Here is a 115,343-nt window from a genome sequence, read left to right as displayed (position 1 = left end):
GATTGTCGGGATCGACCCTCACAACACGCGGAGTCGACAACTTATTAAAATACTGGCTCGGTGAAAACGGCTACAGTGCTTTCCTCAAAAAAGTTAGAGAAGGTGGCTCCCATGAAGAGATATAAAGAGATACTGCTCGACCCTATTTTTAATAACAATCCGATCGCATTGCAGATTCTCGGAATCTGTTCTGCGCTTGCGGTTACATCAAAACTGGAAACCTCAATTGTTATGTCTCTTGCCGTGACTTTTGTAACGGCTATTTCAAATTTTTCGGTTAGTCTTATCAGAAAACATATTCCGGGAAGCATCAGAATAATAGTTGAGATGACAATTATTGCTTCGCTGGTTATTATAGCCGACCAGATAATAAAAGCGTTTCTGTACGATATAAGCAAGCAGCTTTCAGTTTATGTGGGGTTGATAATTACCAACTGTATTATAATGGGAAGAGCCGAAGCATTTGCGCTTCAGAACCCTCCGGGAAGAAGTTTTCTGGATGGAATTGGAAACGGCCTCGGCTATTCATTCGTCCTTTTATTCGTCGGATTTTTCCGTGAACTTATCGGTTCAGGTAAGCTGCTCGGATACACAATCTTTCAGCTTAACACGGAAGGCGGCTGGTATAATCCGAACGGATTATTCCTCCTCTCCCCCAGCGCATTTATTATTATAGGTCTGCTCATCTGGGCAATACGAACCTGGAAACCTTCACAAGTTGAGGAGGCATAGCAATGTTTGAACATTATTTAAGTCTGTTTATTAAATCGGTCTTTATAGAAAATATGGCGCTCGCCTTTTTCCTCGGCATGTGTACATTTGTTGCTATTTCTAAGAGAGTCGAAAGTGCAGTTGGACTTGGAATTGCCGTTGTCGTAGTTCAAGCCATTACACTGCCGGTTAACAACCTTCTGTATAATTATGTTATAAGAGAAGGAGCGCTTAAAGCACTCGGTTTGGGCGATTTGGATTTAACGTTTCTCGGATTGATTACATATATCGGTGTAATTGCTGCAATGGTTCAGATTCTCGAGATGGTGCTGGATAAATTCGTTCCCAAGCTTTACAACGCGCTCGGAATATTCCTCCCCCTCATTACTGTAAACTGCGCTATACTCGGCGGAACTCTATTTATGGTTGAACGCGATTATACTTTCCCGGAAAGCGTTGTTTACGGCGTTGGGTCCGGAGCGGGGTTCGCAATTGCAGTAATTGCCCTTGCCGGTATACGCGAAAAAATGAAATACAGCAATGTTCCCGAAGGTCTTAGAGGTCTTGGAATTACGTTTATTACTGTAGGATTAATGGCTATTGCATTCATGCTTTTTTCTGGTATTCAATTATAAGGATTACTTACTATGGACGGAATCAACATAATATTTATCGGCGTTGTAATGTTCACACTGATTGTGTTGGCCCTTGTTGGACTGATTTTATTTGCAAAATCGAAACTTGTTGCATCAGGTAATGTAAAGATTAATATTAACGACGATCAGGAAAAATCAATTACAGTTCCTATCGGAGGCAAGCTTCTGAATGTACTGGCCGACAACAGAATTTACCTTCCATCGGCTTGCGGAGGGGGCGGTACCTGCGGCGAATGCAAATGCATTGTTACTGATGGAGCCGGCGACGTTCTTCCAACAGAAAAATCAAAATTGAACAGAAAACAGATACGCGAACATTACCGGTTAAGCTGCCAGGTTCCGGTAAAAAATAATCTTAGAATAGAAGTCCCGGCAGAAGTTTTCGACATTAAGAAATGGGAATGCACGGTAGTCTCAAACCGCAACGTTGCTACTTTTATAAAAGAACTTGTATTAAAACTGCCCGAAGGTGAGAATGTGGATTTCCGCGCAGGAGGATATATTCAGATCGAAGCGCCTCCTCACGAACTCGACTTCAGTAAAGACTTCATTATAGAAGAAGAGTACAGGGACGCATGGGATAAGTATAACGTATGGCAATACAAATCGAAAGTTACAGAACCGATTGTGCGGGCTTATTCGATGGCCAACTTCCCTCTCGAAGTCGGAAAGATCATGCTCAACGTAAGAGTTGCAACTCCTCCGGCTAATCCTCCAGGTTTACCTCCGGGGAAAATGTCCTCTTATATTTTTGCGCTCAAACCGGGCGATAAAGTAACCATCTCCGGACCATACGGAGAATTCTTCGCGAAAAAGACTAATAACGAGATGGTATTTATCGGAGGCGGCGCCGGAATGGCCCCGATGCGCTCTCACATCTTCGATCAATTGTTAAGATTGGATTCAACTCGCAAAATGACTTACTGGTACGGCGCAAGAAGTGTGAGAGAAATTTTCTATAAAGAGGATTTTGATAAGCTTACAGCAGAACATAAAAACTTCACATGGAATGTGGCTTTATCCGAGCCTCTTCCGGAGGATAACTGGACTGGCTACGTTGGATTCATTCATCAGGTTCTGTACGATAATTACCTTAAGAATCATCCGGCTCCGGAGGATTGTGAATACTATATCTGCGGTCCGCCGATGATGAACTCGGCTGTTCTGAATCTCCTGCATAATCTTGGTATAGAGCCCGAAAATATTCTGCTCGATGATTTCGGCGGTTAATCTATTTAATCAGGAGTTTAGAATTACAACAGTCATTAGAAATATCAATTGCAGGGAGATGATAAAGTTTTTCATTGTTATCTCCCTTCTTCTTTTGTCTTCCTGCGGAGATGCCGGGACAGATAATCTTATCTCTATAACCGGGTCAACTATGGGTACAACTTATTCTGTTAAAATTGTCGCCGGGGGTAATTCACCCGATATAAATCCTGATGCTCTAAAGAAAAAAATCGATTCGGTCCTGGTTGAAGTAAATAATCAGATGTCTACTTACATACCTGAATCTGAAATCTCACGGTTTAATCAATACACTGGTTCTGAGTGGTTTAATATTTCAAACGACTTTGCGTTTGTTCTTGACGAATCTATCCGACTCGGGAAATTAACCGGCGGCAGTCTTGATATAACAGTTGGGCCGCTAGTGAATATCTGGGGATTCGGGCCCGATCAAAGGCCGCGAAAAATACCGACAGATGAGGAGATCTCCTCCAGTATGAAACTGATTGGGCTTGATAAGGTTGAAGTTAATTTAAATACTCCTTCAGTAAGAAAAAATATTAATGGATTAAAAGTTGACCTTTCGGCTACGGCAAAAGGTTTCGGAGTTGATAAAGTTGTTGAACTCTTAAAAGACCTCGGCTATACAAATATAATGGTGGAGATCGGCGGAGAAGTTCGTGTTTCGGGATTAAACAACAAAAACGAAGCTTGGAAAATCGGGATCTCTACACCAAATCAATCGGGAGAATTAAACCGGGTTGTTCCCTTAAACGAAATGGCAATGGCTACGTCGGGCGATTACTGGAATTATTTTGAGGAGAACGGAATTCGTTATTCCCATACAATCGACCCCGTTACCGGCCGGCCGATAACACATAAGCTTGCCTCGGTTACCGTATTCGATGCAACATGCTTGCGCGCGGATGGACTAGCAACCGGAATTTTCGTTATGGGTCCGGAAAGAGGATACAAATTTGCCGTTGATATGGAACTCCCTGTTTATATGATTGTTAAGAAAGGTAACGGATTTGAAGAAATTAAATCACCCGGATTCATTGAATTATTTGAAAAGTAAGAAAGGTTAATATGCCACAGTTAATAATTGTAACGATACTTTTTATTATAGCATTCTCCGGAATGGGTTTGGCTCTCCACTTTTCCAAATATAAAAAAGGCAATTCAGCATGCTGCGGAGGAGGGCATTGCGATAAAACTCCCGGAGAAAGTCACCGCTGTAAAAATTAGGAATAAATTAAAGCCGGCGGATTCAATTCCGCCGTTTTCTTTTTAGAACACCTTCTTATGTTTTTTATCATTTCTTATATTAAATTCATGTCATAAAAAACTTGAACGGACTTTCTCATGAAGACTTCATTCTCATACGCCATATTATTCTTATTTATACTTTCTTTGATAACATATGAATCGGAAGCCCAGAATAAATTAAACGACTTGAACACCGGTAAGCTTCGTATTGCGTCGTGTCAGTTTCCCGTTTCACCCAATATTTCCGAAAATCTCCAATGGATTGAAAAGCAGATGATCGAGGCAAAATTAAAAAAAGCGGATATAATTCACTTTCCCGAGTGCGCTCTATCCGGTTATGCGGGTGTTGATCTGGATTCTTATGAGAACTTTAACTGGGATGAGCTCTACCGCGCTACCGATTCGGTTATGACTCTCGCAAAGAAATTCAAGCTGACTGTTTTACTCGGTTCAATCCACAGACTGAGCGGAAACAATAAGCCGCACAACAGTCTCTATCTTATAAGTTCTACAGGCGAGTTAATAGACCGTTACGATAAACGGTTTTGCACGGACGGAGATCTCAAGTTTTTTACACCGGGAGATCACTTTGTAACATTCGAAATTAACGGTGTTAAATGCGGGCTTCTAATCTGTTTCGACCTGCGTTTCCCCGAACTTTACAGGGAGTATAAGAAACTTGGAGTTGATCTTATTTTCCAATCATTTCACAATGCCAGACAGGGTAAAGGAAGCATTCACCCTGTTATAATGCCTATTACTGCACAGGCTTACGCTGGAGTAAATTTTTTCTATATGTCTCTTACAAACTCCTCTTCGCCTCAAAGCTGGCCCTGCCATTTTATTACGCCGGACGGATTAATCAAGAACAAATCTTCTTTGAACGTTCCTGAAGTACTAATCTCGGATATCGATTTAACAGACAAGTATTACGATGCAAGCAAAAGCTTCAGGATGGATGCGATAAACGGAAAGCTGAACAGCGGAGAAACTGTGAAAGATCCTTTATCGGCTGACAGAAAATCATTACGCTGAAAAAAGCGTTTTATAAAACATCCAACGACTTTACGGGCATTCACTATTCAGATGCCTCGTAAACAACTTTTCCGTTTACAATCGTTTTCAGAATCTTCATCCGGTAATCTTCTATTGTAAAAAGAATAATATCGGCACGTTTTCCGGTTTCAATTTTGCCGCGATCATTTAGTCCATAGAGTTGTGCGGGGTTTGTGCTTGCCATTTTAATAGCATCTGAAAGTGAACATCCGGTAACCTTCATAATATGACCCACACCCTTATCAATAGTAGAGGCCGAGCCCGCCAGATTATTCTGGGCGGGATAGAATATTCTGCCGTCGCTGCTTAACTCAATATCCTCACCGTCAATATTCTTATAGACTCCGGGAGTCAGGTTGGCGTACATTGTTACATCGGAGGTTATGATGGTTCTTTCCGCACCCTTTACTTTGTAGAAAACTCGGATCTGTTCCGGAAGCAGATGGAATCCGTCGCATATTATGCTGATCATAAGTCCGTCATTCGACAACTGTGGCCAGAGAGGATTAACGTGCCTGTTGATTGTGTTACTCATCGCATTTCCGAGATGAGTGGAAATTTTTGCGCCGTATTCAACAGCACGGTTTATTATACCGGTTGTTGCGTTATGATGGCCCAGGGCAACTACAATCCCGAGCTCACTGCACTTCTTTATAAATTCAATCGCGCCTTCAATCTCCGGCGCAACCGTAACCGTCAAAATTCTCTTCCCTGCCGTTCTGTAATATTCCATAAATTCATTCCAGTCGGGCTTCCGCACAAAATTAATCGAATGCGCTCCTCTGTAACCATCCGCCGGCGAGATATAAGGGCCTTCAAGATGATACCCTGCAATTGATCCGAGAGACGATTCATCTTTTCTCGCGGATTCCAATATGGAAAGATTTTTAAGAAGCAGTTCATGACTGTTAGTTGTAAGAGTCGGGAGATATGTTGTTACACCTCTTTGCCAGAGTACTTTCGTAGCTTCAAGTACACCTTGAACGTTAAGCTCTGATTGACCGAAAGAGAATGAAACACCGTTTATTCCGTTAACCTGATTATCTATCAGTCCGGGCGCTATGAATACTTTCCTGCTATCTTCATTCAATTCAACATTTCTATCTATCTGATCTATTTTCCCATCAATAACTGTAATTGAAACCGGCTGCCCATCAAGGTAGAATATTCCTTCTATCTTCTGCTGGGCAATGGATGGCATTGAAATCAAGATCAAGATCATGATTATTAATAGAGTTATTCTTAAAATAGGGTAACAGCAAAATAAAAATTTCATAACCCACCTTCCCGGATTTTTAATAATCAGCCGCAATCAATATAAAAATTTATAAGCGAATAATCCGGCAAACATAACAACCGATAGGGTAAAGAACACACAAAACAAAAAAGCCCGGATCGGTTAATATCCGGGCTTGGTTTGTGCACTCAGCCGGATTCGAACCGGCGACCTGCTGATTAAGAGTCAAGGAAAAGCGCTTCTTAAAATGTTTAAATAAAATAACTTACAATTCCTGCAATAGTTTTTGCAATAGTAAAATTCACGTTTGATTAAATTACTCTCCCAATTTTATAGTAAGAAAACGCATCATGCATATTAAAACAAAGAACTATTTCATTAGAATCATTTTCCTTACCTGAGTAAAGGGTTTACTTCCGTCGCTTAGTAAAGCCTCTATTCTATAAAAATAGACTCCGGATGGGAAGTTACGTGCATCCCAATTTACAGTGTAAGTACCTGCAGGTTTTAATTCGTCCACCAAGGTTATTATAAACTCACCTAGGATGTTGATAATCATAATCTTGATTTTAGATTCAAAAGGAAGAGCATATCTTATGGAAGTAACAGGATTGAAAGGATTCGGATAATTCTGATCGAGATTGAAATCCGAAGGAATTGAATTATAATCGTCCTGAAAATCAACAGATTCTGATTCAGAGGAATAGTCTTCCATCTCTACTTTTAAGATTGCATTAACAGTGATTTCAGGACATTGACCTACGAGTGCAGGTGATGAATTATCAGTTACAGTAACTCTATGAACAGTGTTAGGTATACCACTAACTTTTAGAATATTTGTTGAAAGGCCATTATTATTTGTAATAGTTGTAAGATTATTAAAAACACCGCCATTGTCACATGACCATGTAAGAACTTTATTTTTGATTTTAATAGGATCATTGTCAACAGTGGATAATACAGCTGTAATTTTAACAGTTTTTGATTTTAGCGGATTATAGTTGGCAGCGGTGAGATTATACTTTGCAGGAATGCCTTGAGCAACAGTAATGAAAGGACTCTTTCCTATTAATGTCTTTGGAATAGAATTATCTGTGACGTTTATGGAATGTTTTGTACCACTAACGGTGCTTACAGTAAAAATATTTGATGAAAAACCATTTTCATCAGTAATTGTAGTTTGATTTAGAAATGCTCCACCTTGAGTAGATGACCAATTGAGAATTTTACCATTCTGCGGATATGGATTATTATTTTTGTCTACCAATTGAGCAGTTATGGTTACAGGGGAGTTTTTTTCAGGATTCTCATTGTTAACGTTCAATAAATATTTTGACGGAGGAATTTTTTGTCTAATCTCAACTTCAGAAAAAATATCAGGTTCACCATCAACAAATATCCGAACAATAGCAGTCCTGGGAAGATCTGTATCTTTCTGATATTTCACTTTAAGCTGTGCGGTATTTTTACCTGAACTTCCTTTAGTAATTGTGCACCATTCAGACCCCTGAACAATTATTGAACGCCAATTTACAATAAGATTACTTTCAACATTGATGTTAAACGTAGCAACCGCAGTTCCGCTACCGATACTGACATCAACATAGAGTGGGTCAACAGTAAATTTATTATTAGCTTGAGTGAAATTGGCAACAATATTTCTATCTTTATCTATTTGAAATGAAAAACTTGAGTTATTGCTAATAACAACTCCATTCTCTGTCCAATTTGCAAAGACAAATCCTGATAGAGGGGCTGCATTTATAGTAACAGTACTTCCAGGTGAGAATTTACCGCTTCCACTAAGCGTACCACAATCAGCAGGAGAACTTTGAAGAGAGATATTGAGTAAAGAACTTAAAGAGAATGCCGGACTAATTGTAAACGGATTAGAATCGGAAGCATCTGAAAGGCGGATTTTACAATTTGAAGAATTAGTTTGGGGAATTGTCCAAAGATACGAACCTTGAGCACCAGTGATATTATCAGTTATTAGATTCCAGGAAATTCCGCCATCTGTAGAATACTCAATCCTAATTAAATCGATATTATCACTTGACCAATTAATATTCAATATTTCACCAGAATTAAATTCAGATGAAGCGGAAGGAGACAATAAAGATAGAGACTGTTGAGGTGGATAAACCACGGATATTGGATCAGAAATACGGTGAGCCTGATTATGAAGGTCAAATATCTGTATTCTAAAATTATTTGAATTGATAGCCGGAACCTTCCACAAAATCTTCTTAGTAGAGGTTGGGATAGGCCCGACAATTAGACCTTGAGTATTAGTATTAAGATCTCCAAAAGCAATGTATACATTCTGTGAGGGACCATAATAATCCCATTTAATTTCGAGATCAGAATCACCCTGTAACACTTCTCCCCCGCCGGGGAAAAGATAGGTGAATTTTGTATTGAATATCTGGAAGTCCTCACTGCTCATAGAGGAAGGGATCCCAGAAGGAACCTGGCTAATTCTAACATGATAATTAGGGGCTGGCGTATTAGGTATTGTCCATTCATATTCACCAAGTTTTGCATCAACATTAGAAGCAATTGGATACCAGACAGGTGAAGCTGAATGAGGAGTATTAGAATAATCCAGGTTTACGAGTGAAACACCTATGCTGGTCCATTTAATTTTTTGAATTGTATTAGTTTCCCAGGTTTCACCTCCGTTGGGAGTTATGAGAGTGATACTGATCTTTTCGAAATTAGCAGTAAGATTCCTATCACCATTAGCAATAAATGTAAAAGAGGAATTTTCAGATACAATATTTCCATATTCTGTCCAGTTAATGAAAACATAGCCTTCATTAGGCAAGGCAGTAATAGTAACAGAACTTCCGGAATCGTAAGTGCCAGCACCATTAGTTGACCCAAAGGAAGCAGAATTAGACTTAAGTATAAGAGAGACTTTTGGCGGAGGATAATTTTCGCCTATGGCGAAATTTCCGTTTAATAATAAATGAAACGCATGAATAGGATAATCTTCCTCAGAAATCTGAGTAGAAACAACTCTAACCTTGCATTTAGTAGAGTTAATAGATGGTACAGTCCATTCATATGAGCCTTGATAATCAGTATTAGGCACATAGGCGGGATAATTCTTAACAATATTTATCCAGGTTAAACCATCATCCGATGAGTAATCAATATTTACGGAATTACAAAAAGCTAATCCTGACCATTTTATGGTATGGATAAGTCCGCTTTTTAGGAAAGAATCTTTAACAGGACTGGAAATTGAATTCACACCAAAACCGAATTGAGCTATCAATTCCTTGTTATCATCAACAGGGAAAGTATATTTTGAATTATAAGAACCGAACGCATAATTGTTATTAATTTTATTCCGCCAGAATAAAAACTTATAGCCGGGATTAGGAACTGCTGTTACTTCAATATTTTTCCATTCAGAGAATACACCACCACCTGAGACCTGACCCAAATCTGGCGGAGTAGCAGAAACATTAATTGTATATTTTACAGGGGATTCATCAAAATTCGCAATAATTGTTCTATTACGATCTAATGCAAGCGAAAAAGAACTGCTGGAGGAAAGAATAACACCATTTTCAGTCCAATTTTTAAATATATAGCCTCTTACCGGAGTAGCAGAAAGAGTAACATGCGTTCCGGAACTATAATCTCCATATCCAATTATATCTCCGGCCCCTTCAGGAGAAGACATAGTATTCAACGTAAAGAGAACCGGCGCAACACCAATGCTGAAGGTACCTGGTAAAATCTCGCATAAGGAATGAATTGGATAATCCTCTTCAAAGACATCTTGAGCAGCAATTCTTATTTTACAAGTATTGGAAGTAAGGTTTGGAACAAGCCATTCAAAAGTACCAATAAAATCAGTAGTACTATTCCAGGAAGGAGTTTGTTGTGTGATATTATTCCATGTATTTCCATTATCAGATGAAAAATCAATTTTAACTAACGGCAAGGCAGCAAATTTCCATTTAATGGTATAAGGTTTTCCCGGTTCAATATAATCACCGCTATTAGGTGAAATTAATTGGATGGAATGAGATTTAGAAAAGATTGCTTCAGCAGAAATATTCGAATTTGCTTTTTGATTATAACGGGAACCCCAATAATATGAGTTCTGGCCAGAATTAATATTCCAGTGATGAAATTTAAAATCCTGGCTGGGAAAAGCAGCAAGGTTAAGTTTTTCACCATGCGAGTATTCCCCAGCTCCACTAACAATACCGCCATTTGAAGGACTTGCAGCTACAGTGATATTATATTTTTTTAAATCTAGATTGATGGTAAATTTTCTATTTCGGTCGATAATGAAATAGAATCCTTGAGAGGAGCTAATTAAGTTTCCGTATTCAGACCAATTAACAAAAGAATAACCATCATTAATGTCAGCATTAATCCATGCTCTAGAGTTTTGTTTATAAAGTCCGGAGCCGAATGTATTTGCACCAATTTCCGGATCTGAGACAACTTCAACAGAGCAATAGCCAGGGGGAATAGGCAAAAAATTTGCGACAAGGGATCGATCACTGGTAACATGGAAAGAATAATTTGGACTTGAAGAAACATTAATACCGCTTTGATTCCAGCCGGCAAAATAATATCCGGAATTAGGAGTTGCGGTGACTGCAATAAGATCACAGGAGTTAAAATTACCACCGCCGGTTACACTGCCGCCAGTAGACTGGTTGGCAGAAACAGTAATATTATAGTCAGGTGATGAATTACCCCAGGTAAAATTAGCAAACAATTGTAAGTTAGAACCAATTTTAAATGTATATAGTTGATCGGAAGAAACAAGCTGTCCCCCACCATTCAGCGGACCATTAACCGACCAGCCAGTAAACATAAATCCGCATTCAGGAAGTGCTAGTACACTAACATTTGAACCATTAATAAAAGAACCGGAACCGAAAGTAAATCCCTGATCTCCAATATATGCAGTAGAAACAATATAATGAATTACACCAGTAGCAGAAACATCAATTCTTATGGGATTGACATCCGTACTACGTACTACAAGATAGCCTTGATATTTCTTTTCAACATCCGGAGAAATTTTAACAAATACATCCGCACTATTAACGGAATTATCAGCTTCATTTCTTCTAATGATTGCTTTATCGCTGAATGGCCCGTTAAAAGAATCAGAGATTAGAAAACCAGGAGCATTAGAATTGTTAACTGTAACATTAGTTATCAAATTACCGGCTGAAACTTTAAAACTCATTACACGAGAAGAACCAAGATCAACTTCACCAAAATCTATAAGAGAATTTGTAGAAACAGTAATAAAAGGGACAGGCGGTGGCGCACCGATACCAGTTAATAGTAAATCCACGTCAGGCGAATTAGAAACAGAATGTTTGATTGCGCCGTTAAAATTCCTTACTTCATAAGGTTGAAACTGGACAAAGACTACAGTTGAATTAATTTTACCATTTACTTGAGCTAAAGTAAGTGTGCTTTTCCATGAATCAGAAAGAGAAGTTTTGATCCAGAAGCCCGAAGTAGAAGTCAGCGTAAGATCGGAAGAAAGATTTTCAGCATTAAGAGTATATGATTTTACCTGAGATTCAGTATTTACAAGCTGCTGACCAAAGTCGATATTATTGAGAGACAATGAGATGGCGGAAGAACTAATAGAAAAGACCTGATCAGAAAGATCAAAGATCTGAGAGTTGGCAGTGCTAATAATTCTAATTTTACAATTTGCGGATTCAATCTGAGGGACGGTCCAATTTAGTATACCAGAACTTGATGAAATTGAATTTGCAATTGGAGGGGAGATCCAGGATGACCCGCCATTAATAGAATATTCAATCTTAACATTAGAAACATTTACACTTGACCATGATATTGCAAATGAGCTACCAGCGTATAATTTTTCACCGCCATTTGGACTTAATATCTTTATAAAACCATATTGACCACTGTTAAGCTCAGATGCTAATAAAGAGGCAACTATTGGAGAAGTATTAATCCACTTTGTTTTGAGTGATTCTTTTAATGTAAGGATCTGTTCATTATAATTATTCAGAATATCGACCTGATTAAACCAATCATTTATAGTGAGGCCACCTTCAATGAGATCAAAAATTATTTTCGCAGTTTCGGAAATATAGATCCCATTAGAAACAGAATAATTAATCATTGAGTTAATGGAATTTTTCACAACATCAATAATCTGTGCTTTTAAGTCACCTCTTGATTCATCGATATTACCGAGAAGAATGGCGAAATTGTTAAACTCTTCGAATAATATATGCTGAGAATAGAGATACAGACTTAAATCAGCATAATTCAATCTTGGATAACTTTGAACCGAGGCTTTAGAAAGAGCCAGATTATAATCCGCTTTCAATGAATTATCAAAATGATGCAGATAAGAATTGAGCAAGGCAAATAATATTTTGTCCTGGTCGGCAAATTGATTTACTATACCTTCAAAAAAGCCCACAAGGGAATTTCTGCCAAACATAGGAGAGATAGCAGCATTAACAGCCGCATCACGAACTATGACAAGACCTTCACTTATTAAAAGACGGTTATTTATATCATTTAAAGCACTAATATGAGTTTCAATATTTTCTCTGTCATACCGGTCATTTCTACTCTGATACGTAAGAAGTACCTTAAATATTGTTTCAACATCAGAGATTACATTACCATTTTGATCAAGAACCAATTTATAAGTAATGGTCTGATTCGAATTATTTTTGAAAGAATAATTTTTAATGTGATAGATATTACTTCCGATTTTGTAGTCCAAATTACCATCAGGCACATCATTGGTAATAGCCGGAGAATTAATGCCTTCAGAAATTATTTGATTTTTTAATAACTCTTTTTGACTTAATAAATCATTGCGAATAGATTTTGCATAATCCCAAAAGTCATATTTTGAATTAGTAATTCTAGTATCATCTGTAAAAGAACCAGCAATTTCATTAAGTTTAGATTCAATAGACGCAATAACGCCATCAGTAATAAGGGATTGAATAACTAAATAATAGCTGCCGCCCGGATTGCCATCATTATTCCCATCAAAAGCGGAACCGTCATTTGCTCTAAGCTGATCTGAGATTTCAAGAAGATATATGGTACCGGGTGCTAAATTGGATAAAGGAGTAATGACTACCCTCGCCTTATTGAATGGCAATGATTCATTATAATAGTTTAGAGTATAATCTAAATTAGAACCATCCAACAGAGTCAATTTAAAAACAGATGATGATATATTGCCGGTATTCAAGTTCTTATTAAAATTGATAACAAGATTACCGGTTAAATCGAAATCAACGATGTGATTGCCAGTGGCGGAAGGATTTGTGCTCTCAACAAGTAGCGGAGCCTGCTGAGCATTAATAGCAATGTAAATAAAAAAAATTAAAAAGAATTTCAATCGAAACAAGACGCTACAAAACATTACGGCCTCGATGAAACGACAAAAGACAATTGAAGTATGTAAAATTTATTCAAACATAACTAATGTCAAATTTTGTTGCAACAAATTTAATTAAGGATATCTTGTATTAATTAAATAATAAATAGTGTTAGTAATGTTTATAGTGACTGGTTTATAACAAACTAACACAAGTGACAAATTACATCAGCTTACTTATGAAACTCAATAATATTGGATTCAGTATAAGGATTACTAGAAATCATTGAGGAGATTGAGAAAAGAATATGGACTGCATGAATTATTGCAATAGAATTTTGGCTTGATACAACTCAATACATAGTCGAATAGATTAAAAAGGAAGACCCAACTCCCCCATCGAGTGAGACTTTGTCACTGAAAACTTTAACTGAACAATTAAGTTTATCAAGCCCTTTTTTAAGAGTACTTGGCGGAGGTAATTGAGGAGACTTGAATAAGAGTTTGGAAATAAAAGATTTTTTATCCGTTTGAGTGCGTAAAGTATTTTCGGATTGAATTAAATTATCCAAAGATTTCAGAGTAGATAGATCCATAACTGGAGTGACATTAAAATCGTGAAGCGAGGATTCAATTTCCTGCGGAATAGCCGAATTATTGTAAAGCAGTTTAAGAGATTTTCCACAGAGCTTTGCGAATTCAGATCCTACAGGTCCATTATTTGAGAAAAGAGATTTTGAAAAAAATAAATCTGCCTGTTCTTTTGTATCTGTTAGAATTAAGGCATTGCATTGGTTATGATAAACAAGGGACATAATGAGGGAAGAAAAAAGCGCAACTTCAGTAGTGAAAGGATTTGATAAAACAGGAATGCCTGTGCGCATTAATACCTGACTAACATAGGGCATAATTGGAGGAATTTTTCCGCCCGCAGAACTTTTAGCTGTCTTTTCTACAAAAATAAGGGCTTCTTGAAGAGTTAGAGGTTTTGACTGAACCATATTTCCTCCGCACAATCTTAAAAATAAATTCAGAAATACTTATAATTATTTAGAACAGAACCACAAGTAAATTAATCATGTGATTGTGTTTCACCCATATTGAATCTTATTAATATTTTGAATTATCCATCCAAAAGTGGATCCATTTAATCAGTTATTTTACCAGAAGCAAATCCTTCAATATTAATTTGATCCCCTGCTGATGCTTTAGGGAATAGAAATATCACATCGCAGCTTTTATGCGGATCAATAATAAACTTCATTTCCCCATCGACTTTGTTTGCAAAACTATAATAATAACCAGAACCGACTGGATTTTTCTGTTTGTACCGCATCGCAATAGACGTAGCAACTTTACCATTTTTCATTTTTACAAAAACACTCTTTAAACCATTGAATGGGCATTCAATTTCAGAATCGCTTAAATTAATAACAGTAAGCCTGACTGCTGAAGGTTTACCTAATTCTTGTTGAAGGTCCTCGCAGCCTCTAACACTTATACTTACATTATTATAGGAAATGGCACCTGGTTGGTTTTCAGTTTCCGGGAAATCACAAAGTGAACTGTAAGGCCATAGCTGAGCTTTTAAAACAACCTGTTTTTTTTCCTGAGCAAGCGTAAAATGAAGTTGTAGTAATAGAAATATAAAAGCAAAAAGGAAGAATTTTGTTCTCATAAAGAGACCCTCCTTAAGATACTTGAGATTATGAGAAAACAGAATAAATCATTCTTTGAATAATAGACTGGAAAGGAATTTTATTATTGCAGCAAATATTCAGTGATGTATAACTACTTGAGAGATTTCAGAAATGTGTCCCATTCTTCCTCTTTAACTATAATAAAACTGGGGCTGCTAAATCCATTAACCATTTTCTTATTTAATTAACATGGCATTTGAGATTAGCTTGGATAAAAAATAGAAAATTAGAAAAATCAATTCAATCAAATAATATATGCGATACCTTGTACAATTATATTATTAATTATGAACCAAGAGGAGTTAGATTTTGTATATATGTTATTCTTCGAAAAACTCAGGACCTATTGCTGATATAATGGCTGATATTCTACATGAATGTGGGTTGTTTCAAGAATGACCTGGTAATCTTTAGTAAGCATGCAGGCGAACCTATACCTAAAAAGTCTTTGCTGAATGAAGTGTCAAACGTAAATTGCTATCATCTCAAGATATTATGATAAGGAAGCATTAGCAAATACTGATGAATCAATACATGATTTAAATGCAGAGAGTTTACTGAATATTATAAGCAACAAATCTGACGCAACAATAATAAAAGTTCTGATAAATGATTAGGAGAGAATTAGGGAAAGAATTCCTTTCTTATATAGAAATACATAAAATGCTGAAATAAAAAAATATTTTGAAACTTTGTGGAAAAAATAAGATCTATCAATAATCGGATGCGCATTTGAATATTATCATTTAATAAGAATTGCCGTGGATGAAAGTTTATAGAATGATATTAGTTATTTATCCTAATCTGAATAGCAGTATAAATGTTTTTGCCATTGATTTTCGGAAACACTATAGAAATAGATAATATCGCTACCGACGCCAACTTTATTATGAAATTCAATCCTTGCACCAATCGGCAGCATTAGTTGGAAACGATTATTATTTAAGAAAAACTGGACTGCTTCGGCAGCTTCCTCAGCACTATTGTATGTCTTAACACTCATCCAATCTCCTGGTTCGGGACCGCCACCATCATCCCGTTTTTCATCAGCATAAACAGGAAGATTGAGTAATTCATTTAATATGTCCATTTATTAACACCCCATATTTGTTTACAGGATAATAAGAATTTTCTTAAACGAAGTTAAGTTAATAATTGAAATTATTTGTGACATGAAGAAAACAATAATATGAGACGGTAGACAGGTGAACCTAAACCTAAAAAGTTTTTGCTGAATGAAGTGTCAAACGGAATGAGGCAAAATCTTTTTATAATCTTTTGTGAACATAATGGTTTTTGAGCCCGACGATTTATTAATATCTGTTGAAGTCGGGACCAAATATTATTTTGTGAAGAACAATTTTTTTAATTAATACATTTAGCTCTATTGGGGGAAGTAATTTAGACCATTGAGTTAACAAATATTTCGGTTAAAATAGCCAAGCCCTATCAATCAGTGGTTGATGATTCTAATGATCCAAACTTATCCTGATACATTGCCGGTTAGTACCTTGGATTTTCTTTAATTTCTTTTATACTAATGTCGTCAAACCATGCTTGAGCGCCTCCATTTTTATAACTAATCATTGAAGCTGATAAAATTATTTTATCTGTACCGGCAGGGATCTTAAATATAATTTCCAGAGGTCGCCAGTTAATTGAGCCTGAAAATGAAAATTTAGCATCTGATGATATATTACCCACTAGTATATTTTTACTCCAACAATTTATTTCCAGATATGGAGTAATTTTAACATTCTTAGTTTTAATCCATGCTTCGAGTTGATAAATACTATTCTCTTTAAGGCCGTCAATTCTCCGGATCCATTTAAAAAGATATTTTTTATTGGAGTGTTTTCCGTCGATAAAAATCATTATTGAATTATTGCCCGAATGGGAAATAGTATTATCAATTTTTAATTCTGTATTTCCATATCCATAATTAGGTTTATTAGAGATCCATCCGTCAGGCATAGTGAGATTATAACTACTTTCCTCAAAACCTCCGTTGATATTATAAATTGAGGAACTGACGCCGCACGAAATAAACATCAGCATAAATAATAATTGTATTAAAATGAATATAGATTTCATACATGTAATTTCACCGGTTTCAGAAATAATATCTAGCACCAAGTGCAGCATCAATTCCGAATCCAGTTGATGTAATAAGGAAAAGTGTCGGAACCGCTTCGAAATAAACATCAATTGGTGCTGACCGTGGACTCCAGGCAATTCCAAATATTCCGCGCACTCCAAAGCTGGCACTGTAAGCAGGTCCTGAGTTAATTCTTCCGCCGAGACCATAAAAGAGTGGGAATTCCCCATTGGATTTTATAGCTCTAAAAGAATGCCACAGATAATCAACATGGAGTTGTAATCTACTAGCATTATGATAGTCGGGATTGTAACCATAGATTCGATAATCATCAATAGACCAGCCCAATCCGAATGCCAAAGCATTTGCATTCGACGTCCAATATTTTGAACTTATTCCTGTAGGTTCACCGACAATAAAGCCAATACCAAATTTTCTATTCTGAGCATATGTAATTGAAAGATCAAAGATCAGATAACTTATTAATGCAATATTTATGAATGATTTCATCTTTCGCCTCAAATTGTTAGCTATTCTATAAAAGAGGATAAACCATAATGGCTTATCCTCTCTCGGAGTATTCGGTATGCAAGAAGAAAAATATTTTTACCTTTATGCTATTTTTAATAATACTGGGCAAACTATTTGTTATTAAAAAAAGGACCCGGGATTAACGGTTCCTTTTCAATTAATTAGTTCATGTTTGACAAAATCATTATTTGGGAAGCAGCATTTATCTGTGCTGTTGTAGCACCTACAAGTGCCGCTTGGGTAGTAGACTTCACGGAATTAAAGAAAGTAACGTATGCATTAATTAATAAGTCCAGCGAGATTGATCCGACAATTGAAGTACTGAGAATTGTTTTTGCGGATATGGTTCCATTTATGCTTGAGTCGATTGTTTCAATCGCAGCGGCATGAGCAGATAATACTAGTTTTAATTGAGATTTAATTGCTAAACGGTATTGATTAAATGCATTTACCATTTGCTCGTAACTCACGGATGCTTTGAGCGAGTTGTATAATGAAGCACCGGCTGATACGACAGCGTTTACCTGTGTATCAGATGCCCCGGCCGCCTGAAATTGATGCCTCATTGCAACGCCAAGAACAAAGGCATACCGCTTACAATAAGATTGCATAACTGCTAATCTGGCATTGGTATCCATATTTACAGATGCATTAATAAAAGTAGTTGCACCTATTCTTAACAGTTCTGCATATATTGATGAATTTATTGAACTGTTGGCAAATACATAGGTTTCATAATCATTAATAATACTTTCAGTTTCTAATTCAGAATCAGAAGAATTATATAAAGCTGCATCTAGTTTTGCCTTTGCTTCTGTTCTTGCTTGCATCATTGCTTGTAATTGACTGTTCGTTAATCCGAAATATGAATTACCCGAAGCTTTGATATAGGTTTGTGATTGTGCTTCCATGGCTTTAATAAATTCTGTCTCAGCGGTTGCATTTCCTTTTAGATACATCGCCGCTTGACTATTTAATAATAGTTTAAGATCTGCAGCATCTATTAAAGTCGTTTTCCCTTGAGCGACTAATTTTATGAAGAGATTGCTTTGAGTTGTTGATTCAATAGTTAGCGGTGGTGAATAAACAGTACTGCCTGTTTGAACTTTAGCGGAAACAATTGCTTTTAACTCTGCATTACCCTGGGTTGCAACTACGATTAGATTTTCTACGCCATTAAGATTTGTTTCAAGGTAAAACCTTCCATTTGCATCAGTCTGCACTGATTGTGTAGAAACTGTTTTTAATGAACCATCAGCTTGAACCCGCGCCAAGATTACAGAGGCTCCTTGGATTGATGAGAAAGTTGTTTCAGTATTACTGGATTTATAAAGTGCTGGCGCTGTCCCGTTGTTTGATGAAATGCGACCGGCTACTTTTGCAGTACTGCCACCGGATTCGACCGGATTATCATCATTCTCACAGGCAGTAAAAATGATTGAAGAAGTAAGAATAATAGCGAAGAGCTGTATTATGGGAAGTTTATTTATAATTTTCATAATAATTCTCCTTTTTTAGAAATCTACTTTTGAACATTTATCATTTAACTCTGTAAGGGATTCCCCAGGATTTTGATTCAACAGCGGATTCCGTATCATATACAGAGTTTCTTGTATATGCATTTATTACTGCATGCATTCTTACAGCATTTGCGTTTGTATAGAAATTAAGTTCATAAACTTTTCTAAACGATGAACCATCCTGAACAGTTGAAACTATATCGAACTTTGCTTTTTTACCGGGAACTCCATTCATCATAGCACCGTATGTAACAGTTAAGAAATCGGGATCTGATATATTACTCAATACTTCAATCCTGAGGTTAACCTTCTGATTCTTTTTATACCATGTTTTTAGATCTTTCCAATTGTATTTCCAATTAAAATGGTTCTCTTCAAATTCGTCATTATCGTCATCTTCATCATCTCTATCATGTTTCTTTTCCTTGCCGATTTTGAATAAGAAGAGACCTGGATCGGTAATTTCAACAGGTGTGCCATTCTGGGATGTCAGGGTAAGCTTTACTATTTGGATATTATTTCCATCGGTCCCTCCATAGGGGAGTGAAATGGCATTTACCTTCCAGTCAAGTGTATCATTACCAGTATTTGCAACTTTTTTGAAATGTATAAGTCTTGTAATTGTAGTAGAAAATGTTTTTTGAATTGTTGTATCAGTTCTTGTACGAATCCCGATTGTCGGCGGTTGAAAAGATCCCTGAATAATTAATTTCCCTTCGTAATTCTGCACCAAGGTGCCAACAGCCGAAGTGCTGTCTTTTGCAAGTATTAAATTTTTATCAACGAGAGTCATTTTTTGTTGAATATGAACTGGGTACAGATTTTTCCCTAATATACCGGCCATTGCTAAAGCTTCACTCTCATTGTAATTCGGTGTAAAAGAAGTTAGCGAACCACTGCCTTCAGCAATTTTCATAAATAACTGTGCCTGATTTTGATTAGAAGACTGAGGTTCAGTTATATCAAATGGATCCTCGCAGTTAGTAGCAGCAATTACAATTAAAGCAATGGCAAAAGATTTAGCAAAAATATTTCGGGTTCTCATATACGCCTCCTTTTTTTTATTTAATAGAATCCAAATGCAATGCATTTTCTAATTCTTCAGGTAAGGGCTTACAAATTATGTCGATTGCCGATTGATCGTATTTATTCAAATAGTAAGGCCACTTGTGATTAGTACAAACAACTACTTGAGGTTTATTGGGAAGATCATCTTTCATAAATAAAATATTTAAGAAGCAGCTATCCGGTGTATCCAGGAAAAATATGATAATATCGATTTTTATTGATTCTAATATAATTTGAGCTTCTCTTGCAGAATTCACTGTAAACACAACATCATATATGGAATTGAAATCTAAACCCTTAAATATTTGACCTGTTTCAATATGTGTTGCATTTATAATTAGTGCACTCATTTAGTCCTCTTGTATTATGACGTCCAAAAATTATACTGAACAAAAGTTTTTGTATGCAGCGAAAACTTGTAAAATCATGCAGTTGTTTTTACTGCATGCTGACAGAATATCTCTTCATTAATTAGAATGTAAGGAAATATTTCTCCTAAGTTGAAATCTTTTAATAAAGTAATAGAGTGAGAAGAATACTAACACAGCACCAGCAACCATAAATAGCAGATAAAGATTTGTGGGTGATAATTCACTTTGCCAGTTTTTCAGATTACTGTCTATTGTATTCTTATCTTCTTTCGTAAGCATTTTATTACCGATTAAAAGCGGTAACCAGTTCTTTTCAAGGATTTTGAAATATATACTATCAGCAAAAAGATGATATTTCAGTTCACCTTCACTACGGTCATTTAAGTTGATGTTTTGCATTTCCTTTTGAATAAAGGAAACCATACTATTCACGAACTGATTACCATCAGTAAAAGGATGCAACTCAATATTTTTCTCCTTAAAAATACCGTATACGCTATTCCATATATTTGTATTAATATTTTCATCCCATTCGTTCAACAAAGAATCAATTACTAATATTTCTGAATTTCTCTTCTTATCTCCAGCGTATACTTTAATCAACTTTGGACTTATCTGATTCCAGACCAAGCTTAAATCATTATGCTGTTTTTTTAATGATGAAAAGTCATCGGCATGCAGGCGTGTAACATTTATAAAATTTATATTATCGGATATTGTGCGGTTAATATTGTAGAACAGATTTTCATTTCTAATTTTTGATTTAATCTCACGTACCTCTCCAGCAGTAAGATTCGTATTATATTTTGTAAATTGTTCCAGCAAAGTATCGACAAGGTCACGTACAAGAAGGTCCCTCTGATAAATGTTTCCTCGTAGCTGCGCAATGAGATTATTTAGTTTGGCAATTGTTGCTTCATCTTTATCAGCGCGTGATTTTAGTTTATTGATTTCGAGAAGTAATAATTCATTTTCCCGGCTCAGACTGGACACCTGGGATTCTAACTCAGTAACCTGAAATGAAAGCTGTTTAATGTGTGAAAGATCGGCCCTTTTCGAACTTAATGCGTACTCAATATTGAAAAAAGAGGATTCATAATCTTCGGGGTATAATGCGTGATTCAAAATAGATTTATTATTAAATGATGAGTTTTTAAGATCAATTATTTTTGCGCTAATAAGATCCAACTCATCAACAGATACAGCATTTTTAATTGATTCTTCTATTTGTTTGTAATGGTATTTAAATTTTTGGACTGCTTCATAATCTGATTGTCCGGAAACTAACGAAACCATTAAGAAATAATAAATCAAAGAGATATTAATTAACTTTTTCATTTTGACCTCGTAATCGTTGATCCGATAATCAAATAGTGGCTTATACCGTCAATTAGCTCAATTCCAGATGATTTCATGTTGAAAACAGGTCTTTGCAGCGGCATATTGTCAGGGATATTTATTATTTCTTCAAGCATCATACCGCCTTGAACTGGATAGAAGACATAAATGTTTTTAAAACCAGCACCAGTGAAATAATAGAAGCCGGATTTATCGCGAATTATTCTGATTTCTTTACCAGGTGCCTGGTTAGAGTCCGCAAATTCTTCATAATAAATTGGTTTTACATTAATTTTAAAAGTATACCTCTTATCAGCGATTTCGCCTGAATTATCAATATTCAGAACACTCTCCATTGGCCAGGAAAAATCGGCTGGTTGTAGCACCAATTTATTACAGCCTGAAACAACCATGATCAAAGCAATAAACATTAATGGTTTCACTTACTCCCTCACTTTTTAGGATTATTAAAAAGTTTAGAATAAATAATCATTTACTTTAATAATTGTCTTAACAGTATTTACCATGAGAACCCGTTATAAAACTACGTCATGGAAGAATTAGAGTATGCAGTATTTCATTGAGAAAGGATGTAGCTGTTTTTGCGGCAAGTAAATCGTTTGGTTTTTATTGATAATACGTAATTAAAAAGTTTCACTCAATCAGATTGTTATCAATAGCATAACGGATTAAGTCGGCAGTTGATTTACGATTCAGTTTGTTTTGAATTCTTGTTTTGTATGATGCAATAGTATTAATACTTAAACTAAGTGAGTCCGCTATTTCTGTTATCTTTTTCCCTTGAGCCAATAATCTAAGCACTTCAAATTCTCTATTTGACAAAAGTTCGTGAGCCAAAGCATTTCTATTTTTTTGAGATGATAGAAATAATTCTTCCATAATTTCAAGGTTGAGATACTTTCCTCCCTTTTCAATTTTCCTTATGGCATTAATTATCTCACTGGGTTTAGCATTTTTACTTATATAACCATCGGCCCCCTGATTAATAGCTCTTTTGGCAAACTTTTCTTCCGGGAAAATGCTGAATACTAGAATTTTAGTTTCAGGATATCTTGATTTAAGATCTTTTACAATATCCAATCCACTTTTATCCGGTAACGAGATATCGAGCATTAAGAGGTCGATTTGAGTATTGTTAATAATCTCTTCCATTTCTTTTACGCTGGAAGCTTCTGCAACGATTTTAAGATCTTCATTTCTAGAAAGTATTTTCTTTATACCTTCTCTGATTATTTCATGGTCATCAGTGATTAAAATATTCATAATAATATTCCATAAGTATTATTAAACAGGTATACTAAGATTCACTGTTGTACCTTTTCCCACAATGCTTTCGATATTCAATATTCCTTTCAGATAAATAGCGCGTTCTTTCATGCCAAGAATTCCCATTGATTTACCAGAATGATAATTCTTTTCTTCAATCCCTTTTCCATTATCAGAGATAAGAATTTTCATTTCCTTCTCCCCTTTAGTAATATGAACAATAATAAGTGAAGCATTTGCATGGCGTAATATATTAGTTAAGGCTTCTTGAATGATCCGGAAAACGGCTACTTTGGAATCATCATTCAGATCGACCCCTTCTACATTGCAAGAAAAATCACATTTTATATTACTAATTCTCTCAATTTCACGACAGTATTCTTGAACAGCAGTTATAAGTCCTAGATGATCTAAAATATAAGATCTGAGGCTTACAGAGATATCTCTGACAGTTTGAATACCTTTATTGACAATTTGCTGGACCGAAGAAAGCTCTTCGATCACCTCGCTTATTTCAATATTCTGATTTTGCTCAAGTTGTTCCTGCAAGAAAGAAATATTTAATTTAATTCCGGTAAATAGCTGTCCAAGCTCATCATGAATTTCCCTGGCGATTTCTTTTCGTTCATTTTCACGCGCATACTGTATTTGTGCAGCTAAATCACGCAATTCCGATTCAGAATTGCGAAGTTGTTGTTCAGTGAGGCGAAGCTGTTCATAATTAAGAGATTTAATTATTGCTATTGATGCGTTTTTTGCGATAGAATTGATAAGATTCAGATGGTTAAGATCAATCTCCTTATTTGAATTATAGTGTAATTCAAAGAAACCAATAATATCACCCGAAGACCCAAACAAGGGTGCTCTTAATAACTTTTTAACACCATATTTTTTTATAATCTCTTGATCGGAATTGCTTCCGTTAATATTACTTATGAACAATGCTTTCCTATTTTTTTCTAAAATATTAATAATCTCTGAATTGTTAGTATAATGCCGGTAAAAGAATTCCCAATGGTCAATATTATAGATTCTTTTTACTACATAACTAAGTTCGGATTTCAAACAGGCAAATCCACTATTAGCTTCTACAAAATGGATGCTTTCAGTAACAAGAGAATCTAATATCTGATCAATATCCAGAGAACTATACAGCTGTTCTCCAACTCTCATCATCACATTAATTGTCTCTTCATATTTTTTCCTTTCATCAATATCATAGCAAGATCCCAGGTATCCGGCGAAATTATTTTGAAGGTCGTAGTACGGGATACCAAAACTAATGAGCCATCTATACTCACCGGAGTAATTTTTCAATCGAAATTCCTGGATTATATGATTACGCTGAATGAAGAATTCGTTAAAATTTCTAATTACTTTTTCTTTGTCATCATGGTGCAAATTCATAGTCCAGTCGGTCTTTAATTCTTCATCAATACTCCGGCCGGTATATTTTAACCATGCCTTATTGAAATAATTAAATTTTCCATCAATACCAGAACGCCAGACGGGGTTTGGAAAATCGTCCAACAGTTTAAGATAAAAATCCCGTGACTTAATCATATCATCTTCAATCTTCCTTCTATCTGAAAGATCCCGGAATACGGTCAAATAACCATAGATATTAGTGTTTTCATCCTTAAGAGAAGAAATTAGAGTATTAGACCAAAAGAATGAACCATCCTTTCTTAATTTCCATGAATCATCAATAAAGCTGCCTTCCCTGCCAGCAAATTCCAAATCCGATTGAGGTTTTTTATTTATTATTTCATCTTCAAAATAAAACAACGAGATATGTTTTTGAATAATTTCGTTTGAATTGTATCCTGTCAATAATTCTGCACCTTGATTCCATGATATTACATTTCCATCCAGATCAAGAATAAATATTGCTAAGTCTTTGACTCCATTAACAAGCATTTCAAAACGATTTTCGAGTCTTGTTTTTTCAATTTCTGTTTCAGCAATTTTTCTATAGTTCGAAACAACAGTTTTTCTCCAAATAAGAATCAGAATAATGACCAATAATAAATCACTAGAGATGAGTCCAAGAATCACAGATTGAAATAGTTTGTCAACCGGAAGATAGAATTCAGATTTATTAATTTTTGTAATCATGGACCAAGTTGTATTTGGAATATTTTGCATAATAGCAATTACAAGATGGCCGTAATAATCAATCCCTTCGACAAATCCCCTTCGAGTATTTATTATTTTTGCATCTGAAATTGCTTTTTTATTATTAAAGCCGGAAGAGTCCGGGTGATTTTCAGATATTAGTAATTGGCTTATAAATACTACAGATTTTTTATATGGTTTAACTAAAACGCTCTCAAGAGTTGTTTCCTGCCGTGCATAATTTGCAATTAGAGAGTGAATATTTTTATATGATGATGTTGAAAGAATTAGAGTATATGAATTTCCGTACATTGGATTAAGAGGTACATAGAATTTAATCATGTCCGGGAAGCTGTAATTTTCATCAGAATCCGAAAACACTATGCGATCATTAAGAATAGCATGTACACATAGAATAGAATCGGTTTGATAAATACTTGTGTTTAGATTAGTTGTTGAATAAACGATTTCTTTTGAATTTCTCACGAGTAATATTTCATCATATCCATAATAATACTTCAATGCAGCAAACCATTGGATTAATTCCGGGGATTTATCAGCAGAGGATGATATAGACGCAAGACTTTTAACCAGTGGTTCATTTACTTTCAAAACCTCCAGTTGCGCGATTCTTCCTTGCAGCCAATTATTGAGTTGAGATTGATTGAATTTTGCAGTAGATGAAAGAAAAGAGAACCGATCGTCAATAATTTTCGCTTTTTCGCTATTATAATATGAAAAGAATATTAATATCAGGACCATAGTAATAATAAGATACAATGCTGAAAAGAATATCAGAGGTTTTTTAAAAATGTGAGCACGATATTTTGATAGTGATTTTATCATGGCAAATTATTTACTACCGGGATAATATGACGCTATCATTATATTCCCCTTGCTAGTATAAATTCGCTTCATTCATAGCGAGTGATAAATCTTCATTATACTTTTATAATCTAATTTGTAAAAATAACTTTACAACTATATAAATTATACAGTAAACAAAAAGATTGATAACGTGATATGCTTCACAATACAGGATGTAAGAGCAGTCTAAAAATAATTCCAATTGCTGATACAATAATTCAGGGGTTTAATCTTTATTTACAATATAGCAGATTGTCGGAATAATAATGAGGTATATAAACAAAATAATTTATATTTATTTGAGTTATAAATACTCCCCTGTATTATTTTGCGAAACATAATTTTTCTTTTAGCTTGGTTTTTATATTATACATAAAGACTTGATATAAATTTAATAATAGAATTGAAATGAGTAAGTAAATTAATTAAGTTTTATTCAGTCCGTTCTCAACGAATCTTGTTTTCCTATTATTTTCAAAAAAATAAATGGAATAATACGGAGGATGAAATGCCAACCAAGTATACCGGTCAGTGGGATAAGGATAAATTACGTTCAATGATGGAGTCAGGATCTGCGTATGCTGAGTGTACGCATTGCGGCAACCAGATTAAGATGTGGACAACGGTTATGTCGAGTATCTGTCCAAAGTGCCACTTAAATCATGGGATAGATAGGTTAGTCTCTGAATATGAGTATCGAGCAATATTAGAAAAAATAAAAACAAGGGCGAGTAATAAAAAGCTTAGGAAAAAGTATAAGAATTTGATTTCAGCGCTTGAAAATGAAAAAGCAGGGATTTTAACTGATAATAAAATGATTACAAATGAAGAAGGGTGGATTAATTTTGTAGGAAGATTTATAAATGATGATCTGGCATATACTACCAAAGCATTTACTTGTTTAAAGTGTGACATATGCAATTTTGTTACAGTTATTGAGGTAGAACCTGGATATAACATTAGACGAGCAATCGGTACTGCAGAAGCATCTAACTATGAAATTGATTTCAATTGTGTAAAATGTGGAAATTATAATAAAACGAGAAGAGTAAGTGTTTCATATGACAGTCATTCATATTATTCAAAGTACGCTGATCCGATAGCAGAGAGTTTAAGAGATTATATAACACCAAAGAGAAAGAATAAGTGGTTCTCATTTTTTAATATACGTTAATTAAAATGGGAATAAACGAATCAGAATAATTTCATCTACGATAACAATGGCACATGAAATAATAATTTTGAATTAGAGAAATAACTTATAAATGTGTGTATTATGATGTAACCGCAAAAGCTTACATAATGCCCATTATTTGCGATATATAATTTTTTAGTTTTATAACAAATAGAATGATTAACTACAAATAGAAAGTATGTAAAGCAAATAATGAGGTGTTATGTAAAGCCAGTATGTAAGGACTTTTTGCTGGCGTGCTTTTGCGGCCGCAGATGATTTTGAGAAGTATAAACTGGGAATGGATTATTAAACTGGCAATATCAATGTTGAATTCTCCTTACTTCCTGAGAATACAACAAATGGAGCTCCACCACGTTCTTGAACAGCCATTTTCTTCAATCGATGCCATGGTTCATGCGAGCGAGCGTACGGTATACCAATTACCCATATAAGAACCATTAGAGATATTATTATGATTGCTGCCATGTCCGTTGTGAGAATCTGAATATTTAATGCAAAATTTCCTATTAAAAATAGTAGCAACAAAATTAATGGAGAAGAAAGAAGCAACAATATGCGAATCCTTGCATTAGTCCAACAGTTATTACACAATGCATAAGAATGGTCTTTTGTATCTGCATACTGGGTAGTAATTGTTTGTTGAACAGTTGTTGGATCTACTCTTTTTATTTGGTCGATTTGGCTGGTAACAATTTTTCCTGTTGTAGCATGTAAAATATGAGGGTTATGTTCTAAATTCTTTTTACAAAATGTACACTGGTGAGTGACAGTTGTTGTGTTCATTTATATCTCCAAATTAATTTTATGTGGATAACTGCATATTTTGTTAAAGATCAATAACAGACGCCTTGAGTTATATTGGTTTTGTTAACTACACAAAAAGAAAAACTATATTTTTTTAACATAATTTTATAATTACAAAATTGCTGCACTGAAAAACAGTCTATCCCGCCAACGGCGGGACTGTCATTGTTCAGCAGCGGGTTATGCACAAGCAACCACATCTTGCAAGCTGGTTCATAGTCGAGGCCATTCATAATCAATGACGAACAATTCGAAAGGGGAACAACTTATGTCAAGAAACGAAACGATTCCACGCACATTCTTGTGACTCAAGAACTCTTACTCCGTTCCATGAACCTTTGGTGTTCTTTTGAGTCTTTATCTAATGTGAGTTGTATGTCTATCGCATATTTCCCGGTACCACCTTTAATCCACGCCGCTTCATTCCACCTCCTCACAATCTGTTCAATCTCATCGGCAGTTGAATTCGAGCTTGGAGCAATTAATATTGTTCCGGCTTCTTCGAAATCACTGCTCCTTGCTACCCATGGATCGATAAGTATAGCAGCGTCTGGATAATCTTTGTATACCTTTTTGGCTTTATTAATCTCACTAAGAAATGAATTTCGAGGGAGGACAACCAGATGCTTATATGCCTGCTCTGTACGAGATTGAGACAAGATTTCTTTCCAAACTTGAGAATCTTCGTTGGTAACGATTATAACTCGCCTTACCCTAGTTTCTTGATAGGTTACTCCCATAATATTCTCCTTTGACTTTTTGTGGTTGATTGTAAATAATTATTAGTTAACCCGCGAGGGGATAACTTGTATTAAGTTGTTTATTCCGTCAAACTAATGCCGGACAAGCCCGCAAACTTTATTTGCTTTTATTTTAAAATGACAGTTATAATACGGGATATAGTGCTATATATAAATATTTAATTTTGTTTGCAGGGAAAGATCTGGGGTCTGTATAGGTATTAAGCTCATACGACTTAATCCAATATTGATTTGAGGGCATAGAGAAATTAATCAGTTGAATTTTGATATGCAATTAATACTTTATTAAAAGTATTAATTAGCGTTACTGGTTAAATATTATGTATTGCGGTTTTCCGCATAGAGTGAGCCCGGCTTCTTACCTTTAAAAATCCAATAAAAACAAAAGTTTATTAACAATTGCAATAGTGAAAGGCTGTATTTCTACAGCCCTCCCTGCCTCGCCGGTCGTCGGAATTTCTTCAGCTCTTCTTTCAGTGTTCTCATATAAATTTCATTCTATCAAATAACAGTGCAATAGTTTTGCAATAGTAAAACTTAAAACATAGGCTAAAACTGGTAAATTTTAGTTGTTACACAAAAAAAGACCCCGAAAAGAATGCGATTTCGGGGTCATTTGTGCACTCAGCCGGATTCGAACCGGCGACCTGCTGATTAAGAGTCAGATGCTCTACCAGCTGAGCTATGAGTGCGGTGCAAAAATACGGAAAAATCGCGATGCTGCAAAGCCGCTTTTTAAGCCGGAAAAAAAATTAATTCTACTCTTTTTTATTTATGATTTTTTTTCCGGAGAATTACTAACTTTTGACTGCATTTGTTCAAATGTGATCCCCTTACAATTACAGGCAAATAATTAATGATAGAAAACCTCAGAGACCCGGCAATAATTTTTTTTATAATCGGTCTGCTTGCCGGCATAGTAAAGTCGGATCTTAAACTTCCCGAAGCTATCTATGAGATAATAAGTATCTATCTTCTATTATCGATCGGCTTAAAAGGAGGGGTTCAACTTGCAGAGACGGATCTGGTAAAAATGCTATTCCCGGCTGCAGGATCAATATCAATTGGATTGATCATTCCCGTTGTTGCTTACTTAATACTCCGGCGAATCGGGAATTTTAACCGTGCGGATTCAGCGGCCATTGCCGCTCATTACGGATCTGTAAGCGCCGTTACATTCGCAGTTGTAATGATCTACCTCGACCGCCTGGGTGTATTATATGAAGAGTACACGACAGTCCTTCTCGTATTGCTCGAAATACCGGCAATCGCGGTTGGAATTTTCATCGCGCGTTTAAGAGCCGGCAAATCTCAAATAGCTTACGGCAAACTGGTTCACGAGGTTATTTTCGGAAAGAGTATCTACCTTTTACTTACGGGGCTCATTGCCGGATATATTCTCGGCCCATCAGGAATTCAGCCGGTTAAAATAGTTTTTTTCGATCCGTTTAAAGGAGCTTTAACATTCTTCCTGCTGGAGATGGGGCTTGTTGCCTCGAGAAGACTATCGGATCTTAAGCGTGCCGGTTCGTTTCTTATCGGCTTCGGAATCATTATGCCTCTGATTTCGGGAATGATTGGAACATTAATCGGTTATTATTCGGGCCTTTCGGTTGGCGGGACAACTGTTCTAGCAACGCTTGCCGCGAGCGCTTCTTATATTGCCGCTCCTGCAGCAATGAGAATTGCGGTTCCGGAAGCTAATCCTACATTCTATCTTACGTCATCACTCGTGATTACATTCCCGTTCAATCTGATTTTCGGAATTCCGGTTTATCACTGGATGTCTATTATGATTCATTAAAGGAAAGAGATATGCAGAAAAAATTAATTACAATAATAACCGAATCAATACTGGAATCGATGCTCGTACAAGACCTGAAATCCTTAGGCGCAAAGGGTTATACGATTGTTGAAGCGCGCGGAAGCGGCGCACACGGCACAAGGAGCGCAGATTGGGGACAGAGCCAGAATATTCAGATAGAAGTAATATGCGGAGAAGAGACCGCAAAGTCTATTCTGGACCACTGTCAGAAAAAGTATTATTCAAATTATGCGATGGTTATATTCACAACCGATATAAATGTTCTGCGCTCAGAAAAGTTCTAATGGAGATAAAATGAAAGAGCTTAAAACAAATCAGAAATTATTACTAGTCTCCGCCATTATTACAATCACGGGAATTGTACTTTCAGGCCCTGTTGGAATTTTGATTGCACAGATCAGACCTCAGCCGGAATGGAGAGAGGAAATTACATTTGTTGCCAATTATCATTTTGTTCAGAATATTCCTTACATGTTTGGTTTTATTCTGATGCTCGGGTTTACATTATTTATTTCTGCATCATTCAGATTGGCATCCACGGGACTTCAGAAGATTCTCCGGTCTGCGGCAATTATTTTTACTTCGGTTTACGCGGCAATGGTTGGACTCAATTATGCTTTTCAGATTGCCCTGGTTCCTGCATTGATTTACAAATCCCCAACTTTTGCGGCATTGTTTACTATGGCTAATCCAAAATCGGTTGGATGGATTCTGGAAATGTTCGGCTACGGATTTTTAGGTGCCGCGACAATTCTTATCGCACCCGTATTTAGAAAAGGAATTCGCAGGAAATTAATACGATACCTTCTGATTGCTAACGGTGTTGTTAGTATTCTGGGAGCTGCTGCTACAACATTGGGAACCGGATGGCTCATGGAATGGCCCGGGATTACAAGCGTAATAATCTGGAATATTTTAATCCTGGTTATAATGACGTTGGTAATTGTAGATATTTACAAAACCAAACTTGCCGAATAAAAAGAATTAGGAAAAACAATCTGCCATTCCCAATTCTTAATTGCATTTAATAACCTGCGGCCTGCCCGTCTTTTCTCGATTCCGACGCACCGTAATAAACTTTATTAACCGGATCGAACATAATCGCCTGGTAGCCGCCGTAGTTGCCAACGTCGTAACGAACCTTGTGGCCCATTTTTATCAGCTCGCGGATCACTTCATAATCAAAAGCTGATTCGAGGCAGACCTCCCCGCCGGAAGTCATCTTTTCGCCGGTCGGTTCAGAAGAACCTTCATGGAGAATCCTGGGCGCGTCCCCGGCTTCCTGAATATTCATCCCGAAATCTATAATGTTCATAATGATCTGAACGTGACCTTGAGGTTGAGTAGCTCCACCCATTACACCGAAGCTGAGAAAGGGCTTTCCGTCTTTAGTTACAAATGCAGGAATGATTGTATGGAATGGTCTCTTGTGCGGCTCATAAGTGTTGAAATGTCCTTCTTCGAGCATAAACATTTCCCCTCTGTCCTGCAGCACGAATCCGAGTTTATACGGCGTCATTCCGCTTCCCATCCCGCGGTAGTTGCTTTGAATAAGTGAAATCATATTCCCATCTTCATCGGCAACTGTTAAGTAAATTGTATCACCATCATTCAATGCGGGATTGCCGGCATCGAAAGTTCTTGCAGCACGTTTATCGTCAATAAGTTTTCTTCTCTGCTCTGCATACTCTTTCGATATTAATTCGTTAGTTGGAATTTTATTGAACGCGGGATCGGCATAAAATTTCGCGCGGTCTTCGAATGCGAGCTTCTTTGCTTCAACAAAATAATGGATATGCTCTTTAGAACCGAAGCCAAAATCCTTAATTGGATATTTTTCAAGAATGTTCAGCAATTGAAGTGCCGCTATTCCCTGGCCGTTCGGCGGTAATTCCCAGACATCGTAACCGCGGTAATTTGTTGATACAGGCTCAACCCACTCCGATGAATGATCCGCCATATCTTTATAGGATAAAAATCCACCGACTTCTTTCATATATGCATCTATAACTTCTGCAACCTCGCCTTTATAAAAATAATCTCTCCCTTCTTTGGCAATTCTCTCGTATGTATTGGCGAGATAGGGATTTGTCCAGACTTCCCCTTTTGCGGGTCCGCGGCCGTTCTTCATAAAAATTTCTTCGAAGCCCGGAAATCTTTTTAACGACTGGGCATTCCTCTGCCAGTAATAAGAAATCAATTCCGAAACCGGAAATCCCTCGCGCGCGTATTTGATCGCTGGCGCAAGAACTTCAGTCATTGGAAGCTTTCCGAATTTTTTTTGCAGTTCGAACCAGGCATCTACTGCGCCCGGCACGCTAACCGGGAGCGGTCCAAGCGGAGGGATCCGTTTAATATTATTTTTTTTAAAGTAATCCAGCGTGAGTGAATATGGCGAGCGTCCGCTACCGTTCAATCCGTATAATTTCTGATCCTTTGCGCTCCAGACAATTGCGAACAGGTCTCCTCCTATTCCGCTTCCTGTCGGCTCCATCAATCCGAGACATGCATTAGCGGCGATAGCAGCATCTATTGCGCTTCCCCCTTTCTTGAGTATATCCAGAGCGGCCTGGGTTGCAAGCGGCTGACTGGTTGCTGCCATTCCGCGCTTTGCAATAACTTCGGATCTGGTAGCAAATTCTTTTCCTGTAATACGGTCCTGTGCAAAATTAAGTGCTGCTGCGAGAAGAAATAAAAAAGGCAATATTTTTTTCATTTTAATACTCTGTCAAAATTTAATCGTAAATTAATTTATTGATAGGAAAAGCTAAAGTATTTTTGTAAATAAATATGTTTGGAACTTAGACAGAGAACTAACAAATAATCAGGAGGAGAAATGTTATTTATAATTGCATTAATTATCGCAGTAGCTTCTTTTTTTGTCTACAAAAGCATGAGAAAATACGGCCGGTATCAGGAGGCCAGAATCTCAATAGCGGGAATTGTATTAGGAATTGCAGTTGCAATTCTACAAATCTTCACCGTTGTCCCTGCGGGAACAGTGGGAGTGGTTGATTTTCTGGGAATGGTAAGTGATAACACACTGAAGGCAGGAGTGAATTTTGTTAATCCGATGGCCCGTGTTATCAATTTCAGCATTAAGACGCAGGAATTAAAGGAAGTAATGAATGTACCCTCCCAGGAAGGTCAGAATGTTCAGCTTGAAATAAGTCTTCTTTATGCGCTGGACCCTGATAATGCTTCCAAGATTTACAAAACTGTCGGCGAAAATTATTCTGATATTATTCTAATACCCCAGTTCCGGTCGGTAGTACGCGGCACAACAGCAAAGTATGAAGCCAAAGCCCTTTATACTTCTTCAAGAGAAGTGCTCGCCTACGAAATAAAAGCCGAGCTTGAAAAACTTGTCGGGCCCAGGGGAATACTGATAGAGGCGGCACCTCTTCGTCAGATTGCTCTGCCGGCCGGTTTAACAGCATCTATAGAAGAAAAGCTGAAAGCTGAACAGGAGAGCCAGAGAATGCAATTCGTTCTTGAGCGTGAGAAACAGGAAGCCGACCGCAAAAGAATCGAAGCTAAAGGTATTGCCGACTTCCAGGATATTGTTGCAAGAGGAATCAGCCAGCAGCTGTTACAGTGGAAAGGAATTGAAGCAACAGAAAAACTCGCTAACTCTCCAAATTCTAAAGTGGTTATCATCGGTTCGGGTAAAGATGGTTTACCAATAATTCTTGGCAATCAATAGTGCTTTTTTACTGCGAAAAGTCCGCTTTTTGAGGGCGGACTTTTTCACTTTAAACAAAACCCGGGCTTTTATTATATTTGTCCCGTGAAAAAGATTATACAAATATCATTTGCGGTAATTTATTTTTTTCTTACAACCGGATTTACCGTAACGCTCCACTTCTGCGGCGGTGAAGTAAGTGATGTAAGCATTGTAAGAACTCACGGCGATGAAGATCCCTGCGGATGCGAACCGACATCGTGCATGGATTCATGCTGCCTTGATGATGTAACAACTATTAAATTATCCGATTCTCACAAATCTGAAGCGAAGTTCGAACCAAACTCGTTTCAATTCGTTATTGCTTTAATCCCTTCAGAAGATTTATCCGGTTACAAAACTGTTACCGATATTTCATCAGATCAAATTGTTTGCGATTCAGGACCGCCTGATTTATTCCTTCAAAACTGCTCTTTCCTGATTTAAAATATTTCTCCATTACTTCTTGAACAAAGAATGCGGGAGAGGACTATCCTTTCCTTAACTTATATTTTTAAAACTAAGGAGAAATATCATGAATAAGCTCTTATCATTAATAGTTATAATGTTGATCGCTGTTTCAACAATATCCGCTCAGGAAGAAAAAGTAACCGAGACTGAATTTAAGGTGTTCGGTAATTGCAATATGTGTAAAACCAGAATTGAAAAAGCCGTTAAGATTGACGGTGTTAAGTATGCAAAATGGAATAAGAACAGTAAAATGCTAAGGGTAATTTTTGAAGCGCCGGCAACAGTAGACTCGTTACAGAAAAAAATTGCCGAAGTGGGTCATGATACAGAAAAGTATAAAGCAAAGGATGATGTGTATGCAGCACTTCCCAAATGCTGCCTCTACAGAGATAATCCGGCTACCCATTAAACTTATTTTTAATTAATAGATGAAATAAAATGAAAACTTTAAAAATATTTTTCGTACTGATGATTCTGTCCGGGTCCCTGATTGCGCAGAATAAGCTTAGCGGCTTTGTAAAAGAGAAAGACGACAAAGGAATTCTTAAACCGCTTATCGGTGCAAATATTATCTGGCAGAATACATCAAGAGGCACTACAACAGATATCAATGGTGCCTTTGAGATTGGAATAACAAAAGAGTCCGACACTCTTGTAGTAAGCTTTATAGGCTATAAGACCGAGAAAGTTGGTGTTGGAGATCAAAGAAGTATTGAAGTTGTGCTTGAACCGGACTCAAAAGAATTGAATGATGTTGAGATCGTGGGAAAACAGAGTGCTTCTTTTCAGGATTATAAGGGAATTGAAAACACAACTGTAATGACAAAGAAGGAATTGCAGAAGGCCGCATGCTGCACTCTTGCAGAAAGCTTTGAGACTAATCCTTCTATCGACGTATCCTTCACGGATGCAATTACTGGTATGCGTCAGATAGAAATGCTTGGACTCGCAGGAACATATACTCAAACCACAATGGAGAATCTTCCTTACATAAGGGGTCTTATGAATAACGTGGGATTGAATTTTGTTCCCGGAACGTGGATCAACGCTATAAATGTATCTAAGGGAATTGGATCGGTTGCTAACGGCTTCGAATCAATTACCGGCCAGATTGATATAGATATGCAAAAACCGTTTAATGAACTGGAATCCAACCCCGGTTTTTTAAATCTCTACGGCGATAACGAGCAGAGGTTTGAGGGAAATTTCAATTACCGTTTTCAGGTAAACGAAAACCTCTCGTCCATGACCCTTCTTCATGCAAGTTCGAGACAGCACAGAAAAGACATCAATTCTGATCTCTTTATGGATATGCCAACATTCAACACCTTTAATATCATGCAGCGTTGGCAATATCTCTCTTATCAGGGGTGGGAGAGTCAGCTCGGATTTCAGATCGTCCGGGATGATAAAGAAGGCGGTACAACAAACCGCGATTTTAATACGGCTCCCTCTTACCGGTTCGGCTCTTCAAACAAACTGTTCAATATCTATGGAAAGACCGGCTATGTTTTTCCTGATGACGACCATAAGAGTTTCGGAATTCAATGGTCTTATAACAGTTACGATAATTCCTCACGGTTCGGCAGAAGAGAATATTCGGGAAAAGAAAAAAATCTCTACCTGAATTTTATATACCAGTCCGAATTGTGGGATCATTTCAACACGTTCAGAACCGGCGTCAGCTTCGTCTACGATCAATTTAACGAATCATTCAATTCGGTTAATTACAACCGGATTGAAAGAATACCGGGTGCATTCTTCGAATATACTTACAAGCCTAACGAGGAGCTTTCTGTAGTCGCAGGTTTACGTGCAGATAATCATAATGAATACGGTTACTTCTTAACGCCACGAATTCATATCCGTTACAGTCCCGATCCCGATTGGGTGATACGTGCTGTGGCCGGACGAGGATACAGAAGCTCAAACATATTTACCGAATACGCTTCAAGCTTCGCAAGCGCGCGGACAGAAAATATTATCAGGTCCAATAATTTCGGTTATGGTCTGGCTCAAGAATCAGCCTGGAATTATGGTCTGAATGTAACTTACTATTTCCTTTACGGATATCGTGACGCAAGCATATCATTCGATTTTTACCGGACTTCATTTGATAAAGTTAATATAGCTGATATCGATACAGACCCGCGAAGAATAATCTTCAGTTCGGTTGAGAACGGCGCTCATTCTACAAGTTTTCAAACCGAGCTGAATATAGAACCGTATGAATTTTTAAATGTCAGACTCGCGTACAGGTTTATAGACGCACAGCAATTAATCAACAGCACCTGGAAGGAGAAACCATTTTCGGCAAAGCATCGTGCCTTGCTTAACCTCGGTTATGCAACAACAAGGGAATCGATGGAAGACGCGCAGATGCTGTACGATCTTACTATTCAGTGGTTCGGAAGTAAAAGAATTCCTTCAACCGATGCAAATCCCGTCAACCTCAGGGGAAGATCTTCATCGCCTTCATTTTTTATAGTGAATGCTCAGATAACCAGATCGTTCGGTTCGCTATTCGATTTTTACATCGGTGGCGAAAACCTTCTCGATTTCCGTCAGAACGCTCCAATAATCGATCCCGGAAATCCCGACGGTCAGTATTTCGACGCTTCATTAATTTGGGGGCCGATTAGCGGTAGAATGATTTATGCGGGATTAAGGTATAAAATCTAAAAGCATCTTCTAAATCCAATATTCTATGCCGGATGTTAAACAGTTTTTGTTTTTCATCCGGCATTATTATTTAACAGGGCTTTTGTATTTTTGATGAGAACTAATTAATCTTTTTCAGTTAAATGTTATTAATGTAATAGGGAATAAAGTGGCGGCACCTACAAAAATAAAACTTCACAAACAGGATCATCTGGAAATTATCTGGGATAACGGGAAGGTTCACAAATTTCCGTTAAGATTTTTGAGGGATGAATCCCCCGACGCGGGCAATAAAGGCGAAACAATTCTCTGGAAACATTATGCCCCGCCGCCCAAAGAAAAAACGAAACCGGAAGGATATGAAATAGAAAAGATCGAAACGGTCGGGAGCTATGCAATTCAAATTACCTGGAAAGACGGCTACAACTACGGGATTTATTCCTGGGAATTACTTCAACGCCTCGGCGAGTATTTGAGTGTAAAAGAGAATCTTCATCAGGATTTTGAACACGATCATAACGATTGACGGGTTTTAAACGTAAGGCCTAAAAAAAATCCCGGGAGGTACCCCGGGATTAACCACTTCCGAATCACAATAACTTTTTAATATGATCTTCGTATGCTTCTTTGGAGATCAGGCCTTCGTAGCTGGCGACAATTTTCCCTTCTTTATCAACAATAAATGAAGTTGGTATTGCCCTTATACCACCGTACTGCTGATAAACACTTGTGTTGCCGTAAACAACCGGGTAATTAATTCCATAATCTTTAATGAATGGAACAACGTCCGGTTTAGTTTCCTGATCAACCGAAATACCGATTATTTCAACGCCCTTAGACCCGTACTTTTTCTTCAACTCTACGAGGTCCGGAATGCCTTTACGGCAGGGCGGGCACCAGGTTGCCCAGAAATCAAGAATAACAACCTTCCCTTTATAGTCAGAGAGTTTCAATTTTTTACCATCGCTTGTAGGCAGAGTAAAATCGGGAGCTATAACAGATTTGGACTGTCCGGCCGGCTGATAATTAGGGGGATATGGACCCTGTTCTGGTTCGCTGCCTGTATTGTTAACTACGAAAAGAAGAAGTATAAGACCAACAAAAAAACCTGAGTAAATCCAGCTTCTCTGTTTTTTTGTAAGTCCGGCTTTTTTGTCATCTATTTTTTGTTTCGGATTATTCATTTTCTCCTCGGAAATAGTGTTTGAAAATATTAGCTCAATAAACTATTTAAAACTAATTAACTTTTTTATATAACATCAAGTTCAATTCGCCGGTAAATCTTTCTATCTCTTCATCATTAAATCCCTTCTCCTTTGCAGCATTCTCGAGACTTCCCCAAATTGGTTCGCCGCATCTTAAACAGCGGATTCCGTTCTCCATGAGATAAGAAACCGCTTCGGGAATCAGGTTTACCAGTTCCTCAATTTCAATTTCCTTACTTATTTTCTTCCGGCTGCTCATTCTTCTTTCCTGATGGTAAGACAAGTATTGCGGCAATTAATGCGCCGTAGAAAGTTGATATAAAAGGATTGCTTGTAATGGGACAGGTTCCGCTATGGCAGCCAATAAAGAAATAATAAGCGTAGCCTAAAACCGCTCCTCCCAGAACCGGCAGTATTTTCTTAACAATAAAATATTTATCCAGTTTCATGCAGTCACACTTTTTAATGCTTCTTTAACTTTATCCAGAACCATTTGTTCCGGTGCGGCACCTTCAATAAACGTATTCTCGTTAATAACTGTTCTGGGAACACCGCGAACATTGTATTTATTGGACAGATGAGGAAATTCGGTCGCCTCTACCATATCCCCTTTTATTTTGTCGTTAAGATATGAGAACTTATGGGCTGTTACAACTGCCTGCGGACAGTAGGGACATGTCGGGGTTACAAACACCTGCATATGGACTTCGTTTTCAATTTGTTTGATGCTATCAACAAGATCCTGCGGAAATCCGGTTTCACCGGTACCGAGCATTTTAATATCCTCCAGGAGAGACGCAAATTCGTAACCGCTCGGAATTCCGTAAAATCTAATTCCATAGTCTTTACCGTTTTCATCAAGCAGAACGGTGGCGGGAATTTTATCAACGCCATACTTCAACGCTTCATCTTTATCAACAACAAAATTCTTTACATCCAGAAGAAGCTTATCGGACACTTCAGAAAGTTCGGTCAGAATTGCTCTGGTCTCCTTGCAGTACTGGCATTCGATTTCCTGCGTAAAGAATACAATTTGAACTTTTTTTGTAAGAACCGAAAGCTGAGCTGCTAATTCGGCTCTGATTTTTTCATCAAGATACATTTATTTCTCCATCTTTAATTTTTACAATGGTTTGATGAATTAAAGAGCTAAAAGATTCAGGCGGTTTGCTTGCTCTTATATTACCCTTTTGATAGTTTTGAACCATAATTAAGAAAATACTGGAGCACCTGATGGCTGGAAATACAAAACACTTATATATGACCGTTTTTCCCAATAATGCATTGATTGCATCGCAGCTCGAGCCTGAACAGTTCGGGGAACATTATACGACGGGAAGTGCCAAACATTTTAGTCAGAAAGTAATGTTCGCCGAGATAGATATAAATTTCCGCGACCCTTATTTTGAAATTGACAAATACCTGGCCGAAACCGTTGAGCATGCGAACGGGGAGCCGAAGAAAACAAAATTTATAAGTTCATATAATGTTCTTGAACACGTTCCTCTTTCGGCTATAAAAAAACTTTATCTTGTAACAACCAATGGAAAAGTTCTTCCTTTAGAGCCTTCAACCGACACACATTATCACGACCCGAGAAAGATCCGGATCTACCAGGAAATCTGCCCGCTCGACACACTGGTTGTTTCCAACATTGACCATAAGGAATTCGGAAAAATTATTACAACCCAGAAAGCAAAGGGAGCTCCGAAAATTCTTTTTACACAAATCGATTTCGATGTAGATCATTTTCTGGAAAGCAACAAGAATCATGATATTCCGCATATCGATCTTCCCGCTGTAAATCCCTCAAGATTTTTCGACTGTATTTCAGAACTGAAGGATCATCCCGAAAAGGTTACGAAGACTATCAGCCTGGGAGGAATCTTGCGCGATATTTCTTATAAGTTTCTACGTCACGGTTTCTGGTTTGCCTGCTGCGATGAGTTAAAGTTTTTCCCGATGCCCTCTATCGACGAATTGGAAAACAAATATTTCTACTGGTGGAAATTCGTCAGATAAATCTTTTTTGATTCAAGGGGTGAGGTTATTTTTTCCCCTCACCCCATTTCAAAACGTCTATTCTTACCCTGGTTAATCCCTTTTCAATAAAATCGAGTTCTTTGGCTGTACCGAGAGATAAGTCGATTATCCTGTCCTCCCAGTACGGCATTCTGTCGTTAATTCTAAGTATAACGCTTCTGTCGTTTGAAAGGTTTGTAACCCGGATAATTGTTTCCATAGGGTAAGTCTGGTGTGCTGCTGATATCCCGTTCATATCATATACTTCTCCGTTATAAGTTATTCTGCCGTGATATTTATCGGCATAAAAGGATGCGATTCCCTCAACTGATTCAAGTACGGGATAATCATCGTATCTGTTTAAATCTTCGAGCGGTCTGTTAGTACTATCGGGGGGTTCAATTTTATGGGTAGTAAACCGCGGAGCCGGTGCACAACCGAAAAGGAAGGAAATAAAAAAAAGAACGACGCAGAACAATTTAAAATTGATAAACCTGATACCGGACTGTTTTAAAATGGCAAAGGGAGCGGTTTCCCGCTCCCCTACTTGCCGCAACTTGAACAGCGAAGTACCAGCCGACTTACTGAACAAGGCAGCAATTACTGCCGCTTTAATATATTTCATTATGCTGTCGTAATGAATGACCTGTATCACGTGAATTAATCCAAAGTAGGATTTTTTCAACACGTTAATTGTAGCCGAGTGATTTTATAAAATCCGGAGTGAGTTGAACCTCGAGCTGTTTTATTGTATATGTTCCAAATACCCCAAGTCCGCCTCTTATATTAGTAGCGTCCGGCTGATTCACCCGGACAGAAAACTCGTCCAGAAAAGTTTTCTGAATCGCATAATAAGTTGCCAAGCCTGCATCCATTATCAGAAGCCGGAAAAGCGCTTTTTCAATTTTGTAACCGCTCTTATCCTGATCCCCTTCGGCTATTTCAACAATCGCTTTTTTAATTGCCTCCATTTCAAATCCGGCGTTTTTAATACCCGACTGAATTTGCGGATAGATCGGCAATTCTCCTGTTTCAAGATTAGCATAATAAAGAGGAACCTTCTTCTGTTTTTTTTCAATCACTCCGTTTTTGTCATGAGTATATAGAATTACCAGTTCGGGAGCGTAATAAACACCCCGGCTTCCGGGTGCGAGAAGAAGTTCACCCCAGCTGAAATTAATTTTACTCGTTGAAGTTTGAGAGGATATAGTAGTAGTGGTGGTTGTAAGAAAAACCGATAATACGGAAATAATCTCGCTTTCCGCACTCAATATTCTCCCGTCCGGCATTTCAGCTTCAATCCGGATCGGCAGGCTGTATTGAGGCTGAAGCCCTTTAAGGTAGTAAATGTTCATAGGAGTTTTGAATCTCGAATCTCCGCTTCTGGTAATTGCGGTATCGCGGAAATTATAAACTGTATTATTGTAAAATACTTTTATCTTTGCTCCCCTTATGAAAGGGTCATTAGTACTTTCGAGAGGATTGAATCCCTCAATATCATAAGAATGCGATACAGTAGCAGCCTGGTAGTTTGTATCGGTTCTGATTACGCAGCTAAGCACGTATAGATCCTGAAAGTCTGCTTTTGGACTGACTTCATCGTCACACGAAATAAAGGAGATTATAGACGCTATACCGGTTAGAAAAATTAATAGTTTTTTCATAATTCAACCTTAACTGTGGCGGTTGGAAGGAAAGGAAGCATGTCCACCCGCTCACCTGTATCTCTTCTGAAATAAAATAGATTTTTTCTGTTATAAACATTTAAAGCACTTACATCAAGATATAGTTTTATGTCGCCTATCTGAAACTTTTTGGACAAACTGAGATCCAGGCGGTGATAATCCGGCAATCTTCCTACATTTTTTTCCGAAAGAAGAATGAATGGATTAAAAGAGTCGATAAAAGAACCGCTCGACTGAAGATCGTCAATTGTAAGTCTTTCGTAATATCCGGCGATTTGAGTAAACGGCATCCCGCTTGAATATGTCCACATTGCGCTTGCAAGCCATCCTTTTCCGAAATCGTATTCCATAGATAAATTGACAGTATGACGGGAATCGTAACGTGGATAATATCTTACCCCGTCAACTTCCTTGAATGCATAAGCCAGTGAGTAGGAGGCCGAGAGATTGACCGGAGTATTCATGTAACGGGTCTGGAATTCAAGCCCGTATGCTTCTCCTTTTCCGGCAACCAGGTCGTTGTCGAACGGGAAATATTTATTCTCATTTAGAATCGAAATATTCTTAAGAATCTTATAGTAACCTTCGATATTAATTGAGAAAAACGGATTGGGTGTAAATTCGAATCCGCTTATATAATGAATAGCGCTGGAGGGTTTTAAATATAGCGGTGTAATAATCCAGGGCTCGAAAATAGTTACAACCTCGTTTTCATCCGAGACGGTTACCAGGTCCTGCATAAAAATTCCCCAGGATGATTTAAATGCAAGTTCCGGAATAAACCTGTACGTTAAACTCATACGCGGTTCCATAAAGTAGGACTGTCCGCCACCTGCTAGGCGCGTAACATTTACCCTTGTTCCGAAATCGGTACCGAAATTTGAATATCTAAGGAACTTATAACGCAGATATGCGCTGATGCTGGTTCCGTTTGAGCCGGCATTATTAATCTGTCCGCGGAAATTCTCAAGCAGAAGTTTGGTTTTTACTTCGGATATTTTGAAACCGCCGCTTAATTCATCCTTGCTGTCGTATACATAACTGAAATCCATTCGCATTATAACATCGTAGATACGATTGGTAACTCCCTTGGCTCCGCTCTCGTTCGGAATTCTCTCACCGTTAAATTCACTCATCCCAACTTCAACCTGATAAAGAAGGGGTGAGTCCGATATCTGGAAGTAATTCAAATTAAGTGTTGTATTCGACCACTTAAAGTCCTCGCGTTTTACATTATCATTAAGAACTTTATCGCTGCTGTGAAAGAAGCTCAGTGTAAATTTCGAGTCTTCAAGAAATTCATTGTCAGAATAATTCACCTTTGCAAAAAAATCATAGAAATCGGCCGGGATAGTATTATTATTCCTGAATTTTTTAAGAATCTGGTCGGAATAATTTTTCCTGAAGCTCGCAATAAACGATCCGTTTGGTATGGGGCCTTCTATCAATCCTTTTGCTGTTAAAAGGCTCAGACTTCCCTTGGCGCTTATATTATTTCTGTTTCCGTCGCGGGTTACAACTTTAAGTACCGACGAAAGCCTCGAACTATATTCTGCCGGAAATCCTCCCTTGTAAAATTCAACAGTACTGACCATATCGGGATCGATAGCACTGAAAATTCCGAGAGCGTGAAAAGGATTGTAAATCGGTACGTTATCCAGCAGAACAAGGTTCTGGTTACTTGAACTTCCGCGCACATAAAATCTTGCAGATACGTCGCCTGCAGTCTGAACTCCGGGCAGATTCTGAAGCGCCCTGAAAATATCGAGCTCAACTCCTTTGGGAAGAGTCTCAATATCCCTGATTGCAAGTTTCTGAAGACTTAGATCGGTCGCATTTTCCTTAGCGACGCGCTCACCAATCTTTTCTATTGTCTGAAGCTGAATGCTTGCGGGTTGAAGCAATACCTTTACATCAGTTACTCCGTAGGGTTCGGCTCTTATCAGAATTTCCTTAGGCTGATATCCTATATAGGAAATTTTAACCGTAAGAATCTGATCATGCGGAATAGATGCCATTATAAAGAATCCTCTGTGGTCGGTAGAGGCGCCCCTGTTTATTTCCGGAATATAGATATTTGCATACGGCAACACTTCACCGCTAGTGGAGTCGGCAACAAATCCACGCAGAATTCCTCTATACTGTGCGTGTAGAACCGGAACGAAAATAAGTAGTAAGATTATAACTGTTTTTTTCATAGAAATTTCTTTTATGTAACGGACAAAATTAAACAAGTATTGATTTGAAAGAAAACCTTTTCTATTAAGTAAATATTCTCATTGTAAATTCTACAATTGCACTGTTTTTTCCAATGGGAAAAATTTGTTACCTTTTGCGGGCAATTTTTCAAATGTTTCGCTGTAGCGAATTCTCTCCCCGGCCCCTTCTAAATCACAATTTAAGTTAAGGCGTTAAATTGAATAAACAAACCGCACAAAAAAACCGGGCAAAGCTTATACTGAAGGACGGCACCTTCTTCGAAGGCAATCTTTTCGGCAATCATAAATCTGTTGCCGGAGAGGTAGTATTTAATACCGGAATGGTAGGTTACCCCGAGACATTAACAGACCCTTCTTATCGCGGTCAAATACTAGTAATGACATACCCGCTTGTGGGCAATTACGGTATACCCGAATTAAAGTCGTCTGATGATATACCTTCTAATTTTGAATCGAACAGAATTCAGATACAGGGACTCATCGTATCGGAGCACTCGGATTCCTTCAGTCACTGGAATGCCATTCAGAGTCTGTCCGAATGGTTAAAGAAATATCAGATCCCTGGAATTTCCGGAATTGACACCCGGCAGCTTACAAAAATCCTGAGGGAACACGGAACGATGTTAGGTAAAATTGTTACCGGCAACGATAAAATTGATTATTACGATCCAGATTTCGATAATCTTATTTCTAAAGTTACAGTTAGAAAAAAAGAAACTTACGGCAACGGCAGCATTAAGATTATGCTTATCGATTGCGGATGCAAAAAAAGTATACTTACAAACCTGCTTAATAGAGATGTAATCGTTACCAGAGTTCCATATGATTACAATTTCGAAGGTGAAACTTTTGATGGTGTGGTAATTTCAAACGGACCGGGTAATCCGGCAGTTTATAAAGAGCTGGTTGAATCAGCAAAAAAATTATTGAAGCGGCAGATCCCCGTTCTCGGAATCTGTATGGGTCATCAAATCCTTTCACTGGCTGCCGGGGCAAAAACATACAAACTAAAATACGGTCACAGAAGTCAGAATCAACCCGTTAAAGAAGTCAATTCAAACAAATGCTATGTAACTTCTCAGAACCATAGTTTTGCAGTTGATACAAAATCTCTTCCGCGCGGCTGGGAACCTTGGTTCGAAAACCTGAACGATTATTCTAATGAAGGAGTCCGTCATGAGAAACTTCCGTTCAGAAGCGTTCAGTTCCATCCCGAAGCGGCGCCGGGGCCTGTAGATACTTCATTTATCTTTGATGAATTTTTGAATGATATAAAGTAGGTCGGCAATAAATAAATCGAAATGCCAGCATGAAACTTTAAAGGGAAATAATGAAACACAAAAAAATTTTAATAATCGGAAGTTCAGCTTTAAAAATAGGCGAGGCGGGTGAATTCGATTACTCCGGTTCCCAGGCAATTAAAGCGCTAAAGGAAGAAGGAATATATACAGTTCTGATCAATCCGAACATTGCGACAATTCAAACATCCGATTATCTGGCCGATAAAGTATATCTTCTGCCGATCAATACGCATTACGTAGAAAGAGTGATAATAAAAGAGAAACCCGACGGAATAATACTCGGGTTCGGCGGACAGACCGCGCTTAACTGCGGACTTGCACTGCATAGAGAAGGGATTCTAAAAAAGTATAAAGTTCAGGTACTTGGTACACAGATCGACGCGATTGAAAATACCGAGGACCGCCAGCTTTTCTGTAACAAACTTTCGGAGATCGATGTTAAATTCCCGCAGAGCAAAGCTGTTAACTCTGTTGAAGATGCAATCGAATACGCCGCAAAAATCGGTTATCCGGTAATTATCCGGATTGCTTATGCACTTGGCGGACTCGGCTCGGGTATCTGCAGAAACAAAGCCGAGGTTAAAAAACTTGCTTCGAAGGCCCTTTCATATTCCTCGCAGATTCTTGTGGAAGAATATCTTGAAGGATGGAAAGAGATCGAATACGAGGTTGTACGCGACAGATACGATAATTGCATTACCGTCTGCAATATGGAAAACCTGGATCCGATGGGAATTCATACGGGTGAAAGTATTGTTGTAGCTCCGAGTCAAACTCTATCGAATAATGAATATCATATGTTGAGAGAGGTTGCTATAAAAACTATCCGGCACCTTGGAATAGTCGGCGAGTGCAACATACAATATGCACTTGATCCTGAATCGGAGGATTATAGAGTAATTGAAGTTAATGCACGTCTCTCCAGAAGTTCTGCCCTTGCTTCAAAGGCTACGGGTTATCCGCTGGCATTCATTGCTGCAAAGCTGGCTCTCGGTTTCGGATTACACGAGCTCCCTAATTCAGTTACCAAAACCACCAAAGCATTTTTCGAACCGGCTCTCGATTATATTGTCGTTAAAGTTCCGCGGTGGGACTTAAAAAAATTCAGACTTGTAAAACGCCGTCTCGGTTCATCAATGAAATCCGTCGGCGAAGTTATGGCGATTGGAAGAAAGTTTGAAGAGGCCATCCAGAAAGCGATGAGAATGCTCGATATCGGTGTGGAAGGATTAACCGCAAGCAGAACCAAGGTTGAATTCGAAGAGCTTGAAGAGGCTCTGCGGAATCCGACAGAGGAAAGAATTTTTGCCGTTATACAGGCGCTTAAACAGGGCTACTCGGTTGAATGGATTCATTCTTTAACCCACATTAACAAATGGTTCCTGCATAAAATCCGGAATATTGCTGAAATCGAAAAGAAAATTTCAGAAATTGGAAAACTAAGCAAAGAACTCCTCCTGGAAGCTAAACAGCATGGATTTTCCGACAGGCAGATTGCCAACGTAATAGGAAAAGACGCTCACGATATTTATCTGCAGCGTAAAAAATTCGGTATCAGTCCGTTTATTCAGCATATCGATACACTTGCCGCAGAATATCCCGCAAAAACAAATTATCTGTATCTATCGTACAACAGCTCAATACATGATTTCGATTTCAAATTAAAAAACAGTGTGGCAATAATCGGTTCCGGTCCTTATAGAATCGGAAGCTCTGTCGAATTCGACTGGTGCTGTGTAAATACGGTAAAGACACTTCGTTCGCTCGGTTATAAAACAGTAATGATTAACTGTAATCCTGAAACGGTAAGCACCGATTACGATGAGTCCGATGCCCTCTTTTTTGAGGAGCTTACCACCGAAACAATCTGGGAAATATACGATGCGATTAAAGCGAGAGGCGTTATCGTATCCATGGGCGGACAGACTCCAAATAATCTTGCTCTCAAGCTTCATAAAGTCGGTATTAAAATACTCGGAACATCACCTGAATCGATCGACAAAGCAGAGGACAGGAGCAAATTTTCTGAAATGCTCGACGAACTCGGAATTGAACAGCCGGAATGGAGTAAATTATCGACTCTCCAGGATGCTCTCCTCTTTGCCAATAAGGTCGGCTACCCGGTACTTGTAAGGCCCTCTTATGTTCTAAGCGGTGCCGCAATGGCAATTGCAACAGATGATATGGAGCTCACAAAGTTTTTACAGAAAGCAGTGGATGTATCACCCGAACAGCCCGTTGTAATATCTAAATTTCTTGTAAACGCAAAAGAACTTGAATTCGATGCGGTCGCACAGAACGGAGAGATTGTCTGTTCGGCTATTTCGGAACACGTTGAGAATGCAGGTGTCCATTCCGGTGATGCAACGCTCGTGCTTCCGGCTCAGCGGACATACCTGGAAACTATGAGACAGATAAAAAAATTCTCTTCGGACATTTCAAAGTCGCTCAACATCAACGGTCCTTTTAACATTCAGTTTTTAGCAAAGGATAATAAAGTAAAAGTGATTGAATGTAATTTAAGAGCATCGCGGAGTTTTCCTTTCGTTTCTAAAACACTGAAGAAAAATTTTATTGATGTGGCTGCCAGAGTGATAATCGGCCGAAAAGTTGAACCTCTTTCGGACAACATTTTCAAATTCGATTATGTCGGCGTAAAAGCCCCGGAGTTTTCTTTCACGCGTCTTGAAGGAGCCGACCCGACAACAGGAGTTGAAATGGCTTCAACAGGGGAGGTTGCCTGTCTGGGTGATGATTTCGACGAGGCTTTCCTGAAAGCTCTCGCCGCGGTCGGCTACAGATTTCCTATTAAATCGATATTGATTTCATCCGGAACGATCGAATCGAAATCCGAACTCCTTGAACCGGCCCGCCAGCTTCTGAAGCTCGGAGTCAGTTTTTATGCAACACCCGGTACGGCTAAATTCATGAAGGCAAACGGAATTCCGGTGGAAACTCTTGAGTGGCCTTTGAGCGGTAAATCCCAGAACTCCGTCGATATACTCAAATCCGGTAAAATCGATCTCGTTATAAATATTCCTAAAAATTTCCAGGCCGACGAATTAACAAATGATTATATGATCCGCCGCACCGCTGTTGATTATAAAATTCCTCTTATTACAAACAGGCAGCTGGCAATGCGGCTTGCAGAAGCTCTGACTAACAAAGATCCCCGGAATCTTGAAATTAAAAGCTGGGATCAGTATTAAGCGCCGGATGGTTTACACTGTTTAAATTTATAACTATCTTTGTACAGCATTAAAGTGAAAGCTTGATATGAAATTAGAAAACAAGCCCTCATTATTGATCGTTGAAGATGATTTCGAAAATCAGAAGTTTCTCCAGTTCTTCCTGCGCAGAAAATTTGATGTCGAATTATGCGACTCGGCAGATACCTTCTACCGGAAACTGAACGAGAAGAAGTTCGACATTATACTGATGGACATTTCCCTTAAAGGTAAAAAGGACGGGCTTCAATTAACACGTGAATTAAGAAACTCCAGCGAATATAAAGACCTTCCTGTAATCGGACTTTCCGCACATGCGTTTCAGAAGGATAAAGATAACGCTTATGATGCCGGTGTTGATCTCTTTATTACCAAACCGGTCCAGAACGATAATTTGATGGATGCTCTTTTCAACACACTTGAACAGAAAACCGGTAAAAAATTCTTATAAACTGCCTGATTTAAGCCGTAACCAATTTACTCCTCTTATCGTCTAAAATTCCGAAATTAATTTAAATAAGGTATCGCTATGTTCAAGAAATTCCTTTTGACAGTCTTTTCTCTCCTGGTTATTACGTTCAGCATTAACGCCCAGAATTACCAATCAAAAAGCAATGACTGGGACTGGGATTGGGATGATGAGTGGTGGCACTGGAGAGGGGGGAATCCTTTGATTGAAGTAAACTGGGGACTCGGCAATCCGATGCACGACAAGCTCATAAGCAAATTTTCTCCGATAGGGCTGGCGGAATTGAAACTCGGATTTGCATCCTTCGATAATTTTGAGGACGAAGAAATTATTGAATTTGAAGAGAAATTCTCTTTCATCTCATGGGTTGCAACCAGACTTCAATCCGAAAAAAGAAAGCTGGATGAATTACCGACTGAATTGTTCCGGTTCGGATTCGGAAGAAAGAGCGGTTACGGTTATGAATTCGGAAATGTTAAATTCCTGCCGTTTACGCAAACGTCTGCTATCTGGTCAAAACTTGAAATGAAAGATTATCCTGTTTCAATCTTCCCCGCCGTTTCATTGCAAAGCGCAATAGATGATACGGAAATACTAAAGCGGTTTGACGGAAATTTCCGGTTTGGTACAACTACAGAAGGCGGAATCAGCTTTAGCGCCGGATTGATTTCTTTAAATGCGGGCTATGAATCGGCAGTAATATTTCCCCGATATGTATTCTGGAAACATATCGGCAGTTATGCAATAGAAGCCGCCGGCCTAAATGCCCTTGATCATTTTGTTGACGAAGTTCTGGACGCTTCTCCCGCAGCCGCGCCTATTGTTAATTTTCTTCTTAAGAACGGTTATAATTATCTCTTCTATACTTTAAAGAAAGAGAAAATGAACTGGCCGTTTAATTCGGAAACTCCTTTAACATACGAGACATTCAAATTCGGAGTTACTTTTACTTTTTAATCATACAAAAAAATCCCCTCTAATGTGAGGGGATTTTTTTAAATCTGCATCAAACATTCTAATATTTGAATATATGCGCCTGCCAGGGCTTCAGTTCAATAAACAACCCGGCACTATGGATTTCTTCGGCGGATCTCAGGTAGTTCTGATCGTTAAGCAAATCTCTAAGCTCGAACTCCTCGGGAAATCCAATTAAATCAAATTTCAATCTGCACGTTGAAATCATGTTTGAGTAGTTAACTACAACAAGTCGTCCTTCCTCGTTTAGGTTCCAGCTCCATGCAAGGATGTTCAGAAAAGAATGATTCCCTTCCCAGGATGTACCGGGTTCAAGCAGGAGCCATTTCCCCTCTTTAAATACACGGTGAGATGTAATAGCTAAGAGTCTGTTATAGAAATCGGAGAATTCCGGATTAATAGTTTCTTCGGGTTCCCGGCCTAATTGAACCGGAAGTTTTATTTTTTTCCCTTCGAACTGCCCGTCGTTATAAAATCTCATTCCCTGAACAGTACTTATAATAATTGCAGCGGCTTTCGATTTCTCTTTCCCGAATGATGGAACGGCTCTTTCTTCATCGTGATTTTCAATAAACCTGATCGATTTTCTCTGATATTCATCCTCAGCAAGGAGATGCTCTTTAATAACACTCACATAATCACTTCTAAGTCTGTCAGTTAAACTCTTATCGTATGTATAATCGAACCCAAGCTGTTGCAGCTCCCATTCAAGGTCCCAGTAAGCCTCGGCAATAAAAAGAAAGTCCGGGCGGGCGTTTTTAACTTTCCGGATAGTTTCCGACCAGAACTCCTCCTTAATTTCAGATTGATTAGTTCTGGCCAACACCCCCGTCCATGTATTTTTAAAAACATTGTTAAGCGCAAGCATTGCCATATCGCATCTTACTCCGTCGCAAATCCCGGTAAGATTAAGCACGGTGTCTGATAAAAAATCTCTTGCAGGCCTGCTGAAAAAATTCACCTGCACAGTATCCTGCCAAGCCGGGAAAAAAGGATCGCGACCGTGGGCAAAATAATTTTCACCTTCCGCACCAGTTCTGAAGTAAGTATGCGGATCGCGATCAAATAATTCTTTATCAACATTAAGAAAAATGTCCGGATTTGTTTTTAAAAGATTGGATTCCACATTGAAATGATTTGGAATAAAATCAAGAATCAATCCAATCCCCCGCCTGTTAAGCTGCGATTTAAGATTTATCAAATCTTCAGGACTACCGAGTGTTTCGTTAATTTCATAAAGATCAACAGCAAAGGGGGAACCGATAACATCCTCTTTCTGCCAGTTTTTAAGAGCACGGCTGTAATTTCTCACCAGGCCTTCTTCGAAACAATATTTTTCAACCGATGAAGGGCATGTTTTCCAGATCCCCATAAACCATACATAATCAATTTTCAGCTGTGAGAGATAGTCGAGATAATCATCCGGAATTTTATCAATTCGGGCATTTGGACCGAATCTTTTAAGAAACACACGGGTATTAATTTCATATATAGATGGATTATAACTCATCCGGTTCATCTGTTGTTTGTTTTCGAATTAAGAAGAGATTTTTTCTCTTCAAGCAATTCAATATTTCTTTTAAGCAATTCAAGGTGCAGGCGTTCATCTTTTGATTCGGAAATTATTTTATTATTTGTTCTTATCTGGTCTTCGATCTGGTTGACTAGAAAAACCGTAACCGTATTCATAGCGTATTCAAGCGTATCCTTTTCAATTTTACCGTTGTATGAAATTTCATCCCATTTCTTGCTTATAGTTTCATCGGTAAGGGCTATTTTGAAAATGAAATTGCGGAGCTCCTCGTTTTCAACTCTATCAATAAGATAAGCGGGAGAAAATTTCTGCTGATTGAAACCCTCGAGTGCAATACCCGCAAGTTTTCTATATCGCAGATCGGAGAATAGTTCAGGACTAACCCGGTCGAGTATATGCCCCATTATTTCTTCGTTGCCGCTGAAGAGAAGCCGGACAAGTTCTTTCTCATAAGGATTTTCATGTTGAGAAACACCAACGGAGTTAAGGTTTTCATCGACCTTAATATTCTTCTGTGAGGACCGATCCGGAAAAGGTGTTCTCTGTTTCTGCTGGTTAAGGAAGGTGTTTAATTCGGTTTCGATCAGTTTTTCCCTGAGGTTGAATTTCTTAGAGATTGTTTTTAAAAGCAGATTGCGTTTCAGTTCGTCATCAACCAGGGAAAGGGATTTAACAAGCTCGCGTATCGCTTCGGTTGCACGTGCAGGATCTTCAAACATTCCCGCTTCTTCAAATTGCGAGGTCTGGTACTCAAGAAAATTTTTTGCCGAATGAACCAGTTGATCGAATTGCTCCTTGCCGTTCTTTACAATATATGAATCAGGGTCCTCCCCTTTCGGCAGGGTGATCACTTTTACTTCAAAGTTCTGTTTAAGCAATATCTCGATCGACCGGACCGATGCTTTTTGTCCCGCAGGATCGGCATCGAACAGAATAATGATGTTCTTTGTAAATCTCGAAAGGAGTTGAACCTGTTCCTCTGTTAAGGAAGTACCCGACGATGCAACAACGTTTTTAACGCCCGCCTGATAGAGCGAGATAAGGTCCATATAACCTTCTACCAGAATTGCGCGGTCGAGTTTACGTATTTCTTCTTTTGAATGAAACAATCCGTAGAGTGATCTCCGTTTAGAATAGACCTGCGACTCCGGAGAGTTAAGATACTTTGCAATATCGGTCCGTTTCTCAAGTATCCTTCCTCCGAAAGCAATTACCCTTCCGTTAGGTGAAAAGATCGGAAAAATTATCCTGTGCCGGAATTTGTCGTAATACTCTCCTTTTTCATTAACATCAATCAGTCCGAGTGCTTTTGCTTTTTGAAGATCGACCGAACTATCCTTCGCGTGAAGAAGAAAATTATCCCATCCGTACGGTGCATAACCGATTCCGAAAGTTCTTTGTGTCTGAAGTTTTATCGATCTGTTTTTGAGATATTCACGGGCCTCTTCGCCTTCGGTACTTTTGAGAAGGCTTTCAGAAAAGAAGCGGGCGGCAACAAGATTTATTTCATACAACCCTTCAAGTTCATTCTGCTGTGCGTCATTAATCTCTTTATCATACTGAATTTTGATACCGACATTATCCGCAATTTCCTCAACCGCCTCAACAAACGAGATGCTCTTAAATTCCATAAGGAATTTGAATGCGTTTCCTCCGTTGCCGCATCCGAAACAGTGGTAAATCTGTTTGTCCTGACTCACAGTAAAAGAGGGGGTCTTTTCCTGATGAAAAGGACAGAGCCCAATAAAATTTTTGCCCCTTTTTTTCAATTGAACAAAACCGGAAATTATATCAACAATATCCGCGGCATTTCTAATCTCTTCAATCTTCTGTTCCGGTATTCTCATTTAACTTACAGCTCTCTATTTAAATGTAAGAATCATTCCACAAGCGAAATTATAGATTTTATTGCTCAAACCAAACCTGTACTTAATTGCCGATCAGAATCAATATTTGTATTTTGAATAACAGAAATTGACCGAGTAAACAAAATTTGATCAAGAAAAACGTCTTATTAATCCTGCCTTCAAAGGATTTTAACGAGCAGGAATATCTGGTAATTCTAAACGCACTCGAAAGGTCTCATATAAGTGTCTTTATCGCCTCGGATGCTTACGCTATATGTACAGGTTCGAACGGTTTAAAAGTTAAAAATGATATTCAGGTTTATAACATACACGAAAGCAATTTCGGCGGGATAGTTTTTATAGGCGGGAACGGAGTGAGAGATTACTGGAATAACCGTCAGCTTCAGCAGATTGCCCGTAAATTTCACAACAGTAAAAAGCCGGTAGGGGCGATATGCGGCGCACCAATAATCCTCGCGCGGGCCGGTATTGTATCTGAATGCGCAACATGTTTTCCCGACGACAGAAAAGAACTTGAACGCGAAGGAATTGAATACCGGGAAAGCCCGGTGGTAATTACAAATAATGTTATTACCGCTAAGGATCCTTCTGCGGCTTCAGAGTTTATTAAGCTCTTTTTACACGAATTAGCTAAAAATTAATTTGAATAGAACTTACCGAAGGCCGCTATCGTTTAGAATATAAAAAGTATGATAGAAGGCATCAAAAAATATTGCAACAGTCTCACCCGGTATTCAAGGTACAAAACCAGGGAAGTTTTCATCGGCGATATTCCTCTTGGCGGATCAAACCCGATTAGAATCCAATCGATGACTACTACCGATACGATGAATACGATCGCAACCGTTGAACAGTCGATAAAAATGATTAATGCCGGCTGCGAGTATATCAGAATAACCGCTCCAAGTCTTAACGAAGCGCAAAACCTTAAAAACATAAAGGATGAATTGCATAAACGCGGCTACCATGCGCCATTGATTGCAGATATTCACTTCACTCCTAACGCCGCCGAACTTGCCGCACGGATTGTTGAAAAGGTGCGCGTAAATCCGGGTAACTATATAGATAAGAAAAAATTTCAAACCATAGAGTATACGGACGCCGAGTATGCCGAGGAGATCGAAAGAATTAGAGAACGATTTTCACCTCTGGTAAAAATCTGCAAGGAATACGGGACGGCGATGCGCATCGGCACTAATCACGGATCGCTGTCGGACAGAATAATGAGCAGGTACGGGGACACACCTCTCGGGATGGTTGAATCCGCTCTCGAATTCCTGCGGATATGCGAAGAGAATAATTATCAGAGTGTTGTCCTTTCTATGAAAGCAAGTAATCCGCAGATAATGGTTCAGGCATACCGTCTTCTCATTCAGAAGATGGAAGAAGAAAACATGAACTATCCTCTCCACCTTGGTGTAACTGAAGCAGGCGACGGGGAGGATGGAAGAATTAAATCCGCTGTTGGAATCGGCACATTACTGGAAGACGGTATCGGCGATACTATTCGTGTTTCCCTTACGGAGGAGCCTGAATATGAAGCTCCGGTTGCCATTTCCCTTGCGCAGCGGTATTCCGAAAGAAAGAATCATAAAGAAATTCTACCGATCGATAATTCTCCCATAGATCCGTTCGTTTATTCGCGAAGAGAAACTTTCGAGGTTTCCGGACTTGGCGGAGGAACAGTACCAAAAGTGGTGATCGATTTAAGCAATGAAAAAATTGACGAGCCTTCATCACTCAAAAAAATCGGTTACAGTTACGATCCTGTCACAGATAAGTGGAACATGAGCGACCAGGCAAGCGATTTTATTTATCTTGCCTGCAAAACACTTCCCTTCGATTCGCCTAATAATTTGAAAATTATTTACGACTATAAACACTGGCTCGGGCTGGAGGATAGAACAAAAGGGTTTCCGATATTAACATTTGACGATTTTAAAAAGAAATCCTCTTTATCGTTTGTAATGAATTTTGTTCAACTCGATATACATAATCTTTTTGATAAAGCCTTTGACGAAATAAAAAATAATCCCACCATAGTTCTAATTCTAACAACCACCAATTCACACGGAATGGCAGAACAGCGGCGTGCAGTATTTGAATTGATTAAGAATGAAATTAAAAACCCGGTTGTTATTAAGAGAGAGTATAGCGATACGGACGAAGATCATTTCCGGTTATTCAGTTCCACAGATTTCGGTGCGTTGTTAATTGACGGTATCGGTGACGGAATATGGCTTGGCGGAAAAGACATGAACGGTTCCCTGTTCGAGCCCGCATTTATCAACAGGACAATCTTCGGAATTCTTCAGGCCGCCAGGACAAGGATTTCCAAAACCGAATATATTGCATGTCCGTCGTGTGGAAGAACGCTTTTCGATCTGGTAGAAGTAACAAACATGATCCGGAAAAAGACAGAGCATCTGAAGGGGGTAAAAATTGCGATTATGGGTTGTATTGTTAATGGACCTGGCGAAATGGCCGATGCTGATTACGGATATGTCGGTTCCGGACCCGGAAAAATCACTCTTTATAAGGGAAAAGAAATAGTAAAACGAAGCATAAATTCGGAAAATGCCCTGGACGAACTGATAAATCTTATACGGGACGACGGCAAGTGGGTTGATCTAGCCGAAATTTGAAAGATTAATCTGTTGAGAATAACTTTCCATTGTTATATATTTAGACCAGTTATATGGAAATATTCTTACACGATAAAACAATAATTAGAAAAAAGCCAGGTTATACAGTTAAGTTTTCTGGTTAACAATGCACTCCTTAAATATCAGGTGTGCATTTTTTTTATATATATATGAATGTTGGAGAACTGATTAATTTGTTGGAGGACTGGGCACCCCCGGGAGCGGCATGGGAGAAAGACAACGTCGGACTTCAAGTCGGCTCGAGGCGGGATAAACTCAAGAACATTCTGCTCTGCCTTGAGGTTGACGAAGAAGTCCTGAAAGAAGCAATCAAAAAGAAATGCAACCTAATCTTCTCACATCACCCGCTGATCTTCAAACCAATTAAAAAATTAGACTTACAAAAAGATAAACAATCAAATCTGATAGCCGGTTTAATAAAAAACAATATTTCACTCTACTCCGCGCATACAAACCTCGATTTCACCAGAGACGGCGTTTCCTTCGAACTTGCCAGAATTCTAAAATTGAAAAATATCTCTTTCCTTCAGAATGAAGAAGGTAATCAATTCAAAGTTGTTGTATTCGTTCCTTCGGAAAATCTGGAATCTTTTTCGGAATCTCTTTTTGAAACCGGTGCCGGAATAATCGGCAATTATGAAAAATGCAGTTTCAGATTAAACGGCGAGGGTACATTTAAAGGAAATGAAAAATCGAATCCGTCTGTTGGTAAAAAAGGAGAGCTTGAAAAAGTTAAAGAAGTCCGCCTCGAACTGATTGCAGACGCATGGAAACTTAACCATTTAATCTCTGCCGTCAAAAAATATCACCCGTATGAAGAACCGGCTTACGATATCTATCCCTTGAAAAACCGGAATGCCAATTATGGTGCCGGAGCGGTTGGTTATCTTGAATATGAAATGAGTGAAAAAGAATTTTTAAAACATACCGTTTCTTCTTTAAAAACCGGTCGACTTAAATACTGCAGCGGCTCAGGCAAAAAGATAAAGAAAGTCGCCGTCTGCGGAGGTTCCGGTTCCGACCTGACTGATGCAGCTTTAAATTCGGGTGCGGATGCTTTTATAACAGCTGACATAAAGTACCACACATATCATGATGCACGGGGAAAGATTCTACTTGTTGACGCGGGTCATTATGAGACAGAGATCGGTTCTTTAAATGCTGTAAAAAGAAAAATTGAAAAATTTTTAATGGATAAAGAAACAATAAAAGTTTATAAATATTCCGGCAGCACTAATCCGGTAAAGTTTTATTAACATTAAGGAGTAACATAAATTGATAGAAAGACTTTCAGTTTTATACGAGCTGCAATTAATTGATGATCAGCTCGACGATCTCGAAGAGCTTCGGGGCGACCTTCCTGCTGCAGTAAACGAACTTTCCTCGCAGATTCAGACGCTGGAACAGCAAATGGATGATAAAGAATCCGAGAAGAAGAAATCTTTGAGCAAGCGGAAAGAAAACGACAACGAGGTTGAGCGCCTTAAAACAAATCTGAAAAAATTCAAATCTCAGCTTTATCAGGTAAGAAACAATAAAGAATACGACGCTCTGACAAAAGAGATCGATCATTCGGAAGAGCAGATTACAAAACTGGACAACGAAAGCGTTGCCCTCGAAGATCTGATTCAAAAATTAAAAAACGAGATAAACGAACTTGAACCGCAAATTGAAACTCTTCAGAAGGATCTGAAAGAAAAAGAGAGCGAGCTGAAACAGATTGTTAAAGCCAACGAACGCGAAGAAGCCAAATTATTAGATAAGCGGGAAAAAATTGCGTCAAGAGTTAAAAAGCCCGATTACAATACTTATATGAGAATCCGGAAGGCTCTGAACGGGAAAGCCGTAGTAACCATAAACCGCTCCGCGTGTTCCGGCTGCCATAACGTTGTACCCCCGCAGAGACAGATTGAAATAAGGCAGAGTAAAAGAATTTTCTCGTGCGAATCATGCGGAAGGATACTCGTTTCCTCGGAAATTGCAGAGGAAGCAAAGAAGAAATTACAACTCTAAAATTGATTTCATCTCCCTCCGGCAACCGGGCCTGAGGGAGATGGAGATATTATTTTTTAAACTCCAGCATGATATTTTTTACGAACTCATCGTCCCAGTATTTTTCGATCCTGCCGTTTTTAAGCCAGTAAATTCTGGGCGGCGCGGAACCGATCAGATCAAAAAAATCGCTTACATCAATTATGTGATAAGGAAAATTTGAATTCGTAATCGACCGGAATGAATCAACCGTCGTATCGCCTTCCCTGAAAAAGAGAAAATATAGATCCGGCAGATAATCAAATGTCTGTTTTAGTCCCGCAAGATCTTTGGTTGTCATCTGGCAATGTTCGCAATCGAGACTGGCTACCGCAAGCAGTTTATCCCCTTCAGCCAGATCCACCCTGCCCGCGTCTTCAAAATAAATATATTTGCCGAATTGGAAATCTTCAATCTCTTTTATTGGTGCAATAAGAAACACCGCAACCATCGAAATTACTATTACAAAAAGCGGAACATATACTCTCCCCTTTTCATCTTTTCCCTTTCTGAACAATATGATAGAAAGAAAAAACAGGAGAATATTTTTGAAGATCGATTCAATTGGGGTCATTTTAATCATATCCCCGAAGCAGCCGCAATTTTCCTTATCGCCCAGCACAAATCCTGAATATGCCAGATATGCCGTAAACACAAAAAGCAATGCCCACGTTAATGGAATTGTGAACCGTTTGAGATAATATGGCTGAAGAAACAACAGTCCGATTGCAAACTCTAACCCTATAAATATCCGTACAATCAGTCCGGCGAGTTCTCTATCCGGTACAATCGCCTGATCAATCAGTATAACTTCAACGCTGCCCGGTGAAATAATTTTCGAATAAGCTGAAATAAGAAATGTAATACCTAAAATTATCCGGAGTAGAAATTCAATGTTAAATTTAAATCTGGGAATCATATGATTGATAGAGTTAATTGGAGGAATTATTGAAATATTTTTTCGATTGCTGATTTAATATCATCCACACCAATAATCTGAATAGAGCCCTTTACTTTAACTGATTTAACATTATTACCGGGAATTAAAATTCTCTGAAATCCGAGTTTGATTGCTTCCTGAATCCTCTTGTCAATATGTCCCACACTCCTAACTTCACCGCTCAATCCGACCTCTCCAATAACAACGGTATTCTTTTTTGCCGGCTTATCGCTGTAGCTCGAAGCAATAGCGCAGCAGACGGCGAGATCGACAGCCGGTTCATCAATTCTGAGACCGCCGGCCATATTTAGAAAGACATTCTGGTTGGATAGCCGCAGGCCAGCCCGCTTTTCAAGAACCGCCAGCAGAATTGAAAGACGTCTGTAATCAAAACCCGTTGCGACCCGCTGCGGATTTCCATATGCCGAAGGCGTAACAAGCGACTGAACCTCTAGAAGAATCGGACGGGATCCTTCAATGCTCGATGTTACTACCGACCCGGTAACTTCTTTATCGAGCTCGCTTAAAAAAATCTGACTTGGATTCTTAACCTCGTGTAGTCCGTCGTCGTGCATTTCGAAGATGCCGATTTCATTTGTACTTCCGAAACGGTTTTTCTGAGAACGAAGGATTCGATATGAATAACTTTTCTCCCCTTCGAACTGAAGAACTGTATCAACAATGTGTTCGAGAATTTTAGGTCCGGCGATCATACCGTCCTTTGTAACATGGCCGATCAGAATTACCGAGCAGTGCCGTTTCTTAGCCGACTGCATAAGTTCAACCGTACATTCCCTTATCTGTGTAATCGTGCCGGGAGTATTATCGAGATCCGCCCTGTAAGTAGTCTGAATCGAATCTATAATAACAACTTTCGGATCGTTTTTTTCGATCGAATTCAGGATCAGGTCGAGATCGGTTTCCGTAAGAACAAAAATCGACTCCGAGCGGATATTCAATCTCCGGGCCCGCATATTAATCTGATTGGCGGATTCCTCACCCGTGACATAAAGGACAGTACCGTTTATTCCGGAAGCTGCCTGCATTACGAGAGTCGATTTCCCAATTCCCGGGTCGCCGCCAACAAGGACGACAGAGCCGGGGACTAAACCTCCGCCAAGGACCCGATCGAACTCCCCTATATTAGTCTTTATACGGTTTTCATCGCGAGGTTCGTCGAAAGAGAGTGTATTGAGTTTTGGTTCAACATTAATTTTTTTGCGTTGGGATTTTTTCTCTTCTATAAACTCTTCTGTAAATGTATTCCAGCTTTCACACGACGGGCATTTGCCGAGCCATTTCAAAGATTCGTGTCCGCAGTTGGAACAGATATATTTTATTTTATGCTTGGACATACTATAATTTATTTGCCTTCAATTAACTCAATTTTTATAAAATGATTTTGTTCAGAAGCCGGTCCTTTGTATAAATTTTTTAATTATCGGGTCTTCGCTTTCAAGTATCTGCTGAGGTGTACCTGTAAAGTAGATTTTACCCTCGTGCATCATAGAGATCTTTTCAGCAGTATTTTTAACGCTGAACATATCATGAGTCACGATTATCGATGTAACATTAAGCTTTTCATTAAGTTCTTTAATAAGATCGTCGATCGCATCGGACATAACCGGATCGAGCCCGGTAGTAGGTTCATCGTATAATACATATTCGGGATTAGTAATAAGGGCGCGGGCAAGTCCAACTCTCTTTTTCATTCCGCCTGATAACTCGGCCGGTTTAAGCTTCTGAGTACCCGGCAGACCGACAAGCTCCAGTTTCTCAGAAACGGCATCATCAATTTCACTTTTCGAAAAACCGGTATTATTCTCAACCAGGGGAAGACTCACATTTTCATATACGGTCATAGAATCGAAAAGGGCGGCACCCTGAAAAAGGAAGCCGAATTTTCTTCTGATCTTATAAAGGTCCTTCTTCTCTATTTCACTTATTATTTCACCGTCGACTTTAACCACGCCGTCGTCTGGAATTAGAAGTCCGACAATATGCTTAAGAAGGACACTTTTGCCGCAACCGCTTCTTCCTATTATAGCAAGCGATTCGCCGGTATTTATAAGCAGGTTTACTCCTCTTAAGACGTGATTTTTACCGAAGCTCTTGTGAAGTCCGATTATTTCGATCATTCGATTTTCATTGAAAAAGTCGGATGAAATATAAAAAAGAATAAGGAGTTAAGCGATGTGAATTTGAACGGGCGCCTGAAACAGACGCCCGCTTAATTTTATTACGGATTCAGTCCCGTATGGCATTCAACGCACATCATTTCCTTCCACTCCGTTGTAACAGCATTGCCCGGATGTTTGAACTCGAGGAAAGAATTAACGGAGGCCACCTGCATATTATCCGGTGTTCCCTGTGCATTTATAACGTGACAGATGTTGCAATCCTTAGAGATAACTTTTTTCTGAACGGTCGCATGCTGATCGTTATGACAACGGAAGCAGCCCATGAATTCGAGATGGCCGATATTATTCGGATAAGCATCCCATCTAACTTTCATTTCAGGAAAGATATTTTTGTTATACTCATTCTGTATTCCGGTAATTGCTTTCTTGATAAGATCGTTTTTGTTCTTGAACAGATCCGGATAATTATCGCTGTAAAACTTAGTGATATGATCCTCTATCCCTTTCATTGCTTCTTCGGTAGTAGCAAATTCTTTTCCGATAACTTCAAGAGCGGCAAATTTTATTAGCGTTAGATCCTTTGGAATAGCTCCTGAAGTAATTGCATTGTTTATAAAGAATGCCGGCGGCTGATAATTATGGGAAGGACGGGTATGACAATCCATACAGTCCATCTGGCGGACTTCGAGACTGTCGAGCAGCTTTTGATCAACATTCTGATTTTCATCCGTATAAACAAAAACTTCGCCGGTTTTAGTATTTGTATATCTAACCCATGGTATATTCTGTCTTTTATCGTCTGTGTGTTTGTATTCGATTTTTACGTTTGGATTAATATGCCAATGTATTCCCTCTTCAAGTCCAAATGCACTCAGACTTGAGCCGATCTTCATGGTAAGCGTTATATCCCATTCGGTATTATTCTCGTCATTTAGATAATGTCTTTCGAGGCGGAGCTTGCGCGAATAAAATTTCTGGGGCCAGTGGCATTCCTCGCAGGTTTCCCTGGCGGGGCGAAGGTCTTTTATCGGCGTAGGAATCGGCCGCGAGAAATCGTTTGCTATAACAGCATAGACCTGGCGTAATCCCGAAAGTTTCGACTTCATATACCAATCCGCACCGCCGCCGATATGGCACTCAACACATCCTACCCTGGCATGAGGAGAATTCTGGTATGCAACGTATTCGGGTTTCATTACAGAGTGGCATACAGTACCGCAGAATTCAACGGATTCAGTATAATGGAACGCTTCATAACTTCCCACAGCACTTGCAAGCAGAAAGATGGCCGTTCCTACGGCGAAAACCATAAAGGCGTTCCTGTGGCGTACGTCATTAAAATCGATTACCGGGAAATCTTTCTGGCTGCCGGCAGCAGACTTTTTTTCTTTCCTGATTTTCCACCACATTCCAAGAGGAATGAGCAGCAGACCGATAACCAGAACAGACGGGAGTGCAATGTAGATAATAATTCCAAGGTACGAATTCCCCTGATCGAGTGTAAGACTTATTACAAAAAGAAAAACAATCATAAAGAAGCTGATAAGCGCTATTGTAGCGCCGACTAAGGAGATCCAGTTCTGAGACGAATGCGGCAGTTTAAGCTTCATTGGGAGTTCCATTATGGTTATTGATTCTATGTGGAATTTAAGAAATGAAATCTACTTAGAAAAGACGGGGAGCGCTTTTTTTATGTAAGGAGCCGGTAATCCCGGCTCCTTAAACTATTCTGTGGAATTTACTTGTCGGATTTTTTCTCTTCTTTTTCTTCCTTTTCAACCTTATCGATAATTATTTTCTTAACTTTTCCCTGTGTAACATGCCCGGGCCGTTTCATCCGAATGCAGCAGCCCCCTTCCTTGCCCGACTTCCGGTCAAAATAAATCATATGATCGCCTGCTTTTTTATCCTTGCCGATCATTATTCTGAAGTTGCCCGATTTCTGATTTTCCTCTAAAAACTTCTCGGCTTCTTCACCTTCGTATGTTTTTATCTCTTCCTTGCCGTCCTTCTTTGTAGTAACGGTTACTTTCTTATCACCATCAACAATTCTTACCTCAATTTTTTTATCCATATCATCTTTACCGGACCAGTTGAAATCTTTATCCTTCGAATCATATTTGAACATCATTACTTTCCCGCCTGTATGTTCAATTTCTTCTTCATCAGATAACCAGATCATCTCCGGCATTTTACCGAATGCCCTTAGTTTTTTTACGAGTCCCTCGGCTTCCTTCCCTTCAAAGACAACATCCTTACCGTCGACTTTAACAGTCAGTTTTTCAACTTTACCTTTAAGCTGGTCCAGTTTGGTAGCTGTCTCGTCTTTTTTATCCTGGGCAAAAAGTGTTAGACTGAAAATCCCAAGCAAAAAGAAAATGATAATTAATATTACTTTTCTTGAATTAATATCGGTCATGGTTTCTACTCCTTATTTAGGTCTAAAATTATACTATCTTACAATTGAATTATGTTAACGGATTCTTAAAAGAATGTTAAAAAATGTTAAATTTATGAAATAGACACCGTTATGAATTAAATTTGCTTCCATGAAAGAGAGACGGATAAAAATAATTGTATCGATAGTAACACTTTCGGTGATCGGGCTGGTTGCAATCCAGATTTTCTGGCTGATAAATGTTATTAAGATTGAAGAGGAGCGGTTCGACAGAAAGGTTAATGATGCACTTCGCGGAGTAGCAGAAAAAATTGACCGGGATGAAGCCGCGCAAGGCGTGTTGAGAAAAATTGAGCATTCTAACCTGCAACCAAAGGATTTCAATCCGGTTAATAAATCAACATCCGGTGTAGTGATTACGGACTCAATTTATAGTATCGCGCTCGTAACAGCAGACAGTTCACAAAAACGGGATCTGAATTTTCAATTCAATTATTTTACCGAGGGAAAGGATACAGCGGATATACGTGTGTTCAGGGTCGACTCCTCTTACCGAAACAAAATTATGATTGGCAACAGAGTCGCCTGGAAACAGAAAATAGATTCTTTTGTGGTTAAGCGGTCGGAGCTTGTTCAGGATGTAGTTACAGACATAATCCGAATTAACACAGGTAAAAAAATTGAGGAGCGGATAAATGAAAGCCGGCTTGAGAATTTTCTGTTCGAAGAACTGAAGAAAAACGGAATAGAGACCAGTTTTTATTTTGGCGTTGAAAAACCTGCACGGGATACTATCGTTCTTGTAAAAGAGGGAGCCAATATTAATGAACTAAAAAAATCAACAGCCAGAACTTTTCTTTTCCCTGACGAAATTTTTAACCGGCCGAATCAATTGGTGGTTTATTTCCCGGATAAGGACAGATATCTTCTTACCTCAGTTTCCGGGATGCTGGTTCTATCCATAATTCTCATTTCAATTATATCTCTGCTTTTTTACAAAACCATTCAAATGTTTATTCAGCAGAAAAAGATTACCGAGATAAAAAACGATCTGATAAATAATATAACGCATGAGTTCAAAACGCCGATTTCAACAATCTCTGTAGCATGCGAGGCGTTAAAGGAACCTGATCTTGTTAAAGAACAATCCTCGGTAGAAAGATACAGGTCAATTATTAAGGAGGAGAACGAGCGGTTGAGTATGATGGTTGAAACCCTGCTCAACACAGCCGCATTCGAGAAAGGTTCAGTTCATATAAACAAAGAGGAATTCAATCTGAACGATGCGGTTATTAAAGCGGCCGAGTCATATGAAGAAGTACTTAAAAAGCAGAACGGCAGGATTGAACTCGCCCTTTCGAATGAAAATTTGAGATGCAACGCGGACAAATTTCATATAACAAATGTTATAAGCAACCTGATCGATAATGCCATTAAATATAACGATCGGGAACCGGTAATCAGAATTTCCACTGAATACAAGGACGCTGAAATTACATTAAACATTTCTGATAATGGCATCGGCATTCACAAAGATCACCTGGAAAAAATATTCGAAACATTTTACAGGGTTCCTACTGGAAATATACATAACGTAAGAGGCAATGGTATCGGACTCAGTTATTCGAAGAAAATTTTAGACGCCCATTCAGGATTAATTACAGTAAGTAGCGCACCGGGTGAAGGAAGCCGTTTTGAAATAAAACTTCCGGGAACAATAGTATAATGACAACTCCATTAACAAGAGTATTATTGATAGAAGATGATCTGAATCTCGGAACCATTCTAAAAGAATATCTAAGTGTAAAAGGATTTGAAGTTGTTCACTGTCTTAACGGCGAGGATGGATTAAGAACCTTTGGCCGCAACAGATTCGATATCTGCATAATTGATGTGATGATGCCGAAAATGGACGGATTTACTCTTGCGGGAAAGATTAAAGAAATTTCTTCTGTTCCATTTATTTTTGTAACGGCTAAATCGATGCTGGAAGATAAGATAGAGGGTTTTAAACTCGGAGCCGACGATTACATAACCAAACCATTCAGCATGGAAGAACTGATTCTGCGCATAAATGCTGTGATAAAACGTAATGATCGTAGTGAAGGGATTCGCGGGTATTCGGAATTCGAGATCGGCAAATATTTATTCAACTTTGATACTCGTTCACTTTGCCTTGACAGGAAAGAGCAGAAGCTCACATCCAGGGAAGCGGAACTCTTGAAACTGCTCTGCCAGAAACAAAATGAATTGCTGGAACGGGGCGAAGCCTTACGCAAAATCTGGAAGGACGATAGTTATTTCACATCAAGAAGTATGGACGTTTATATAACCAAGCTCCGGTCTTATCTTAAAGGTGATCCGTCAATTCAGATCGTAAACGTTCATGGTTCCGGATTCAAGCTGATTGTAAACTGATCTGGACTATAATTCAAGAACCGAATATTTTTGATCTCGCACTTCTGAACGGATTAACCAGATAAATATTCGCCGCAAGTCTTCCAATTGTATAAGAAATTATCGCGGCGGTTACACCAGTCATATCAAAATATTTAATCGTCAGGAAAAGAAGCAGAATAACGGCGGATACTTCAATCATCGTTGCATATGTTATCGGTTTTGTAATTCTGACATTTACAAGAAGCGATCTCTGAAAATTGATCCAGACGGTTGTAATCGGGAAAAAGGTATAGATCATCAGCGGGAGAGCTGCAAACCCGGCTAGTTGTTCCGAAAGCCCGGACACACTAATAAGCCAAACATCGCCGAGAGGCGTAAACGAAATAATCGACAGGCCTGTAAAGACGAGCAGAGCCATAACAGCTGCAAAATTTCTGAGCTTTATGAAATCATCTTTCTTCTTAATTAAAGCAATTCCGACTTCCTGATATGACAAACCGAAAGCTCTGAAAATAAACACAAGCGAATTAAGAACCGGGAGAACCGCAAGAGATTCGAGAGCCATCCGGCTCTGCCCCAGAAAGAATGTTACAACCGGATGAATACCGAGCGATATGAAGGATGTAAGTACAAGAGGATAATAAAACCTGACGATCTCTCCATATGTAAGCTCACTTCCGGAATCCGTACCGTTAATAATCTTTTTAATTAATCCGGAAGACATTAAACGTGTTGCAAATGCTTCGGCAATAACTCCGACAGATAGAGCCGATGCCCCGACAACTACTCCATGCACACCCTTTACTCCAAAGAGAAGGATTGCCGTAAGTGACATTGCCGAGAGACGCACAATTGTTCCTAATGCTACCATTCGAGTCATATTATTTCTTATCATTATCCCCTGGTAGAACCGTCTGTAACCTATTGCCGGAGCCCACGGAATAAGAATTGCTACCGCCATATGAGTTAAATGAGCGACGCGTTCAGGAAGATTTAATACGCCAATTGATATAAAATCAAATACCGGCGGATATATTACTATGAGCATTAGTACAATTAATGCGAGATTAACAATATTGACAAAGCTTCTGAGTTTAAAGAAAGAAAATTTCCCATCGACTAGAGCAGTTGATGCGCTTAGCATCATAATCACCGGAGATTCTATAATAAGTGCAAACGAAAATGCGACTCCGTAAGAGGCCAGATTAAATTCCGGGTCGGCTAATCGTGCTATTAGTGCTGTTAGAAACGGTCCTTCAATAGACATCATCAGCCAGGTAGCCAGGAGAGGAAGCCAGAAGATCAGAATTTTTTTATAGGATAGTTCAGCTAAGTCTTTCAATTGTTTTATCCGCCTCAAAAACTTTTTCTACAAATGATTTTAATTTGTTTTCATCCAGCCGGTCTCCTGTCCGGACTCCGGAGCAGAGATCGAGTCCATACGGCTTTACAATTCTTACAGCTTCGTAAACATTTGAGGAATTTAATCCGCCGGCCAGGAATACCGGCACTTTAACATTCTCTCTGATTACTCTGCTTACGGACCAGTCATGGATTCTTCCCGTTCCACCGAGTTCTTTTATTTTCAGATTTTGATTTCCACTGTCTAGCAGGATGGCATCTACATTACGGGCTACTTCAACCGCTTCTTCAACCGACTTGCGGCCGGTAACGTGAATCACCTGAACAATTTTAATTCCCGGCAGTTCATCTCTCAACATTTTATGAGTTCCGTCTGCAACACGGTCGCATAGCTGAATGGTATTTGTCCTGCATCTTTTCTGCTGCTCGATAATCTCAGCAGCAGACTGTCTTGATGTCAACAGGAAAGTAGAAATTCCCGGAGGAACTGATTCTGCGATTTCAGCAATCAGTTTCTCCTCAATTACACCGGGCCCGCTCGGCATGCTCGATACCAGCCCGAGAGCGGATGCTCCGTATTCAATTGCGAGCAATGCTTCTTTTATGCTGGAGATACAGCAGACTTTGATTCGGGTCATTCAGATAATTCCTCTTTCAAAATCGAATAAAATTTTATGTTGATAAATTTTCCCTTCAAAAAAACTTTATCTTTTAACGTACCTTCATACCGCATACCTGCTTTTTCCATTGCCCTGAAGGAGGGAATATTCTCTTCGTCGCAATGTGCTTCTATACGATTTGCATTCAAAACTTCGAAGCCAAATCTGATTACTCTTTTAATTGCTTCGGTTATAATCCCCCTATTCCAATATTTGGGAGAAAGAACGTATCCAATATCGGCGCACCGGTTTTTATCGTTCCATTTTCTTATTGATATTCCTCCGATGACCTTTTTTTCCGATTTTAATTCAACAGCAAAGTCGATATTATCCTGCGACGCAAACATCTCCGCAGATAGTTTCAAAAACGCTTCGGTATCATCCAGGCTTTTATGAAATTCCCAAGGCAGGTATTGGGTAACGGACGGAACAGATGCATACTCGAAAATATCATACTTATCATTTGGGGAGAATCCTCTCAATATCAGCCGATCGGTCTCAAGCCGTGGTACTTCTTTAATATTATTTGAATTAAACGATCCGGTCATGCACAATTATCTTAAAATTGTTCTCAATTTTTATTACAATTGAAGGCAAATTTAACAAATTATATGAACAACAGCGGTGCGGAGCTAAAATGATTTCTAAAGAATTACTTGATATTCTCTGCTGTCCTGAAACCAAAGCCGATCTTGTTCTGGACGGCAACTTTCTTATTTCAGTTGATAAAGAGAGCAGACGCCGTTACAGGATCGAAGACGACATTCCGATAATGCTTATAGAGGAATCTGAAATACTCGATTTAGATGCCTGGAAAGAAATTATGATGCGGCATAATAAGCCGGTAGAATAAAGAACCGGTGTTTAATATTTCCCCGCCATGATAATCAAACAAAACAGTGACGAAATACAGAATTATTTATCGGACGCTTCAAATTACTCTGGAAGCTGCGAAGCGGTTTATTTCCCTGAAAACGAAAACGATGTAGCCGCACTGTTAAAAAAATCTTCTGATGAAAAAAAACGGATAACAATTTCAGGAAACGGGACCGGATTAACCGGCGCACGCGTTCCCGAAGGCGGTATCGTTCTTTCTGTTGAAAAGATGAATAGAATCATCGAGGTTAATGAATCTGAAAAGTACGCAATAGTAGAACCGGGAGTTCTCTTAAAAGATTTTCAGGACGAGGTGGAATCGCGTAATCTGTTCTATCCGCCCGACCCGACCGAAAGAAACTGCTTTATTGGTGCTACCGTTGCAACCAATTCATCCGGAGCCCGAACTTTTAAATACGGCCCGACAAGAGATTATGTTCTATCTCTAAGAATTGTTCTCTCAGACGGTGAAATAATAAAAATCTCCAGAGATCAGTTTAGATCCGACGGTTATGATGCGATGCTACTTACAGAAAGCGGAAAGATATTATCGTTTAATCTTCCTAAGTATGAAATGCCGGAGACGAAAAACGCCGCCGGGTACTACTGCAAAGAAAATATGGATCTTATAGATATTTTTATCGGATCGGAAGGAACTCTCGGTGTAATTACACAAATTAAATTGAAGCTTATCGAACTTCCGATGAGTGTATTTTCATCGGTTGCATTTTTCAGGAGTGAAGATGACGCGTTAAATTTTATAGAACACGCCCGCTCTATATCAAGAGAAAACCGGTTAATTGCTAACAAAAAGTTATCGGCAAGAGGCCTGGAATTTTTTGATAAGAACGGAATTGATTTTCTTAGAGATGCTTACACAAAGATTCCTGATAGCGCTGAAGCGGCAGTATGGTTTGAACAGGAAACAGGAAACGAAAAAGATTCGCCCGAAAGCCAATGGATTGAGATCCTTGACAGGTATAATTGCATTACCGATGAATCCTGGCTCGCCCTCGGTTCGTCCGATGAAGAAACATTCAAAGAATTCCGTCATGCCATCGCCTGGAAGGTAAATGAATATATTACTCAAAAAGGATTGAAAAAAGTCGGAACGGATACAGCTGTACCGGAGCAGTATTTCAAAGAGTTTTACAGGTTATCAAAAAAGATGGTTGAGGAGAACGGGCTTAAGTACGTTATATACGGCCATGCGGGCAATTGTCATCTTCATTTGAATATGCTTCCGGAAAATCCGTTTCAGTTTCAGATAGCAAAAAAAGTCTATTCGGATTTGTGTGCTCTGGCGGTTAGTTTCAAAGGAACTGTATCAGCAGAACACGGTATCGGCAAGGCCAAACGTGAATACCTGATTAAAATGTACGGCGAAGATGTAGTGCGTAAAATGGCCCTGTTAAAACTCGCATTCGATCCGATCAAAATTTTATCGATCGGGAATATTTTTGAGGAAAGATTTCTTGATTAGTTTAATACGGCTTTCGGTTCTATTATCTCTCTTATTTTTCTCACTCTCAACTCACGCCCAGGCAGACCGGCAGGATATCGAAAATAAATACCGGCTCGCACTCAGCTACGAACAGGCCGGGCAGTTTGAAAAAGCCGAAACAATCTACAGGGAGCTTCAATCCCTGGAGACATGGAATCAGGTCTATCTGGATGCTTTGAATAAAATTCTGGTCAGGCAGAAAAAATACGACGAGTCGATTCTGCTCCTCGAAACTAAGATTAAAGAAATACCGGCCGATGTTTCTCTCTACGGAATGCTCGGAACCACATATTATATGATGGACAACATTCAGAAGGCATACGAATCATGGGAGCGCGGCATCAATATAAATCCGAATACTTACGTTCCATATCGTGTTATTGCCAATTATGCGATCGAAAACCGCCTATTCGATAAAGCGATCGAGATTCTTAAACGGGGAAAAGCATTTTCCGGCGATCCTGTAATCTTCTCTTTTGATCTGGCAAACATCTATTCATTAAACATGCGGTTTGAAGAGGCTGCCGAGGAGTATTGCACTCTTGTATCCGCAAAACCGGAACAGTCCGGAATTGTTAAATCACGATTTCAAAATTATTTCGGAAAACCCGGCGCTGCCGAAAGCACAATTAAAGTGATTAAAGAATTTGCCGAAAGAAACAGTCTCCCCGTTTTCAATGAACTGCTTTCATTTGCCTACTCACTTTCCGGAATGTACGATGAGGCATTTGAAAATATTATTGAGTACGACCGGAAAATAAACGGCGGGGGGAATTACATCTTTGCTTTTGTCCAGGAAGCATACAGGAACAGGCAGTATGATATTGCTTCGAAAGGTTACAGATATATAATTCAAAATTATAAACAATCCCCTCTGGTTCAGATAGCCGAAATCGGGTTGGTCAGAACACTCGAAGATAATGTTAACCTGAAAGTAAAAAATAATTCCTCCGGCTGGAAACTCTACGGCAACGACGACAAGAAATTTGAAGAAGAATATTCAGCTGTAATCGTTTCATATGAACGTCTTGCAAAAATATATCCCGACAATGCTTCGTTTATTGAAGCAACTTTCAGAATGGCTGAAATTTATTTCCGTAAGTTGAATCAGTTCTACAAAGCAGATAGTCTATACAATCTGGTTATTAGTAAATCTCCATACTCCAGATACACATCATTATCGTATCTGGGTAAAGGAGAGATTGCGATGAAACTTGATCGGCTTGATGAAGCGGTTAATTTACTGATACAGAGCGGAAGATTCAGTAATGCAGAACCCGACGTAGTTGCCCAGGCGAAACTGTATCTTGGATTAGTCTATTTCTGGAAAGGGGATTTTAACGGTTCAATAAATATCCTGAAAGAACTCCTTCAAAATCTAAATTCTGATCCGGCTAATGATGCAATTGAATACTCCTCACTCATTACATTGGCAAGAAAAGATTCTTTAAACCTTTTAACCTACGCAAAGGCGGACAGACTTTTGTTTCAAAACAAGCCGAAAGAATCCGCGATTGAATTTAAAACTTTAGCTGATAACTCTAATTTGTTTGTAATAAACGAGTTCGCAAAATATAAACTCGCCGAAATTTTAATTTCTGAAGAAAATTTTTTTGAGGCCTCTAAAATCCTCGAAGAGCTCTCAGATGAGTTAAAAGCTGCGATTTTTGCAGATAAATCAACTTTATTGCTCGGAATGACGTATCAATTCGGTTTGAATGACCCGCAGCGCGGCGCGGCAATTTACCAGAAATTGCTTGAAAAATTCCCCAACTCCTTATATTTTGACACAGCAAGAGAATACTTAAACTCAATATCCATAAAAAACGGAAATAAATGACAGATTCCAGAGAACCCAAAAGCGTTAAATGCTCCTTCTGCGGAAGAGACGGCAGTGAGGTTACCAGCATGGTAGCCGGTCCGGATGTTTACATTTGCGATATTTGTATTAAAACAAGCGTCGATATACTTAAAAATAATGTCGCCTCTTTTACAAAAAAAGAAACCTATAATTCTACTTTAACACCCGACCTGATTAAAAAAAGTCTGGATGAATATGTTATCGATCAGGAACTTGCAAAAAAAATCCTTGCCGTTGCAGTTTATAACCACTATAAAAGGATCAATGCTTCAACTTCTCTTTTCGATATGGATGAAATTGAAATTGAGAAGAGCAACATTTTATTAATCGGGCCAACCGGAGTCGGCAAGACACTTCTTGCTCAGACTCTCGCGCGGATACTCGATGTGCCTTTTGCAATTGCAGACGCTACCACATTAACCGAAGCCGGATATGTTGGAGACGATGTTGAAACCGTCCTTGTCCGGCTGCTTCAGGCGGCGGATTACAATCTCGAAAAAGCTCAGAAAGGAATTGTCTACATAGACGAGATCGATAAGATAGCGCGCAAGAGCGAATCGGTCTCTATAACGCGTGACGTTTCCGGAGAGGGTGTTCAGCAGGCGCTCTTGAAAATTCTGGAAGGAACCGTAGCCGGTGTTCCGCCGCGCGGAGGCAGGAAACATCCCGAACAGAGTCTCATAAATATTAACACAAAAAATATTCTTTTCATTTGCGGCGGCGCTTTCGAAGGAATCGAAAATGTTGTTGCTTCCAGAATCAACCGGAACACAATCGGTTTCGACACCGATCTATCCAACAACGAAGTTATGGATAAAGATAACCTGGTCACACAGATTCAGCCGGAAGATCTTACAAAATACGGATTGATTCCCGAGCTTGTAGGACGATTACCGATTATTGCTCCTCTCCATTCTCTCAACGACAAGGCATTAAAGAATATTCTAACCGAACCTAAGAATGCAATAATTAAACAGTACAAGAAATTATTTATGATGGAAGGTGTGGAGCTGGAATTTGATCAGCTTGCACTTGATGAAATTGTCAGGAAAGCATTCGAGCGTAAAACCGGTGCCCGCGCGCTCAGATCGATTGTTGAAGGAATTCTGCTCGATATTATGTACGAACTTCCAACACAGGAAAACATCGATAAATGTTTAATAACTCGTGACGTGGTAACCAAAGGAGAAAAACCCCTCTACATAGAAAGCGATAGAAAAACAGCTTAAAGTAATTTCCGGAATTTAGGGGCTTAATCGGTCACTTATTTGTATTACGATTAAGCCCGTTTTATTTTTGTCCCACACATTTAATATTTAAGATGAAATTTATAGCCCCGTTATTAATCTGTTTTATCTCCACTTTTGCTCAGTCCAAGCTCCTTATAAATATGGACCTTCAGCAGGCGGATCATTTGAAGGCATACGGTATTGCATTTAACGCTCTGGAGAGCGGATCGACGGGTGACTGGCTATTAAACTACAAGGGCGGATCTTTCATGTTCGATTATACGGATCAGCTCGCGTTCAAATGCAGGCTAAAAGGGGTTTCCTTTTCACCTCTTTCAAATGAAGAAGCGGTTCAGATTTATTCCTTTGTCCAGAGCGAAGATCAGAATATGGATATCGTCCGTCTGGAAAAAGCACCGAAGATAGCTGTTTATGTTCCGCCCGGATTTCAGCCGTGGGATGACGCCGTAATGCTGGCGCTCGATTATGCCGAAGTTAGCTACGATAAAATCTGGATTGAAGAGATCCTCCGCGGTGATCTTGAAAAGTACGATTGGCTTCATTCGCATCATGAGGATTTTACAGGGCAGTTCGGAAAATTTTATGCTTCGTTCAGCGGGGCCGCATGGTATGTTGAACAGCAGCTTCTGTATGAAACGGAAGCAAAAAAACTCGGTTTCAAAAAAGTATCCGATATGGAAAAAACCGTTGTGGCGATAATCAAGGATTACGTCGGCAAGGGAGGATTTCTATTTGCAATGTGTTCGGCAACCGACTCGTTTGATATTACACTTTCTGCAATGAATGTAGATATTGTTGACAGGATGTACGACGGAGACGCTCCGGATCCCGGTGCGGAAAACAAACTCGATTTTTTAAATACATTTGCATTCGAGAATTTTAAACTGGAAATGAATCCGCTTATTTACGAATACAGTGATATCGATATCCAGCCCCTTGAAATCGGAGACCAGCGGAACGACTATTTCACTCTATTCGATTTCTCCGCCAAATACGATCCGGTTCCAACAATGCTGATTCAGAATCATGTTAACGTGATTCCCGGATTTATGGGTCAGACAACTATGTACCGGAGAAAACTGATCAAGAACTCAGTTTATATACTTGCCGAGAGGGCCGGCACAGATCAGATTAAATATATTCACGGAAATTTCGGAAGAGGGACTTTTACATTTTACGGCGGTCACGATCCGGAGGATTATCAGCACGCGGTGGGAGACCCTCCAACTGACCTGAGTTTATTTAAAAATTCGCCTGGCTACAGGCTGATATTAAACAATATTTTATTCCCTGCAGCTAAAAAAAAGGAACAAAAAACTTAGAAAACTTTTTATTCCCCCTGAATCCTTTTAAAAAATATTTTATCTAATAAGGCGTTATGAAATATCTAAAATTCAAAAACAGTAATGATGAAGTCCCGATCGGGAAAATTGTTTGTGTAGGAAGAAACTATGCCGAACACGCCAGAGAACTTGGAAACGAAATTCCTGATTTCCCTTTGATATTTTTAAAACCGGCATCAAACGTTATCTTTTCTGGAGAACCGGTTGTTCATCCGGAATATTCAAACGACCTGCATCACGAAGTAGAACTTGTTCTATATATTGGAGCCGAAGTAAAAAATGCTGATGACCAATCCGCTTCGGAGGCAATTGAGGGTTACACGGTTGGACTTGATATGACTCTCCGGGATTTACAATCCCAGTTCAAGAAAAAGGGAGAACCCTGGACCTTGGCCAAATGTTTTGATACAGCGGCAGTTCTCTCTGAGATTGTATTGAAGAAAGATTATTCTTTAAACGGGAATGAGGCGATCTCCCTTTCAGTAAATGGAGTAGAAAAACAGAATTCGCAGGTTAAGAATATGATCTTTTCGCCGGTTGAAATTGTGAAATATATCTCTGCACGAATGAAACTGGAAAAAGGAGATCTGATTTTTACAGGGACACCCGAAGGAGTTGGGCGTGTGGTTCCAGGTGATTCAATCGATGCATCAATCGAAAATATCGCTTCATTATCGACTAAAGTAATTAAATAAATAAGGAGTAACTAATGCCAATCTTTGAGTACAAATGCAACGACTGCGGTAAAAAATTCGATGTTCTTCAAAAATCCTCCGCAAACCTGGAAGAGGTGATTTGTCCAGACTGCCAGTCCAAAAACCACAAGAAATTACTCTCGTCGTTCAGCGCTTCAACCGGAAGCTCGACGGGTTTCGACAGCGGTTCTTCGTGTTCCGACGGCAACTGCGGTGTTCCTTCCTACGGCGGATGCGCCAGCGGAATGTGCGGATTAAACTAAAAAAAAGCCCTTCCTTAGCCGAGGAAGGGCTCTACCTGCAGACTAATTGTAAGTCTGCAAAAACGAATACTCCTTCGCATAATAAAGCATCTGTTCTGTAAAGTCCTCCGGATATTCTATCTTCACATCAATAATTTCTTCTCCGTTCATTACCGGAACTAACCGCGGATTGATGAATCCTGCATAGGGAGCAATGTTCAGCTTTTTATATCTAGTGAGAACTTCATCATGAATCTTGCGGTCTACCTTTACTCCGTAAGTTTCGATCAGATTTTTTCCTGCTTCGAAATCACCTTCAGATTTAATTCTCTGAACTTCATTCAGCATCTGTCCGAACAGGTTTCTCAGTTTTTCATAATCGTTAATTACAAAAAATGTTTTACCGTCCTTTAACTTTTTCTCTATTATGTTTTCACTTTTCCCTTTTTCATAAACCCATTTCGATATAGTCTGCCTGTTACGCATATGGGCCTGTTCAATATTATCGCCCGGTTCAATCCTGGAAAGCTGAGTCATCAATCCGTTTCTGATATAAGCATCATATTCGGCTTTGCCGGTTTCAAGAGAGGGCATTACGCCGATATCAACGAGCTTCCGGTCCAGAATAAAATAGAGGGCTACAAGATCCGCACGCGTTTCCTCGAGAACAGAGGCATAATTCTTCAGAGTCTCGTTCGGCTGTCCCACCCCGGGATTCAGCTGACCCGAGCCGTGTCCAATCACTTCGTGCATATCTGTATGAAGATCGCTTGCAAGGGCTCCGTATTTTCTAGCGCGGTCGATTTCATCTTTAGAATAGGCAAACTCCTCCAGTAATCCGCTCGACTCCGCCGCTTTGTTGTAAGAGTATACAATGTTGCCGAGGTTTACAGATTTTGATCCGTGCTCTTTTCTTATCCATTCTGCATTCGGCAGATTAATTCCGATCGGAGTTGAAGGAGACGCATCACCCGATTCGACTACTACAGTAATTACTTTGGCGGAAATTCCTGTCACATTTTTTTTCTTGTGTTCGGGCATAATTGAAGAATTATCCTCGAACCATTGAGCATTATCGCTTATTGCCTTAATCCGTTTTGTTGCTTCCAGATCCTTAAACGAAACAACAGATTCGTAGTTCGCCCTGTAACCGAGAGGATCATTATACGTTTCAATGAATCCGTTTACAACATCTATTACGGAAAGAGTATCTTTAACCCATTCGATATTATATTCGTCCCATTTTTTTAAGTCGCCCGTTTTATAATACTCAATAAGCAGTTCAAGAGTTTTTTTCTGATGGTCGTTTTCGGCAACTCCAGCAGCTTTATTCAACCAGAAGAGAATCTGCCTTATAGCGTTATTATACATTCCTCCAAGTTTCCAGGTCTGTTCAACAACTTCACCGTTTTCTTTTACAAGTTTCGAATTCAAGCCGTAAGAAACCGGTTTCGGGTCTTCAGGATCAGCGATTCTTTTATAATAATTTTCGACTTCCTTTTGGGATACGCCTTCATAAAAATTAACAGCAGAAGTTCTTACGAGATCCGAATTAGGATCCTGGTTGACTTTATATTGATCTACATTAGGGTCAAAAAGGACCGGGATAAGTTTATTTATCAGGTCATCAATCATCTCACCGTTTTGAAGCGGAAGAGAATACTCGTCTGTTCCGGAAATTAACTGACGGAAATATTCTTCAGAAAAGCCGGGAGTGAATTTTTTATTCGAATAATGATGATGAATCCCGTTTGAGAACCAGACACGTTTTGTGTATTCTAAAAATTTAGCAAACTCGGGAACTGTTCTATCGCCGCTGTAGGATTTAACAATCCCTTCCAGAGTTCTTCTTATATATAAATTGTGCTTGTAGTTCTGATCCCAGATAATATCCCTGCCGGAAAGCGCTGCCTGATAGAGATAATAGAGGAGAGTTTTCTGAGGCAATGATAAATCCTCAAATCCCGGGACCCTGTAACGCTGAATACGCAAATCAGCAAATTGTTCGGCTACATACTTAAAATCGTCTTGCTTCTGTTCTTGAGAGCAGTTCATAATAAATAACCCTGATAATAAAATTAATATAGCGGATGCTGTTTTTTTCATAACGCTTCCAAAATGTTTTCTAATGATTAAATTAGGCGGTGCAAAATATAATTTTTGATTAAGCTAAACAATGAATTAACCATTACTCCGGATTTGCCATGAATATTCAAATAATCGGGACAAAAAACTGCAGCGATACCCGGAAAGCAGAGCGGTATTTTAAGGAGAGAAGGATTCCGTTTCATTTCAGGGATCTGAACGAAAAAGGACTGGCTAAAGGCGAACTTGATAATATCGCTAGGAAATTTCCTTTGGAAGAATTAATTGATCGCGAGGGGAAACAGTTCAAAAAGCGTAATATGCAGTACATGCGTTTTGATATTGAAGAGGAATTATTGAATGATTCACTTCTGTTTAAAACGCCGATTGTAAGAAACGGCAGTGATGTAACAATTGGGTATCAGCCCGATACGTGGAAAAAATGGATTGAAGAATCGAGCTAACGGCTGTTAAGCAAAATTTTTCTCGAATCAAATTCTTTCAGCAATTCTCCGCAGGAATTAAATTGAATTCCATCCCAGCCGCAGGCTTTCGCGCCGTCAACATATTCCTGAATATCGTCAATAAATAAATGCTCGCCGGACGGCTTTCCAGTAAAGTTCTCAACGGTTCTGTAGATTTTTTCTTCCGGTTTAATGGCTCCGACTTCATGCGAAAGGAACAGCTTATCGAAGTGGTTTAAGAATTGATGATGCTGGTACCCGTATTCTTTATGAATCTCATTCGTATTAGAGAGAAGGCAGAGAGTATAGTGTTCCTTGAGTTTGGGAAGCAGATCTATTACATCCTGATTCAATGAGAATATATCGGAGAATATTCTGCAGAAATCATCGCCGTTTATCCTGCCTTCGAGCCATTCAATCATTTGTGAGAGGTACTGATGGCGGGACAACTCCCCTTTTTCGAATGAGCGGTGAATGTGATAATTATCCTTATACAATTGAGCGAACTGGTCGCCCATCCCGGGCTTAAGGTTATTGAAGTGTTCAATCGGTTTTGTATAATCGAACGGGATTAATACGTTTCCAAGATCAAAAACTATAACGGAGTATTTCATTAACACCTTGCAATAAAGTAACTGACACAAAAATAAAAAAAGCTGTATTAACCGGCATAAAAAATGCCGCTTCTAAAACAGGAGCGGCATCAAGCCATCTATATATTTTTTTTCTTATCCTAATTCTTCTGCCGGAGTTGCAATTTCCGGTTTCTTTTTAACAAAAAGTCGAATGATCTTTTTAATTCGCAATGGAATAGAAACCCTCATCTCTTCAACTTTCGTATAAACTATCGGAACAACAATAAGAGTAAGAAACAGAGAGCTTGTTAATCCTCCAATCAATGCCCAGGCAAGACCGGATTTCCATTCGGCGCCGGGGCTTCCGGAAAGCGCGATCGGCATCATACCGAAAATCATTGTCAGTGTTGTCATGAATATTGGGCGGATTCTCATCCTGCCCGCGTCAATAATCGCGTCTATTACACCTTCACCCTGACTTCTCATAAAGTTGGTTCTATCAACAAGGAGAATAGCGTTTTTAGCAACGAGTCCCGTAAGCATTATTATACCAAGAATTGTAAAGATATTAAGGGCCTTCATCATTAAAGCAAGCGCAAAGAGAGCTCCGATCATTGCGAGCGGAATTGAGAAGAGAATAATGAACGGATAAACAAACGAATCATACAGCGCAACCATCACCATATAAGTAAAGAGAATTGCAGCCAGTAAGGCGAGCGCAAGATCAGCAAACGACTCGCGCTGGTTTTTAACATCCCCCTCATAAGTATATTTAACACCCGGGGGGAATTTATATTTGCTCAATTCCCTGTCTATACCCGCAGAAATCTGTCCTGTTGTTATTCCAGTCTGAACCTGAGAATAAAGTGTAACAGAGGAAGTTCTTGCCTGCCTCTGAAGTTTAGTAGGTCCGGTAGAGCGGTAAATATTCGCAAATTGTTTAAGATAGATCTGCTGACCCTTACGGTTTACAAAACTGATATTACCGAGGTTATCGGTTTTTGAGCGGTCGAATTTATCCAGAATAATTCTTATGTCGTATTCTGTGTTGCCTTCCTGAAGCTTAGCCTCGTCGTTACCAGTAAGAGCGACCTGAAGCGCCTGACCGACTTCTGCAATTGTCAATCCGAAGCTTGTTAATTTTCTCCTATCGATATCAACGCGGGTTTCAGGATTCCCTTCTTCGGAAGAGAGGCGGACGTCGGCTGTTCCCGGAATATTCTTTACAATCTGCTGAATTTCCGATGCGGCTCTTCGTACATCTTCGTAGTCGGGACCGCTTATAACCATCTGTATCGGGGTCTGATTGGCGGTTCCAAAAATACCGACCGGATTGACGCGGACTTCTACGCCGGGGACCTGCTGGGCGAGACGTTTAATATCGTTCCCAACTTCGTCGGTCGATTTCTTTCTTTCCTCTTCGGGTACAAGAGTTACAGTAATTTCCGTAACATTACTCGATGCGAACCCAACAAATCCTTCGTTTGAAGCGCCGACATTAGTATAGATACGCATCACTTCCGGCATCTCCCCGATCTTTTTTTCAATCAGCTGAGAAACCATGTTTGTCTCTTCAATTGTAGCGCCCGGAGCTAATTCAAGCGTAACGGCAAACTCGCCGCGGTCTGTCTGAGTCATAAATTCAGCGCCGATAAATCCGGCAGGAATCAATGCAAAGCTCGCTACGAAAATACCTATAGTCATTAAAGCTACTTTTCCTCTATGATTAATCGCCCACTTAAGAAGGACAATATAATACTCAGTAAAGTCTTTAAATTTCTTTTCGAACCAGATAGCAAATTTACCCAGAATGGTTCTGGATGTTAACCTCTCAAGTTTCGCGAAGCGTGATGCAAGCATCGGAGTTACTGTAAATGAAACGAAAAGACTCATCAATGTTGAGGCAACAACAACCGCTGAAAATTCCCTAAGAATATTTCCTACTATTCCGCCGACGAGCGTGAGAGGAAGGAAAACGGCAACATCAACAAATGTAATGGCAAGCGCCGCAAAACCGATTTCATTTCTGCCTCTTAGTGCTGCCACCCTGCTCTCCTCTCCTTTCTCAAGGTGATGGTAAATATTTTCGAGGACAACGATCGAGTCGTCTACCAGAATACCCACAACAAGAGAGAGCCCTAGCAGAACCATAAGATTCAACGTAAAACCGAATGCCCAGATAACAATAAAAGTTGAGATCAGAGAAGTAGGTATCGCAACTAATATTATCAGTGAGTTGCGAATACTGTGCAGAAACATAAGCATAACAGCGGCTACCAGAACCACCGCGATAGCAAGGTCATCTTTAACCGCGTCAACCGCATCGATAGTAAAGAGAGATCCGTCTTGAGCTATTTCGAATTTCACATTATCGTCTTTATAGATCTCCTCAATTTTTACAATTTCTTCTTTAACAAGATTTGCTACATCTACTGAATTCGCATCGGACTGTTTTTGAAGAATTATGCCGATAGTATTCCTGAAATTAATTCTGCTGATGTTGGTATAATCCTTTATCCCGTCTTCAATTTCCGCAACATCTGAGAGTTTTATTTCACCTCCCATTCTCGATTCGCCGATACTGAGATTCTTCAGGTCTTCAATCGATTTTAATTTTCCGGCAACCCGTATAATAAACTGTCCGTCGCTGTCTTTAATTTTACCAGTCGGGAAATCGAGATTGGATGCTTTAATCATCTGTGTTACCTGAGTAATAGATAAACCGAAAGCACGGAGTTTCTGAAGGTCCAGATTGACTTTTATCTCTCTCTCCTCGCCGCCTACAAGAGCAAGCTGCCCTACACCTGGGACTCTGGAAAGCTGCGGCTGAATTTTATCTTTGACAAACTGATATAATTCCCGCGAATCCATATTCGCAGAAACCCCCATTCTCAGAATAGGAATTTCGTCGAGTGCGATTTTAGAAATGGTCGGCGCTTTTGCGCTTGCGGGTAACTGAGATGTAACCTGCCCTACTTTCCTTTGCGCGTCCTGTAATGAAAAGTCAGTGTTCGCCGTTTGAAGAAGTTCAATCACCACAAATGAAAGTCCTTCTGTAGAAGTAGACCGTACTTCTGAGACTTTGTCCATTCCCGAAACAGCGTCCTCAATCACTTTTGTAACACTTGACTCCACCTCGCTTGGTGAAGCGCCCGGATAGATGGTTGTAATTGTTATAACCGGCGTAGAAAATTTCGGAAGTAATTCATATTTAAGCTGCCTGAAAGCAAAGAGTCCCAGAATAATGAGCGCCGAAAATACAACTATAACAAGGGACGGCCGTTTTATTGATAATTCTGTAATTGTCATTTTCATTTTCCTTTTCTTATAAACTACTTAATAACCGTTACACGGGTGTTATCAACAATGTTGTTCTGTCCGTTTACAATAATCTCTTCTCCTTCCATTAAACCCTGAAGGATTTCTACAAACACACCGGACTCGTTACCAACCACAACGTCGCGCAGTTTCGCAACTTCATTTTCCACAACAAAGACCCGGGGCTGTTTAATACTCCCGACTAGCGACTCACGTGGTATAACTATCGATTTTCGATCTTTAATGGAAGTAAATTCAACCCTGGCAAACATTCCCGCTTTAAGAGGATTTTCCCTTTCATTAACAACATTTATCTCAACCGGATATGTATGAGCTTCATCCGCCTTGGCACTAACCGATTCAATTCTTCCTTTAAACACATTACCCGGATAAACGTCAACGGTTACAGAAACGGGATCTCCGGCTTTAATCATGAAAGCATCTTTTTCGGCTACGTTTATTTTTACTTTCAGTCTGGAGATATCCACAATATTTGCAACGAGCGTAGGCTGCGGAGGACCCTGAAGCATCGCGCCCACGTCAACGTATTTCGCGGTTACATAACCGGAGATTGGTGTTTTGATCTGCGTATCGTTGTATTGTCTTTTTGCAACAATATACTGCGACTCTGCAAGAGAATAGGCAAGCTTAATCTGATCTAACTGAGAATCGGAAGCAGACTTTTCCTTATGAAGAGATTGAAATCTTTCGAAATCTTTTTTTGCTTTCTCATAATTTGCTTCGGCGCTCATTAAAGCAGCTTTTCTGAGTTCATCATCAACCTGGAAAAGGACAGAGCCGGCAGGTTTATAATCTCCTACTTTAATATAAACGGCCGTTACTTTTCCGGAAGTTTCAGAAATAATGTTTACATCGTTGTTTGCTGCGACAGTTCCGACTAGACTAAGTGATTCTGCCAGATTCTTCTGAACGGCTTTTTCAACCTTTACGTAGTAAACGTCCTTTATTCCGCCAACGCTGGATGCATTCATTTTCTTTTTATTCATAAACAGAATTGAAACCACGCCGATAACAATTACAGCAAACAGCAGGATTAATTTCCAGTTTTTCATTTTATATTTCTCCAAATATTATATTCTTATTTACCGATTGATTTTTCAAGTTTTGCTTTTGCAAGCTCATAATCCACAAGCGATGTTGTGTAATTTGTTCTGGAGCCGATAAGAGCCGTTTCTGCGTCTATCAGTTCCGAGCTTGTTGTGAGCCCGTTTTTAAATTTTTGAGAAGTAACCCTTAAATTTTCCTCTGCCTGTTCAACGCTCAGTTTTGCAATTGAAATTTTTCTTTCGGCCTGATTAACATTAAGATAATTCTGAGTTACTTCCATTGTAATACCGTCCTTGATTAAACCGAATCCGTCAACCGCCTGGGCAAGCTGCGCTTCCGCCTGGTCAGTCTGATGCTTTGTTGTAAACCAGTCCCATACATTCATGCTTATGTTTACTCCCGCGTCCCATGTTGCATCAAATCTGTTTTGGGTAGGAAGAATCCTCTGGTTCGGTTTCGAGTAATAGTAGTTCCCGTAAAGAGAGATTTGCGGGTACCAGGAGGATTTGGCGAGGGTAACGCCCGCTTCGCCTGCTTTAATTCTTGAATCAGCAGCTTTAAGCTCGGGTCTTCTTTCAATCGCTTCATTGATAAGGGTGATTAATTGTCCGGCTGAATATCCGGCTTTGTTTGCCTCAGAAGAGATTTCGATATGTGTATCGAGCGGGATTCCGATTACATTATTGAGGGCAACTGTTGAGAGCTTAACGGCATTTTCAGCATCAACCTGCTGATAAAGAGCGTTCGACAATTGCACCTCGATTTTGAGTATATCGTTGCGAGTAATCATACCTGCTTTTTCAAGATTCCTTGCGTCATCGAGATGTGCTTTAATCTGGTCGACAGTTTCGTCCATTAGTTTTTTAAATTGAATTGCTTTATAAACACTCCAGTAGGAATTCCGGATATTAAAGATGAGTTCGCTTTTATCCCTGTTATAATCCTCGTTTACAGCGTTGGCCAATTCTTCATTCATGGTTAGATTTCCCGCAAGCCGGAAACCGGTAAAGAGAGGCTGAAACAGGGAGAGTTGTGCCGAATAATTATCGAAGATACCCGGCGCAATCGGAAAAGACCCGAACGGAGTATTGATGATAAACGGATCAACCTCACTAAGTCTTCTGTAACCGGCATTCAGTTTAAGAGACGGAAGCCGGAGTGCGTTGGATTCCTTTGCTTTTGACTGTGCGCTTTTCACTTTCATCAGGGACGAATGAAGAGTCTTGCTGTTCTTCAGACCGATTTCTATAGCCTGACCGATAGAAAGTGAGATTTTTTCCTGTGCAGGAATAGACCCGTTAAAAAACAATAATCCTAAAAAAAGAAAAACATATTTGGTGTACCTCATGTTAAAGAGACTCCATTATTTTCGTTTATCAGATTTGTGTTACGATATTTCTCTCTTCCTTTATCGGAAAAGATTCCTTCAAATAAAATTTTTACAATATCGGTATAGGCTTCGTTTGCCGTCACCGGCAACCGGGCAAGAGATTCGAGATTTAGCATGCCGTGGATAGCCGAGAAATAGAGTTGAACCGCTACATCGCTGTTAAAGTCATTTCTAAAAACACCGCTCTCTTTTCCCTGATTTATCAGCTTTGAAAAACAGAGATATGCATTCTTCCTTCTGAAAGCCTGTATATCGTTCCATATATCGGGGTGACTTTTAACAAGGTCCTGAAAATTCGGATGGGATAATTTTGAAAAGTGTGATGTAATAAAGCTCAGAAACTTATTCAGCTTCTCAACAAAATCGATGCTATTATCGGCAACCAGTTTATCTACGAAAGTTTCTATTTCGCATTTTTTGTTTTGAACAATTTCTTTTAGAATATGCTCCTTGTTATTGAAATGTTTGTACAGCGTCTTCTTGCTGATCGAGAGAAGAGAAGCGATTTCCTCCATAGTAACCTTTGTAAAGCCGAACTGAAAAAACATTTCTTCTGCTTTAGTAAGTATTCTTTGTTTTACCTCAATATCGTAAGCCATTGTCACCTATGATTGATTCAGTAACAGAACACCGGGAATCTTTTTATAGTTCCCCCGGAAACAATTGTTGTTTAAGTCGTTTCCAAACTTACAAAAGTTTCATAATCCTTAAGAAAATTTTTTTGAGGTGCGCACAATAAAAAAAGCCGCATTTTTAGCAATGCGGCTTTTTTCTTCTAAAACAGATTCAAAAAGCTTATTTCACTTCGAATAGCGAGTCGGGAAGGCCTGTATTAATTTCTATGGAGGAGACAGTCAACTCAATAGTCTGAGGTCCGAAGGATTGGGTCATTTTGAAAGGATATTTTACACCTTTCACCTCCCTGTAATCGTCCATATCAATTACCTGGTTAAAAGTACCCTGCTCGGTAGAAACTGAACTGGCGGTTCTGATTAAATATCCTGTTTCAACCGAGTAGTATGCCGTGCTTTTCTTGCCGTTCGGCTGTGTGAAAGAAATTTTATAAGCCTCTTTTCCGTTTATGGTTTCCATTCCGGTCAGTTCATATTTAACACCTCTTTCGTCGTAAGTAAGCATGTTGTGCAAAGAATTATCTTTCATATCTTCAAGCTGATCACCGGCGAGATCGGTTCTCTGTCCCATTCCTTCAGTATACCCCTTCTCACCGTCAAAAACTGTTTTCTGCTGAAATACTCCTGCGTCGAGAAGCTGATAAAGTTTATTCGGCTCTTTCTGATTGATTGTAATGGTGAGGTTCATTCCCTGAACGGTTCCAGACAATTTTGTAACCTTATCGTTTACCTTCAGAATATTCTCTTTACCGCCGATAGCCTCGACGTATTTATTCAATATATCACCGGCTGTAACGCCTGCAGGAATTTTCTTGGAAGAAGGATCGAAAAGATTACCGTTAATATCAAAATAATCTACTTTACTGCTAACACTGAACTTTGAAATATTTTTTGCAATCTCCTGACCGTTGCCCACAACAATAATATGAAGATTGTTAGGTTTAATAAATTTTTTAGCCGCGGTATAAATATCATCTGCTGTAAATCCGTTCAGAGTTTTCAGATAATTTTTATAGTAATCTTTTGGAAGATTATAACGGGCCGTATTAATGGCAAATCTTGCGATTGTTTCGGGTGATTCGAGGCTTCTTACAAAATTACCCGAGAGAAGGTTTTTAGCTTTCTGTAATTCATCCTCGCTTACTTTTTCATTTCTTATCTTTTTCATCTCATTCAGTATTTCAGTAATTGCACTATCGGTTACGCTTGTTCTCACCTGAGTAAATGCGGCAAAGCTTCCAATAAGCCGGTCTGGATTCATTCCCGAATACGCTCCGTAAGTATAAGCTTTAGACTCTCTCAGATTCATAAACAAACGGCCAGTCGCGCTTCCGCCGAGAATCAAATTTACAACGCTTGCTTTAATAGCATCTTCGCTTCCGACTTTTAATTCAAGCGGATAACCGATTGCAATAACGGATTGAACTGAATTTTCCCGGTCTACAAGAGCAACTTTATTTACAACCGGAGCCTTAGGTGTGGCATAATCCTTTTTTTGAACATCCTTTGCCTGCCATTTGCTCAAATATTTTTCGACAAGTTGTTTAGCCTTAGCAAGGTTTATGTCGCCTACAATAGCCAGGTAAGCAACTTTTGGATTGAAACTTGAAGTATAATAATCTTTACACATCTCGAGGGTATAGGAATTAACGCTCTCCTCGGTTTCAATTTCGCCGTAAGGATGATCGCTTCCGAACATCAATACATTACTTACTCTCTGCGAAATGGAATTCGGATCGTCTTTTGTGGTTGCCAGATTTGAGAGCATCTGCTTTTTGATTTTATCGAGTTCCTCCTGCTTGAAATCGGAATTAAGAATGATATCGGAAATAATTTCGAGCAGTTTCTCTTTGTGTTTCTCAAGTCCGGACGCAAAAATTCCGGTAGACGATGTAGAGAGGCTGGCGCCCAGCAGATCAATTTCCTGATCGAGCTGGTCTTTGGTCCTCTTTTTCGTACCGGTTCTCAGAAGTTCGCCGGCGGCCGAAATGTATCCTGCGTTTTTTCCTTCAAGCACGGGGTCAACGTCAAGTATCAGGTTAAAAGAGACCCTTGGAAGTTTTCTGTTTTCAATAACAAAAACTTTTAATCCGTTTTTCAGTTCGAACGATTCATAGTTCGCAATTTTTATTTCCGACGCCGGACCAGGAGGCGGTAATTTGCTTCTGTCTAGCTGACCGAAGACCGGAAACGCTACAATAAATGCAAAAATTAAAAGAAATAACCTCTTCATTTTATTACTCCCGTTTTATCAAAATTATTTTATTTGCTATCAGCCGGTTTTGGAAGATAGTAAAGAACCACTCTGTTCTCTTTAGTAAAATATTTATTTGCCACTTTTCTAATGTCCTCTCTGGTTACCTTCATATAATTCTGAAGATCAGTATTGATCAGATTGGAATTTCCGAAGTAGATAAAATAGTTGGCCAGGGATTCCGCAATACCCTGCATAGTCGAATTTCTGGTTACAAATTGGGTTTCTATCTGATTTTTTACTTTCTGAAATTCTGTTTCAGTAATAAGATCTTTCTTTACTTTTTCAATCTCAGATTCAAAAGCGGCTTCAAGCTCTTCAGGCTTTACACCAACATTGGTCAATCCGTAAACAATGAAGAGTCCCGGATCTTCAAGGGCAAGAGGAATCGAACCGACAAAAAACGCTTTCTGCTGCTTATCCTTTATTTCTTTAGTTAATCTCGAGCTTTCCCCGCCGGATAATACCGTGGTCAGAAGATTCAATGCATAATAATCCGGAGTACCCTGTGCCGGAATATGATAAGCATGAAGAACGAGGGGCAGCTGCACCCTATCGTATACTATTTCCCTTACTTCGGCAGTCTGAGGCGGTTCAACAATTTTTGTCCGTTCAATTTTTTCCTTGCCGGCAGGAATTTCTCCGAAATATTTTTTCACCAGATCCCTGGTTTTGTTAATATCGATATCCCCTGCAATTGATAAAGTTGCATTCTGAGGAACGTAGAATTTTTTATAGAAAGCTATAAATTCGTCGAGCGTTGCCATATCGATATACTGCGCAATTCCGATCGGGGTCCAGCGGTACGGATGAACTTTATAAGCATTCCCGAAAAGTTTTTCCAGGAGGGACCCGTAGGGACGGTTTTCATAACTCTGTTTTCTCTCCTCCTTTACAACTTTCCTTTGAGTCTCAACACCGACGCTGTCTATTTTAAGATGAAGCATTCTCTCCGATTCCATATAGAGCCCAAGCTCCAACTGGTGTGAAGGAAGGACTTCGTAATAGAATGTCCGGTCGAACGATGTATTGGCATTCAACTCTCCGCCGGCCGACTCAATTATCTTAAAATATTCTCCCCTTTTAATATTAGGGGAACCTTCGAACATCAGATGTTCAAAGAAGTGGGCGAATCCGGTTCTTTCCGGATCCTCATTCTTGCTTCCAACATGATAAAGAACCGAAACGGCTACAATCGGCGTTGTATTATCCTGATGAAGGATAACATTCAGTCCGTTATCAAGTTTGTACTGAATAAAATCGATTTTCCTGGTTTGTGCGTTCGAAACCACAAATCCAAAGATTATCATTACAATCAATATCTTAAGTTTCATCCTGCTACCTTTTGATTTTTATTTGATCAAGTTAATTAATTTTTATCGGGAAGAATTCTACCGGGGGATACATTTTATTTTTAGTTCTAAATTTTGTAAAACACACCAGTAAAAGTTCAGTAATTAGACGATATTTTCAAGTAAATTGTTCTTAAACTGGAAATTCTTTTTCATATGGACATCATATTCTAATTTTACCCTTAGCGGGACAATATATTGCTTTATAAGGCTTTAAGAATTATTAAGACAGATTTCTCCTTTCAGTTTCAGAAACCGGTACCGGTTAAACCTTATTGTTCTCCGTTTTACCCATAACAATTTGTATTTCATTTCAAGGCGGATTTTTGTAATAATACGTCCGCATTTAAGCGGTTTAAAGAATCCGGAAATAAATGAATCTTAGATCTACTATTCTTTCAGTAATTTCTTCTCTGTTTGTATTTTTTATGACGGGTGCGGATCAATCCGCCTTTCCGTTATTTGAAAATACAGGCAGGGAACGGATCTTAAACGATCAGGGATTTGATATCAGCTACTCGATCGAACCTTTTTACGATATTAATATTTTCCGTTTTATTGTTGTAATGGAATTTACCGGAGAGAAAAACGGAGAAACAAGAATAATACTGCCGAATGAATTCCGCGGACAAAAAAATATCGACGGCATTAAATTCTTAAAACCGCTCACAGAGAACACAACAATAATCGATACCGAAGTACCCGACCAGAAAATAATAAAATATATGCCCGGCCGGCAGGTAAGAATCTACTACCAGATTGAAGAAATACGGGACGACGATATCGAGCTCGGCAATCAATACATGGTAACACTGAACCGGACCTATTTCCATATACTTAGCGAAACATTTTTCATACTACCGGCGTGGGACTGGTATAAAGAGTGGAGAATAAGAATAGGCTGGAACCATATACCTTCAAACTGGAATCTCGCAAACAGCTTCGGTATAAATGAAAAAATACAGAACATCAAAACATCTCTCGCAAAATTCTCCTATTCGATATTTACAGGGGGCGATTTCCGGATATCCAAAAAAAACATTGACAATTATCCGGTATTACTTTCAATCCGCGGGAAATGGAATTTCAGCGATGAGCAGTTTCTTGAGCTTGTTAAGACAATCCTGAAAGAGGAGCGGGATTTCTGGGACGACCACAACTTCCCTTATTTCCTGATAACCGTTTTACCAATTGAAGGAAGGGGCGATCAGATCGGCCTGCAACGAACAAATTCATACTCATTCTTCCTATCAAAAAACAGGATCGTCGATCTGCGGTTGAAAAGGTTAATTGCTCACGAGTTTTTTCATACATGGCTAGGTGATAAAATAAAATTTGCTGAGCCGGAACAGCTTGTTTACTGGTTCAAAGAAGGATTCTGCGATTACTATACCCGACTGCTTTTATTAAGATCCGGTTTGATAACGCTTCCGGAATATGTAGAGGATTACAACCGGATTCTTTATGCATACAATACATCCCCGGTCCGAAATGAAAAAAATGAAAGAGTAGTAAACGAATTCTGGAGTAATTTTAACATTATGAAACTCCCCTACATGCGCGGGGATATAATTGCGCATAACCTGAATACTATAATCATAAATAATACCGGCGGGAGTAAATCGCTTGATGATCTTATGAAAAACCTCTTCAAAAGATCTCTAACGGAATCGCTGCTGGTTTCCAACGGCAGTCTAAGCGCACTTATACGTTACTACGCTGATGAACAGGCATTGTCCGATATTATGAAATCGCTTAACTCCGGCGTCCCTCTAAAAAGTCATCCGGAAGCTCTCGGTCCATGCTTCAAAATGGAAATTGAATCGTACAGAAAATTATGGCTGATAGGTGAACTTTTCGAAATTCCCTCCTACGTTCCAAAGTCAGAAAATTCTGTTTACGACCCCAAATGTATCGAATGGTTTTTATACAGGTAGCAATCATCTGCTTCCCGACTTTTTTAACCGGGGTGTTAAAAGCAATAGAACAATTAACAATACAAATCCCGCTGTAATATAGATTGCCCACATATTAATGATTCTCGATTCGATTGTCATTGAAAAGTCGGAATAGAAGAATCTCTTTTCATTAAACTTCCACCCGGCTTTATTTCCTTCCAGCGCATCGGCGTTTGTATTAAGAATAATTCCGGGCATAATAACCTCATTAATATAATCCCCGTCAGCACCGCCCATAAATTCCAGCCCGTTATTGATATTCTGCATTATCCGTTCAATCGCGGCCGACAGATATTCAACCCGGGTAATTTTATAAATGTTCTTTATGCTTCGCATAATACTCTGAGTATCGCCCGGGCCGGCAAGCAGGCTATCCTTTAATTCGTTTTTTCTTTTATCGAACAAATCCTCAGTAATTAACGGATCATTCAATTTTCCGATCTCATTCATTAATTGGGAAAAGAATTCCTGAAACAGGTTCTCTTCAAAATAGGAATCGAGCTTATCAGACAAATAACCGGAGGTATCGCCGGCTTCATACAATGCATAATCAGCGCTGCTAAGAAAATCCTTCAGCGCAATCCGGTTGAATCGGTTATAGGATTTGTACGTTTCAGTGTAGCGGAGGTATGTAAAAAACCAGCGGAAATTCTTTTCGAGGTTCAGGGTTGTACTGATTTTCCCATCTCCCGCAATATTATTGTCAATCGCGTTTACATCATCGAAAGTTTTCCGGGCAACAAAGACTTTTTGAGTGTCGCCTTCCATCAATTTGAATTCCACATTCCAGCTGGAGTCCTGCGGAAAAGGGAATGAGACATCCTTCAGGCCAGAAGAATCAACTCTTGCAATTACCGTCCTTTCGCAGGAGCCGTCGGGATTCACTTTCGTTACTGTCTTATATTCCTTTTTACATCCGCTAATCCCCGCAATTAGTAAGATTACTATGATAGTGGAATTAAATTTTTTCATTTCTTTCCCCTCCTGCTTAATTCATCCTCCAGCAATTGAAGATAATTTTTTAAAAACTCTATTTCGTCACGACCGATACGTGAATTAAATGCCGTTTCTTTATCGACCGGAAGCCTGGAATTCAACTCAATTATTTTTTTTAATTCATTCTCCTCAAATTGACCGAGAGTTTTTAATAACGGAATAATTCTGTCCTTCCTCAAAAGAACCCATGATTTATTTATATCCAGATAATCCGTTTCACCGGAAATAAACTTGTAGATCCTGCGGAAGGCTCCGAGGAGATCCGCTTCCTCACTTAAGACCGAAGCGGTATTATTACTTTCAGTCCATCTCGAACCAAATCTCTTTTCCAGATCGGAAATCTTTGATGCGTCACTGTAATTTTGAAATATAAACACCGCAACTATAAAAAAAAGTGCGAGTGCGAATGAAACTCTTGCTTTCCGACCCAAAATAAATCCGTTTATTAAATCAATTATGCTCACACGGCCGGAAGGGGAGTGATTCTTCAGACTCTCTAACACATCCATAACAATGTCTTCTTCATTCTCAAAATTGTCCGGCGATTTTTTCATAATATTTATTATTCGGTCGGCCTGTTTCACTTTTTCAAACAGAGTTTTACACCCGCCGCAATTTTCAATATGCGTCAGGATTAATCTTTTATCTTCAGAATCTTCCGGATTTATTTCTGAAATCAATATCCGGCTGCGGATCTCATCACATTCATTTTTCATTTTCATAACCGATAATTTTTTCTCTGATATTTCTGCGGGCATGGAAAAGATTTGTTTTAACGGAAGATTCCGAGAGACCTGTTATATCGGCAACTTCGCTTACGGATAATTCCTCCAGATCCCTCAGAACAAAAATCACCCTCTGTTTTTCCGGCAATTTTCCCGCAAAAAGTTTTATAAGCCCGGCAGTCTCTTTGTTCGAATACTCTCTTTCCAGATCCGAACAATCTACGGGATCAATCTCTTCCGATGATTTGAAGAAGAAACGGCTCAGCTTTTTTCTGCTTTTCAACCGATCGATGGAAAGATTTACTATAATTTTGTAGAGCCAGGTAGAAAATTTAATTGCGTGATTGTAATTGCCGATATGCTTCCAGACCCTAATGAATCCCTCCTGAACTATATCTCTGGCATCGTTCTCGTCATACAAGATTCTAAATGCAATAGTCATTGTATACCTCTGAAACGATTTGACAATTAGTTCGAATGAACGGAGATCCCCGTTTTTAGTATTCTGGATAAGCAGAGAAAGCTCTTCTTCTGTAATTCCGTTCGGCATCAATTAATTTCTTTTTTCAATCTATGATACGACTGAAAATATGAAAAGTTAAATGGAGGGAGAAAAATATTTTTAAAGGGAATGCCCTGGGGCATCCCTTTTTTCAATTTAACGAAGCTTTTGAGTGAGATAATTAAGAAGCTGATCGATATTAACACGTAGCTGGTTCATCGAGTCGCGCTCTCTAACCGTAACAGTCTGGTCCTGGGTAGTCTGCGTATCGACTGTAATAGAGAAGGGAGTGCCGGCTTCATCCATTCTGCGGTATCTCCTTCCGATCGCGCCCTTGTCATCGTAAAAGATTCTTATGAAAGGTCTGAGTTCCGCTTCTATTTTGCGCGCGATCTCAGGCATGCCGTCCTTATTAACAAGTGGAAGAACCGCTGCTTTTATAGGAGCCAGCTTCGGGTGAAATCTTAAAACGCTCCTCAACTCGCCGTTTACTTCTTCTTCATAATATGCATCGATCAGGAACGCCATAAAGGATCGGCTTGCGCCGGCCGAAGTTTCTATTATAAAGGGAATGTATTTCTCTTTCGTCTCATCATCGAAGTAGAGCTGCGATTTACCCGAATATTCCTGATGCCTTCCGAGGTCAAAATCGGTGCGGTTATGAATTCCTTCAATCTCGCCCCATCCGAACGGGAATTCATATTCAATATCGGTTGCTTCTTTTGCGTAGTGAGCGAGTTTTTCCTTCGGGTGATCGTGAAAACGGAGTTTGCTTTCAGTCATTCCCAGTGATTTGAACCAGCCGATTCTTCTTTCTTTCCATTCGTCATAATGCTTCTTATCGGTTCCGGGTTTACAGAAATACTGCATTTCCATCTGTTCAAATTCCCTTGTCCTGAAGAGGAAATTTTTGGTATTAATTTCATTCCGGAATGCTTTGCCTATCTGCGCAATTCCGAAAGGTACCTTCTGACGGCTTGAGTTTGCAACATTCAAAAAGTTAACAAAAATTCCCTGGGCTGTTTCCGGGCGGAGATAAATTATATTTGATGAATCTTCAACGGGTCCCAGAAAAGTCTTAAACATCAGATTGAATTTCCGCGGCTGCGTGAATGTACCTTTGTTGCCGCACTGGGGACAGCCGAGGAGAGCCAGGAGAGACATCGCTTTATCAGAATCCTCTAGCAGAGACGTGAATTTGTCGTCAAGCGTTCCATCGCCGGCTAAAACCGCTGGATCGAATTCTTTTAACGCCTTCTCTTTATTCTTTTCGGAGATCAGTTCGGTTAAAGTATCGAGTCTGAACCGTGCTTTACATTGCTTGCAGTCTATCATCGGATCGGTAAAATTCTCTACGTGTCCGCTTGCCTCCCAAACCCGCGGGTGCATAAGGATTGATGCGTCGAGACCCTCCACATCTTCTCGGTAAGTCATCGATTTCCACCATTCCTCTTTTACATTCTTAAGGAGTTCCACGCCGAGCGGGCCGTAATCCCAGCATCCGTTCAAACCTCCGTATATTTCACTCGATTGAAATACAAATCCCCTTCTCTTTGCAAGAGATACAATTTTTTCTACCGTATCGTTCTGTCCCTTTGCGATGATACACCTCTGATTTTTTTGTCGGCAAATATAATAAAAAGTCGATTTAGTGTTATACCTGGGGTTCCATTCCCATAGCAGCCCATTCTTCCCTGGACGGACCGTAGACGCCAGTTACCGGTAAACCAGCCTGCCTCATAAGGACTGTCATTTGTGCCCGATGATGCGCCTGATGAATAACGAGCATTGAAAGTACTTTGCCCAATTTCCAGGTCTCCCCGTAAAGATCGGTTTCGTTTAACAATGTTTCGTCAGTCCAGTTCTCTTTCAATTGATCAGAGATCTGGCCGGCATAAAGATTATAAAAAGAAATAACATCAGAAAACTTTTCCGGTTCCGGCTTCTGCTCGTTATAGGTTGCAAATTTAAATCCAAGCCGGTGCATAATTTCCGGAAGACTTTGAGTAATATGCCACGCAATGTAGCCGAGGGACCTTCCGTCTTCGGTTACCTTTTGATTTTTTTTCTGATCTGTGATATTAGTGAATAACTTGACTGTCGATTCGGATTCGTATTTCCAGTCATCCAGAAAATCGTTGATAGATCTGTACATAAAACTCTCCTTCTATTTTAATTTTATTTCGTGAATACCGCCGGCGAAATTCCGCTGCGATTTAATTTCGATCTTAAACGCTCCTGTTCTAACAGTTTCAAAAACAACACTGTTGTATTTATCTTTTTCAACTCCGTACGGATCAACAGTATAGACGAGCCGCCATTTATCTCCGTCCATATAAAATACTTTCCAAGATTCCGGAGTTCTGCATTCGCCAATTCCCGTATCATCGAACCAGTAGACTTCCACCTGTGAGATCTCTTCGGACTTCTGAAAATCGATTTGGATCGATTCCGTGGTTCCTTTATTTGGCCACCAATGGAGGAACGGGAAGGAGTGATCCGCGGAGCTTGCCGGTTCAAGCAGATCTATAATTACTTCGGGATTTTTTCCGGATGATGAGCGGATTTTAGCGTTTGTAAGAAGGTTGGGACCGTGAAGCGGCCGAACTGCATCTATGTTTGCCGCAAACCAGACACTAATTTCGGTTCTTCCCCTATGCGCCCATGCATAATATGGAATTGCAACAAAGTTCTGTCTTATTTTCTGAAGCGAGACCCGGTCTTCAGCAAGTTTTACTCCGCACGCCTTTGCGGTTATAACCTCTATACCGTTCAGGAGATTGTAGCGGTATTGGGTGCTGAACTTAACATCATCATTAAAAAGAATATTTCTTACATATCCGCCATTATCGATTCCTTCAGCGCAATAAACAAGCGGACCGCGCTGAAGAGCAATTCTTCCGCGGTCTGCTTCTACTTTATCGTTCGCAATAATCCGTTTAACTTCCATCGGAAAATTAATTTCTATTCTATCGTTTCTTTTCCAGACACGATCGATTTTTACAAAACCATTCACTAAAGTAAAATCAGCCGGATTGCCGTTTACAAGGATTTCAAAATTCCTTTTCTGCTTGTCAATATATTTATAGAGATCGGATGCAACTACCTCATCCCTTATCCACCCGGGAAGTCTGAGATTGACCGCAAACTGACTTTGATTTTTTTTCAGACCGATGGTTAATTCAATTCTTCCTTCCCACGGATATTTTGTTTTCTGAACAATCCCGATTTCGCCGCCTTCAATTTTCAAATCCGCACGGTTATTCATGTATAGATTGACATAAATTTCATTTTTACTTACAGCATAAATATAATTTGCAATTGAAGAGACGAACCGGGTAACATTACCGGGGCAGCAGGCACACTCGAACCAGGCGCTTCGTTCGTGAGTTCCAAATGATTCAAGCGGATTGGGATAGAAAAATTTATCGCCGCTGATCGATATTCCCGAGAGGAGAGAATTGTAGAGAGTCCGTTCAAGCAGGTCAATATATTTCGACTCTCCTTTAAGCAGGAACATTCTGTGGTTCCAGAATATATTTGCGATTGAAGCACATGTCTCGTTATATGCGCTCGCGTTCGGGAGATCGTAATTTCCCAAAAAGCCCTCCCAGGATCCTGTAGCACCGAGTCCACCGGTAAGATATAATTTTTTACCTGCAACATTCTCCCAGATTCTGTCGAGTGCTTTTACATATAAGCTATCCCCTGTAAGTGCTGCAACATCTGCCATTGCCGAATACATGTAAGCCGCACGTACTGCGTGCCCCACGGCTTCATCCTGATCGATTACCGGTTTATGATCCTGTGCGTATTCGCCCCACGATTCCCTCCCGTTCAGATCTTTTCCCCTGCCCCTTATATCTAAAAAATACCGTGCAAGGTTCAGATACTTTTCATCTTTAGTAAGGCGGTATAATTTTACAAGACCAATCTCAATTTCCTGATGACCCGGAGGGAGTTCAATCTTTCCCGGACCGAAGGTATTACTGATAAGATTTGCATTCTTCAGGGCAATATTGAGAAAGGATTTCTTTTTAGTTGCCAGGAAATGCGCAACGGCAGCTTCGTAGAGATGGCCGACGTTATAAAGCTCATGACTCCATTGAAGATTCGACCAGCGATCCGGACCGATTGATCCTCTCATTTTTTCCGATCTGCCTGTGCGTGCGCTGTAAAGGTATCCGTCCTCCTCCTGTGCCTTGCCGATAATTTCTATCAGCTCGTCCAATTTCCTTTCAAGGTTTTTATTGGGCTTAAGCATAAGAGAGTAGGATGCCCCCTCGATAACCTTATAAATATCCGATTCGTCAAACGGATAGCGAGTACAATACTCGCCGCTCTTCAATCCCGCTGCAATTTCAAGGTTTTGAACCCGTCCGGTTGTCTCGCACATCTTTATTGCATATGGGATTGTAACTGTCCTGTTGATTTCCATTCTATCGAACCAGAAACCATCGAGGATCTGAATCTGTGTGAAAGCCACCGGCTGTATCGGATAATCCTTTTGTGCCGTAGAAATATTTACAGTGCATAACAGGAAAAGTAGAATTGCAGGAATTAACTTTTTCATTTCAGCAACTCTTATTTTTTAATTAATGATGAAACCGACCCGGATAATAACTCGTTAAACTCATCCGGTCTTTCAATCATAAGAAAATGACCGACTCCTTTCATGAATTTGACTTCATAATCCTTAACATGCTTCCCGTTTTTTTCAACAGACACGGGATACATATCGCAATTAATAGAGATCAGCGGAAGATCGAGAGCGTTAAGTGCGGGTATCGGGTTGTAATAGAATAAATTTCTCATTGCGCTCAACGCAACTTCCGGCGGCGCCGAGGACATATCTCTTTCAATTTCTGCTACTAAATCGGCATCCGCAGTTTGAGGAAACATCGAGCGGACAAATCCCTTTGCAGTACCTATAAAATCATTCTCGAAAGATTTCAGGAATCCCTCCTTCTGTTCCGCTGTCCAATCATCTGTAAACGATTGAAATGTATCCACCCCTATTAACCCGATTACTACACCTTTCAGTTTTACAGCAGCTTCGAGAACAACTGAACCTCCCATAGAATGGCCGATAAGAATTACTTTTTTCAAACCGAGATTATTTACTACGGATACGACATCATCCCCGAAGAGTTCGATCTTATAATCCTTCCGATCCGTTCCCGACTGACCGTGACCCGCGAGATCGATAAATACTAACTTGTAATCAGCGCCTATATTACCGACCTGATGTTTCCAGTAGGATTTATCGCAGCTCCAGCCGTGAACAAAAACAAGTGCTGTTTCTCCATCTCCCGATACACTATAAGAAATCTCTACACCGTCAACCGATTCTACTTTTCCCGATTGAGCCGATAACGAAACAATCATCAGCGAAAGAAAAATAAAAACAGAAATTCTGTACTTCATAAATACCCCCTTCTTTAATTACGGAGAATCCCCGCTTAAGTTGATAAAAGAAACAGCCGGACAATAATTACTTTACAATTATGGCCGGAAGATCGGCTTCTTTAATAATTCTGTTAAACTCAGGAATCTCGTTTTCAATTATAGATTTAAGTTTATCAAGTTGAGTATCAATCTTTGAGAACAATTCCATTTTCAATTCAACCGCCTGCCCGGTTGGTCTGAAGCTGCCGGTGCTCATATCCGACGCGAGTGAAGCAAGCTTGTCGTTAAGTCTGTTCGGATAGTTGAGTGGATCCTGCGGACTCTTATTTTTTGTCTGATAAAGCGTTTCTTCAATCTGTGTAAGCCCGCCAGAAATTTTCTCGTTCATTTTTTTAACGGCATCCGAATCTTTACGGTCTTTAAATCTTTCTTTAATTTCATTAAGCTGCTTACGGATTGTCCTTATCTGTTTTACGGCATTATGAGTTTCAGTAAGTTTGTCCCGCGCAGATACTAAGAAATCGAACTGCATTTGCAAATCATCGTTTCCGGAAGACGAGCGCGGATCATTAACAATCTCGAACGGAACAGAAACAGAATCTTTTCCGCTTACCAGCACGGCATTATAATTTCCGGGAACGGCGAGCGGGCCTCTCAATCCACCGGAGGACCAGAGAATCATTCCGTCGAATCTTTCAGCGTCTTTATAGCGCATATTCCATATGAAACGGTTCAATCCTTTTTTTACCGGAATAATTTCCGATCTCTCCTTCGATTTCGGTTTGAAGGATGTTATCAAATTTTTGTTCTTATCATAGAATTTGAGTTCAACAGAATTGCTGTCCGGCTGATCTTTAAAATAATAGTATAGAATAACACCGCTCTGAAGATTTTTTCCGAATAATGTTGCGTCGCTTCTCGAGCTGCCGCCGATTCTAAACGAAGTCCTTGGTGAATAGAGATGGAAATTCTTCTTTTCAATTTCCCCTGTTAACTGACGGAGCGGAGAAATATCGTCCATAATCCAGAATGATCTTCCCTGTGTGGCAACAATAAGATCCTCATTTTTAATTGTAAGATCTGTAATCGGAACGACAGGAAGATTCTGCTGGAACGGCTGCCAGTTCCCGCCATCATTGAATGAAATGTAAACTCCCTCCTCGGTTCCGGCAAAGAGAAGTCCTTTGCGTTTCACATCCGCTCTTATAACCCGGGTAAAGTGTTTTGAGTTTATTCCGTCAGTAATTTTTTTCCAGGTCTTCCCTGAATCGGAGGTTTTTAATAGATAGGGTGAATAGTCGTCGAGTTTGTATCTAGTTGCGGCGACATATAATCCCCCTTCGTTAAACGGATCTGCTTCGATGCTGTTGATCTGCGCCCATTCCGGAAGAAGAGAGCGCTGAGGCGTTACATCGATCCACTTATTTCCGTTATCCGTGGTAAGATGGATTAGTCCGTCATCGCTTCCCGTCCATATAATTCCCGGTTTTAAAGGTGACTCGGCTAAAGCAAAGATTGTACAATAGTATTCTACGCTTGTATTGTCTTTTGTTATCGGTCCGCCGGAGGGTTTTAATTTGGTCGTGTCGTTTTTTGTGAGGTCGGGACTTATAGCAGTCCAGCTTTCGCCGCCGTTCGAAGATTTGAAAAGAATATTACCTGCAGCATATAAAATGTTCGGATCGTGAATTGAAAATAGAATCGGGAAATTCCATTGGAACCGGTATTTCATTCCCTCGGCGCCGTGACCAATCGGGTTATCCGGCCAGACATTAACAGTCCTCCGTTCGCCGGTTTTATGATTAACCATTCCGATGTATCCGCCGTAATTTCCGCCGTATACGATATCATTATTTTTAGGATCGGGTGCGAGCCATCCGCTTTCAGAACCGGCTGTGTTTTCCCATTCCCTCTCCCCGATACTTCCGCCCTCGGTACGATGATAGATTCTTACCGTGCTGTTATCCTGCTGAGCGCCATAAATTCTGTATGGAAAAGTATTATCGGTTGTAACACGGTAGAACTGGGCCGTGGGCTGATTATGATATGTGCTCCAGGATTTTCCGCCGTCAAGAGTAACCTGTGCGCCGCCGTCATCTCCTATAACCATTATATCGGAATTGTCGGGATTTATCCAGAGATCATGATGATCTCCGTGAGGAGTTGAAATAGATTCGAATGATTTTCCGCCGTCTTTGGATCGCCAGAAAGAAACATTCAGCACATAAACTTTATCGATGTCTTTGGTATCCGCATAGATTCTGGTATAGTACCAGGCGCGCTGTCTCAGATTTCTATCTTCATTCAATTTCCGCCAGGTTTCGCCGCCGTTATCGGATCTGAATACTCCACCCTCTTCGGCTTCTATTATTGCATAAACACGATTAGGATTTAAAGGCGAAACGGATACTCCGATCTTCCCGATTATACCTTTCGGTAATCCTTTTTTATATGTAAGCTCTTTCCATGTATTACCGCCGTCGGTCGATTTCCAGAGTCCAGATCCTTCACCTCCGCTTTCGAGACTGTAAGGAGTTCTAATCACACGCCATGCGGCCGCATAAAGAACACGCGGGTTGGATGGATCCATAATAATGTCTGCTGTTCCGGCATACTTACTTATGAAGAGAATTCTCTCCCATGTTTTGCCGCCGTTAATACTTCTGTAAATTCCTCTCATTTCGTTCGGTCCGTAAAGGTGACCGAGACATGAGGCGTAAACCAGGTCGGGATTTTTGGGGTGAATCACTATATCCGTTATATGTCTTGAATCTTCGAGACCAATAAACGACCAGGTCTTTCCGGCATCTTCGCTTTTCCACATTCCATTTCCGCTCGATACATTTCCGCGGACTGTCTCTTCGCCGGTTCCAACGTATATAATGTTAGGATCCCATGTACTTACTTCAATCGCTCCGATGGAGCCGCCGAAAAATCCGTCCGATATATTCTGCCATGTTGTTCCTGCGTTTTCAGTTTTCCAGACACCGCCGCCGGTGGCTCCAAAATAAAACAGGTTCGGATTAGATGGAACTCCAGTAACAGCGCCGGACCTCCCGCCGCGGTAGGGGCCGATACCCCGGTATTCTAAACCGTTGAATAATGTTGTATCAATCACCTGCGCGTTGAGAGAGTAAAATGCTGCAAAGAGAAATAGAAATCTCAGAATGTATTTCATCTCTGATCCCCTTAAAGTAAAAATGTAGTGTAGAATTTATCTGAAATCGTTTCCTAATTCAATATGGTTATCGAAAAAGAATTCCTTAAAACTTTACAATTACTTAATATTTCCACTTTCTCTCTTAATCTAAAATCAGCTAATTTTACTTCAGTCATTTCACAAAATATTGTTTAATCGGAGCGGTTATGTATTATCAGCTGATAAAGAAAGATCAGTTTGAGAAGGTTAGAAAAAGCAGCGGCAACTGGAGTAAGAGAATGATGCTGTACGCAGGGATGTGCCGTTACAATACTCTTGTTGCTGTTAAGAAAGCAGGTTCCGGCCATCTCGGTTCCTCGCTTAGCGCTATGGATATTATTACTTATCTCTATTTGAATGAATTAAATGTTTTAGATGCCGGCCTGAATAATCCCGACCGCGATATTTATTTCTCTTCAAAAGGTCACGACGTACCCGGTCTCTATTCACTTTTTTATTCACTGGGAATTTTGCCTGAAGAAAAATTATTGATGCTGAGAAGATTAAACGGACTTGACGGACATCCGGAGGTTAGAATTCCGGGAATTGAAGCAAGCACCGGTTCGCTGGGAATGGGCATTTCTAAAGCAAGAGGTATGGCGTGGGCAAAATCGTATCTTAAAAATGACGGGCATGTTTTTGTTCTGACCGGCGACGGTGAGTTTCAGGAAGGACAGATCTGGGAATCGATCCAGGCAGCGGCTCATCAGAAAATAAATAACATCACCGCCATTATGGATCATAACAAGTATCAGACAGATATGCTCGTTGCCGATGTTAATAATATAGAGGACGTTGTAAAAAAAGTTAAGGCTTTCGGATGGCACGTCGTGAGAATTGACGGACACGATTACAATGCTCTCAAAAAAACTTTTAATAACCTTAAAAAAATTGACGATAAACCCAAGTTGATTATAGCCGATACCGTTAAGGGTAAAGGCGTGTCGTTTATGGAGAAACCCGTAAAAGAAACCATCTCCGGTAAAACCTATTACAAATGGCACAGCGGCGCCCCGGATGACGACAGCTATTTAAAAGGTCTTGCAGAACTTAGAAAGACTATAAAAAAGCTTGCTTCTGAATTAGGATTAGAAAAAATTTCAATTCCGGAAAATCATGCCGAGGGGAAAGCGGTAACTAAGATCGATAAGGAATTCGTAACGGAAGCTTACGGTGACGCGCTGGTTGAACTTGCTAAAACGAATGAAAAGATAATCGTCCTCGACGGCGATCTTTCCGCCGACTGCAAGCTGCGAAAATTTGAATATACATATCCCGACCGTTTTATTGAGAACGGTATAGCCGAGCAGGATATGGTTTCGATGGCGGGCGGTCTTGCGCGAATGGGATTAATACCCGTAGTTAATACCTTTGCAAGCTTTCTTACCGCGCGCGCCAATGAACAGATCTACAATAACGCCGGGGAGAAAACCAAAATTATATACGGCTGCCATTTTGCGGGAATGATTCCAGCCGGACCTGGAAAATCGCACCAGAGTGTAAGGGATATATCCCTTCTCTTAACAATTCCAAACATGACTATCATTCAGTCGTGCAATGCAATTGAAACGAAAAGGGCGGTTGAGTATTGCATTAATGAAGCCAGAGAAAATTGCGCAATCCGACTGGCGATCGGTCCTTCGCCCGAAAGAATTGAGCTGCCCGGTAATTATCAGTTTGTTCCGGGAATAGGTACAGAATTAACCGGCGGTGATGACGCGGTTATATTCGGGTACGGCCCCGTTCTGCTCCATGAAGCGCTTGTGGCTTCGAGAATTTTGAAGGGCGCGGGTTTCGGTTTGAAGGTTGTTAATATGCCGTGGATAAACCGGATAGACCTCAACTGGCTTGTAAACGTTACTTCAAAAACTAAAAAGATATTTGTCCTGGAGGATCATTCGATATACGGTTCATTGGGCAATAAGATAATGGAGGGACTTGTAGAGATGCAGGCAATCCAGGGAAAGTTGTTCGAGAAGATCGGTCTGGATGATTATCCCGAATGCGGAACGCCTGTTGAAGTCCTGCAGCATCACGGACTCGATGGACTATCGCTCGCAAAAACAATTTCTGGAATAAATAATCTGGAAGAAAAACTCGATCCGGGAAAATATACTAACGAAGCACCGCAGTAATAATTTGTAGGGATGTTCAATTGAACATCCCCCGCTTCAAATAATTTTACTTAGCCAGAAGCATCTTTTTCGATTGCATGATTTCGTTTACCCGGATTGTATAAATGTAGACTCCGCTTGCCAGGTTGCTTCCATCAAAATTTACTTTGTAGTATCCCGCTGATTTATTTTCATTTACCAGCGTTTCAATTTCTTTTCCAAGTATATCAAACACTTTTAGTGTTACAAATCCATTTTCCGGCAATTGGTAATTAATTGTCGTAGATGGATTGAACGGGTTCGGATAATTATTAACTTCGAATGTTTCGGGTATTGTCTGAATAGTCTGGTTCTGAGCGATCTCTTCGGGAAGTTTGTTTGAATAGTAGAATCCATAAACACCTTCGAATGCCGCATCTGAGTAAGCTGCGTCGGGAGTATAATATGGTCTTACGTCATAGAACAGCAGAATTTTATTCTGGGAGTTTGAGATAGCAAATTCGTAATCGGTGTATGAATAAGAACTTGATCCAGTTGCGGAAACTGTTGTAAGTAGTGTTGGTGTACCAGAAGAAGTAACTTTTCTGTAAACCGAGTAGTGTGAAATGCTGGCATTATCGAGCGGATGCATGGACCAGGTTAACTGTACAGGTTGACCTTCCTGTGAGGTGTTGAAAGAAAGGTTGCGGTAATTATTGTTTGGTTTGCCGGTATAAACCGCTGTGTGATATTCATGTTCTGATGCGGTAATAGGGCTGTAGACATCTCCGCTACCCGTAGACCACTTAGAGAAAGTATAATCAATACCATCAGTAGAATAACTTGAAGCAAGTGCAGAAATTGAATTCTGCTCAACAACCGATTCTGTGAAAGGAGATATTCTGTAATTACCTTTAATAGTCATACTACTGTTTGCTTGAAAGGTTAGTTGGCATAATTTTTTCAAATAATCTCTAATTGTTGAACCATTCTCTGAAGAATTGGCTGCTCGAGATAACAGTTGAGAATTGCCAAGCAAAAGTATTTGACCCGAAAGATCTCTTTCCCAGTGACTTTGATTATCAGGTGCTTCTATATCATTAAAAACCCAGTTATAATCATAATAATGTTGGTTATCATATGCCTGTAAATAAATATGTTGATCCTCATATATTGAGAAAATAAATGGACTTTGCCGAGAAGTGATTGTTGAAGTATTAACTCCAACACCTATATTCCCTACATTACTGCCATCAAGATAATTCTCTGCAATAAAATTCAAAGAGGCTGCTGGCCTTGTATAAACAACCTCTAGATCTAGAGACAAATAGGAATACGAATCATTTGCAGATTCATTTTCTCCCAGAGCTCCAATTATCATTGATCTACTGGAAAGTGCGCTTTGCATTTGATTCTTGATGGGTGTAGAGGTAATTATTCCATTACCATATCCAATTCCTGAATGTAATGTGTTTCCACCACCAATTGCTGTCCAGTTTGCGCTAAGGATGCTTCCAAGTGAAGATATATTAGTTAACTTAAAAGTATAGCTTTTATAATTCGTAGAATAGTTCAAATTAACTTTTTGAATTGTGGCGTTAAGCGGAATTGTGGATAAATCAATCGTATAATATGTCCTGTAGATCATTTGTGTTGAACCGCTTAATTCTTTTCCAATTTGACAATTTCCATAAGTATAGGTTGGATTTCCGGTTTCAATTATTTTTACAATGCTTGTTCCAGATGGGTAGAATAGTTTTGTCTCAGTAATTACTGGTTGTGCGTCAATTATTGATGCCAAAAAAGACAAACTTAAAAAGAAAATTAAATGCTTTTTCATAGTTAGTCTCCTTTAAGATAAAAAAATGTTATTTTTAAAAAGAGAATAGTTACAGTAGCAAAAAAGCTGCTGATAGGGTGCCAACCTAAATGAGCTATTCTCGATCAAAGGGGATGGCGCGGTCAGAGCGCCTACCCTTTAATTTTGTTATTAGCTTCTAACCTCATCTATTTTAACCTTCCATGAAGAATAAAATCATTATTATTTATCGGATCATTGACTGCAAAAAAAACATCCTTGTCAAATATTGCAGCATTATGTAGAATACTTGTGGTATTGTTTTCAAATCGATACAAGTAGCTTATATCAGAACCATTATAATGAGCCAATCCGTCTTTCATTCTTAAAAATATATCCATTTCATTCCTACCATATATTTGGTAACCGAAATTTGCAATTACAAACGAATGTTTTTTTATAAACGAACCATTCTTGTATGAATATACAGAACTGGAGATCAGGAAAAACAACTTATCGCCGATAGGATTAAATGTTCCTATTGTAATTTCATTTAATTGTTTGGAAAAAATTTTGTTTAGATTGTTTGCATCGTACTCAAAGAAAGTTATAGTGTCCTTGCCGGTTGAGTTATAAACTGAAATACAATTAATATAGAACTTATTTTCTTGTTTATTAATTTTTATAAATTGAGATCGGAAGTTTGCTACATAAACTTCACTCCAAGTATTACCGTTATAATGTAAAACAAAACCCCTTTGTGTATCATCGGTACCATTTGAAATTAACCCCACAGCATAAATATTATAAGGTGAATTTCCACAGATATCTGTTATGGTCGAATAAGCAAAGACTTTATTTCGATAAACAAACCTTTCCTCCCACTGATGACCGTTAAAATGAAGGATTTTTCCATCATCGCCTCCCATCCAGATATTATTTGTGGAAGTACCCCACAGAGCCCTGCTAGAGGTAGAGTAAATATAAGTTCCCCATTTTAGCCAGTTTTCTCCGTCAAAGTGAAATAAATCGCTCGGCTGTGCCCCGCCTATCCATATATCATTTGGTGCACTTCCCCAAATTGATAATATGTTATCGAATGGATATCGAATTGTGTCTATATTCCACACATAATCTCTTCTTCCCGGTAATTTATCAGGTTCTGTGACACTACTACATGACTGAGAGATTACGAATCCAACCAGCAAGAAAACTATACGTGATGTTTTCATTTTATTGAGTATAAATACTAGAAAGGATGGATTTATGTAGCGGGCTATAAAATAACTTAGCACTTCCCCTCCAAAATCGTTACGGAATACAACGAAGCAGAACTAAATCGATGGGATTATATAGTTTAAATTTCTGTGTCGAAACTTAATAAATAGATATTAAAATTGCAAGTATTTATTTCTACATTAAGTTATATGGAAATATTACAAATTGAAACTTAATTCCCTCCTTAGAAAACTATTATAGGAGATTGCGAAGAGGGCGATTGTAGAGACGCCGCTACCGGCGTCTCTACACAATAAATAGATGTTAGAAAAATTTATCCTTCTTTATTTTCTTCAAGCCGGTATTTAATATTTGAAAAGATGCCGTTAGTAATTTCGGCGCTCGGCCTCTTCTTGCCGGCTTTTGAGGAGTATTGGAATTTCTCCACTACAAATTCGAAAGTGCCGGAGATAGTCTTGTTCTCGGCGTCGTGCTGTGTAACAACCGTCTCGCCTTCAACACCGTTCCATTGCGGATTATCGGGACCGTCGGGAACCCATACAACTTCCGATGCGGGGGATTCCCCTTTTTCCGGATTCGGTTCTGTGAATTCCAGTGTTATAGGCGGTTCACCTTTAAGCGAGGATAGTTTGCAATAGAGATAAAGTATTTTGTCTTCCGACTCCGCTCTTATCTGAACATATTCAGCTTCGAGGAAATTAACTACTACCGCGTCGGTTACTTTGCCGGTAAAGAATTTACCGTCAACCTTAAAACTGAAGACCTGGGCGGATGTGTTGTAATAAAACACGACCGTAAATACGATCGTCAGATAGAAAAAATATTTTTTCATTTTCTTCCTTACTAATTAAATAGACCTGTTGCTTAAACGCGATTAAAAGTAGAATAATTCAATTTTCACATCAAGAGAATAATTATTCTCTAATATTTATAAATCCAGTATCAGGCGCCGGAAAAAACCTTTTTCATCCGGAAGAGACCTTCTTCAATAACAGGAACGGGAGTAGTTGAAAAAGAGAACCTGATATAATCGTCAAAATAATTCCCGAAGCAGGAACCGTATACAGTTGCCACTCCTTCGTTCATTAAAAGATTGTATACATAGAGCTTTCTCTCTTCCCCGAAAATATTTTTTGGAATAAATGCGGAAAAATCCGGGAAGAAATAGAATCCTCCTTTCGGTTTTGTTACCTTAAGTCCGTCAATTGATTTAAGACCTTCGAAAAAGAAATCCCGCCTTTTTTCAAACTCGGTTACCATCAGACCAACAGATTTTCTGCTCTCCTCTTCGTTATTTAAAGCTTCCGCCGCAGCATGCTGCAGGAACGTTGTAACACCCGCTGTCTGTGTGTAGTTGCCGAGTTTAAGAAGTTTGGGAATCCGCTTGTCTCTTGTTACAAGGTATCCGAGCCGCCAGCCGGTCATGGCATACGTTTTCGAAAGTGTGAATGTGCTTATTATATTCTCATATTCGAGTGAAGTAGGGCTGAAATGGGTTTCGTTATCGAATAGAACAGCTTCGTAGGCTTCGTCGGAAATAAGGTACGCGCTGTGTTTAAGACAGAGTTCAGCGATCGATGTAACCTCTTCTTTAGTAAAAAGTTTTCCGGTCGGATTCTGCGGTGTGTTAAGGTAGAAAAACGAAGCTCCATCGAGAGCTTTATCGAGCCGGTCGAAATCGATGCTGAAATCGCTTAGTAGAGGAACCTGATGAAAATCGGTTCCGCAATAAGGAACAAAGTTTTCAAGAACGCAGCTCCAGCAGGGGGCAAATCCGACTCCTTTTTTCCCTTCGAATAATTTGAATGAGAGTTCGAGCGATTCCTGGCCGCCGTAAGTACAGACAATATTTTCTTTATCAAATCCCGTGGCCTTGTTGTAATACTCAAGTTTTTTAATCACAGCTTCTTTAAACGGATCCTCTCCGCCCGACTTTGGATATTTTGTATATCCGGCATCGAGAGCTTCCTTGGCTGCATTAACGATATACTGTGGAGTTTGAAAATCGATCTCGCCCCTCTGAAAAAGAACAAAGTCCTTCCCCGTCGCCGCTTTAAATTCCGGAGCTCTCTTTCGCACTTCCTCGCTGATACTAACAATCGGCGACATTCTAATGTTAGACAAATTCTCGCTGAATTTATATTGAATCATTTTTTTCCTTTTGATAAAGATTAATGAGGGGATGCGACCAATTGGGAGTTCAAGCTAAAATAAAATCGGTAACAGTGCAATAGTTTACAGGAATATTTTTTCTCTCTACAGATAGATTTGTCCTAAAATATTTTATGACTTGTTCTGCAGCAGATGTTTTGGCGAAACGGACCTAAGTGAAGCAAATTATGAATAGATTACGGCGCTAAGATAACCGACTACCTCGGAGTAATCACCGGTTACTTCCCCGGAGTCGGTACGGTACAGAACTCTGGTATTTTTTCTGTTGGTCATACCGGCTGTTTTCATCAATGCAACAATAGCGCCGCCTCCGCAGGCTTCACACTTTCCGGTTTCGAGATCGCTCTGGAGTTTTTCGTAATTGTTTTCCCGTATATCATTTTCAACAACCGAATCGAGCTTATCGGCCATTGATCGGGTGTAAAAATGAGAGAGGTCGGAACTCGCCACTATCAGAGTTTCTTCGTCAACAACTCCCGAAAGTTTTTCTGCAAGTTCAAAGACAAAATTTCTGTTCTGGTCGCCAAGAACCACGGGAACAATTGAAAAATCTTTCAAAATCACTTGAAGGAAAGGGATCTGAACTTCGATTGCGTGCTCGGCTCTATGACCCTGAATCCCTTTAAAAATTGTCCGGCTGCCGGAAATCAGCTGCTCGGTCATTTCTTTATTTACAGGAACATCACCAAGAGGAGTCCTGTAGGCGTCTCCATCGTAAATTGAAACTCCGCGGAAGTATTCCCTGTGACTTGGAGAAATTATAACCACTGTTTTATAATGTTTACCTCCAAGAGAATTAAAAGCATAAGCTGCTGTTTTCCCGGAATAGAGATATCCTGCATGCGGAGAGACTAAACCTGCGATGTTGCCAAAGCTTTCGCTTATTTGCGCATTTTCTAACAGGAGGGCAACTTCGTCTTTAAGTTTTGAGGCGGAAGCGGAATAAAACATACCGGCAACGGCCGGTTCTCTGATTCCTTTCATACAACTTCCTCCTTGATTGATTTTTCACTGAAGACTGTTGCTGTAAAGCCATTTAAATTCAGCTGCTTATCCCGCCAGTAGCTGGCATGGAATCCGGATTTCTGACAAATAGCATCGAGATACTGTTCTTTATCCATATGATGTTCAACGGGAACCTGGGGAAGCAGCAGGCCGCGGCGCCCTTTTTCCTCAAGGATTAAACCGTGCTTACCGATTTCAATCTCGTCATAACTTTTTAGAGGAAAAGGTTCGGACAGGATTGAGATTTCGATTTCTATCTTAGGGAGTTCCTCCTGATTAACGGGAGAGAACCGCGGGTCGCTGCGCGCCGCATGGAGAGCCACTTCGCAGACGGTTTCAAAAACCGGTTGATCGGAAATGATGTGGCCGATACATCCACGCAGTCTTCCTTTCTGTGTTAAAGTAACAAACGCGCCGGAGCGGGATTTTAACAGCGGGTGCTTATTATAATCGGGCACTTCAATTTTCTGACCGTTGAAGAAGGATTTAATGGAGTTGCGCGCCGCTTCAAGAAGAATTGATTTTTCTTCGTGTGATGGTTCCATGCTTAATCCAGTTTATATACTATCAAACCATTTTTCTCTTTCAGCAGCAGAAGAAAATTTTTGTATATGAAAAATGAATCAGGTACAAAGGCATTAGTATTTGAATTTAATAATTCAGAAAGAACTTTTTTATTTACCGAGAGATTAAAAGCATTAAATCTATTGACAAGACTGCCGGAAAATACTTTGGAGTAAAAATTAAAAAAAAGAAGATTGCCGCGTCTATTATATTCAACATCGCCGACAATTTCAAGGCCGCGCAATTCACCGTTAATCAATTGTTTTACAATCGGATCGGCAGTGGCCTCGTCATATTTTTCCGGGAACAGGTATTCGCCGGCGGATTTGAGTCTGTCTGCTTCGGCCCGCAGAAGATTCACCTTTTCAAAATCCTCACCGAGGTTTTCTTCGATCCGGCCGTTCATATAATTTAACGAATAGAAATTACGGCTCTCAAAGTTCTGCTTGTAACAATAGATCTTATCCTGATAAGCGAATAAAAAAGAGAAATCTGAATTAATCCATCTAACTTTTTGTTCTGAGACATCGAATGCTATAAGCTCTTTATGCCCGGGCATATCCGGTTTTGCATACTTATGGAAAATAATTAAATCACCACAAAGAGCTTCTATTCCGATCCAGTATTTTTCCTCCATCTGAATCGATTCGAATATCTTTTTCCCTTTTTCAAGATCATAATAGCTGAAGAAGACCTCTTTATTATTAACGTCCCTCAACTCAATAATCAGCTTTCCGGTTTCGGAAATCAGCAGCCGCCAGATCTGGAATTTCGATTTATATGTAAAATGCTTTTTAATGCTTATCCTTCAATTGATCAGAAAACCGCTCTATAATAATCCGTTATAAAATCACAATATTTTATACAACCGGCTTAAACTTTGCTGTAAAGTGCCTCAGCATCGGTGCTTCATATGTAATTTCATATCCTTTTAATTTGTCCCGGTTTTTGAAGACTTCGATAACAACTTCGGCAACATAATCGACATGGCTTTGAGTATATACCCGTCGCGGAATTGCAAGCCGAACAAGTTCCATTAGAGACGGGATCAGTTTTCCGTCGCTGCCGTATTTGCCGAACATAACTGAGCCGATTTCAACAGCACGAATTCCGCCTTCAGCATAAAGTTCGCAGACAATTGCCTGTCCGGGATACTGTTCCGGTTTTATACCGGGCAGAAATCTTTTCGCATCGATATAGATTGCGTGACCTCCCGGAGGTTCAATTATAGGAACGCCCGCATTTAAAAGTTTTTCGCCAAGATATTCGGTGCTTCTGATCCGGTACTGCAGGTAGTGTTCGTCAACAACTTCTTCAAGGCCCTGTGCAATTGCCTCGAGGTCCCTGCCTGCGAGTCCGCCGTAGGTTGGAAATCCTTCGGTAACGATAAGAAGATTTCTGGAATTCCTTGCAAGTTCTTCATCGTTCAACGAGAGCCATCCTCCTATATTTACGAGCGCGTCTTTTTTAGCGCTCATCGTAGAACCGTCGGCATATAAAAACATTTCCTGAACAATTTCAAGAACAGATTTTCCCGAGTACCCCTCCTCCCGCATTTTAATAAAGTAAGCATTCTCTGCAAACCTGCAGGCATCGAGAAACAAAGGAATTCCGTACTCAGAACAAACCTTCTTAACATCTTTAATGTTTTGCATAGAGACCGGCTGTCCGCCGCCGGAATTATTGGTAACTGTAATAACGATTAACGGAATATTCTCTTTTCCGTACTTTTTAATAAACGCTTGGAGCGCGTCAACATCCATATTCCCCTTGAAGGGAGCGCGCTGTTCCGGATGTTTTCCGACTTCGCAAAGAAGGTCGTGAGCTTCCGATCCGCTGAATTCAACATTGGCGCGTGTAGTATCGAAGAATGTATTGCTGGCGAAATGTTTACCGGGTCCTCCGAGAATTGAAAACAATATTTTCTCCGCGGCTCTCCCCTGATGGGTTGGAATTATAAACTTGTCTCCGGTAATTTTTTTAACAGCGTTTTCGAAAGCATAAAAACTTTTAGCGCCCGCATAGGATTCGTCGCCGCGCATAATTCCCGCCCACTGGTCGGAACTCATCGCAGAAGTTCCGCTGTCTGTTAAAAGATCGATTAAAACATCGTCGGCGTGTATTAAAAACGGATTATATCCGGCCTCTGCAATAATTCTACTTCTTTCCTCTTTTGTAGTAAATCTGATCGGCTCAACGGATTTAATTTTAAATGGTTCGATAATGGTTTTCATTTCATCCTCAATTGAAAAATGGGAGTTAACTCAGGTAAAATTACAAATTAATAAGAGTTTATGGAAATTAAGGATTGCTATAAATTAAACGCAATTACACCACCATTCAAAAAAGAAAGAAATAATTTGTTTGATTTTTTTTCGTAAATTGTCGCGGAATTTATAATCGTAATTTTAATTCAATTAAAATGAGGGGTTCTTATGGTAGATACTACAAATCAGGAAGCTCCCAAAATGTCACCCGCAGAGGAAGAGGAATTGGAGCTCAGTCATACGGATAAACTCGTCGGCGTGTTTTCTGAACCGGGGAATACATTCACCAAGATGTCGAAGTTCGGAGCTAAAACGTCCGATTGGATAATACCGATACTTGTAGTAATTGTTGTAGCAATCCTTTCAAATATTGTAATGATGAGCAATCCGGTTATTAAACTTTCGATAATGGAAAAGCAGATGGCCCAGATTGAAAAGCAGTTCGATGAAGCTGTTGCCAGCGGCCAGTTGACGGAAGCTCAGAAAGAAGAACAAATGGAAGTAGTACGCGAAAGGATGGACCAGGGAATGGCTGCCAATATGATCTTTACTATCCTGGGAATTGTTATTTTTTCCTTCATCTCGTTCTTTGTGGTTTCGGGAGTGTTTTATCTTTTCGCAAAATTTCTACTTAAGGGATCGGGTGTCTACAGGGATGCCATGTCTGCATACGGACTTCCAATGTATGTTGTTGTAATCCAGGTAATTGTAATGGTGATAGTAGCTTTAGTAATGAACAAATTTTTTGCGAGCCTTAGTGTAGCAGAGTTTTTGGATGCTGATAAGACAACTATTGCCGGATTTCTTCTCAATAAGCTCGATATTTTCTCGATCTGGTTCTATTCGATTGTAAGCATTGGATTTGCCAAGATGTTCAAATCGGAAGAGACCGGAAAATATTTTGCCATGATTTTCGGGATCTGGATCGGTTTCGGATTAATTATGTTCCTACTTGCCAAAGCGCTTCCGTTCCTGCAGTGGTTCGGCTTCTAATAATTTTTAAAATCCCTCTCTGTTCCGGAGAGGGATTTTTTTACCCGCCTATAAGATGCTCTGAGGATCAATATCAATAATTACTTTTATATCCCTGAACTTTGATTTCTGATTGAAGTCGATGTAGGAATTTAGGAGCGCATTGCGCAATAATCTTCCGGACGGATCGATTTTCTTACTGCTCTTAATCAAAATATTATATCGGTAAAATCCTTTTATTTTATATATGACCGCTTCCGTAGCGGGAGATACATTAAGGCCTTTGGAGTGTTTTTTCAAGAACCCTGCGAATTCATTTATTGCGGCTTTTGCCCTATCCTCTTTCTCGTCTTTTATTTCAACGAGTCCTATCCTGGTGAAAGGAGGGTATTCGCCTTTCTCCCTGAGGTCGATCTCCTTTTTGTAAAATCCGGAATAGTCATTTTCAACGACCTTCTGAAGCACAAAATTCTTTTCATTCTGAGTCTGAATCAGAACTTCACCTTTTTTTCCGGCTCTCCCGGATCTTCCGGATACCTGAGTAA

The 115,343-nt window shown here is 39.4% G+C and carries 97 protein-coding genes and 1 tRNA gene (2 of these 98 only partly in view); 38 read left to right on the top strand and 60 right to left on the bottom strand.

The window, feature by feature from the left end; all coding sequences use genetic code 11:
• The 7 genes from PLZ15_06070 to PLZ15_06040 form a co-directional block, all read left to right on the top strand.
• A protein-coding gene (locus PLZ15_06070; GenBank protein ID HOI29313.1) for a Na(+)-translocating NADH-quinone reductase subunit C crosses the window boundary here: on the top strand, nucleotides 1-125 show its 3' portion. The gene continues 682 nt to the left of window position 1, outside the view; the window shows 125 of its 807 coding nt (coding positions 683-807); its start codon lies beyond the left edge, outside the window; its stop codon occupies nucleotides 123-125.
• Nucleotides 112-732 carry an NADH:ubiquinone reductase (Na(+)-transporting) subunit D gene (locus PLZ15_06065; GenBank protein HOI29312.1) on the top strand — a complete coding sequence of 207 codons (621 nt, stop codon included), beginning with the start codon at nucleotides 112-114 and terminating at the stop codon, nucleotides 730-732. The genes PLZ15_06070 and PLZ15_06065 overlap by 14 nt, the downstream gene beginning before the upstream one ends.
• Before the next feature lie 2 nt (nucleotides 733-734).
• On the top strand, nucleotides 735-1,346 hold the full coding sequence (gene nqrE, locus PLZ15_06060; protein ID HOI29311.1) for an NADH:ubiquinone reductase (Na(+)-transporting) subunit E: 612 nt from the start codon (nucleotides 735-737) through the stop codon (nucleotides 1,344-1,346).
• Between the two features lie 12 nt (nucleotides 1,347-1,358).
• Nucleotides 1,359-2,597: an NADH:ubiquinone reductase (Na(+)-transporting) subunit F gene (nqrF, locus tag PLZ15_06055; GenBank protein HOI29310.1), complete on the top strand. Its 1,239-nt coding sequence runs from the start codon at nucleotides 1,359-1,361 to the stop codon at nucleotides 2,595-2,597.
• Nucleotides 2,598-2,655: 58 nt separating this feature from the next.
• A complete protein-coding gene (locus tag PLZ15_06050; protein ID HOI29309.1) occupies nucleotides 2,656-3,672 on the top strand; it encodes an FAD:protein FMN transferase in 1,017 nt (338 codons plus the stop codon).
• 11 nt (nucleotides 3,673-3,683) lie between these two features.
• Nucleotides 3,684-3,842 (top strand): hypothetical protein, encoded by a 159-nt coding sequence (locus PLZ15_06045; protein ID HOI29308.1) that lies wholly within the window; start codon nucleotides 3,684-3,686, stop codon nucleotides 3,840-3,842.
• 117 nt (nucleotides 3,843-3,959) lie between these two features.
• Nucleotides 3,960-4,898 (top strand): carbon-nitrogen hydrolase family protein, encoded by a 939-nt coding sequence (locus PLZ15_06040; protein HOI29307.1) that lies wholly within the window; start codon nucleotides 3,960-3,962, stop codon nucleotides 4,896-4,898.
• Nucleotides 4,899-4,941: 43 nt separating this feature from the next.
• Here PLZ15_06040 and nagA read toward each other — a convergent pair whose 3' ends face one another.
• From nagA to PLZ15_05970, 14 genes are all read right to left on the bottom strand, one after another.
• On the bottom strand, nucleotides 4,942-6,120 hold the full coding sequence (nagA, locus tag PLZ15_06035) for an N-acetylglucosamine-6-phosphate deacetylase (GenBank protein HOI29306.1): 1,179 nt from the start codon (nucleotides 6,118-6,120) through the stop codon (nucleotides 4,942-4,944).
• A 406-nt stretch (nucleotides 6,121-6,526) separates the two neighbouring features.
• Nucleotides 6,527-13,567, bottom strand: coding sequence for a hypothetical protein (locus tag PLZ15_06030; GenBank protein HOI29305.1), 7,041 nt, complete (start codon nucleotides 13,565-13,567; stop codon nucleotides 6,527-6,529).
• 332 nt (nucleotides 13,568-13,899) lie between these two features.
• Entirely contained in the window at nucleotides 13,900-14,547 is a 648-nt protein-coding gene (locus PLZ15_06025; GenBank protein HOI29304.1) for a hypothetical protein, read from the bottom strand.
• A gap of 146 nt (nucleotides 14,548-14,693) precedes the next feature.
• Nucleotides 14,694-15,224 (bottom strand): hypothetical protein, encoded by a 531-nt coding sequence (locus PLZ15_06020; GenBank protein HOI29303.1) that lies wholly within the window; start codon nucleotides 15,222-15,224, stop codon nucleotides 14,694-14,696.
• An 821-nt stretch (nucleotides 15,225-16,045) separates the two neighbouring features.
• On the bottom strand, nucleotides 16,046-16,336 hold the full coding sequence (locus PLZ15_06015; protein HOI29302.1) for a hypothetical protein: 291 nt from the start codon (nucleotides 16,334-16,336) through the stop codon (nucleotides 16,046-16,048).
• A gap of 413 nt (nucleotides 16,337-16,749) precedes the next feature.
• On the bottom strand, nucleotides 16,750-17,340 hold the full coding sequence (locus PLZ15_06010) for a hypothetical protein (protein HOI29301.1): 591 nt from the start codon (nucleotides 17,338-17,340) through the stop codon (nucleotides 16,750-16,752).
• A gap of 19 nt (nucleotides 17,341-17,359) precedes the next feature.
• Nucleotides 17,360-17,854, bottom strand: a complete 495-nt coding sequence (locus PLZ15_06005) for a hypothetical protein (protein HOI29300.1) — start codon at nucleotides 17,852-17,854, stop codon at nucleotides 17,360-17,362.
• A gap of 182 nt (nucleotides 17,855-18,036) precedes the next feature.
• Nucleotides 18,037-19,374 carry a hypothetical protein gene (locus PLZ15_06000; GenBank protein ID HOI29299.1) on the bottom strand — a complete coding sequence of 446 codons (1,338 nt, stop codon included), beginning with the start codon at nucleotides 19,372-19,374 and terminating at the stop codon, nucleotides 18,037-18,039.
• Between the two features lie 40 nt (nucleotides 19,375-19,414).
• The gene (locus PLZ15_05995; protein ID HOI29298.1) at nucleotides 19,415-20,440 is read right to left on the bottom strand and encodes a hypothetical protein; all 1,026 of its coding nucleotides are present in this window, start codon (nucleotides 20,438-20,440) and stop codon (nucleotides 19,415-19,417) included.
• A gap of 16 nt (nucleotides 20,441-20,456) precedes the next feature.
• Nucleotides 20,457-20,813 carry a hypothetical protein gene (locus PLZ15_05990; protein ID HOI29297.1) on the bottom strand — a complete coding sequence of 119 codons (357 nt, stop codon included), beginning with the start codon at nucleotides 20,811-20,813 and terminating at the stop codon, nucleotides 20,457-20,459.
• A gap of 117 nt (nucleotides 20,814-20,930) precedes the next feature.
• The gene (locus PLZ15_05985) at nucleotides 20,931-22,172 is read right to left on the bottom strand and encodes a DUF1749 domain-containing protein (GenBank protein ID HOI29296.1); all 1,242 of its coding nucleotides are present in this window, start codon (nucleotides 22,170-22,172) and stop codon (nucleotides 20,931-20,933) included.
• Nucleotides 22,169-22,615 (bottom strand): hypothetical protein, encoded by a 447-nt coding sequence (locus PLZ15_05980; GenBank protein HOI29295.1) that lies wholly within the window; start codon nucleotides 22,613-22,615, stop codon nucleotides 22,169-22,171. Before PLZ15_05980 ends, PLZ15_05985 begins: the two co-directional genes overlap by 4 nt.
• Before the next feature lie 211 nt (nucleotides 22,616-22,826).
• Entirely contained in the window at nucleotides 22,827-23,456 is a 630-nt protein-coding gene (locus PLZ15_05975; protein HOI29294.1) for a response regulator transcription factor, read from the bottom strand.
• Between the two features lie 21 nt (nucleotides 23,457-23,477).
• A complete protein-coding gene (locus PLZ15_05970; protein ID HOI29293.1) occupies nucleotides 23,478-26,423 on the bottom strand; it encodes a PAS domain S-box protein in 2,946 nt (981 codons plus the stop codon).
• 529 nt (nucleotides 26,424-26,952) lie between these two features.
• Between PLZ15_05970 and PLZ15_05965 the strand changes: the two genes are divergently transcribed.
• On the top strand, nucleotides 26,953-27,618 hold the full coding sequence (locus PLZ15_05965) for a hypothetical protein (GenBank protein ID HOI29292.1): 666 nt from the start codon (nucleotides 26,953-26,955) through the stop codon (nucleotides 27,616-27,618).
• A 309-nt stretch (nucleotides 27,619-27,927) separates the two neighbouring features.
• On the opposite strand, the gene PLZ15_05960 is transcribed toward PLZ15_05965, so the two are convergent.
• The 3 genes from PLZ15_05960 to PLZ15_05950 form a co-directional block, all read right to left on the bottom strand.
• The gene (locus tag PLZ15_05960; protein HOI29291.1) at nucleotides 27,928-28,425 is read right to left on the bottom strand and encodes a hypothetical protein; all 498 of its coding nucleotides are present in this window, start codon (nucleotides 28,423-28,425) and stop codon (nucleotides 27,928-27,930) included.
• A gap of 329 nt (nucleotides 28,426-28,754) precedes the next feature.
• Nucleotides 28,755-29,105, bottom strand: coding sequence for a hypothetical protein (locus PLZ15_05955; GenBank protein ID HOI29290.1), 351 nt, complete (start codon nucleotides 29,103-29,105; stop codon nucleotides 28,755-28,757).
• Between the two features lie 721 nt (nucleotides 29,106-29,826).
• A tRNA-Lys gene (locus PLZ15_05950) sits at nucleotides 29,827-29,899 on the bottom strand.
• 164 nt (nucleotides 29,900-30,063) lie between these two features.
• Here PLZ15_05950 and PLZ15_05945 point away from each other — a divergent pair.
• The 3 genes from PLZ15_05945 to PLZ15_05935 are packed head-to-tail and all read left to right on the top strand — an operon-like array spanning nucleotide 30,064 to nucleotide 32,010.
• The gene (locus tag PLZ15_05945) at nucleotides 30,064-31,011 is read left to right on the top strand and encodes a sodium-dependent bicarbonate transport family permease (protein ID HOI29289.1); all 948 of its coding nucleotides are present in this window, start codon (nucleotides 30,064-30,066) and stop codon (nucleotides 31,009-31,011) included.
• A gap of 11 nt (nucleotides 31,012-31,022) precedes the next feature.
• A complete protein-coding gene (locus PLZ15_05940; protein HOI29288.1) occupies nucleotides 31,023-31,316 on the top strand; it encodes a hypothetical protein in 294 nt (97 codons plus the stop codon).
• Nucleotides 31,317-31,326: 10 nt separating this feature from the next.
• Nucleotides 31,327-32,010, top strand: a complete 684-nt coding sequence (locus PLZ15_05935; GenBank protein HOI29287.1) for a hypothetical protein — start codon at nucleotides 31,327-31,329, stop codon at nucleotides 32,008-32,010.
• A 46-nt stretch (nucleotides 32,011-32,056) separates the two neighbouring features.
• Here PLZ15_05935 and ggt read toward each other — a convergent pair whose 3' ends face one another.
• Complete coding sequence (ggt, locus tag PLZ15_05930; GenBank protein HOI29286.1) at nucleotides 32,057-33,748, bottom strand: gamma-glutamyltransferase; 1,692 nt, start codon at nucleotides 33,746-33,748, stop codon at nucleotides 32,057-32,059.
• 120 nt (nucleotides 33,749-33,868) lie between these two features.
• Between ggt and PLZ15_05925 the strand changes: the two genes are divergently transcribed.
• The 5 genes from PLZ15_05925 (at nucleotide 33,869) to PLZ15_05905 (ending at nucleotide 38,414) form a co-directional block, all read left to right on the top strand.
• Nucleotides 33,869-34,738, top strand: coding sequence for a prohibitin family protein (locus PLZ15_05925; protein ID HOI29285.1), 870 nt, complete (start codon nucleotides 33,869-33,871; stop codon nucleotides 34,736-34,738).
• Nucleotides 34,739-34,822: 84 nt separating this feature from the next.
• Nucleotides 34,823-35,203 carry a hypothetical protein gene (locus PLZ15_05920; protein HOI29284.1) on the top strand — a complete coding sequence of 127 codons (381 nt, stop codon included), beginning with the start codon at nucleotides 34,823-34,825 and terminating at the stop codon, nucleotides 35,201-35,203.
• Between the two features lie 88 nt (nucleotides 35,204-35,291).
• Complete coding sequence (locus PLZ15_05915) at nucleotides 35,292-35,636, top strand: hypothetical protein (protein ID HOI29283.1); 345 nt, start codon at nucleotides 35,292-35,294, stop codon at nucleotides 35,634-35,636.
• 29 nt (nucleotides 35,637-35,665) lie between these two features.
• Nucleotides 35,666-37,909: a TonB-dependent receptor gene (locus PLZ15_05910; GenBank protein HOI29282.1), complete on the top strand. Its 2,244-nt coding sequence runs from the start codon at nucleotides 35,666-35,668 to the stop codon at nucleotides 37,907-37,909.
• 148 nt (nucleotides 37,910-38,057) lie between these two features.
• On the top strand, nucleotides 38,058-38,414 hold the full coding sequence (locus PLZ15_05905) for a DUF971 domain-containing protein (GenBank protein HOI29281.1): 357 nt from the start codon (nucleotides 38,058-38,060) through the stop codon (nucleotides 38,412-38,414).
• A 64-nt stretch (nucleotides 38,415-38,478) separates the two neighbouring features.
• Here the strand turns inward: PLZ15_05905 and PLZ15_05900 are convergent, their stop codons facing one another.
• The 4 genes from PLZ15_05900 to PLZ15_05885 are packed head-to-tail and all read right to left on the bottom strand — an operon-like array spanning nucleotide 38,479 to nucleotide 40,195.
• A complete protein-coding gene (locus PLZ15_05900) occupies nucleotides 38,479-39,072 on the bottom strand; it encodes a TlpA disulfide reductase family protein (protein ID HOI29280.1) in 594 nt (197 codons plus the stop codon).
• 52 nt (nucleotides 39,073-39,124) lie between these two features.
• Entirely contained in the window at nucleotides 39,125-39,352 is a 228-nt protein-coding gene (locus PLZ15_05895; GenBank protein ID HOI29279.1) for a DUF1858 domain-containing protein, read from the bottom strand.
• Nucleotides 39,327-39,542, bottom strand: a complete 216-nt coding sequence (locus tag PLZ15_05890) for a DUF6132 family protein (GenBank protein ID HOI29278.1) — start codon at nucleotides 39,540-39,542, stop codon at nucleotides 39,327-39,329. Before PLZ15_05890 ends, PLZ15_05895 begins: the two co-directional genes overlap by 26 nt.
• Nucleotides 39,539-40,195, bottom strand: a complete 657-nt coding sequence (locus PLZ15_05885; GenBank protein HOI29277.1) for a thioredoxin family protein — start codon at nucleotides 40,193-40,195, stop codon at nucleotides 39,539-39,541. Before PLZ15_05885 ends, PLZ15_05890 begins: the two co-directional genes overlap by 4 nt.
• A 131-nt stretch (nucleotides 40,196-40,326) precedes the next feature.
• On the opposite strand from PLZ15_05885, the gene PLZ15_05880 reads away from it, so the two are divergent.
• A complete protein-coding gene (locus PLZ15_05880) occupies nucleotides 40,327-41,115 on the top strand; it encodes a hypothetical protein (protein ID HOI29276.1) in 789 nt (262 codons plus the stop codon).
• Between the two features lie 25 nt (nucleotides 41,116-41,140).
• Here the strand turns inward: PLZ15_05880 and PLZ15_05875 are convergent, their stop codons facing one another.
• The 3 genes from PLZ15_05875 to PLZ15_05865 all read right to left on the bottom strand — a co-directional run bounded on the left by PLZ15_05875 (nucleotide 41,141) and on the right by PLZ15_05865 (nucleotide 44,998).
• On the bottom strand, nucleotides 41,141-41,740 hold the full coding sequence (locus tag PLZ15_05875; protein ID HOI29275.1) for a septal ring lytic transglycosylase RlpA family protein: 600 nt from the start codon (nucleotides 41,738-41,740) through the stop codon (nucleotides 41,141-41,143).
• A 64-nt stretch (nucleotides 41,741-41,804) separates the two neighbouring features.
• On the bottom strand, nucleotides 41,805-42,779 hold the full coding sequence (locus PLZ15_05870; GenBank protein HOI29274.1) for a DUF4249 family protein: 975 nt from the start codon (nucleotides 42,777-42,779) through the stop codon (nucleotides 41,805-41,807).
• Nucleotides 42,776-44,998 carry a TonB-dependent receptor gene (locus PLZ15_05865; protein ID HOI29273.1) on the bottom strand — a complete coding sequence of 741 codons (2,223 nt, stop codon included), beginning with the start codon at nucleotides 44,996-44,998 and terminating at the stop codon, nucleotides 42,776-42,778. Before PLZ15_05865 ends, PLZ15_05870 begins: the two co-directional genes overlap by 4 nt.
• A gap of 218 nt (nucleotides 44,999-45,216) precedes the next feature.
• Here PLZ15_05865 and carA point away from each other — a divergent pair, with 218 nt between their 5' ends.
• The 4 genes from carA (at nucleotide 45,217) to PLZ15_05845 (ending at nucleotide 50,973) form a co-directional block, all read left to right on the top strand.
• On the top strand, nucleotides 45,217-46,299 hold the full coding sequence (gene carA / locus PLZ15_05860) for a glutamine-hydrolyzing carbamoyl-phosphate synthase small subunit (protein ID HOI29272.1): 1,083 nt from the start codon (nucleotides 45,217-45,219) through the stop codon (nucleotides 46,297-46,299).
• Nucleotides 46,300-46,349: 50 nt separating this feature from the next.
• On the top strand, nucleotides 46,350-49,529 hold the full coding sequence (gene carB, locus PLZ15_05855; GenBank protein ID HOI29271.1) for a carbamoyl-phosphate synthase (glutamine-hydrolyzing) large subunit: 3,180 nt from the start codon (nucleotides 46,350-46,352) through the stop codon (nucleotides 49,527-49,529).
• Between the two features lie 67 nt (nucleotides 49,530-49,596).
• Nucleotides 49,597-49,998: a response regulator gene (locus tag PLZ15_05850; GenBank protein HOI29270.1), complete on the top strand. Its 402-nt coding sequence runs from the start codon at nucleotides 49,597-49,599 to the stop codon at nucleotides 49,996-49,998.
• Nucleotides 49,999-50,076: 78 nt separating this feature from the next.
• Nucleotides 50,077-50,973 carry a hypothetical protein gene (locus PLZ15_05845; protein ID HOI29269.1) on the top strand — a complete coding sequence of 299 codons (897 nt, stop codon included), beginning with the start codon at nucleotides 50,077-50,079 and terminating at the stop codon, nucleotides 50,971-50,973.
• Between the two features lie 58 nt (nucleotides 50,974-51,031).
• On the opposite strand, the gene PLZ15_05840 is transcribed toward PLZ15_05845, so the two are convergent.
• Both PLZ15_05840 and dnaG read right to left on the bottom strand, forming a co-directional pair.
• Nucleotides 51,032-52,501 (bottom strand): alpha-amylase family glycosyl hydrolase, encoded by a 1,470-nt coding sequence (locus PLZ15_05840; protein HOI29268.1) that lies wholly within the window; start codon nucleotides 52,499-52,501, stop codon nucleotides 51,032-51,034.
• A gap of 5 nt (nucleotides 52,502-52,506) precedes the next feature.
• Complete coding sequence (gene dnaG, locus PLZ15_05835) at nucleotides 52,507-54,372, bottom strand: DNA primase (protein HOI29267.1); 1,866 nt, start codon at nucleotides 54,370-54,372, stop codon at nucleotides 52,507-52,509.
• A gap of 146 nt (nucleotides 54,373-54,518) precedes the next feature.
• Between dnaG and PLZ15_05830 the strand changes: the two genes are divergently transcribed.
• From PLZ15_05830 to PLZ15_05815, 4 genes are all read left to right on the top strand, one after another.
• Nucleotides 54,519-55,034 (top strand): DJ-1/PfpI family protein, encoded by a 516-nt coding sequence (locus PLZ15_05830; GenBank protein ID HOI29266.1) that lies wholly within the window; start codon nucleotides 54,519-54,521, stop codon nucleotides 55,032-55,034.
• A gap of 48 nt (nucleotides 55,035-55,082) precedes the next feature.
• Nucleotides 55,083-57,038, top strand: a complete 1,956-nt coding sequence (ispG, locus tag PLZ15_05825) for a (E)-4-hydroxy-3-methylbut-2-enyl-diphosphate synthase (protein HOI29265.1) — start codon at nucleotides 55,083-55,085, stop codon at nucleotides 57,036-57,038.
• Nucleotides 57,039-57,208: 170 nt separating this feature from the next.
• The gene (locus tag PLZ15_05820; GenBank protein ID HOI29264.1) at nucleotides 57,209-58,315 is read left to right on the top strand and encodes a Nif3-like dinuclear metal center hexameric protein; all 1,107 of its coding nucleotides are present in this window, start codon (nucleotides 57,209-57,211) and stop codon (nucleotides 58,313-58,315) included.
• Nucleotides 58,316-58,334: 19 nt separating this feature from the next.
• The gene (locus PLZ15_05815) at nucleotides 58,335-59,072 is read left to right on the top strand and encodes a C4-type zinc ribbon domain-containing protein (protein HOI29263.1); all 738 of its coding nucleotides are present in this window, start codon (nucleotides 58,335-58,337) and stop codon (nucleotides 59,070-59,072) included.
• Between the two features lie 49 nt (nucleotides 59,073-59,121).
• Here the strand turns inward: PLZ15_05815 and PLZ15_05810 are convergent, their stop codons facing one another.
• From PLZ15_05810 to PLZ15_05790, 5 genes are all read right to left on the bottom strand, one after another.
• On the bottom strand, nucleotides 59,122-60,009 hold the full coding sequence (locus PLZ15_05810) for a hypothetical protein (protein HOI29262.1): 888 nt from the start codon (nucleotides 60,007-60,009) through the stop codon (nucleotides 59,122-59,124).
• 26 nt (nucleotides 60,010-60,035) lie between these two features.
• Nucleotides 60,036-61,385 carry a DNA repair protein RadA gene (gene radA / locus PLZ15_05805; protein ID HOI29261.1) on the bottom strand — a complete coding sequence of 450 codons (1,350 nt, stop codon included), beginning with the start codon at nucleotides 61,383-61,385 and terminating at the stop codon, nucleotides 60,036-60,038.
• A 51-nt stretch (nucleotides 61,386-61,436) separates the two neighbouring features.
• Nucleotides 61,437-62,168 (bottom strand): ABC transporter ATP-binding protein, encoded by a 732-nt coding sequence (locus PLZ15_05800; protein ID HOI29260.1) that lies wholly within the window; start codon nucleotides 62,166-62,168, stop codon nucleotides 61,437-61,439.
• A 101-nt stretch (nucleotides 62,169-62,269) separates the two neighbouring features.
• Nucleotides 62,270-63,781, bottom strand: coding sequence for a NapC/NirT family cytochrome c (locus PLZ15_05795; protein ID HOI29259.1), 1,512 nt, complete (start codon nucleotides 63,779-63,781; stop codon nucleotides 62,270-62,272).
• A 128-nt stretch (nucleotides 63,782-63,909) separates the two neighbouring features.
• Nucleotides 63,910-64,590, bottom strand: a complete 681-nt coding sequence (locus PLZ15_05790) for a hypothetical protein (protein HOI29258.1) — start codon at nucleotides 64,588-64,590, stop codon at nucleotides 63,910-63,912.
• Between the two features lie 130 nt (nucleotides 64,591-64,720).
• On the opposite strand from PLZ15_05790, the gene PLZ15_05785 reads away from it, so the two are divergent.
• Nucleotides 64,721-66,295, top strand: coding sequence for a HAMP domain-containing sensor histidine kinase (locus PLZ15_05785; GenBank protein HOI29257.1), 1,575 nt, complete (start codon nucleotides 64,721-64,723; stop codon nucleotides 66,293-66,295).
• Nucleotides 66,295-66,987 (top strand): response regulator transcription factor, encoded by a 693-nt coding sequence (locus PLZ15_05780; protein HOI29256.1) that lies wholly within the window; start codon nucleotides 66,295-66,297, stop codon nucleotides 66,985-66,987. Before PLZ15_05785 ends, PLZ15_05780 begins: the two co-directional genes overlap by 1 nt.
• A 13-nt stretch (nucleotides 66,988-67,000) precedes the next feature.
• Here the strand turns inward: PLZ15_05780 and PLZ15_05775 are convergent, their stop codons facing one another.
• From PLZ15_05775 to PLZ15_05765, 3 genes are read right to left on the bottom strand one after another with little or no spacing between them, the layout of a single operon-like run.
• Nucleotides 67,001-68,311 carry a hypothetical protein gene (locus tag PLZ15_05775; protein ID HOI29255.1) on the bottom strand — a complete coding sequence of 437 codons (1,311 nt, stop codon included), beginning with the start codon at nucleotides 68,309-68,311 and terminating at the stop codon, nucleotides 67,001-67,003.
• Nucleotides 68,295-68,969: a phosphoribosylanthranilate isomerase gene (locus tag PLZ15_05770; GenBank protein ID HOI29254.1), complete on the bottom strand. Its 675-nt coding sequence runs from the start codon at nucleotides 68,967-68,969 to the stop codon at nucleotides 68,295-68,297. The genes PLZ15_05775 and PLZ15_05770 overlap by 17 nt, the downstream gene beginning before the upstream one ends.
• Nucleotides 68,966-69,538, bottom strand: coding sequence for a GNAT family protein (locus PLZ15_05765; protein HOI29253.1), 573 nt, complete (start codon nucleotides 69,536-69,538; stop codon nucleotides 68,966-68,968). Before PLZ15_05765 ends, PLZ15_05770 begins: the two co-directional genes overlap by 4 nt.
• 89 nt (nucleotides 69,539-69,627) lie before the next feature.
• Between PLZ15_05765 and PLZ15_05760 the strand changes: the two genes are divergently transcribed.
• The 7 genes from PLZ15_05760 to PLZ15_05730 all read left to right on the top strand — a co-directional run bounded on the left by PLZ15_05760 (nucleotide 69,628) and on the right by PLZ15_05730 (nucleotide 76,782).
• Nucleotides 69,628-69,843 (top strand): hypothetical protein, encoded by a 216-nt coding sequence (locus tag PLZ15_05760; GenBank protein HOI29252.1) that lies wholly within the window; start codon nucleotides 69,628-69,630, stop codon nucleotides 69,841-69,843.
• 27 nt (nucleotides 69,844-69,870) lie between these two features.
• The gene (locus PLZ15_05755; protein ID HOI29251.1) at nucleotides 69,871-71,349 is read left to right on the top strand and encodes an FAD-binding oxidoreductase; all 1,479 of its coding nucleotides are present in this window, start codon (nucleotides 69,871-69,873) and stop codon (nucleotides 71,347-71,349) included.
• On the top strand, nucleotides 71,342-73,210 hold the full coding sequence (locus PLZ15_05750) for a tetratricopeptide repeat protein (GenBank protein HOI29250.1): 1,869 nt from the start codon (nucleotides 71,342-71,344) through the stop codon (nucleotides 73,208-73,210). The genes PLZ15_05755 and PLZ15_05750 overlap by 8 nt, the downstream gene beginning before the upstream one ends.
• A complete protein-coding gene (clpX, locus tag PLZ15_05745) occupies nucleotides 73,207-74,460 on the top strand; it encodes an ATP-dependent Clp protease ATP-binding subunit ClpX (protein ID HOI29249.1) in 1,254 nt (417 codons plus the stop codon). Before PLZ15_05750 ends, clpX begins: the two co-directional genes overlap by 4 nt.
• 92 nt (nucleotides 74,461-74,552) lie before the next feature.
• Complete coding sequence (locus tag PLZ15_05740) at nucleotides 74,553-75,803, top strand: asparagine synthetase B (GenBank protein ID HOI29248.1); 1,251 nt, start codon at nucleotides 74,553-74,555, stop codon at nucleotides 75,801-75,803.
• A gap of 56 nt (nucleotides 75,804-75,859) precedes the next feature.
• Nucleotides 75,860-76,519, top strand: a complete 660-nt coding sequence (locus PLZ15_05735) for a fumarylacetoacetate hydrolase family protein (protein HOI29247.1) — start codon at nucleotides 75,860-75,862, stop codon at nucleotides 76,517-76,519.
• Nucleotides 76,520-76,533: 14 nt separating this feature from the next.
• Entirely contained in the window at nucleotides 76,534-76,782 is a 249-nt protein-coding gene (locus tag PLZ15_05730) for a zinc ribbon domain-containing protein (protein HOI29246.1), read from the top strand.
• Between the two features lie 42 nt (nucleotides 76,783-76,824).
• Here the strand turns inward: PLZ15_05730 and PLZ15_05725 are convergent, their stop codons facing one another.
• The gene (locus tag PLZ15_05725; GenBank protein HOI29245.1) at nucleotides 76,825-78,816 is read right to left on the bottom strand and encodes a dihydrofolate reductase; all 1,992 of its coding nucleotides are present in this window, start codon (nucleotides 78,814-78,816) and stop codon (nucleotides 76,825-76,827) included.
• A 149-nt stretch (nucleotides 78,817-78,965) separates the two neighbouring features.
• Between PLZ15_05725 and PLZ15_05720 the strand changes: the two genes are divergently transcribed.
• Nucleotides 78,966-79,310, top strand: coding sequence for an arsenate reductase family protein (locus tag PLZ15_05720; GenBank protein HOI29244.1), 345 nt, complete (start codon nucleotides 78,966-78,968; stop codon nucleotides 79,308-79,310).
• Here PLZ15_05720 and PLZ15_05715 read toward each other — a convergent pair.
• The 7 genes from PLZ15_05715 to PLZ15_05685 all read right to left on the bottom strand — a co-directional run bounded on the left by PLZ15_05715 (nucleotide 79,307) and on the right by PLZ15_05685 (nucleotide 89,881).
• Complete coding sequence (locus tag PLZ15_05715) at nucleotides 79,307-79,924, bottom strand: HAD family phosphatase (protein HOI29243.1); 618 nt, start codon at nucleotides 79,922-79,924, stop codon at nucleotides 79,307-79,309. The two genes, PLZ15_05720 and PLZ15_05715, sit on opposite strands and share 4 nt — an antisense overlap.
• 114 nt (nucleotides 79,925-80,038) lie before the next feature.
• Nucleotides 80,039-83,194, bottom strand: coding sequence for an efflux RND transporter permease subunit (locus tag PLZ15_05710; GenBank protein ID HOI29242.1), 3,156 nt, complete (start codon nucleotides 83,192-83,194; stop codon nucleotides 80,039-80,041).
• Nucleotides 83,195-83,217: 23 nt separating this feature from the next.
• Nucleotides 83,218-84,276, bottom strand: a complete 1,059-nt coding sequence (locus PLZ15_05705) for an efflux RND transporter periplasmic adaptor subunit (protein HOI29241.1) — start codon at nucleotides 84,274-84,276, stop codon at nucleotides 83,218-83,220.
• Between the two features lie 26 nt (nucleotides 84,277-84,302).
• The gene (locus PLZ15_05700; GenBank protein ID HOI29240.1) at nucleotides 84,303-85,619 is read right to left on the bottom strand and encodes a TolC family protein; all 1,317 of its coding nucleotides are present in this window, start codon (nucleotides 85,617-85,619) and stop codon (nucleotides 84,303-84,305) included.
• On the bottom strand, nucleotides 85,616-86,260 hold the full coding sequence (locus PLZ15_05695) for a TetR/AcrR family transcriptional regulator (GenBank protein HOI29239.1): 645 nt from the start codon (nucleotides 86,258-86,260) through the stop codon (nucleotides 85,616-85,618). The genes PLZ15_05700 and PLZ15_05695 overlap by 4 nt, the downstream gene beginning before the upstream one ends.
• A 196-nt stretch (nucleotides 86,261-86,456) precedes the next feature.
• Complete coding sequence (locus tag PLZ15_05690; protein ID HOI29238.1) at nucleotides 86,457-88,526, bottom strand: insulinase family protein; 2,070 nt, start codon at nucleotides 88,524-88,526, stop codon at nucleotides 86,457-86,459.
• A gap of 29 nt (nucleotides 88,527-88,555) precedes the next feature.
• Nucleotides 88,556-89,881 (bottom strand): pitrilysin family protein, encoded by a 1,326-nt coding sequence (locus PLZ15_05685; GenBank protein ID HOI29237.1) that lies wholly within the window; start codon nucleotides 89,879-89,881, stop codon nucleotides 88,556-88,558.
• Nucleotides 89,882-90,273: 392 nt separating this feature from the next.
• Between PLZ15_05685 and PLZ15_05680 the strand changes: the two genes are divergently transcribed.
• Nucleotides 90,274-91,836: a M1 family aminopeptidase gene (locus PLZ15_05680; protein HOI29236.1), complete on the top strand. Its 1,563-nt coding sequence runs from the start codon at nucleotides 90,274-90,276 to the stop codon at nucleotides 91,834-91,836.
• Nucleotides 91,837-91,839: 3 nt separating this feature from the next.
• Here the strand turns inward: PLZ15_05680 and PLZ15_05675 are convergent, their stop codons facing one another.
• The 8 genes from PLZ15_05675 to PLZ15_05640 all read right to left on the bottom strand — a co-directional run bounded on the left by PLZ15_05675 (nucleotide 91,840) and on the right by PLZ15_05640 (nucleotide 102,667).
• Nucleotides 91,840-92,829, bottom strand: coding sequence for a hypothetical protein (locus tag PLZ15_05675; protein ID HOI29235.1), 990 nt, complete (start codon nucleotides 92,827-92,829; stop codon nucleotides 91,840-91,842).
• Entirely contained in the window at nucleotides 92,826-93,569 is a 744-nt protein-coding gene (locus PLZ15_05670; protein HOI29234.1) for a hypothetical protein, read from the bottom strand. Before PLZ15_05670 ends, PLZ15_05675 begins: the two co-directional genes overlap by 4 nt.
• Entirely contained in the window at nucleotides 93,559-94,128 is a 570-nt protein-coding gene (locus PLZ15_05665) for a sigma-70 family RNA polymerase sigma factor (protein HOI29233.1), read from the bottom strand. The genes PLZ15_05670 and PLZ15_05665 overlap by 11 nt, the downstream gene beginning before the upstream one ends.
• 108 nt (nucleotides 94,129-94,236) lie before the next feature.
• A complete protein-coding gene (locus PLZ15_05660; GenBank protein ID HOI29232.1) occupies nucleotides 94,237-95,649 on the bottom strand; it encodes a glycine--tRNA ligase in 1,413 nt (470 codons plus the stop codon).
• A gap of 85 nt (nucleotides 95,650-95,734) precedes the next feature.
• A complete protein-coding gene (locus tag PLZ15_05655) occupies nucleotides 95,735-96,235 on the bottom strand; it encodes a DinB family protein (protein HOI29231.1) in 501 nt (166 codons plus the stop codon).
• 12 nt (nucleotides 96,236-96,247) lie between these two features.
• Nucleotides 96,248-98,653 carry a glycoside hydrolase family 127 protein gene (locus tag PLZ15_05650; protein ID HOI29230.1) on the bottom strand — a complete coding sequence of 802 codons (2,406 nt, stop codon included), beginning with the start codon at nucleotides 98,651-98,653 and terminating at the stop codon, nucleotides 96,248-96,250.
• 11 nt (nucleotides 98,654-98,664) lie between these two features.
• A complete protein-coding gene (locus PLZ15_05645) occupies nucleotides 98,665-99,507 on the bottom strand; it encodes an alpha/beta hydrolase (protein ID HOI29229.1) in 843 nt (280 codons plus the stop codon).
• A 67-nt stretch (nucleotides 99,508-99,574) separates the two neighbouring features.
• On the bottom strand, nucleotides 99,575-102,667 hold the full coding sequence (locus PLZ15_05640) for a hypothetical protein (GenBank protein ID HOI29228.1): 3,093 nt from the start codon (nucleotides 102,665-102,667) through the stop codon (nucleotides 99,575-99,577).
• Nucleotides 102,668-102,855: 188 nt separating this feature from the next.
• Between PLZ15_05640 and PLZ15_05635 the strand changes: the two genes are divergently transcribed.
• A complete protein-coding gene (locus PLZ15_05635) occupies nucleotides 102,856-104,823 on the top strand; it encodes a transketolase C-terminal domain-containing protein (protein HOI29227.1) in 1,968 nt (655 codons plus the stop codon).
• A gap of 46 nt (nucleotides 104,824-104,869) precedes the next feature.
• Here the strand turns inward: PLZ15_05635 and PLZ15_05630 are convergent, their stop codons facing one another.
• From PLZ15_05630 to PLZ15_05595, 8 genes are all read right to left on the bottom strand, one after another.
• A complete protein-coding gene (locus PLZ15_05630) occupies nucleotides 104,870-106,621 on the bottom strand; it encodes a T9SS type A sorting domain-containing protein (protein ID HOI29226.1) in 1,752 nt (583 codons plus the stop codon).
• 167 nt (nucleotides 106,622-106,788) lie between these two features.
• Complete coding sequence (locus PLZ15_05625) at nucleotides 106,789-107,874, bottom strand: hypothetical protein (protein HOI29225.1); 1,086 nt, start codon at nucleotides 107,872-107,874, stop codon at nucleotides 106,789-106,791.
• 257 nt (nucleotides 107,875-108,131) lie between these two features.
• Complete coding sequence (locus PLZ15_05620) at nucleotides 108,132-108,650, bottom strand: hypothetical protein (protein HOI29224.1); 519 nt, start codon at nucleotides 108,648-108,650, stop codon at nucleotides 108,132-108,134.
• A 110-nt stretch (nucleotides 108,651-108,760) separates the two neighbouring features.
• Nucleotides 108,761-109,969: an aminotransferase class I/II-fold pyridoxal phosphate-dependent enzyme gene (locus PLZ15_05615; protein ID HOI29223.1), complete on the bottom strand. Its 1,209-nt coding sequence runs from the start codon at nucleotides 109,967-109,969 to the stop codon at nucleotides 108,761-108,763.
• Nucleotides 109,970-110,155: 186 nt separating this feature from the next.
• Complete coding sequence (amrB, locus tag PLZ15_05610) at nucleotides 110,156-110,974, bottom strand: AmmeMemoRadiSam system protein B (protein ID HOI29222.1); 819 nt, start codon at nucleotides 110,972-110,974, stop codon at nucleotides 110,156-110,158.
• Entirely contained in the window at nucleotides 110,971-111,540 is a 570-nt protein-coding gene (gene amrA, locus PLZ15_05605) for an AmmeMemoRadiSam system protein A (protein HOI29221.1), read from the bottom strand. The genes amrB and amrA overlap by 4 nt, the downstream gene beginning before the upstream one ends.
• Nucleotides 111,541-111,542: 2 nt before the next feature.
• Complete coding sequence (locus PLZ15_05600) at nucleotides 111,543-112,289, bottom strand: DUF4905 domain-containing protein (protein ID HOI29220.1); 747 nt, start codon at nucleotides 112,287-112,289, stop codon at nucleotides 111,543-111,545.
• A 130-nt stretch (nucleotides 112,290-112,419) separates the two neighbouring features.
• On the bottom strand, nucleotides 112,420-113,793 hold the full coding sequence (locus PLZ15_05595) for a tryptophanase (GenBank protein HOI29219.1): 1,374 nt from the start codon (nucleotides 113,791-113,793) through the stop codon (nucleotides 112,420-112,422).
• A 201-nt stretch (nucleotides 113,794-113,994) separates the two neighbouring features.
• On the opposite strand from PLZ15_05595, the gene PLZ15_05590 reads away from it, so the two are divergent.
• Complete coding sequence (locus PLZ15_05590) at nucleotides 113,995-114,819, top strand: YIP1 family protein (GenBank protein ID HOI29218.1); 825 nt, start codon at nucleotides 113,995-113,997, stop codon at nucleotides 114,817-114,819.
• A gap of 48 nt (nucleotides 114,820-114,867) precedes the next feature.
• On the opposite strand, the gene priA is transcribed toward PLZ15_05590, so the two are convergent.
• Nucleotides 114,868-115,343, bottom strand: the end of a protein-coding gene (gene priA / locus PLZ15_05585; protein ID HOI29217.1) for a primosomal protein N'. 1,987 nt of this gene lie beyond the right edge of the window; only the last 476 of its 2,463 coding nucleotides appear in the window; its start codon lies off the right edge, out of view; the stop codon is at nucleotides 114,868-114,870.

This window comes from Melioribacteraceae bacterium (assembly GCA_035362835.1).
Classification (GTDB): domain Bacteria; phylum Bacteroidota; class Ignavibacteria; order Ignavibacteriales; family Melioribacteraceae; genus DSXH01.
This window is presented reverse-complemented; position numbering and strand designations above follow the sequence as displayed.

What these genes read in the sequence shown, in the direction of transcription:
- PLZ15_05720 (HOI29244.1), top strand. Translation starts at nt 78,966, where the DNA reads ATGAATATTCAAATAATCGGGACAAAAAACTGCAGCGATACCCGGAAA.
- PLZ15_05890 (HOI29278.1), bottom strand. Translation starts at nt 39,542, where the DNA reads ATGAAACTGGATAAATATTTTATTGTTAAGAAAATACTGCCGGTTCTG.
- PLZ15_05595 (HOI29219.1), bottom strand. Translation starts at nt 113,793, where the DNA reads ATGAAAACCATTATCGAACCATTTAAAATTAAATCCGTTGAGCCGATC.
- PLZ15_05725 (HOI29245.1), bottom strand. Translation starts at nt 78,816, where the DNA reads ATGAACTGCTCTCAAGAACAGAAGCAAGACGATTTTAAGTATGTAGCC.
- PLZ15_05780 (HOI29256.1), top strand. Translation starts at nt 66,295, where the DNA reads ATGACAACTCCATTAACAAGAGTATTATTGATAGAAGATGATCTGAAT.
- PLZ15_05790 (HOI29258.1), bottom strand. Translation starts at nt 64,590, where the DNA reads ATGACCGATATTAATTCAAGAAAAGTAATATTAATTATCATTTTCTTT.
- PLZ15_05685 (HOI29237.1), bottom strand. Translation starts at nt 89,881, where the DNA reads ATGAAACTTAAGATATTGATTGTAATGATAATCTTTGGATTTGTGGTT.
- PLZ15_06050 (HOI29309.1), top strand. Translation starts at nt 2,656, where the DNA reads ATGATAAAGTTTTTCATTGTTATCTCCCTTCTTCTTTTGTCTTCCTGC.
- PLZ15_05620 (HOI29224.1), bottom strand. Translation starts at nt 108,650, where the DNA reads ATGAAAAAATATTTTTTCTATCTGACGATCGTATTTACGGTCGTGTTT.
- PLZ15_05690 (HOI29238.1), bottom strand. Translation starts at nt 88,526, where the DNA reads ATGAAGAGGTTATTTCTTTTAATTTTTGCATTTATTGTAGCGTTTCCG.
- PLZ15_05665 (HOI29233.1), bottom strand. Translation starts at nt 94,128, where the DNA reads ATGCCGAACGGAATTACAGAAGAAGAGCTTTCTCTGCTTATCCAGAAT.
- ggt (HOI29286.1), bottom strand. Translation starts at nt 33,748, where the DNA reads ATGAAAAAAATATTGCCTTTTTTATTTCTTCTCGCAGCAGCACTTAAT.
- PLZ15_05740 (HOI29248.1), top strand. Translation starts at nt 74,553, where the DNA reads ATGAAATTTATAGCCCCGTTATTAATCTGTTTTATCTCCACTTTTGCT.
- PLZ15_05975 (HOI29294.1), bottom strand. Translation starts at nt 23,456, where the DNA reads ATGAATATTTTAATCACTGATGACCATGAAATAATCAGAGAAGGTATA.
- PLZ15_06000 (HOI29299.1), bottom strand. Translation starts at nt 19,374, where the DNA reads ATGAAAATTATAAATAAACTTCCCATAATACAGCTCTTCGCTATTATT.
- ispG (HOI29265.1), top strand. Translation starts at nt 55,083, where the DNA reads ATGATAGAAGGCATCAAAAAATATTGCAACAGTCTCACCCGGTATTCA.
- PLZ15_05715 (HOI29243.1), bottom strand. Translation starts at nt 79,924, where the DNA reads ATGAAATACTCCGTTATAGTTTTTGATCTTGGAAACGTATTAATCCCG.
- nagA (HOI29306.1), bottom strand. Translation starts at nt 6,120, where the DNA reads ATGCCATCCATTGCCCAGCAGAAGATAGAAGGAATATTCTACCTTGAT.
- PLZ15_06010 (HOI29301.1), bottom strand. Translation starts at nt 17,340, where the DNA reads ATGAAATCTATATTCATTTTAATACAATTATTATTTATGCTGATGTTT.
- PLZ15_05705 (HOI29241.1), bottom strand. Translation starts at nt 84,276, where the DNA reads ATGAAAAACTGGAAATTAATCCTGCTGTTTGCTGTAATTGTTATCGGC.
- PLZ15_05985 (HOI29296.1), bottom strand. Translation starts at nt 22,172, where the DNA reads ATGAAAAAGTTAATTAATATCTCTTTGATTTATTATTTCTTAATGGTT.
- PLZ15_05680 (HOI29236.1), top strand. Translation starts at nt 90,274, where the DNA reads ATGAATCTTAGATCTACTATTCTTTCAGTAATTTCTTCTCTGTTTGTA.
- PLZ15_05785 (HOI29257.1), top strand. Translation starts at nt 64,721, where the DNA reads ATGAAAGAGAGACGGATAAAAATAATTGTATCGATAGTAACACTTTCG.
- PLZ15_05820 (HOI29264.1), top strand. Translation starts at nt 57,209, where the DNA reads ATGAATGTTGGAGAACTGATTAATTTGTTGGAGGACTGGGCACCCCCG.
- PLZ15_05760 (HOI29252.1), top strand. Translation starts at nt 69,628, where the DNA reads ATGATTTCTAAAGAATTACTTGATATTCTCTGCTGTCCTGAAACCAAA.
- PLZ15_05700 (HOI29240.1), bottom strand. Translation starts at nt 85,619, where the DNA reads ATGAGGTACACCAAATATGTTTTTCTTTTTTTAGGATTATTGTTTTTT.
- PLZ15_05880 (HOI29276.1), top strand. Translation starts at nt 40,327, where the DNA reads ATGGCTGGAAATACAAAACACTTATATATGACCGTTTTTCCCAATAAT.
- PLZ15_05910 (HOI29282.1), top strand. Translation starts at nt 35,666, where the DNA reads ATGAAAACTTTAAAAATATTTTTCGTACTGATGATTCTGTCCGGGTCC.
- PLZ15_05965 (HOI29292.1), top strand. Translation starts at nt 26,953, where the DNA reads ATGCCAACCAAGTATACCGGTCAGTGGGATAAGGATAAATTACGTTCA.
- PLZ15_05635 (HOI29227.1), top strand. Translation starts at nt 102,856, where the DNA reads ATGTATTATCAGCTGATAAAGAAAGATCAGTTTGAGAAGGTTAGAAAA.
- PLZ15_05640 (HOI29228.1), bottom strand. Translation starts at nt 102,667, where the DNA reads ATGAAATACATTCTGAGATTTCTATTTCTCTTTGCAGCATTTTACTCT.
- PLZ15_05945 (HOI29289.1), top strand. Translation starts at nt 30,064, where the DNA reads ATGATAGAAAACCTCAGAGACCCGGCAATAATTTTTTTTATAATCGGT.
- clpX (HOI29249.1), top strand. Translation starts at nt 73,207, where the DNA reads ATGACAGATTCCAGAGAACCCAAAAGCGTTAAATGCTCCTTCTGCGGA.
- PLZ15_05960 (HOI29291.1), bottom strand. Translation starts at nt 28,425, where the DNA reads ATGAACACAACAACTGTCACTCACCAGTGTACATTTTGTAAAAAGAAT.
- PLZ15_05925 (HOI29285.1), top strand. Translation starts at nt 33,869, where the DNA reads ATGTTATTTATAATTGCATTAATTATCGCAGTAGCTTCTTTTTTTGTC.
- PLZ15_05850 (HOI29270.1), top strand. Translation starts at nt 49,597, where the DNA reads ATGAAATTAGAAAACAAGCCCTCATTATTGATCGTTGAAGATGATTTC.
- PLZ15_05670 (HOI29234.1), bottom strand. Translation starts at nt 93,569, where the DNA reads ATGAAAAATGAATGTGATGAGATCCGCAGCCGGATATTGATTTCAGAA.
- PLZ15_05810 (HOI29262.1), bottom strand. Translation starts at nt 60,009, where the DNA reads ATGATTCCCAGATTTAAATTTAACATTGAATTTCTACTCCGGATAATT.
- PLZ15_05995 (HOI29298.1), bottom strand. Translation starts at nt 20,440, where the DNA reads ATGAGAACCCGAAATATTTTTGCTAAATCTTTTGCCATTGCTTTAATT.
- PLZ15_05800 (HOI29260.1), bottom strand. Translation starts at nt 62,168, where the DNA reads ATGATCGAAATAATCGGACTTCACAAGAGCTTCGGTAAAAATCACGTC.
- PLZ15_05655 (HOI29231.1), bottom strand. Translation starts at nt 96,235, where the DNA reads ATGTACAGATCTATCAACGATTTTCTGGATGACTGGAAATACGAATCC.
- nqrF (HOI29310.1), top strand. Translation starts at nt 1,359, where the DNA reads ATGGACGGAATCAACATAATATTTATCGGCGTTGTAATGTTCACACTG.
- PLZ15_05935 (HOI29287.1), top strand. Translation starts at nt 31,327, where the DNA reads ATGAAAGAGCTTAAAACAAATCAGAAATTATTACTAGTCTCCGCCATT.
- PLZ15_05675 (HOI29235.1), bottom strand. Translation starts at nt 92,829, where the DNA reads ATGAAAAAATTTAATTCCACTATCATAGTAATCTTACTAATTGCGGGG.
- PLZ15_06025 (HOI29304.1), bottom strand. Translation starts at nt 14,547, where the DNA reads ATGGTTCAGTCAAAACCTCTAACTCTTCAAGAAGCCCTTATTTTTGTA.
- PLZ15_05590 (HOI29218.1), top strand. Translation starts at nt 113,995, where the DNA reads ATGGTAGATACTACAAATCAGGAAGCTCCCAAAATGTCACCCGCAGAG.
- PLZ15_05840 (HOI29268.1), bottom strand. Translation starts at nt 52,501, where the DNA reads ATGAGTTATAATCCATCTATATATGAAATTAATACCCGTGTGTTTCTT.
- PLZ15_05615 (HOI29223.1), bottom strand. Translation starts at nt 109,969, where the DNA reads ATGATTCAATATAAATTCAGCGAGAATTTGTCTAACATTAGAATGTCG.
- PLZ15_05990 (HOI29297.1), bottom strand. Translation starts at nt 20,813, where the DNA reads ATGAGTGCACTAATTATAAATGCAACACATATTGAAACAGGTCAAATA.
- PLZ15_05900 (HOI29280.1), bottom strand. Translation starts at nt 39,072, where the DNA reads ATGAATAATCCGAAACAAAAAATAGATGACAAAAAAGCCGGACTTACA.
- PLZ15_05895 (HOI29279.1), bottom strand. Translation starts at nt 39,352, where the DNA reads ATGAGCAGCCGGAAGAAAATAAGTAAGGAAATTGAAATTGAGGAACTG.
- PLZ15_05795 (HOI29259.1), bottom strand. Translation starts at nt 63,781, where the DNA reads ATGAAGCTTAAACTGCCGCATTCGTCTCAGAACTGGATCTCCTTAGTC.
- PLZ15_06015 (HOI29302.1), bottom strand. Translation starts at nt 16,336, where the DNA reads ATGGACATATTAAATGAATTACTCAATCTTCCTGTTTATGCTGATGAA.
- PLZ15_05875 (HOI29275.1), bottom strand. Translation starts at nt 41,740, where the DNA reads ATGAAATATATTAAAGCGGCAGTAATTGCTGCCTTGTTCAGTAAGTCG.
- radA (HOI29261.1), bottom strand. Translation starts at nt 61,385, where the DNA reads ATGTCCAAGCATAAAATAAAATATATCTGTTCCAACTGCGGACACGAA.
- PLZ15_05710 (HOI29242.1), bottom strand. Translation starts at nt 83,194, where the DNA reads ATGACAATTACAGAATTATCAATAAAACGGCCGTCCCTTGTTATAGTT.
- carB (HOI29271.1), top strand. Translation starts at nt 46,350, where the DNA reads ATGAAACACAAAAAAATTTTAATAATCGGAAGTTCAGCTTTAAAAATA.
- PLZ15_06005 (HOI29300.1), bottom strand. Translation starts at nt 17,854, where the DNA reads ATGAAATCATTCATAAATATTGCATTAATAAGTTATCTGATCTTTGAT.
- PLZ15_05735 (HOI29247.1), top strand. Translation starts at nt 75,860, where the DNA reads ATGAAATATCTAAAATTCAAAAACAGTAATGATGAAGTCCCGATCGGG.
- PLZ15_05765 (HOI29253.1), bottom strand. Translation starts at nt 69,538, where the DNA reads ATGACCGGATCGTTTAATTCAAATAATATTAAAGAAGTACCACGGCTT.
- nqrE (HOI29311.1), top strand. Translation starts at nt 735, where the DNA reads ATGTTTGAACATTATTTAAGTCTGTTTATTAAATCGGTCTTTATAGAA.
- PLZ15_05870 (HOI29274.1), bottom strand. Translation starts at nt 42,779, where the DNA reads ATGAAAAAACTATTAATTTTTCTAACCGGTATAGCGTCTATAATCTCC.
- PLZ15_05885 (HOI29277.1), bottom strand. Translation starts at nt 40,195, where the DNA reads ATGTATCTTGATGAAAAAATCAGAGCCGAATTAGCAGCTCAGCTTTCG.
- PLZ15_05755 (HOI29251.1), top strand. Translation starts at nt 69,871, where the DNA reads ATGATAATCAAACAAAACAGTGACGAAATACAGAATTATTTATCGGAC.
- PLZ15_05770 (HOI29254.1), bottom strand. Translation starts at nt 68,969, where the DNA reads ATGACCCGAATCAAAGTCTGCTGTATCTCCAGCATAAAAGAAGCATTG.
- PLZ15_06065 (HOI29312.1), top strand. Translation starts at nt 112, where the DNA reads ATGAAGAGATATAAAGAGATACTGCTCGACCCTATTTTTAATAACAAT.
- PLZ15_06020 (HOI29303.1), bottom strand. Translation starts at nt 15,224, where the DNA reads ATGAGAACAAAATTCTTCCTTTTTGCTTTTATATTTCTATTACTACAA.
- amrB (HOI29222.1), bottom strand. Translation starts at nt 110,974, where the DNA reads ATGAAAGGAATCAGAGAACCGGCCGTTGCCGGTATGTTTTATTCCGCT.
- PLZ15_05650 (HOI29230.1), bottom strand. Translation starts at nt 98,653, where the DNA reads ATGAAAAAGTTAATTCCTGCAATTCTACTTTTCCTGTTATGCACTGTA.
- PLZ15_05845 (HOI29269.1), top strand. Translation starts at nt 50,077, where the DNA reads ATGTTCAAGAAATTCCTTTTGACAGTCTTTTCTCTCCTGGTTATTACG.
- amrA (HOI29221.1), bottom strand. Translation starts at nt 111,540, where the DNA reads ATGGAACCATCACACGAAGAAAAATCAATTCTTCTTGAAGCGGCGCGC.
- PLZ15_05970 (HOI29293.1), bottom strand. Translation starts at nt 26,423, where the DNA reads ATGATAAAATCACTATCAAAATATCGTGCTCACATTTTTAAAAAACCT.
- PLZ15_05865 (HOI29273.1), bottom strand. Translation starts at nt 44,998, where the DNA reads ATGAAAAAAACAGTTATAATCTTACTACTTATTTTCGTTCCGGTTCTA.
- PLZ15_06040 (HOI29307.1), top strand. Translation starts at nt 3,960, where the DNA reads ATGAAGACTTCATTCTCATACGCCATATTATTCTTATTTATACTTTCT.
- PLZ15_05940 (HOI29288.1), top strand. Translation starts at nt 31,023, where the DNA reads ATGCAGAAAAAATTAATTACAATAATAACCGAATCAATACTGGAATCG.
- PLZ15_06045 (HOI29308.1), top strand. Translation starts at nt 3,684, where the DNA reads ATGCCACAGTTAATAATTGTAACGATACTTTTTATTATAGCATTCTCC.
- PLZ15_05915 (HOI29283.1), top strand. Translation starts at nt 35,292, where the DNA reads ATGAATAAGCTCTTATCATTAATAGTTATAATGTTGATCGCTGTTTCA.
- dnaG (HOI29267.1), bottom strand. Translation starts at nt 54,372, where the DNA reads ATGAGAATACCGGAACAGAAGATTGAAGAGATTAGAAATGCCGCGGAT.
- PLZ15_05730 (HOI29246.1), top strand. Translation starts at nt 76,534, where the DNA reads ATGCCAATCTTTGAGTACAAATGCAACGACTGCGGTAAAAAATTCGAT.
- PLZ15_05645 (HOI29229.1), bottom strand. Translation starts at nt 99,507, where the DNA reads ATGAAGTACAGAATTTCTGTTTTTATTTTTCTTTCGCTGATGATTGTT.
- PLZ15_05695 (HOI29239.1), bottom strand. Translation starts at nt 86,260, where the DNA reads ATGGCTTACGATATTGAGGTAAAACAAAGAATACTTACTAAAGCAGAA.
- PLZ15_05630 (HOI29226.1), bottom strand. Translation starts at nt 106,621, where the DNA reads ATGAAAAAGCATTTAATTTTCTTTTTAAGTTTGTCTTTTTTGGCATCA.